The sequence below is a fragment of the Paenibacillus sp. R-74696 genome (genome assembly GCF_055814915.1).
This window is the reverse complement of record NZ_JBPULM010000029.1, coordinates 1-115,343: the sequence shown is the minus strand read 5'-3', so window position 1 is coordinate 115,343 and position 115,343 is coordinate 1. Positions and strand designations below refer to the sequence as shown.

At 48.9% G+C, this 115,343-nt stretch carries 85 protein-coding genes and 2 pseudogenes (1 of these 87 running past the window's edge); 36 read left to right on the top strand and 51 right to left on the bottom strand.

What is annotated here, in order from left to right; all coding sequences use genetic code 11:
- Positions 1-856, top strand: the 3' portion of a protein-coding gene (locus tag ACSR9A_RS11630; RefSeq protein WP_473757392.1) for a ribose-phosphate diphosphokinase. 98 nt of this gene lie to the left of the window's left edge; the window shows 856 of its 954 coding nt (coding positions 99-954); the start codon falls outside the window, past its left edge; it ends in the stop codon at positions 854-856.
- Positions 857-979: 123 nt separating this feature from the next.
- Here ACSR9A_RS11630 and ACSR9A_RS11625 read toward each other — a convergent pair whose 3' ends face one another.
- Positions 980-2,737, bottom strand: coding sequence for a helix-turn-helix domain-containing protein (locus ACSR9A_RS11625; RefSeq protein WP_473757391.1), 1,758 nt, complete (start codon positions 2,735-2,737; stop codon positions 980-982).
- A 193-nt stretch (positions 2,738-2,930) separates the two neighbouring features.
- Between ACSR9A_RS11625 and ACSR9A_RS11620 the strand changes: the two genes are divergently transcribed.
- Positions 2,931-3,896, top strand: coding sequence for an ABC transporter substrate-binding protein (locus ACSR9A_RS11620; RefSeq protein ID WP_473757390.1), 966 nt, complete (start codon positions 2,931-2,933; stop codon positions 3,894-3,896).
- Between the two features lie 140 nt (positions 3,897-4,036).
- Here ACSR9A_RS11620 and ACSR9A_RS11615 read toward each other — a convergent pair whose 3' ends face one another.
- Together ACSR9A_RS11615 and ACSR9A_RS11610 are read right to left on the bottom strand one after the other, a co-directional pair.
- Entirely contained in the window at positions 4,037-6,385 is a 2,349-nt protein-coding gene (locus tag ACSR9A_RS11615; RefSeq protein ID WP_473757389.1) for an endo-1,4-beta-xylanase, read from the bottom strand.
- A gap of 308 nt (positions 6,386-6,693) precedes the next feature.
- The gene (locus tag ACSR9A_RS11610) at positions 6,694-7,347 is read right to left on the bottom strand and encodes a TetR/AcrR family transcriptional regulator (RefSeq protein ID WP_473757388.1); all 654 of its coding nucleotides are present in this window, start codon (positions 7,345-7,347) and stop codon (positions 6,694-6,696) included.
- Between the two features lie 334 nt (positions 7,348-7,681).
- On the opposite strand from ACSR9A_RS11610, the gene ACSR9A_RS11605 reads away from it, so the two are divergent.
- The 3 genes from ACSR9A_RS11605 (at position 7,682) to ACSR9A_RS11595 (ending at position 10,017) form a co-directional block, all read left to right on the top strand.
- The gene (locus tag ACSR9A_RS11605; protein WP_341280908.1) at positions 7,682-8,452 is read left to right on the top strand and encodes an SDR family NAD(P)-dependent oxidoreductase; all 771 of its coding nucleotides are present in this window, start codon (positions 7,682-7,684) and stop codon (positions 8,450-8,452) included.
- Between the two features lie 40 nt (positions 8,453-8,492).
- Positions 8,493-9,245: an SDR family NAD(P)-dependent oxidoreductase gene (locus tag ACSR9A_RS11600; protein WP_473757387.1), complete on the top strand. Its 753-nt coding sequence runs from the start codon at positions 8,493-8,495 to the stop codon at positions 9,243-9,245.
- Positions 9,246-9,372: 127 nt separating this feature from the next.
- Entirely contained in the window at positions 9,373-10,017 is a 645-nt protein-coding gene (locus tag ACSR9A_RS11595) for an HAD hydrolase-like protein (protein ID WP_473757386.1), read from the top strand.
- 98 nt (positions 10,018-10,115) lie between these two features.
- Here the strand turns inward: ACSR9A_RS11595 and ACSR9A_RS11590 are convergent, their stop codons facing one another.
- The 3 genes from ACSR9A_RS11590 to ACSR9A_RS11580 all read right to left on the bottom strand — a co-directional run bounded on the left by ACSR9A_RS11590 (position 10,116) and on the right by ACSR9A_RS11580 (position 19,013).
- Complete coding sequence (locus tag ACSR9A_RS11590) at positions 10,116-16,004, bottom strand: hypothetical protein (protein ID WP_473757385.1); 5,889 nt, start codon at positions 16,002-16,004, stop codon at positions 10,116-10,118.
- Between the two features lie 755 nt (positions 16,005-16,759).
- Positions 16,760-17,989 carry an S-layer homology domain-containing protein gene (locus tag ACSR9A_RS11585; protein ID WP_473757384.1) on the bottom strand — a complete coding sequence of 410 codons (1,230 nt, stop codon included), beginning with the start codon at positions 17,987-17,989 and terminating at the stop codon, positions 16,760-16,762.
- 25 nt (positions 17,990-18,014) lie between these two features.
- Positions 18,015-19,013, bottom strand: coding sequence for an S-layer homology domain-containing protein (locus ACSR9A_RS11580; RefSeq protein WP_473757383.1), 999 nt, complete (start codon positions 19,011-19,013; stop codon positions 18,015-18,017).
- Between the two features lie 590 nt (positions 19,014-19,603).
- On the opposite strand from ACSR9A_RS11580, the gene ACSR9A_RS11575 reads away from it, so the two are divergent.
- From ACSR9A_RS11575 to ACSR9A_RS11560, 4 genes and pseudogenes are all read left to right on the top strand, one after another.
- The gene (locus ACSR9A_RS11575; protein WP_473757382.1) at positions 19,604-21,841 is read left to right on the top strand and encodes a carboxylesterase family protein; all 2,238 of its coding nucleotides are present in this window, start codon (positions 19,604-19,606) and stop codon (positions 21,839-21,841) included.
- A gap of 846 nt (positions 21,842-22,687) precedes the next feature.
- On the top strand, positions 22,688-23,488 hold the full coding sequence (locus tag ACSR9A_RS11570; RefSeq protein WP_473757381.1) for a hypothetical protein: 801 nt from the start codon (positions 22,688-22,690) through the stop codon (positions 23,486-23,488).
- Positions 23,489-24,457: 969 nt separating this feature from the next.
- Positions 24,458-25,264, top strand: a complete 807-nt coding sequence (locus ACSR9A_RS11565) for an alpha/beta fold hydrolase (RefSeq protein WP_473757380.1) — start codon at positions 24,458-24,460, stop codon at positions 25,262-25,264.
- 57 nt (positions 25,265-25,321) lie between these two features.
- Positions 25,322-26,308: pseudogene (locus tag ACSR9A_RS11560) on the top strand (sensor domain-containing diguanylate cyclase).
- Positions 26,309-26,483: 175 nt separating this feature from the next.
- Here ACSR9A_RS11560 and ACSR9A_RS11555 read toward each other — a convergent pair.
- The 7 genes from ACSR9A_RS11555 to ACSR9A_RS11525 form a co-directional block, all read right to left on the bottom strand.
- Positions 26,484-27,338, bottom strand: a complete 855-nt coding sequence (locus ACSR9A_RS11555; RefSeq protein ID WP_473757379.1) for a GyrI-like domain-containing protein — start codon at positions 27,336-27,338, stop codon at positions 26,484-26,486.
- A 96-nt stretch (positions 27,339-27,434) separates the two neighbouring features.
- Positions 27,435-28,355, bottom strand: a complete 921-nt coding sequence (locus ACSR9A_RS11550) for a hypothetical protein (RefSeq protein ID WP_473757378.1) — start codon at positions 28,353-28,355, stop codon at positions 27,435-27,437.
- A gap of 193 nt (positions 28,356-28,548) precedes the next feature.
- Positions 28,549-29,088, bottom strand: coding sequence for a serine hydrolase domain-containing protein (locus ACSR9A_RS11545; protein ID WP_473757377.1), 540 nt, complete (start codon positions 29,086-29,088; stop codon positions 28,549-28,551).
- Between the two features lie 171 nt (positions 29,089-29,259).
- A complete protein-coding gene (locus ACSR9A_RS11540; protein WP_473757376.1) occupies positions 29,260-30,996 on the bottom strand; it encodes an ABC transporter ATP-binding protein in 1,737 nt (578 codons plus the stop codon).
- Positions 30,965-32,890, bottom strand: coding sequence for an ABC transporter ATP-binding protein (locus ACSR9A_RS11535; RefSeq protein WP_473757375.1), 1,926 nt, complete (start codon positions 32,888-32,890; stop codon positions 30,965-30,967). The genes ACSR9A_RS11540 and ACSR9A_RS11535 overlap by 32 nt, the downstream gene beginning before the upstream one ends.
- 45 nt (positions 32,891-32,935) lie before the next feature.
- The gene (locus ACSR9A_RS11530) at positions 32,936-33,499 is read right to left on the bottom strand and encodes a nitroreductase family protein (protein ID WP_473757374.1); all 564 of its coding nucleotides are present in this window, start codon (positions 33,497-33,499) and stop codon (positions 32,936-32,938) included.
- A gap of 220 nt (positions 33,500-33,719) precedes the next feature.
- Entirely contained in the window at positions 33,720-34,694 is a 975-nt protein-coding gene (locus ACSR9A_RS11525) for a helix-turn-helix transcriptional regulator (RefSeq protein WP_473757373.1), read from the bottom strand.
- Between the two features lie 143 nt (positions 34,695-34,837).
- Between ACSR9A_RS11525 and ACSR9A_RS11520 the strand changes: the two genes are divergently transcribed.
- Positions 34,838-36,469, top strand: coding sequence for a helix-turn-helix domain-containing protein (locus ACSR9A_RS11520; protein WP_473757372.1), 1,632 nt, complete (start codon positions 34,838-34,840; stop codon positions 36,467-36,469).
- Positions 36,470-36,588: 119 nt separating this feature from the next.
- Positions 36,589-37,602, top strand: coding sequence for an ABC transporter substrate-binding protein (locus ACSR9A_RS11515; protein WP_473757371.1), 1,014 nt, complete (start codon positions 36,589-36,591; stop codon positions 37,600-37,602).
- Positions 37,603-37,684: 82 nt separating this feature from the next.
- Here ACSR9A_RS11515 and ACSR9A_RS11510 read toward each other — a convergent pair whose 3' ends face one another.
- The 3 genes from ACSR9A_RS11510 to ACSR9A_RS11500 all read right to left on the bottom strand — a co-directional run bounded on the left by ACSR9A_RS11510 (position 37,685) and on the right by ACSR9A_RS11500 (position 41,552).
- Complete coding sequence (locus tag ACSR9A_RS11510; RefSeq protein WP_473757370.1) at positions 37,685-38,728, bottom strand: ABC transporter substrate-binding protein; 1,044 nt, start codon at positions 38,726-38,728, stop codon at positions 37,685-37,687.
- Positions 38,729-38,821: 93 nt separating this feature from the next.
- On the bottom strand, positions 38,822-40,471 hold the full coding sequence (locus ACSR9A_RS11505; protein WP_473757369.1) for an ABC transporter substrate-binding protein: 1,650 nt from the start codon (positions 40,469-40,471) through the stop codon (positions 38,822-38,824).
- Between the two features lie 37 nt (positions 40,472-40,508).
- The gene (locus tag ACSR9A_RS11500; protein WP_473757368.1) at positions 40,509-41,552 is read right to left on the bottom strand and encodes an NAD(P)/FAD-dependent oxidoreductase; all 1,044 of its coding nucleotides are present in this window, start codon (positions 41,550-41,552) and stop codon (positions 40,509-40,511) included.
- Positions 41,553-42,141: 589 nt separating this feature from the next.
- On the opposite strand from ACSR9A_RS11500, the gene ACSR9A_RS11495 reads away from it, so the two are divergent.
- On the top strand, positions 42,142-42,486 hold the full coding sequence (locus ACSR9A_RS11495; protein WP_473757367.1) for a hypothetical protein: 345 nt from the start codon (positions 42,142-42,144) through the stop codon (positions 42,484-42,486).
- Positions 42,487-42,567: 81 nt separating this feature from the next.
- On the opposite strand, the gene ACSR9A_RS11490 is transcribed toward ACSR9A_RS11495, so the two are convergent.
- The 3 genes and pseudogenes from ACSR9A_RS11490 to ACSR9A_RS11480 all read right to left on the bottom strand — a co-directional run.
- A complete protein-coding gene (locus ACSR9A_RS11490; protein ID WP_473757366.1) occupies positions 42,568-43,506 on the bottom strand; it encodes an aldo/keto reductase family protein in 939 nt (312 codons plus the stop codon).
- Positions 43,507-43,670: 164 nt separating this feature from the next.
- Complete coding sequence (locus tag ACSR9A_RS11485) at positions 43,671-44,837, bottom strand: RNA-guided endonuclease InsQ/TnpB family protein (RefSeq protein WP_473757365.1); 1,167 nt, start codon at positions 44,835-44,837, stop codon at positions 43,671-43,673.
- Positions 44,838-45,080: 243 nt separating this feature from the next.
- Positions 45,081-45,401 (bottom strand): annotated as a pseudogene (locus tag ACSR9A_RS11480) (winged helix-turn-helix transcriptional regulator); the annotation flags it as partial.
- 200 nt (positions 45,402-45,601) lie between these two features.
- On the opposite strand from ACSR9A_RS11480, the gene ACSR9A_RS11475 reads away from it, so the two are divergent.
- The 4 genes from ACSR9A_RS11475 to ACSR9A_RS11460 all read left to right on the top strand — a co-directional run bounded on the left by ACSR9A_RS11475 (position 45,602) and on the right by ACSR9A_RS11460 (position 48,767).
- Positions 45,602-46,336, top strand: coding sequence for an SDR family oxidoreductase (locus ACSR9A_RS11475; protein ID WP_473757364.1), 735 nt, complete (start codon positions 45,602-45,604; stop codon positions 46,334-46,336).
- A gap of 205 nt (positions 46,337-46,541) precedes the next feature.
- A complete protein-coding gene (gene cysC, locus ACSR9A_RS11470; RefSeq protein WP_473757363.1) occupies positions 46,542-47,144 on the top strand; it encodes an adenylyl-sulfate kinase in 603 nt (200 codons plus the stop codon).
- A 50-nt stretch (positions 47,145-47,194) separates the two neighbouring features.
- Positions 47,195-47,953 (top strand): sulfotransferase family 2 domain-containing protein, encoded by a 759-nt coding sequence (locus ACSR9A_RS11465; protein WP_473757362.1) that lies wholly within the window; start codon positions 47,195-47,197, stop codon positions 47,951-47,953.
- A 43-nt stretch (positions 47,954-47,996) separates the two neighbouring features.
- The gene (locus ACSR9A_RS11460; RefSeq protein WP_473757361.1) at positions 47,997-48,767 is read left to right on the top strand and encodes an HAD family hydrolase; all 771 of its coding nucleotides are present in this window, start codon (positions 47,997-47,999) and stop codon (positions 48,765-48,767) included.
- 219 nt (positions 48,768-48,986) lie between these two features.
- On the opposite strand, the gene ACSR9A_RS11455 is transcribed toward ACSR9A_RS11460, so the two are convergent.
- The 4 genes from ACSR9A_RS11455 to ACSR9A_RS11440 all read right to left on the bottom strand — a co-directional run bounded on the left by ACSR9A_RS11455 (position 48,987) and on the right by ACSR9A_RS11440 (position 54,347).
- Positions 48,987-49,964, bottom strand: coding sequence for a diaminopimelate dehydrogenase (locus ACSR9A_RS11455; RefSeq protein ID WP_046233954.1), 978 nt, complete (start codon positions 49,962-49,964; stop codon positions 48,987-48,989).
- A gap of 66 nt (positions 49,965-50,030) precedes the next feature.
- Positions 50,031-51,290, bottom strand: coding sequence for a Glu/Leu/Phe/Val family dehydrogenase (locus tag ACSR9A_RS11450; RefSeq protein WP_473757360.1), 1,260 nt, complete (start codon positions 51,288-51,290; stop codon positions 50,031-50,033).
- Between the two features lie 505 nt (positions 51,291-51,795).
- Positions 51,796-53,595, bottom strand: a complete 1,800-nt coding sequence (locus ACSR9A_RS11445; RefSeq protein ID WP_473757359.1) for a sensor histidine kinase — start codon at positions 53,593-53,595, stop codon at positions 51,796-51,798.
- A complete protein-coding gene (locus tag ACSR9A_RS11440) occupies positions 53,592-54,347 on the bottom strand; it encodes a response regulator transcription factor (RefSeq protein WP_473757358.1) in 756 nt (251 codons plus the stop codon). Before ACSR9A_RS11440 ends, ACSR9A_RS11445 begins: the two co-directional genes overlap by 4 nt.
- A gap of 222 nt (positions 54,348-54,569) precedes the next feature.
- Between ACSR9A_RS11440 and ACSR9A_RS11435 the strand changes: the two genes are divergently transcribed.
- A complete protein-coding gene (locus ACSR9A_RS11435; RefSeq protein WP_473757357.1) occupies positions 54,570-55,652 on the top strand; it encodes a M23 family metallopeptidase in 1,083 nt (360 codons plus the stop codon).
- Positions 55,653-55,765: 113 nt separating this feature from the next.
- Here ACSR9A_RS11435 and ACSR9A_RS11430 read toward each other — a convergent pair whose 3' ends face one another.
- Complete coding sequence (locus ACSR9A_RS11430; RefSeq protein ID WP_473757356.1) at positions 55,766-56,176, bottom strand: GNAT family N-acetyltransferase; 411 nt, start codon at positions 56,174-56,176, stop codon at positions 55,766-55,768.
- Positions 56,177-57,092: 916 nt separating this feature from the next.
- Here ACSR9A_RS11430 and ACSR9A_RS11425 point away from each other — a divergent pair.
- From ACSR9A_RS11425 to ACSR9A_RS11415, 3 genes are read left to right on the top strand one after another with little or no spacing between them, the layout of a single operon-like run.
- Positions 57,093-57,965: an ABC transporter ATP-binding protein gene (locus ACSR9A_RS11425; RefSeq protein ID WP_473757355.1), complete on the top strand. Its 873-nt coding sequence runs from the start codon at positions 57,093-57,095 to the stop codon at positions 57,963-57,965.
- Positions 57,965-58,771 carry an ABC transporter permease gene (locus ACSR9A_RS11420; RefSeq protein WP_473757408.1) on the top strand — a complete coding sequence of 269 codons (807 nt, stop codon included), beginning with the start codon at positions 57,965-57,967 and terminating at the stop codon, positions 58,769-58,771. The genes ACSR9A_RS11425 and ACSR9A_RS11420 overlap by 1 nt, the downstream gene beginning before the upstream one ends.
- 7 nt (positions 58,772-58,778) lie before the next feature.
- On the top strand, positions 58,779-59,555 hold the full coding sequence (locus ACSR9A_RS11415) for an ABC transporter permease (protein WP_473757354.1): 777 nt from the start codon (positions 58,779-58,781) through the stop codon (positions 59,553-59,555).
- Positions 59,556-59,576: 21 nt separating this feature from the next.
- Here the strand turns inward: ACSR9A_RS11415 and ACSR9A_RS11410 are convergent, their stop codons facing one another.
- The 4 genes from ACSR9A_RS11410 to ACSR9A_RS11395 form a co-directional block, all read right to left on the bottom strand.
- On the bottom strand, positions 59,577-60,080 hold the full coding sequence (locus ACSR9A_RS11410) for a hypothetical protein (protein ID WP_473757353.1): 504 nt from the start codon (positions 60,078-60,080) through the stop codon (positions 59,577-59,579).
- A gap of 93 nt (positions 60,081-60,173) precedes the next feature.
- Entirely contained in the window at positions 60,174-62,015 is a 1,842-nt protein-coding gene (locus ACSR9A_RS11405) for an ABC transporter substrate-binding protein (RefSeq protein ID WP_473757352.1), read from the bottom strand.
- 166 nt (positions 62,016-62,181) lie between these two features.
- On the bottom strand, positions 62,182-63,690 hold the full coding sequence (locus ACSR9A_RS11400) for an ABC transporter permease (RefSeq protein WP_473757351.1): 1,509 nt from the start codon (positions 63,688-63,690) through the stop codon (positions 62,182-62,184).
- Positions 63,691-63,704: 14 nt separating this feature from the next.
- A complete protein-coding gene (locus ACSR9A_RS11395; protein ID WP_473757350.1) occupies positions 63,705-65,147 on the bottom strand; it encodes an ABC transporter permease in 1,443 nt (480 codons plus the stop codon).
- Positions 65,148-65,269: 122 nt separating this feature from the next.
- On the opposite strand from ACSR9A_RS11395, the gene ACSR9A_RS11390 reads away from it, so the two are divergent.
- Positions 65,270-67,006 carry an ABC transporter ATP-binding protein gene (locus tag ACSR9A_RS11390; protein WP_473757349.1) on the top strand — a complete coding sequence of 579 codons (1,737 nt, stop codon included), beginning with the start codon at positions 65,270-65,272 and terminating at the stop codon, positions 67,004-67,006.
- A 102-nt stretch (positions 67,007-67,108) separates the two neighbouring features.
- Here ACSR9A_RS11390 and ACSR9A_RS11385 read toward each other — a convergent pair whose 3' ends face one another.
- Positions 67,109-68,008 carry a manganese catalase family protein gene (locus ACSR9A_RS11385; protein WP_473757348.1) on the bottom strand — a complete coding sequence of 300 codons (900 nt, stop codon included), beginning with the start codon at positions 68,006-68,008 and terminating at the stop codon, positions 67,109-67,111.
- Between the two features lie 165 nt (positions 68,009-68,173).
- Positions 68,174-68,998 (bottom strand): AraC family transcriptional regulator, encoded by an 825-nt coding sequence (locus tag ACSR9A_RS11380; RefSeq protein WP_473757347.1) that lies wholly within the window; start codon positions 68,996-68,998, stop codon positions 68,174-68,176.
- Between the two features lie 126 nt (positions 68,999-69,124).
- Here ACSR9A_RS11380 and ACSR9A_RS11375 point away from each other — a divergent pair, with 126 nt between their 5' ends.
- Positions 69,125-70,585, top strand: coding sequence for an alpha-L-fucosidase (locus tag ACSR9A_RS11375; protein WP_473757346.1), 1,461 nt, complete (start codon positions 69,125-69,127; stop codon positions 70,583-70,585).
- Between the two features lie 134 nt (positions 70,586-70,719).
- On the opposite strand, the gene ACSR9A_RS11370 is transcribed toward ACSR9A_RS11375, so the two are convergent.
- Entirely contained in the window at positions 70,720-71,154 is a 435-nt protein-coding gene (locus tag ACSR9A_RS11370) for a GNAT family N-acetyltransferase (RefSeq protein WP_473757345.1), read from the bottom strand.
- Between the two features lie 158 nt (positions 71,155-71,312).
- Here ACSR9A_RS11370 and ACSR9A_RS11365 point away from each other — a divergent pair, with 158 nt between their 5' ends.
- On the top strand, positions 71,313-71,852 hold the full coding sequence (locus ACSR9A_RS11365; protein WP_473757344.1) for a hypothetical protein: 540 nt from the start codon (positions 71,313-71,315) through the stop codon (positions 71,850-71,852).
- 120 nt (positions 71,853-71,972) lie between these two features.
- Here the strand turns inward: ACSR9A_RS11365 and ACSR9A_RS11360 are convergent, their stop codons facing one another.
- Complete coding sequence (locus ACSR9A_RS11360) at positions 71,973-73,610, bottom strand: alkaline phosphatase (protein ID WP_473757343.1); 1,638 nt, start codon at positions 73,608-73,610, stop codon at positions 71,973-71,975.
- 374 nt (positions 73,611-73,984) lie between these two features.
- Between ACSR9A_RS11360 and ACSR9A_RS11355 the strand changes: the two genes are divergently transcribed.
- The 5 genes from ACSR9A_RS11355 to ACSR9A_RS11335 all read left to right on the top strand — a co-directional run bounded on the left by ACSR9A_RS11355 (position 73,985) and on the right by ACSR9A_RS11335 (position 82,409).
- The gene (locus ACSR9A_RS11355; protein WP_473757342.1) at positions 73,985-76,861 is read left to right on the top strand and encodes an S-layer homology domain-containing protein; all 2,877 of its coding nucleotides are present in this window, start codon (positions 73,985-73,987) and stop codon (positions 76,859-76,861) included.
- 220 nt (positions 76,862-77,081) lie between these two features.
- On the top strand, positions 77,082-78,623 hold the full coding sequence (locus tag ACSR9A_RS11350; protein ID WP_473757341.1) for a spore germination protein: 1,542 nt from the start codon (positions 77,082-77,084) through the stop codon (positions 78,621-78,623).
- Between the two features lie 41 nt (positions 78,624-78,664).
- Positions 78,665-79,885, top strand: coding sequence for a Ger(x)C family spore germination protein (locus tag ACSR9A_RS11345; protein WP_473757340.1), 1,221 nt, complete (start codon positions 78,665-78,667; stop codon positions 79,883-79,885).
- Between the two features lie 34 nt (positions 79,886-79,919).
- Positions 79,920-81,020 (top strand): GerAB/ArcD/ProY family transporter, encoded by a 1,101-nt coding sequence (locus ACSR9A_RS11340; RefSeq protein ID WP_473757339.1) that lies wholly within the window; start codon positions 79,920-79,922, stop codon positions 81,018-81,020.
- 87 nt (positions 81,021-81,107) lie between these two features.
- On the top strand, positions 81,108-82,409 hold the full coding sequence (locus tag ACSR9A_RS11335; protein ID WP_473757338.1) for a PucR family transcriptional regulator: 1,302 nt from the start codon (positions 81,108-81,110) through the stop codon (positions 82,407-82,409).
- Positions 82,410-82,432: 23 nt separating this feature from the next.
- Here the strand turns inward: ACSR9A_RS11335 and ACSR9A_RS11330 are convergent, their stop codons facing one another.
- From ACSR9A_RS11330 to ACSR9A_RS11265, 14 genes are all read right to left on the bottom strand, one after another.
- Positions 82,433-82,696, bottom strand: a complete 264-nt coding sequence (locus ACSR9A_RS11330) for a hypothetical protein (protein WP_473757337.1) — start codon at positions 82,694-82,696, stop codon at positions 82,433-82,435.
- A gap of 30 nt (positions 82,697-82,726) precedes the next feature.
- Positions 82,727-84,178 (bottom strand): dihydropyrimidinase, encoded by a 1,452-nt coding sequence (gene hydA / locus ACSR9A_RS11325; protein ID WP_473757336.1) that lies wholly within the window; start codon positions 84,176-84,178, stop codon positions 82,727-82,729.
- A 3-nt stretch (positions 84,179-84,181) separates the two neighbouring features.
- Entirely contained in the window at positions 84,182-85,486 is a 1,305-nt protein-coding gene (gene preA / locus ACSR9A_RS11320; protein ID WP_473757335.1) for an NAD-dependent dihydropyrimidine dehydrogenase subunit PreA, read from the bottom strand.
- A 76-nt stretch (positions 85,487-85,562) separates the two neighbouring features.
- The gene (locus tag ACSR9A_RS11315) at positions 85,563-86,921 is read right to left on the bottom strand and encodes an NAD(P)-dependent oxidoreductase (RefSeq protein ID WP_473757334.1); all 1,359 of its coding nucleotides are present in this window, start codon (positions 86,919-86,921) and stop codon (positions 85,563-85,565) included.
- Between the two features lie 63 nt (positions 86,922-86,984).
- The gene (locus tag ACSR9A_RS11310; protein ID WP_473757333.1) at positions 86,985-88,256 is read right to left on the bottom strand and encodes a M20 family metallo-hydrolase; all 1,272 of its coding nucleotides are present in this window, start codon (positions 88,254-88,256) and stop codon (positions 86,985-86,987) included.
- A complete protein-coding gene (locus tag ACSR9A_RS11305) occupies positions 88,237-89,655 on the bottom strand; it encodes an aspartate aminotransferase family protein (protein WP_473757407.1) in 1,419 nt (472 codons plus the stop codon). Before ACSR9A_RS11305 ends, ACSR9A_RS11310 begins: the two co-directional genes overlap by 20 nt.
- Before the next feature lie 471 nt (positions 89,656-90,126).
- The gene (locus ACSR9A_RS11300; RefSeq protein WP_473757332.1) at positions 90,127-90,960 is read right to left on the bottom strand and encodes a carbohydrate ABC transporter permease; all 834 of its coding nucleotides are present in this window, start codon (positions 90,958-90,960) and stop codon (positions 90,127-90,129) included.
- 9 nt (positions 90,961-90,969) lie between these two features.
- The gene (locus ACSR9A_RS11295; protein WP_473757331.1) at positions 90,970-91,914 is read right to left on the bottom strand and encodes a carbohydrate ABC transporter permease; all 945 of its coding nucleotides are present in this window, start codon (positions 91,912-91,914) and stop codon (positions 90,970-90,972) included.
- A gap of 106 nt (positions 91,915-92,020) precedes the next feature.
- Positions 92,021-93,310: an ABC transporter substrate-binding protein gene (locus tag ACSR9A_RS11290; RefSeq protein WP_473757330.1), complete on the bottom strand. Its 1,290-nt coding sequence runs from the start codon at positions 93,308-93,310 to the stop codon at positions 92,021-92,023.
- Between the two features lie 120 nt (positions 93,311-93,430).
- Complete coding sequence (locus ACSR9A_RS11285) at positions 93,431-94,816, bottom strand: AraC family transcriptional regulator (protein ID WP_473757329.1); 1,386 nt, start codon at positions 94,814-94,816, stop codon at positions 93,431-93,433.
- Positions 94,817-94,956: 140 nt separating this feature from the next.
- On the bottom strand, positions 94,957-95,748 hold the full coding sequence (locus ACSR9A_RS11280; protein WP_473757328.1) for an SDR family oxidoreductase: 792 nt from the start codon (positions 95,746-95,748) through the stop codon (positions 94,957-94,959).
- A gap of 374 nt (positions 95,749-96,122) precedes the next feature.
- Entirely contained in the window at positions 96,123-96,980 is an 858-nt protein-coding gene (locus ACSR9A_RS11275) for an aminoglycoside 6-adenylyltransferase (protein WP_473757327.1), read from the bottom strand.
- A gap of 27 nt (positions 96,981-97,007) precedes the next feature.
- Positions 97,008-97,427: a GNAT family N-acetyltransferase gene (locus ACSR9A_RS11270; protein WP_473757326.1), complete on the bottom strand. Its 420-nt coding sequence runs from the start codon at positions 97,425-97,427 to the stop codon at positions 97,008-97,010.
- 204 nt (positions 97,428-97,631) lie between these two features.
- A complete protein-coding gene (locus tag ACSR9A_RS11265; RefSeq protein ID WP_473757325.1) occupies positions 97,632-98,795 on the bottom strand; it encodes a Gfo/Idh/MocA family protein in 1,164 nt (387 codons plus the stop codon).
- 166 nt (positions 98,796-98,961) lie between these two features.
- Between ACSR9A_RS11265 and ACSR9A_RS11260 the strand changes: the two genes are divergently transcribed.
- The 3 genes from ACSR9A_RS11260 (at position 98,962) to ACSR9A_RS11250 (ending at position 100,765) form a co-directional block, all read left to right on the top strand.
- Positions 98,962-99,813 (top strand): AraC family transcriptional regulator, encoded by an 852-nt coding sequence (locus ACSR9A_RS11260; protein ID WP_473757406.1) that lies wholly within the window; start codon positions 98,962-98,964, stop codon positions 99,811-99,813.
- Positions 99,814-100,010: 197 nt separating this feature from the next.
- Positions 100,011-100,367, top strand: coding sequence for a hypothetical protein (locus tag ACSR9A_RS11255; RefSeq protein ID WP_473757324.1), 357 nt, complete (start codon positions 100,011-100,013; stop codon positions 100,365-100,367).
- Between the two features lie 113 nt (positions 100,368-100,480).
- Positions 100,481-100,765 (top strand): hypothetical protein, encoded by a 285-nt coding sequence (locus tag ACSR9A_RS11250; protein ID WP_341280850.1) that lies wholly within the window; start codon positions 100,481-100,483, stop codon positions 100,763-100,765.
- A 162-nt stretch (positions 100,766-100,927) separates the two neighbouring features.
- On the opposite strand, the gene ACSR9A_RS11245 is transcribed toward ACSR9A_RS11250, so the two are convergent.
- Complete coding sequence (locus tag ACSR9A_RS11245) at positions 100,928-101,779, bottom strand: helix-turn-helix transcriptional regulator (protein ID WP_473757323.1); 852 nt, start codon at positions 101,777-101,779, stop codon at positions 100,928-100,930.
- Positions 101,780-101,901: 122 nt separating this feature from the next.
- On the opposite strand from ACSR9A_RS11245, the gene ACSR9A_RS11240 reads away from it, so the two are divergent.
- The 3 genes from ACSR9A_RS11240 to ACSR9A_RS11230 all read left to right on the top strand — a co-directional run bounded on the left by ACSR9A_RS11240 (position 101,902) and on the right by ACSR9A_RS11230 (position 106,441).
- Positions 101,902-102,900 carry a Gfo/Idh/MocA family protein gene (locus tag ACSR9A_RS11240; RefSeq protein WP_473757322.1) on the top strand — a complete coding sequence of 333 codons (999 nt, stop codon included), beginning with the start codon at positions 101,902-101,904 and terminating at the stop codon, positions 102,898-102,900.
- Positions 102,901-102,948: 48 nt separating this feature from the next.
- The gene (locus ACSR9A_RS11235) at positions 102,949-103,887 is read left to right on the top strand and encodes an aldo/keto reductase (RefSeq protein WP_473757321.1); all 939 of its coding nucleotides are present in this window, start codon (positions 102,949-102,951) and stop codon (positions 103,885-103,887) included.
- A 598-nt stretch (positions 103,888-104,485) separates the two neighbouring features.
- Positions 104,486-106,441 carry an AraC family transcriptional regulator gene (locus ACSR9A_RS11230; RefSeq protein WP_473757320.1) on the top strand — a complete coding sequence of 652 codons (1,956 nt, stop codon included), beginning with the start codon at positions 104,486-104,488 and terminating at the stop codon, positions 106,439-106,441.
- 100 nt (positions 106,442-106,541) lie between these two features.
- Here ACSR9A_RS11230 and ACSR9A_RS11225 read toward each other — a convergent pair whose 3' ends face one another.
- The 4 genes from ACSR9A_RS11225 to ACSR9A_RS11210 form a co-directional block, all read right to left on the bottom strand.
- Complete coding sequence (locus ACSR9A_RS11225) at positions 106,542-107,687, bottom strand: stalk domain-containing protein (protein WP_473757319.1); 1,146 nt, start codon at positions 107,685-107,687, stop codon at positions 106,542-106,544.
- Between the two features lie 145 nt (positions 107,688-107,832).
- A complete protein-coding gene (locus ACSR9A_RS11220; RefSeq protein WP_473757318.1) occupies positions 107,833-108,795 on the bottom strand; it encodes an ABC transporter substrate-binding protein in 963 nt (320 codons plus the stop codon).
- 86 nt (positions 108,796-108,881) lie between these two features.
- Positions 108,882-110,501 (bottom strand): helix-turn-helix domain-containing protein, encoded by a 1,620-nt coding sequence (locus ACSR9A_RS11215; RefSeq protein WP_473757317.1) that lies wholly within the window; start codon positions 110,499-110,501, stop codon positions 108,882-108,884.
- Positions 110,502-110,808: 307 nt separating this feature from the next.
- Positions 110,809-112,755 carry a helix-turn-helix domain-containing protein gene (locus tag ACSR9A_RS11210; RefSeq protein ID WP_473757316.1) on the bottom strand — a complete coding sequence of 649 codons (1,947 nt, stop codon included), beginning with the start codon at positions 112,753-112,755 and terminating at the stop codon, positions 110,809-110,811.
- A 349-nt stretch (positions 112,756-113,104) separates the two neighbouring features.
- Between ACSR9A_RS11210 and ACSR9A_RS11205 the strand changes: the two genes are divergently transcribed.
- Both ACSR9A_RS11205 and ACSR9A_RS11200 read left to right on the top strand, forming a co-directional pair.
- The gene (locus tag ACSR9A_RS11205) at positions 113,105-113,677 is read left to right on the top strand and encodes a GNAT family N-acetyltransferase (RefSeq protein ID WP_473757315.1); all 573 of its coding nucleotides are present in this window, start codon (positions 113,105-113,107) and stop codon (positions 113,675-113,677) included.
- Positions 113,678-113,724: 47 nt separating this feature from the next.
- Positions 113,725-115,206, top strand: coding sequence for a methyl-accepting chemotaxis protein (locus ACSR9A_RS11200; protein ID WP_473757314.1), 1,482 nt, complete (start codon positions 113,725-113,727; stop codon positions 115,204-115,206).
- Positions 115,207-115,343: the final 137 nt, after the last annotated feature.

The following is a 115,343-nucleotide window of genomic DNA, read 5'->3' as shown; positions in this document are numbered from 1 at the left end:
CCGCCAGCAAAGCGGGGAAATTCACGTTTCCTATCAGGAGCCTATCCGCACCTGTGACGTCTTCATCATTCAAGCGATGTCCCATCCGGTCAATGAGCACTTGGTGGAGCTGCTTGTGCTCATTGATGCTGCCAAGCGTGCTTCGGCCAATAAAATTAATTTGATCTTGCCCTATTATGGCTATGCCCGCCAAGAGCGAAAAACCGCTCCCCGCGAGCCAATTTCGGCGAAGCTGGTCGCCGAGGTGCTGACGACTGTAGGCGCCAACCGCATCGTAACGATTGATCTGCATGCCGATCCGATTCAAGGCTTTTTCGAAATTCCGGTTGACCATTTAACCGCCCTCGATCTTATTATCCACCATTTGAAAAGCAAAAATATTAAAAATCCGGTCGTCGTTTCTCCCGATGCAGGACGCGCCTCAACAGCGGAAAAGCTTGCGGGCGAGCTGGATTGTCCATTCGCTATTATGATCAAAAACCGCCCCGCTCACAATCAGACGGAAATAACGCATATTATTGGGAATGTAACGGGCAAAACGCCTATCATTATTGAGGATTTGATTGATACCGGAAATACAATCGTCAATGTCGTTAATGCCCTTAAGCAAAATGGCGCCGAGAATGCTTATGTTTGCGCTACGCATGGACTGTTTTCGGGAGGGGCCCACAATTTGCTGGCCTCGCCAAATATCAGCGAAATCGTCGTCACCGATACGATTGCGATGCAGGAGGAGCATGAGTCTTTTGGTGAAAAGCTTGTCATTTTGCCAATAGCTCCGATCATCGCTTCTGCCGTTCAAATTATTATTCAGGGCGGCTCCATCGATACACAGGTTAACTCAGGCAAGGTTTAACATCCGAATACATTTTTCAGTAATCATAGATCCCATGCAAGATGATTGCTGCGGAGGAGGGAGGGCAGGGATGTCCCTTCATTCCTCCTTCTTCCTCCTTCCTCCTCGTCCTCTTTGGTTTGATTACCGCATACGAATGGGACCCGCTGCCGTAATTTGCTGCGCGATTTCTTCCGCCTGCAGTAATGATGACAAGGGATCGGATAAAAAATATTTACTCCACTCTAGGTTTATCACTTCACAGGTCGACACTTTATCCAGCTCATGCCGCAGTATTGAATGTGTAGCGGTGCTGCCATGCGGACTATTCAGTATGAGCAAATAGTCGCCAAGAAACGCGCTAATTTCCCTTCTGTCTATTTGGGCATATTCAAGCCCCTGTTCTATGATTTCACGCCGCACTTTTTCGGCAGGCTTAAATCCCAGCAGCTCATAAGCTGCTATGCCGCCACGGCCCTTGCTGTTTCCTATCAGGTCGACGTGCTCGCCCCAATTCGGATCAGCTATTGTTAATGTACGCCCAGGGGAAACATATTTGCTTACATGATTGCGTATTAGAGTTGTCCGCCGCACGAACTCACTTAGCCATGCTTCCGCTTCCTCTTGTCGATTTAAAATATGGCCCATCGCTTGAATTTCCTCCGCTATTGTCTGGTACGCTCCGCTTTGATAAACAACCGTTGGCGCAATGCGGGCATACGAGGCGTATGCGCCGGGATCCCAGGTAATAATCAGGTCCGGCTCCAATTCCAGAACCTTTTCCAGTGAGATGTGGTTATGATTGCCGATATTCACAGCCTCCGCATTCATATAGGGCTCAAACCACTTCTTGCCCCCGATAAGAGAATACGGCGCTCCTAGCGGTGTAACCCCTAACGCCAAAACGTGGCCGATATCCCAATCCACCACTACCCGGCTCGGCATAGCCGGAACCTGAATGCTACCCATTGGCGTAGCAATCGTTCTTGCACTTGGTTTGCTGTTTCCCCGAATTACCGGCTCTTCACTATTCGCTCCTAGCCATACCTTCACAGCTGAATCAAGCTCGCCAGCTCCTATTTCAAAGGTTGGCCCGTATTTTCTAAGCTGCTCCCTATAATGCTTGGGAGAGATTCCGAAATTCTTTTTAAAATAACGGCTCAGTGTGAAACCATTCGCGTAGCCGACCTGCTCGGCAATATTTTGCAGGGTCGCTTCCGTTTGTCTAAGCAGCCGCGTTGCCTGAGCCATGCGAATTTGAGCCAGTACACGTCCTGGGCTCATATGAAGCCGATTTTGGAACAGCCGATTTATATAACGGGTACTGCAATTAAATGCAGCTGCTACGTGCTCAACAGTTAGCGGCTCTTTATAATGCTCTGCAAAATAGCCAATGATCTGCGTTGTTCGGTCAAGGCCTGAGGCTAGTGCGCGATGCTGCCGTATTTGCTTCAGCAGCTCGTACAGCCATTGATAAAATTGGGAAGTCGATTGGATACGCTCCAAATAATCAATGTTTTCCCATTGCCTCTGCAGCTGCGCCATATGCGCCAAAAGCGGTGAAGGATAGGATAGCTGCATGCCAAAGTGGGCATTCAAATCCGCAGCTTCCACGGGCAAAGACCCCACAAACATATATACAACCCAATAAAGCTCTATCGCCTCATCGGCTATGACGCTTAGATGCGCCCCTTGGCTGCCATGAATGGCATAGCAGGTGTCAACCCTATGCATCTCTTGATCCAGCCATATGATTCCTCGGCCGCGCATGACAAATAAAAAGGTGTTGGATGGACATAATTGGGAGCTCGGTGCCTGGTTAATCTCATATTCATAACGCCGGACATCCAATAGCCGGACTGGCCTATTGTCCCAAAGCGCTGCATATTGCTCTATATCCATAAGAAAGCTCCTATCGTTAGCATTAAAACGGGCGTGCATCCTCATCATATATGATAACGATTCTCAATACAATCTTTAGTCAAGTTCCGAAACGGGTATGCTCTCGTTCCGAATTGGTCATTGTACAATCTAAAAATTTCATCTAAAGTGAGGTTTAAATGAAAATTGTTATCAATTAGAAAGAGGGTTCGAGATGTTTAGACAACACGCTTTTTACAAAATGGCATGCCTTGCCATGCTAGCACTTGCTGTATTCCTCGCTGGCTGCGCCAATCAGGAGACTGCTGAACAGGTGGAGGATGCAGCCCAAACACCGGCAACTCGGAAGATAAACACATCTATTGGCGAGATCGAAATCCCAGCTCAGCCCGAGCGCATTATTGTAGATTGGAATATCGGACATGTGCTTGCTGTAGGCGTCACTCCTATCGGAGTGCCTCACAGCCTTCTCGATTATGGCGAGTTTATGCGCAAACCTCTCGAGAAAACAGCGGATATCGGCAATCACAATCAGGTTTCACTTGAAAAAATGGTAGCGCTTGAGCCTGATCTCATTATTACGTGGAACAAGGATGCCTATGATTCCTATTCCAAAATCGCTCCGACTGTCGTTTTCGTTCCTGACGAATATGCATCCATGGAAGAGGAAGTGACCGCTATGGGTGAAATTCTGAATCGCCAGACGGAAGCTGAAGCATGGAATGAGCAGTTTACCCGAAGAGCAGAAGCAACGCGCAAAAAAGCACAGGCGGCCGTACCGGCTGGCGCCACCTTTACGATAGCCGATTTTAATTGGCTCACTAATGTTGGCATTGTTGGAAAAAGTGCAAACCGCGGCGGTAAAGCGGTATACGACTTGCTTGGCCTCACCCCTGCTACAAAAATCAAACAGGATTTAATTGATAAAGGTGAGGAAAGCATGGATATCAGCTCCGAGCTATTTGGGGAATATGTAGGCGATTATCTCCTGCTTATGAAGTCCGAAAACAGCGATAAAGAAGATATTCCTGAAATATGGGCGGGGATGGATGCCATGAAAAATAACCAAGTATATGAGCTGGATATTCATAAATACCTTTCTGCTGATCCCTATACGACGATATATCAGGCAGAAGAAATTGCTGAAAAACTAGCCTCCAAGCAAACTAAGCTGCAATAGGCCATAGAATAAACCCTAATAGACCTATTCATGTGCTGATCAATCGTCTTCCTTTATCGGACAAGCTGATTGATTCAATCTATCATTAAATAAGGAAGGGCGAAATGGCATCGATATGCCTTCCGCCCTTCCTTCCTCATTTAACTAGGCTCCGTGCCCCACACTAAATTTCCGTTTTGATACAAGGTGACCTTTGTATAATCTGCATAAGTGATTCGCAGCGGGTTAAAGGAATAATCATCCGTCTCGCTGAAATTCGTCCAATCGTTCTTATGAATGCGCGTATGAATTTCGCCAGATGTTCCGCCCGCCGGAATGCTGCCAGCGCCAGCGCTAAAAGACAGCTCTACATAATGATCGGCGCCCGTCCGCGGCGTGCTCAGCTTGACGAAGCTGCCCGCCACATTATTATTGCCTACTTGGGCATAGTCGCTGAAGAAATTTTGCTGTTTTTCTCCGTCAATCGTGTACCAATAGCGAATAGTAAGTCCGCTCATTGCGACGGGAGCGGTCCCGTTATTTTTTATAATAAACTGCGGCTTCAGTTGGTTATCCCCAGCATTGGTATCCCCTGCCCGGTAAGCTACCGCTAATGAACCAGAAGGCTGCTCTGGTCCGGTTGTACCGCTCGGTGTGGCAGCAGCTTCGGCCGAGGCTGCTCCTGTGCCAGCGCTGTTGACCGCTTGAATAATATAATAATAGGTCGTTCCGTTCGTAACGGCTGTGTCATTATATCCGATACCAGCTACAGCAGCAGACAGCGTCGTATATGGCCCGCCGCTCGTCGTAGCCCGTTTCACCGTATACGAGGTCGCGCCAGCTACTGCATTCCAAGCAAGCTGAACCTGCACGTTGCCAGCTGTTGCTGTTAAGCCGGACGGCGCAGCAGGAACGAGCGGCCCCTCAGGCGCCTCGACCGTTTCCAGCACCGACCAATAGGCGGGCTTGGACTGCAATCGCTCATCGAATAGGAGCGGCCAATTGTTGCGGGCTACCGGGAAGGTGCGAAGCCAAGTATGCGCATCATCCTTTCCCCATAAGGTCACATTCGTAACGGTGTCCGTATGCCGCAAAAACACCTGGAACAGCGACTTGTACAAATTGGCTTGGCGTGTTTTTAGCTCCTCCGAAAATGCCTCATAGGATTGTGAATTATCCGAATAGACGCTAATATCAAGCTCGGTAATATGCGTTTCCAGTCCCAGCGCTTTGAATTTGATGATGGAGCTTTCTATTTCTGCAAGAGTCGGGTAATAAAGACTGATATGTGTCTGGTGACCGACGCCGTCAACCGGAATGCCCTTAGCCTGCAAACGTGTAATTAAATTATACAGCGCCTGGCTTTTTGCCGGTTCATGCGTATTGTAATCGTTAATGAACAGCTTAACAGTCGGGTCTACCGCATGGGCGAACTCGAACGCTTTTTCAATATATTCTTCACCCGCAATTTGATACCACAGGCTGCGGCGCAAGCCATCTGATTGCGATGCATCGATGACCTCATTCACTACATCCCATGCATATATTTTGCCCTCATATCGTTCCATTACCGTCTGAATATGATTTTGCATGCGTGCATACAGCACCGCTTTGCTGACCAAATTACCGTTCGCATCCCGGAACACCCAATCCGGCGTTTGCGCATGCCAGACTAGCGTATGTCCCCGCACCTGCTGGTCATTTTGCACACCGAAAGCTACAGCAGCATCTGCCTCCGTAAAATTAAATACGTTCTCCTGCGGCTCTGTGCTATCCCACTTCAGCACATTGCCAGGCGTTACGCTGTTAAAATGCTTGGTCAGAAGCTGTTTGTCCGGCTCGGTCAGAAGCTCATCATTCGTAAAAGCCGAGCCAAGCAGAAATTTTCCGGCAAAAGCATCTTGAAGCGACGGTATGTCCTCTTCAATAATAATTGGTCCGAGATCCGGCTGCCGCTCGAACCGGAAATCGTCGACGTAGAAGGAAGCGGTTGCACTTCCTGATACCTCAAAATAAACCGATACCTGTGTGGCCGGCTCGAGCATTTTGAATGCAGCCTGCAGCTTCGTCCAGCCGCTTGCTGTAACTGCTCCAGATGCAATATTCTCATAGCGGGTACCCGCTGGCAATGTGCGCTGAAGAGACATTGAAATATTGGTGTTTGCTGCTCCAGCAGGCAGCTTGACCCAACCAATAAACTCATACGTTTGCCCAACCTCAAGCTGGCTTGTCACATCCAGAGAAGGTCCATGCCAAGTGCTTGTTCGTCCACTTACAGCCAAGCCGTAGGCTCCGCTTCGCGCTGCTGCGGCATTCGCAGCCAGAACCTCCACACCGCCGCGGCCAACCCATTGCTGCGCCGTACCATCCTCGAAATCGCTCAACTGGAGCAAGGTATTTCCGGTTTCCTCCGCTTGCACAGGCTTTGCCCAATAGAGGGGAAGCAATAAACTTAGGACAATCAGAAATTTAAGCGCTTTCATAAATGGATAAAGCTGACGATTGCTCATTCTTTAATTCACTCCTTTTTCTATTCGGGTACGGTAACCACTCACAAATCCGCAGTACTGTCGTTCAACATACATAAGCGAAGCTAACGACAAATCCTTGTCTATATTTTTAATTAGACGCGCCTCCTCCCTATGTTGGTTGAAAGAGCCTACCCTTTTGCAAGCAAGATACCCGATAGATAGAGCTGGGAACGACCCATGTAAAAATTATACATCTTCCTAGCCCAGCCTACAATATCAATTAATTGAAAAAAATGTAATTAGAATTTATACAGTAGCTGTAGAAGATAGCAAGCCAATCTTAGGCTTCACTGATTATAAGGGGAATAGACACTTACCGTTGGAGATGGAGAAATCACATTTTTTTTGAAGGTGATTTTATCCATTTTGCGATTGACCAATCCAATTAACTGATCCGCCATGTAGGACGTGGAATATTTAAAGCCCGACTCTTCCCAATAAAGAATAACCCCTATTGCAGCTGACATCTGGTAGCTAAGCATAATTTCATAGTCTAGAGTGGGGCTTCCCTCATCCATAATAATATGCATATCGCGCCTCATCGACTCCCGAAGCACGTCGTAAAGCTCGAACCCGAAGCTGCGATCTACAGAGAGCAGCGCTTGAAATTCATCTTTATTTTTCTCAATATGGTTAAACAGCTGCAGCGCCGAAGGATAAATATCTTCTGCTTTTACCAGATCCATCCCCTCGTAAGGGATGAGCAAGGTCTCGGCAAAGCCAAGCAGAAATTCGCTTCGTATTTCTTGCAGCAGCTCTTCTTTGCCTACAAAATGCTTATAAAAAGTTCCGCGATTGTAATCCGCCCGCTTCGCCACATCAAGTATGGTCACAGCCTCATATCCTCGCTCTAATATGAGCGACACGAATGCAGCTTTAATCGCTTGACGCGTTCTTCTTGTCCTTCGGTCCAGTTGATCCTCCGTTGCCAATGCGCTCATCCTCCAAAGCTTATAGGTCATATTGTTCCTATTATACCTCATTCAATATTCCAGAATAAATGTCAGCTTATCTTGCCTACCTATTAAGCATCCAAGACACGCATACGTTGGAATACATTTGAACATCATAAGCAAAATCAACAATTGAGTTTCATATGTTCAATTTCAGTCCAAAAGTAGACATACATTCCTTACCTGTCACCTACGTGACACTGAAGAGAGTATTGATTATTGTCGTGACAACATTGTGAAGTGTAACCTGTAATGGCAGACATACAACTTATTCATTCAATATAACGCTCGACTAAATTATACGATAAGGATGCGATAAAACATGGTTACTACAACAACAACGAAAACCGCAGTCATTACAGGCGCCGCTGGCGGCATTGGAAAAGAGCTTGCCCGCCGTTTTGTAGAGCGTAAAGTTAATTTGGTCCTGGTAGACTTGAAGCTTGAAGCCTTGCAGCAGGTCGTTGCTGAGCTTGGCCTTGACGATTCCAACTCCCTAATCGTAGCAGCAGACGTCTCCAAAGAAGAGGATGTTGAAAACTACGTCAATAAAGCCGTTGAAAAATTCGGCACAATCGATTATTTCGCCAACAATGCAGGCATCGAAGGCCCATCTGGACTTATCGAAGAGCAAAGCGTGAAAGCACTCGACCTTGTATATAACGTAAACGTTCGCGGCGTATTTCTCGGCCTTCACTATGTCGTTCCTGTGATGAAAAAACAAAAATCCGGCGCGATTTTGAACACTTCCTCGCTGGCAGGCCTTATGGGCGCACCAGGCATGTCCCCATACATCATGTCCAAGCATGCCGTAATCGGTTTAACTCGCGTTACAGCTAATGAGCTTGCTCCGCTTGGCATTCGTGTCAACGCCGTTCTTCCAGGCACAATCAATACGCGCATGATGCGTCAAATTGAAGAAAACTTCGGCAATCCGGAGGCCTTCAAAAAAGCCAATGAAGCAGCAACACCTATGGGTCGTTACGGCGAGCCGGAAGAAGTGGCAGCGGTAATGAACTTCCTCCTGTCGGATGAAGCATCATTCGTTACAGCATCGCTTTATACGGTCGATGGCGGTATGGTCGGACAATAATAACTAGAAAAATAACTTACCAAAAAGGAGACTATCCACTATGAAGCTTGAAAACAAAGTCATCATTATTACAGGTGCGGGAAGCGGCATTGGACGTGCGACTGCCTTAAAGCTTGCTGCCGAAGGCGCTATTGTCGTATCTTCCGACTACAATGAAGCTACTGCTAAAGAAACAGCGGAATTAATTAAACAGGCTGGCGGACAAGCTTCCGCGATCCGCGCCGACGTTTCCAGTGTCGAAGATGTTAAAAACATGATCGACATAGCAGTCGAAACACATGGGACGCTTGACGGTATTTTCAATAATGCTGGTGTAGGCGATATTCGCTCCTTTGAGGATCACACACCGGAATATTTCAACCATGTTATTTCCGTGGACCAATTTGGCGTATATCTCGGCATCTACTATGCTTCCAAGAAAATGAAGGAGCTTGGTGTTAAAGGTATTATTGTCAATACCGCTTCCATCTTCGGTTACATGGCTGCTAAAGGCAGCTTTGCTTATCAGGCTGCAAAGGCTGCGGTCATCATGATGACAAAATCGGCAGCACTGGAGCTTGCTGAGGACGGCATTCGCGTAACGGCAGTAGCACCGGGCTTTATTGATACACCGATCATCAAGGACGGCGATGATTTCAAAACCTTCCTTGCTGAGCAGCATCTGAGCAAAAAGCTCATTCAGCCGGAGCAGATTGCTGATGTTGTATCCTTCCTTTTCTCAGAAGAGGCCTCGGCTATCAATGGACAGACGATTCCTGTTGAAGATGGCTTCCTTATCTTTAAACGCTCTTAATTCATACTAGCAAGCAGCAGCTGCGGATTGCCCGCAGTTGCTGCTCTTTTTTTACAGTCAACCACACTTGTTGTTATCGTCGCCTCTTTATAGTATAAATAGGCATAACAAGGGAGCTGATGCTGGTATGTACAAGCATATTATATTTGATTTTGACGGTACGATTGCCGACTCTGCTGCCGCTATTTTGACCATCTATAATGAAATGGCGGCGCAATATCGTTTTAAGCCTGTAACGGAAGAGGAATATAAAAAGCTGAGCAAGCTTACTTTGCAGGAGCGATTCAAGGCGCTTGACGTCCCCTTTTATCGGTTTATGCTGTTTCGCAAAATCAGCATAGAGTTCAAACGGAAATACAATGAGCATGTTGCTTCCATTCCATTTTGCAGTGGGATGCAAGAGGTATTGAGCCATTTGCTGCAAAGCGGCATAAAGCTATCCGTTATTACATCCAACGCTGCAAACAACGTCGCCGACTTTCTGCAGCCCCACGGCATTCACGCCCTTCATGACATTCGCAGCTCCAACAGTCTGTTTGGCAAGCATAAGACCATTCAAAGCTATTTGAAAGAAAACCAGCTTCGACCGGAGGATGTAATCTACGTCGGCGATGAGCTGCGGGATATCGTAGCCTCCCATAAATGCGGAATTAAGGTAGTCGGAGTCACCTGGGGACTCGATCCTAAGGAACTGCTGGTATCCGGCAAGCCTAGTTATTTGATTGACCAGCCAAATGAGCTTTTGCGTCTGATAGAATCCACCTCTTCTTAACCTCACATATGGCAAAAACATATCAGCCTCGAATAACAGTAAAACTGACGCCAGCCGAGTACCGACATCAGTTTTACTGTTTACTATATAAACAGGCTCTATCGCACGCGATGAACGCCCAGAACCTCATTAACTGTGCCGTCAATCGATACCTGGACGACATCCTGCTTTACCGCTCCGTTATTATAATAAGCTGTAAAGGTGAAGCTTAATGTTCCTTTGTTAAGCTTTTCGAAGGAGGCATCCCATAGCTCGCCAGCCCATAATGTGCCCGCCGTATTTTTCACCTCCAGCTTTGTCCTAAAGCTATTCATGGCAACCTCTACGCGCTCCGGCTTCGTATCCGTCCCCGTTTCTGTCGCATTCGCTACCAAAATGAACTTTTCTCCTGCCCAAAATACGCTATACGCACGTGGAGCTTCTTCATCCCCGCTCTGCTTTTTGTTATAGGATTTACGAATGCTGTTCCAATCGTCCGTATGATTGACCATTCCCGCCACTTTCAGCGGCTGTACTTGTACGGTTTTGGAAATCGTTACTGGTTCGGCTAGACCATCATCTACAGTAACGCTAAGCTGCCATGCGCCAGTCTGCTCCATTTTGAGCCTCGGCCCTGTCTTGGCGTAAGGATAGGAAATGGTATACTCGTACGCATATTTTTGCCCAGAAGGCGACTTAAGCTCCATCTTTAGAGCTAGCGTATCTTTGTCGGGATCAGCTGCATTCGCCTCGAATGTTACCATGTCCCCTTCAAAAATCGGTTTCGGAGACCAGTCTACATTAACCGTTGGCGGACGATTCGTCACAAAATAAATATACGCATATTTCCCTGGATTGCCCGCTACATCCGTATCTATAACCGTCAATCGATAGGTTTGTCCGGGAATTAATCCCGCTATTTGATGCGATAGGGCAGCCGCCGGCAGAGCCATATTGTATTCGGCTGAACCATCGCCATTCAAGTCAATCGTTGTCACACTGCCATCCATATTAACCTTTTGCATATAAAAGACTCGAGCCGCATGGCCTGAGGATGGGATCGCATCGCTAAAAGCATTAAAATTAACCGTTACCGAGGTCGGTTTAATTTCAAGCTGCTCCTCCACATCATCCGGCTGCACCGTATCCACAAAGAAATAGCCATTGCTGCTGTATGGACCCCATACATAACTGTCATAGGCTCTTGCCTTCCAATAATGCAAGCCTTCCTGCAAAGGAAGTGTTGGTACATGACTGGTCGCAGCATTCGCCATATTAGTATCCAGCACTTTGCGATCGGCAGCATGGAAAAATACCTCGTAATCAATTGCTGTGATAGGATCATTTTCAGGATCAACGGTAAATACACGCAAGACCGGACGATTGTTGTTCGTATAAATTGGTTCTGATGCTGCTGCTCCGTTGTAGCTCAGTAAGTAGGTTGTGGGCGGCGAATCGATGATAAAGTATACGGCATTGCTATCATCTGACCACACTCCACGACTGAATACGCGCCCCTGCACCTTCACCTTGCGTCCAATATCTATCGTACCCGCTTCAAGCTGGAAGCTCGCATCATCGCCCGGGTATTCTACCTCCAGCGCCGTTTGGCCATTATCCACATACGTTAGTTTCAAATAAAACTGTTCCTGCGGATCATTTTCTTTATCCCGGTATATCCACTTCAGATTTGGATCGTTCAGGACTACCGTTGGAGCGGAAGATGAGCCGCTAGGATAAGTCAAAACCATTTCCGGTCTGGACTGATTAACGGGAGGCAGCGCCTCCTTATAAACTCTCGTCTCCGACCAGAAACTCCATGCCCCATGCATGTCCTTCACCTGCTCCTGAACGATCAGCTCGACGCCAGGGCGGCTGTAAAGCAATCTTTTCCCTGTTGTCCAAGCGCTCTCGTCCGACCAGCGCGTTCGAAACAAGCGATCCGCCAAATAACCGGGAACATCCGGGTCATAGGACGTATCGTGCGTCAAATAATCCAGCGCTTCCCCTCCAGCGTAAATGGTGCCAGTAAACCAAATATCCGGCTGCGCAATCGGCCTGCGGTGCACGTAAAGCGATTTAGTGGCAGGCTCCGAGAACAAACGGTAATCAGCCAAACCGGGATTATCCTGTGCCGTATAAGTGATGGCATACAGACCGGGCTTGTCGAGTGAAGTTAGCGCCGCGCCGAAAGCTCTCCCATTATATTGGCTAAGGCCGAGCGTATTGGCAAAATAACTTGGATTATGCGCGTAGCTCCATTTTTCCGCTAATCTAGCATCTGTCTCGGGATCACTAAACAGCTTATTGTATAAAATCTGTTCTCCTACAAGCACTGCCTCATAGGTTTCCTCTGGAATGGAATCGCCATAATTGATGCGCTTCACTTGGCTAAATGAAGCCTGCTGCTGCCCAAGCGACATCAAGCCTGCTGAGCCCTTTTGGTACGTAGCATCCGTCGCTTCCAGCTTATTAACCCCATTAATAGAAACGCGGTGCACACCCGCGAGCGATTCCAGCTTGAAGGCATAAGGGATAGTCGCACTCCTCGGCATCGCGACCTGACCCATAACAGTCTTGATTCCGCTCTTCACTTTGTAAAGCGTCAGTGTACTGCCCGTCCACTCCACCGCATACATATTTTTTTCATCTTGAATTTGAATGGCCGCTCCTACCGGTTTTTCATTCGATAAATGATTGATGGATAAATCAAATTCAAGCACCTGATTGCGCATCACGCTATTTGGATCGTAAAGCAGTCCGCCCCATGCCTCGCTATCCATTTCAACCGTAGTATCGTTAAGCAGCCGCGGCAAATCTCCCGTTGATTCACCTTTGAAAGGAATAACTACTTTTTTGCTTGTAATCGAGCTTGAATACGGTCCCGTATAGGTTGTATCTGTTCCAAAGCCTAGAACAGAGCCATTAGGGAGAACGTTCGAGGCGCCGCTAAAGGCAACTCCGTCATAGCCATTTCCATCTGAATATTTCATCGCATCCGTCACGAATAAGGCTTTGTTCTCAAAAGTTTCCGCACCTAAATACGGCGTTTGATTAATGCTCAATACACCTGCCCAATGCTGTAATTTTTGAAATGCTGAGCTTGCCCAAACTTGCTGGCCACCCGATGTCTGATAAGTGATTTTATTAAAGAGCTTCACACCAGCTGCCATTGCCCAAAATTCACCCGAAGGCTGTGAAAATGGGCCGATCAAGCCTGTTTTAGGCCATAAAATTTGCGTCATCACTGGATCGTTTGGGGTGGGGCTTTTAACATTAGCTGCCGAAAACTGATCCAGCATCCTGTAAGGGTTTCTATCATCGTTTCTCGTTATGGAGCCATCTGGCATAATCAAAAATCCATACGGAGTCGCCATCATTCCCGGCTTATTAACCGCTGTTTTTGCGAGCTCATTAGGGAATTTCAAATCATCAATCGTGCCGCTGTTCTTCTCCGGCCTCGTAAAGCTATTTGTTGAAGTATGGTAAGACAGAACACCGCTCACCTGGGAGTAGCCATGATTACCAAGCTCGAAGCGCATGGAGGTCGCATAGCTTTTCGTCCGGTCAGTCGACATCGTAATTGCTGAAAGCATGCCATTGCCAGTTACATGATTTGCTATTAATTGACCACTCGGATTTACAGCATAAAATAATGCCGTCCAGTTATCCTCCGTACCTCTTCGCATGTTCGCAGCCAATAACAAATTTCCACTTGCATCCACATCTACACTGCCAATCTGATAAACATTCCACATATCTATTCCGGCATGCACAAGCTTTGTCCAATAGAGTGTTTTTTGCGCTACAGAATATTTAGCAACATAAAGCTTTTGCCGAACATCAAACGTTCGTCCTCCATTGCTTTCCCGATACGCGACATACAGAAACTGCCGATCTGGTGAAAAAGCTGTGCCAATGACCTTATTGCTCGGGTCGTCCCAATAGCTGCTTCCTCCTGCTCCTCCCGCAGCTGGCGGCGCAATATTCGGATATTCTTCCAACAGCTGACCGGTCTCGATGTTATATAAACGCAGCGTGTCCCCTGAAGCATTTACGATCCCTTCTTCCAGAAAATAAGCCTGTTTCATCTGGCTCGGATGATATTGATAAAATACCCCTTTGAAAGTGATTCCGGGATGCACATACGTATGTTCAATCTGGCCTGTCCATATATCACGGATGGCAAACGCCCAGTTTTTAGACTCTGGCGGTTTGTAGCTGTAAACCCAATAATAGCCCGCTTCGGTCATCACCGTCGTTTTGTAGCCAGCATAAATTTGGCCGATACTGCCCTCCCATGCCGGCAGCGGCTTCACATTTTCCGCTAAATTATAGCTTCCATTAAAATCTGCCCATAGAGCATTGCGAGTCGTTAGATTAACTCCATTTGATTTCCAGCTTGCCTTATTCGTCGTCCCCCCTTCATATGGTGTCTTATTGACCCATGAGCGCAAAATCGAATCCGGAGAGTAGAAGGTGACTGGCGGACCGCTGCTCTCCCCCTGATCCGGCTGCTGGGTCAGGCCAATCGCTGTAAAATCAACACTTGGCGCACGATTAATAATGTCCGTTTCCACAATAGCAGACTGCGCCAACAAGCCATAATCCTCCGTAACCGTTGCACGGTATTGGCGCTTGCCGACTGTCGTATATTTTACGCTGTACGTGTCCTTGTACGTACCGCTATATAACGTGCGCCAGGATTCCTCGTTAAAATTGCCGTCATTGTCAGCATCGTATCGTTCTTCCAGCATAAGACGCTCCAGCTTGTCGCCATCTAGGCTGCTCGCATCAATATAAATCATATTTTCGTTATGACGCACGCCTTGTTCGGAAGCGGAAAGCTCCACTACTGGCGGCTGATCAGGTACAACCTCCAATGGATAGGCTGCCCATTCACTCTCTCTTCCTTGAGAATCATGAACCTTTCCCTGAAGGGTATAGGCTCCAAGCTGATCCGGTGCTTTAGCAGGCCATACACCAAGCGTATAGGAACCACTATCATTTTTCTTATAGCGAATTTCCGACTTGTTGAAATCAATAGTCACTCCCCGCTCCGACAACGGTGTAAAGGAGTTATTCAGATGATGAAGCTGCGGGAACGGTCTGCCCTGAATCCAACGCGTCACACCAGAAATGATGGCAACCGGTTTTGGATCATTGACATAAAGCAGCGCCGTATCTGATTGGCTTTCAAAATCGTTAGATACATTCAGCGTAGCCTTATAAACGCCCGGTTCATTAAATGTGACCACGGGATGAGAGAAATCTCTTTGATCAAAATTAAAATTGTCTAAATTTTCAGTTAATTCCCATGAATAATCGGTATAACCTCGGGCTGTCGCCGATAAAGTTGCCTGGTCGCCGGTGAAAATAGAGGTTGGACTCCAGTTGGCATTTACTTCGAGTATCGGTCTTGGTGCTGGTGTCGGCTCGGTTACTCCATTAGTAGCTGTAGCAGTTGGCGTAGTCGTTCCCGGCTTGGTAATGGTACTCGTGCATTCAATGGCCTGCTCCGCTGTCGTTCCATCCGTGAACGTGACTATTGCTCGCATGACGAATGTCTCGGTATAGCTGTCTCGGCCAGCCAACTGGGCTTTCGGTATTGTAAATGCAAATTTATAACTGATCGTATCCAAAACCTGAGCAATGGTCTGCGTTTGATATTGGGTTCCATCTTCAAGGCGGGCGAATACTTTCCAGTTTTTTATTTTGAGCGAGCCTCGCTGCTTTAGGTTTGCTGTAATTGTTGAGTTTACCGTAACATCTCTGTCTGCGAAGCTAACGGTTGATGGATCAGCTTTGCAGGTGCAGTCGAGGTAGGGCTGGTCTATTGGAGGGATTGGCTCGAGTGTAAGTCGAACTTCACCAGAATATAAGTAGGTGTTAGCTTTCCAGTTTGTGTAAGTATCAAGGGTATAAGCAGCACTTTTTGCATAACCCGTTCTTGTTGCTGTGGTGTTTAGCAATTGATTATCGATTTCAGCAAGAGTTGCTATTTCCAAATAACCTCTATTTGCTGTTCCACTTTCCTTTCCTGTTTTTAACACTTTAACAAATTTACTATTATCTACTGGATCTGCTCTGACTAAATCAACTGAGTTAGATTTTAACTTACTAAATCCAACGTTCTCACTAGTTTCTTTATAAATATAGGTGGACGGACCAGAAAATCCATCACTTATAGCTAATACCCAGCCCGCACTGTCAATTGCAACTTTTACGGGGAGGCTATTTCCATAAATATCTTTTCTCATCTTACCAGGGCATTCAGCAATACCGTTGACCCAGCAATCCGAGTCTGCTGGAGGAGATACGAAGTATTCAACATTGTTATTCGCTGAGAAATACCATTGCTTTCCGTTTATAGTTCTGTTGAGAGCGAAATACATGCGTGATGTATAACCTTTATTTTCCACTTCTATAAGCGCGCCCGGGAATTCAGGAATTGTTATTTTACCATTCGTAGGCGTGCCTGCTCCCATTTTTCCTTTGTTCGCAAGAACTATACTATTCCCTGAAGTTGTTGCTTGTTTCCATATCTCATAGTTCTTGATTTGATATCCGTTCGGGATCGCAGAACTCAGATTAATTTGTAATTCTTTCACCATTGCAGATGAGCTGAATTTTTCTGCCGCAGAGAATGGGATTTGAATCGTTTTTGATATTGTAGTCGCTGCAGAAATAGTAGAAGGTTGAAAAGAGAATCCGGACAAAACAATTGCGAAAATCAGTAGTATTACAATTGTAGACTTCCAGTTTATTTTCCGTACCATATGTCCTTCACCTCAGTCAAGTAAAATTGTGAGTTTTTATTCATTTGCGAACCGTAGCGTTCTAAATGAATTGGTAGTGCTCCATATTTTTCAATCTGTTCATTAATAAATTTTTTGCTGATGAAATCAAGTCTGTAATTATGTCCACTAGCATCCTTTTTTTCAAACCTTAAAGCAGTTTTGTTTAGGTATAGGCCATGACGATCTTTCAAAGAACCGTCATCATAAATATATTTTCTGTCTAAATAAACGCTGCCACCGTTACCTTCGGTGTACATATAAAACGAGGATTGCACCAACTGCCATTTAGAAGAGTCAACGATTAAATTTTTACCTGTGAGTTTATAAGCAAAGACATATCCAGCATTTTCTTTAGCTGTATTGCTATTGAGAATAAATTCTGCTCCTTTTAAATACTCAGCATAATACCCTTCTTTATCTGACGGATCAAGAACCAGCAATTGATCAATTATCACATCATACGTTTTATCAATATTTACTCTATGCGGAAATTTAACTAGGTCATCTTGCCCGAACATAGTAATCATATTATGTCTATGCCACTTGACTTCCGCCGCTGTTGAAGCCCCCTGATCCACCGACAGCTTCCCGCCACCCGCGAGTTTCAGCAGGCGTGTGACGATAACGGCTGCTTGTGCCCGAGTAGTGGTCCCATCTGGGTCAATCGTTTCCGCCTTGGCACCTGTGCGGGACAGCAAGCCTGCGTTCACGGCGCGGAACATCAGCTCATCCGCCGTCAGCTTTGCGCCGCGGTACTCAGTATTTGCTCCGCGTATGGCGAGCTTAGCCATTTCCACGCGCGTTACCGCCTTGCCCAGATCACCCGTGAAATCGCCAGCAGCATAGATTTTCGCATCAGTCAGCGCCCTCTGATAGCCTGTATACCATGGCTTGCCCGCAGGAGCAGCCGCAGCCTCTACCTTCGTCGTCAGTGCAATGACCTTTAGCAGCTCCGCACGCGTAATCGGATTTTGCGGCTTAAACGTTTGATCCGGATACCCGTTCAAAATACCCGCCTTCACCGCAGCTTCAATCGATTCCTTCGCCCAATGTCCTGAGATATCTTTAAACACAGGAGCAGCCGCTTGAGCCATTTTAGAATCTACCGACGTTAACGACAACGTAGACATTACCGCCACCAACACTAGCAATACAATAGAGCCCTTCCACCATTGCGATCCCATTTTCCCCATCTTATTCAGCCTTCTTCCAATTAGATTAGTTTGAATAAATAATAATGGCCAAGCTCTTGCCGGCCTCGCTTTTGTCCATTATGATTTTCTTTCCGTTGTAGGTTTTCAGCAGTCTAGCCTCCAACGCTTTTCCAGCATCCAGCTTAACCACATCCCCATAAGCCGCATCCGCAGATTCCCCCACATAACGGGCCAATAGCTCTATTAACAACTGTTTATGTACAATGGGCTTCGCATATAGCCATATTGTCGTTGCTTTTTTCCTGCTGTCATATTCCAACGTTATTTTGTAATCGGCGGGTTTTCCGTTGCCTTCATGATTAAGCAGCACCGTTTGCCCACTAACCATCACATCGCCCGAAAAGCTTTCGAGTGACACAACCAACTGCTTCAGCTCCCCAGTCGTTACGTAAGTTGGCTGTTCCGTCAAGCCCGCAACACGAGCCTGCGCTGACTGCCAATTCAGCAATCGATTAATGACCACAATCGCTTCCGCACGCGTCAGCTTGCGGTCCATCCCGATCCTGCCGGCAGCATCACCCTTCATCAGGCCAAGCTGCTTGGACATATAGACATAACCTTTAGCACGTCCTGCCCTGTCCTCACCCGCCGCCCGAACGAAGAGCCTCGCCGCTTCTCCGCGCGTAATCGCTTGATTCGGCCTAAACTTTCCTGAATCATATTCCGTCATTTTTAATAAGCTCAGCTTCAACCCAACTGCCATATAAGGGCGAAACCATCCTCTGTCATCCACGAAAGGCGTATCTATATTGGTCACCTCAAGCTGCTGAGCTTTTATAACTACGGCAAGCAGCTCTGCTCGTGTAGCTGGCTTATTCGGTCGAAATGTACCGTCCGCATAGCCGCTCGCATAACCAGACTTTACTGCCTGCTCCACAGGAATACGCGCCCAATGGCCCTCCATATCGTTTAGCCGCTGCCTCGCTTCTGCCGCCTGGGCATGCAAAACCGGATTAAAGGCAAGCGCCACAACGACCGTTAACATAAATTGATTTTTCTTCATGCGGGGACTCCTTCATAGGTATAATGGCACAGCCCATCCCCCCATAAAGCGCAAAAAAGCACGCAAAAAACCCGGGAGGATTTAAGCGTGCTTCGCTTCATAATTATTTTATACTTTACCCTATTTTATAAAATATTGTCAATCCATTTTTTAGCTTATTTTGTCACAATAACTCATAATACCCTTCATCATTATCCTAAATCCGCCGAATTACCCCATGTATATCTAATTTTCTATGATCAACAGTCGATATACGATCCACTTCACGCTCATCGCTCATTTTAAACAACTCGCTACTATGCCCGTTTTTTCATAATCTCATTAATCGTATATGCCATAAGATATCTCTCACCGCCTATTGAGTGTTAGATTAATATATTTCACAACCCAAACTTTAAAATGAAAGCGATTACAAAAAGTCGGATTTGAACATGTTAGATGTCGTTATCGTCGTAGTTGCATCGGAACTGACTTCTTATAATGAAAAGGCATCATAAAGGAGGGCTGTGACAAAATACCGGGCATCATAGAACAAACGATCAGGTATGACGGTATGACGGTAAATGACAACAGAGAGGATGATTGTACAAATGGGGAAGGTCAGACAATTGAGCGTCGTTGCTTTGCTGCTCGCCGTTTTATTCGGAAGCATGCCGCTTTACAGCTACGCAAGCACAGCGGTACCCGCCGCAGCAGCTGTATCCACCGAAATTCAGTCACTAATGGATCAAGGCATCATTAAAGGCAATGGCAAAGCACTCAGCGAAAAATATTGGAGCAAGCAGGCGACCCGCGCACAAGCAGCGACGCTGTTTCTTCGTTTGAAAGGCTTAGAGAAAGAAGCACTTAGCTATTCGGGAAGCAATTCCTTCCCTGATGCGGCGAAAGCAGGCAAAGTACTTCAGCCGCTGGTGAACTATTTGAAAGCCCATCCGCATCTCGGATGGCTGGCAGATAAGGATGGCCTTTTCGCCCCGCAGCAGGCTGTCACGGCGCAGGAATATGCCCGAGTGCTGCTGAAGGCGCTTGGCTATGAAGCTGGCGTTGACTATAAAGAAGCCGATGTGCTGGCGTTTGCAGCCAAGCAAGGGCTCGCCGCATTGAAAAAAGGCGGCAAGCTGACCAATCACCAGCTTGCATCCGCAACGGCGCAAGCGCTGAAAACAACGCATAAAAGCAGCGGCGAAACGCTGGCAGCTCTTATAAAAAAACAAGCGGCACAAGCCCCTTTCACTGCCGATGTGACACAGCAGACCGCCTATGGCGCAATTAAAGGTGCCAAGGATGAAGCGAGCAGCACGCTCAGCTGGCTCGGCGTGCCTTATGCGAAGGCGCCGGTCGGCGAGCTTCGCTGGAAAGCGCCGCAAGCGCCAGCAGAATGGACAAGCACGCTCGAGACGACCGCTTTCGCTGCGAATTGTACCCAGCTCGCAGCTGGCAAGGCGGCAGGCAGCGAAGACTGCCTGTATTTGAACATTTGGCGGCCGGCTGACAGCAGCACAAGCCTGCCCGTTCTCGTCTTCGCGCATGGTGGCGGCAATATGACCGGCTCCGGCAAAGATTTCAAAGGCGACCTGCTTGCCGAAGCGACGAACAGCATCGTCGTATCGATCAACTATCGCCTCGGTGCGCTCGGCTTCTTCCATCACCCTTCACTAGCAACAGGCGATGCGGTTCAGGATTCGGGCAACTACGGCCTGCTGGATATTTTCCAGGCGCTGAAATGGGTACAAGGCAACATTGGCGGATTCGGCGGAGACGCTGCCAATGTGACGCTTTCCGGCCAATCGGCCGGCGGCCGCGATGTCATGGCGGCCGTCATCTCTCCACTGAGCCAAGGGCTGTTTCAGAAAGCCATTGTGCTCAGCGGCGGCATGACGACCGCGCCTACGGCGGACGGCGACGCCAAGGTGAATAGCGTGCTGGCGAAGCTGGCCGCTGCGGATGGCACAGCCGCCGATGAAGCGGCGGCTGCCAAGTGGGTAGCTGGCCAAACAGCCGAGCAGCTCGCGGCATATTTGCGCAAGCAGCCTGCTGCGGATCTCGTGCAGCAGTTCGGTGGAACGGCCATCCGCATGGCGCCGTTCCCGCATTTATTCAGCGATGGCACGGTGCTGCCAGCGGAAGGCTTTGACGTATTAAAGAGCGGCAAATATGCGCAGCTTCCGATGATTTTGGGCAGCACAGCGACGGAGTTTTCCGCTTTCGCTTTGAGTGATCCCGCCTTCGCCGCTGGCTTCGCAGACGGCAGTCTGCTGAAGGACCCCGTGAAGGGGCCGCAATATGCAGCCGCCATCAAATATGGTAGCGAGCTGTATTCCGGCTTCAACGCGGAGCGTGCAGCCGAGGTACTGACGGCACGTTCCGGTCAGCCAGCCGTTTATGCGTACCGTTTCGCCTGGGGCACACAGGATGGTGTCATTTCGAGCAGCCTGCAGCAATTGATCGGCGCAACGCACGGCGCGGACATGGATTTCATTCTCGGACGCAAAGCCGGCATTGCCGCCTATTTCCCTGACGGCTACTTCTCGGAGCAAAATGAGCCAGGACGGAGTGAGCTCACAACAGCCATTCATGGTTACTGGAAAAACTTCCTCTACACCGGCAATCCAAATGCCAGCTCTCTGCCAGCATGGACTCCGTGGACGGCTAAGGATGGCGCTAATCGCATTTTGCGTCTGGATGCTTCGAATGAGCATCAGACGATTCATATGTCGAATGAATATTACAAGAAAGCGGACGTGCTTTCCCGTATGGAACAGGAGCTTCCAGCGGACACCTTAAAGCTTCTGCAAGAAAGCGTATTGGCAGGAAGATTTTTCTGGTAAGCGGTATTCTCAGCGTTAGGCATGCATCTTAGCCTTGCATCGACATGCTTGCAACGATATAAAAAGCAAACAGCCCGGCAGTTGTCCTGAATGGACGCTGCCGGGCTGTTTTCATCGTCCAGATAAGTCGTAATCAGGTTGAACGCATAGCCTTCCAGAATCGTGCTGTAATAATGCTGCGTAACCGTCTTTTCACAAGCGTCAAGACCTCATTTTCGGCATATAAGACGCAATATTCCTAGAAAAATATATTTTCCACATCCATACTCGATTATATACCATGAATCTGAATATTCATTTTCTTATGGTAATTAACGATGCTCGCCTAAATTTTCAAATTCAATGCTATCGCTTTGAACTTTATATCCTGTGAAACCACCTCCTTCCGAAGGCGTTCTATTAGACACAAGAACCCAAGATTACATACAAAGCAAAATTTCCGAACTGAGGACGGTCTGTTTTAAATAATCGATGTTATCTAAGGTAAGCAAAACCACCACATGATCGAAACACAATCATGATCGTTTAAAAAATTGCAACATATTCCTCCTTACTCGGCTCAACTTCTTCAAAAATTCAGTATAGATACAAAAAATTTTTAAATATCCCAAAAATATTTGAACTACGTTAATACCTCGATGTACAAATAAATAATTAAATTCGGAACTTTTTTCTTCACCAAATAATATAAGTATGGTAATATTTTCTTTAGTCAGCTTAATTTAATTAATCATCATGAAGGAGTTGGGATATAATAACTAATTAAATGTGAGAATGAGATTTCAAATTATTAAGTAGAGTTATTTTACGATTATTACTATAAAACACAATTAGGAGATTGACTCAATGAAATTCAAATCAATTATTTCTTTTATCGTTCTTATTTCTATGCTAGTAGCATCAAGTTCAGTTTATGCAACAGCTCCAATAGTAAAAGAAAATATTATTCCTTCTCAGACTCAAGCAATTTATTCACAAGAAGGAGAATTAATTGCTCTCAGAACTTTGAACATACAATCTGATACAAAAATAAACAAAGAAGGAACATCAATCAAACTAACACAAACCATCCATTATGAATTTTCATCCCCAGAGTTCGAAGCGAAGTATAAGTCGGAATATGAAAACACAAACTATGTAGAACATTATTTTGTAAATAAAAATAATGAAATCTATCATGATGATGTTAAAATGACTGACGAAGAATTAAAACAAGAGATATCCATAACTCCAAATCCATCAGGCAATTTGAAGCTGTCTGCTCTTTCAAATGATGCTAATGGGATTCCAGCTATTTGTCACTACTATGGAGACTATTCTACATACACCATGGCATGCTACGATCGTATGAATTTTGAAAATGCTCCAGGAGGAAATAATATCAAGAAAACATCTTTTATTCAAAATGTATATGCTGTGCGTGCGATGAATACAATTGATATTTTCTATGGAGATTATAAAACATTTCAAGGTGCTAAGGTAGCATTCTCAAGCGCTGCCCTTACTGCGATATTTACAATTGAAACTGTTATACTTGCAATAGCTGCTGGTGGTGGAGCTGCTATTGCTGGAGTAACTGCCATAACATATTATAATATATGTAATGGAGATCTTGAAAAAGCATACGGTTATCTTAAACAAATTTAAATTTATATGCATACAATCCAATTGGATTGTATGCATTTGGAGGTTATATGCTTAATACACTGCTAATTATAAGCTTAATATTTTGTATATTAATATTAATTTTATTGTTTTATAGAATGAATAAATATAAAATGAGTAAATACAATCGAGAAAATATTGGAATAAGCATTATTGGCATGATTTTATCTTTTTTTTATATTATCAACAATAATGGGAACCGTTTAAGCATAATTTTCATCCCTATATTCACTCTATTCTTTGCATTATTAATTTTACATTTAAAAAAAGTATTAAAAAAATAGACTTTATTCCTTATTACCAAAATTGCGATTAAATTATTCCCATTTTATTAATATGATCTTGTTAATTCACTCTTTCTTTGAACGCCCTTTACCCTGGAAGATTTATTTATAATCGTGTTTTCTGAAAAACACCCCTGAGACCCAGCAAACTGTGTCGTCTGCTCCATGCTTCATTTCTCTGAAATGGATATAATCGTAGTTAATAGAACTACTCCGTATACAGTAATCAAGGAGCTGAGAAGCATGCAAATTCACGTCCTTCTGAAAATTGAAAGTCAGTTTCAAAGTCTGCTCAGCAATCCGTGTTGCCAAACAGTTCAATTATATATTTGAAACTGTTTATTATTTCCTGGAAATTCCACAACCAGGCGTAGGCTCCGTTTCTATTTTAAACGGAGCCTACGCCTTCGATATTTTGAAGCAAGCCTTCTCCTATTTCATATTTGTCGGAGTGTTCCCATACATCTATACGTTATAAATGTTGACCAGTTCTGTTAAGTACAGTGGTCCTGTATATTTTAAAGGCCGTACTTTAAATAGCTCTCGCATTTCCAGCATTGAATCTTGCTAACCATCATCAATTTTCCTCTATTTTCCGATATAATGAACAAGAAGCCAGCAATCCTCGTTATCACTTCATCAGGGCGCTTCAGAAAGGAGCTTCATAATGACTATCGACGTTTTGGAACGGAATAACGTAAAGGTAATGGGTACTGGCAGCAAAACGATTGTTTTTGCTCATGGCTTTGGATGCGATCAGGATATGTGGCGTTATTTGGTTCCTAGCTTTGTAGACAACTATCGCATTGTATTGTTTGATTATGTAGGCTCTGGAAAATCGCAAATTCACAATTATGATTCACAAAAATATAATGACCTAGAGGGCTACGCCCAGGATGTGCTGGATGTGATGGAAACGCTGGATTTGCGAGATGCTATTTTCGTCGGCCATTCGGTTAGCAGCATGATTGGCATGCTCGCTTCCATTCATGAGTCCAAATATTTCGAGCGTATTGTCATGCTTGGGCCTTCCCCGCGCTATGTGAACGATCTTCCGGATTATTACGGAGGCTTCGACAAACGAGATATAGAAGAATTGCTTTCGATGATGGAAATGAATTTTATTGGTTGGGCCAGCTACTTGGCACCCATTGTCATGCAAAATAACGAGCGCAAGGAATTAAGCGAGGAACTGGAAAAAAGCTTTTGCTCCCGAGACCCGCATATTGCGAGGCAGTTTGCAGAAGTCACTTTTTTCTCGGATTGCCGAATCAGCCTTCAGCATGCATCTGTGCCTACACTGATTCTACAATGCACCGACGATAGTATCGCTCCGGTGGAAGTAGGCCATTATTTGCATGCCCATCTCAAAAACAGCGTCCTTCGGCAGATGACGGCGACCGGACATTATCCGCATTTAAGTCAGCCTGAAGAAACGAGCCAGATGATTAAAGAATATTTAGCCAGTGTGTAATAGGCAAGGTGAACCGGTTCATATCCTTTTCTATATATAAAGAAAGGCAGCCCTTATATGGATACTCAATTAGATAAAGCTCCCTGCGGATATTTCTCGATTTCGGACGCAGGCTTGATTCAATCGATTAATCAGACTTTATTGGACATGCTGCACTATGAGCGCGATGAGCTGCTTGGTCAGCATATTCACTCCACCATGTCGGTGACGAACAAAATGTTTTTTCAAACGTATTTTTATCCGTACATTCAATTGTATGGGCATGTCGATGAAATGTACTTTTCTTTTCGGACGAGCAGCCATGAAGATGTGCCTGTATTGCTAAACGGGGTCAGGCAGGAGCGTGATGGAGTCACATCCATTGACTGCGTTGTCTTAATGATGCGCAAGCGAATCGAGCACGAGAAGGATATTTTACAAACAAAAACCAAGCTTGAAGAGTTGTATCAGGCGACCAATGAAGCCAATGGAAAGCTCGAGCTCCTGCATGCGGAATAGGAGCTTAAACAGCAGGAACTGCTAGGGATTAACCATCGTCTGGAAACGATGGCCTCCACGGATGCACTAACCGGGCTTAAAAATCGGCGTTTTTTCCAAGATAGCCTGCTGGCACAGCTTGCCTTGTTCCAAGAAACACAGCAGCCCTTCTCGCTGCTCATTATTGATATCGACCATTTCAAAAAGATTAACGACACGTATGGACATCCGGTCGGCGATCTAGTCCTGACTAACCTTGCCCGCTTGCTGCAAACGATGTCACGGGAGAGAGATATCGCCGCCCGCTATGGGGGCGAGGAATTTGTCATCATTCTTTCCGGCGCCAATCAGGAAAAAGCGATCGTTGCCGCAGAACGATATTGCACGACGATAGCTTCTACGGATTGGGGCGAGCACAGTATTACAGTCAGCATTGGCGCAGCAACCGTTACGACCAGTGATACCGACCAAACGCTGATTCATAAAGCCGATACTGCTCTCTATGCTTCAAAGACGGCCGGAAGAAACCGCATTACTCATGCTGACCATTTAGTGAACAGCAAATAGCAAATAGCAAGTAACAAGTAGCATGTAGTAGGGTAGATATGCCCCAAGTGAAAGAAGAAGCCACCTGCGCTGCGAGGCGAAGACGGCTTCTTCTTTTGTTATATTTCACACTTACTAGCTTGCCGAAATACGAGCAAATCGCCAGCTAAATCGTGCAGCAGTTTCGTTACCCCTATTAAGCTTTCGCCTCAACCGCCACCCACAGCTCGTTGCGGTTTTCTTCTGGCGGCAAATAACATTCGATAGCTGGCAAATTAGCCAGCCCGTAGGCCGAGGTAGGCAGCCATTCCGTATACAGCCTCTTCCAAATACCGCCCAGTTGATCTGGCCCGCCCTCCACTTCAAATACCACCCATGACGAAGGCGAAAACTCGCGGCGGACCATAGCCTCAGGAGCCTCTTGCTCCGTTTCAATCGCTAAAATGTAGTTTAAAAACTCGTTTTGCCCGTGCCCTCCATCAGCGCATACGCCAAGTATGCCGCGGATACCGGGCTCGGTCGCGCGAATCGTCCAAAGCTTTTCAAACAGTCCAGCCTGTGCTGCCTCAGCCCATAAACGCGGTACCGTCTCAAACACCTCGCTATTGCGCACCTGCTCGGAAATACCGACGACGGAAAATGCGCCAAGCTCCTCGATTCGATAATTCATAGCTGCTGCTCCTTTTATTGAAATTTGAAAGGATAGGCGCGGATAGGCCTTCAGCTTCGTTCCGGCACTTCTTGCAGCAGTCGGTGTTGTACCATGCAGCTGCTGAAAGGCGCGGGCGAACGCTTCAGGAGAATCGTAGCCATATTTGAGCGCCACATCAATGACCTTTACCGTGCTGTTTTGCAGTTCAAATGCCGCCAGACTGAGCCGTCGCCTGCGAATGTATTCCGATAACGACACCTCCATAATATACGGAAACATCCGCTGAAAATGATAGAGCGAACATCCAGCAATATGGGCGGCTTCCGCATAATCAATCTCATCAGTCAAATGATCTTCAATATAGCCAATGGCTGCATTCATTTGTAATACCCAATCCATAACCCAGTCCTCCTCTGCTCATTACTATACCTAAAATAACATAGAACAGCCTTGCATTCTCTGCACAAGAATGCAAGGCTCCTCCCTTGTAACCTATTATACCTCGCGCCTCAGTGATGGGCTGCTCACCTCTGAGCTCTTCCCGCCTATTACGGACTGCCATAACATATAGCACCCAGCTCCGATAGAGAGCAAGAAGAAGAACAAAGCGAGCAGCGGTAGCGGCGACAACTCCAGCATGGCACCACCGATCCAAGTTTGCCAGCCAACTTCCAGCAGGCCAATAATATAGGCTATTCCCGCCACATGTACCCACTTGCGGCGATCTTGGGGACGCAGCATTGTGCGCTCCGACAGCCATGCGACAAGCGGTACAGCTTGGATAGCATGAAAGCCTAACCCATGAAGCCAGATAATATTCCCATTTCCTCCTGTCAGACGGCTCTCCGTAATGGAAATCCAAATGCCTGCGGCGAAGGAAAGCAATACCGCCACCATTGCGTAGCGGATCGCGAGCACAAGCTCCGGTCTTAGCTGATACGATCTGCTGCGGAAGAAAGCAACCGCCAGCACGCAATAAAACACGATCAGCAGCATGGCCACGAAGCCAAAACCGGCCGCGACAGCTATATCAAAAGCTGTACCGCCTTCTGCAAAACGCGGATTCATGCCGCGCATATTTTGCACATTTTCAGCGAAATACGAATATAGGGAGAGGATCACATAAGACCAGCGAAAAATCGCCTTGCCCCTTCCACTCATAGCAGACAAAGGCAATACCGCCGCCGTCGAGAGCAGAAAAATGCCCAATGCTGCATTAAAGGAAGCCGCTTTGCTTACATCCCCATTTGGCGCAACCTCGCCACCATAGAGCAGCATCCAGACCACACATACCGCTGCCAGCACAAAGCCAAGTATGCCTAGCGCCGCCAGCAGGCCTTCTCCCTGAAACAAGCGAACCTTTCTTGCTGGCCCCTCCCCTTGCAGGCCATCTTCCGTACCTAAATTCCGAATCATAATATCCCACCCATTCCCTATTAGCTTCTTTCCTTAACTTTAATGGAATGGACAGGGTAACCGGAACGGACCTTTAACCAGTATTTCACAGGACGGAAAGCCGATTTTGACTCAGACCCCGGACGGAGAGACATCAGCTCCTTCGCATGGCTCGCAGACAATCCTATGATGCTTTGACCTTTAAGAGCATTCATTAATTCCACAACAAGCATCGCCAAATCGGACGGCGTCGTCCAAAGCCCGACTCATATTCCACCCTAATAGGCTCTTTACAATAAGACGTCTTCCCCTCTAACAACTCCGCCATTGATGAAAAAAGCGCCTTGGAATGGAGCTCGCCAAAACTTCCTTCAGGATCAACAATGCCGGCTTGATGGCAAAGCAATGCCCTAAGCGTAACTTTGCTGCTAGCAGTCCATGGATGAACCGGAACCTTCCATGAAGCAAGGCTATCATTTACATCCTCATCTAATGAGAGAAGACCATCCTCGACTAATTTCATAGCGAGCATGGACGTTAGAAACTTGCTAATGGAGCATGCGTTGAAAATTGTATCGTTATTCACCAGATGCGAGGCTGCTTGTTCCAGAACACCAAAACTCTCTGCCGCACTCAGCTGTCCATACCGAATAAAAGCAGTACTCAAACCTGCCACCCCACAATGCTCCATACGTTCAACCACATTAATATTTAACGGCATATTCTGCATTAGCCCTCTCTCATTCCAATTCAATCTATTTTACTCCAATCCTCCCTCCACAATATAGAACATACATTCCTATATCTCCACTATTAATTATAAGCTTTAACCTGCTCCCTTTAAAAACAAAAATGCCGAATGGATAAGCTCCATTCGACATTCATTCCCCTTTGGCCTTACTTTATTAATTCAGCCTGCAACCATTCAAGACGAAATCTGCCAGCCTGCCGTCTGCTGCTGCAGCTTCCACAGACGTGCATACAGGCGGTCTGCGACCAATAGCTCCACATGCTGGCCCTGCTCAACGATTCGGCCTTGATCCAGCACAATAATCTGGTCGGCATTCATGACCGTTTTCAGCCGATGGGCGATCGCGATAACGGTACGCCCTTTAATGAGGCGGTCGATCGCCTGCTGAATATCGGCTTCATTTTCAGGATCGAGGGAAGCCGTCGCTTCATCCAGCAGCACAATTGGAGCATCTTTCAATATCGCCCGCGCAATGGAAATCCGCTGCTTCTCCCCGCCGGATAATGTACTCCCGCTTTCTCCAACCAGCGTTTCATAGCCCAGCGGCAGCTTCATAATAAAATCATGGCAGCACGCCTGACGGGCTGCTTGCTCCACTTCATGCTGGGTGGCCCCGGCTTTGCCGACACGTATGTTATTCGCGATTGTATCCTGGAACAAATACACATCCTGAAACACCATAGATACTTTGCGCAGCAGTGCCTCCGGGTTCATCTCCCGAATATTTTCCCCGCTGAGCAGCACCTGCCCCTCGCTAGGATCGTAGAAACGGGCAATCAACCGCAGCACGGTGCTTTTGCCACTGCCCGAAGGACCGACCAGCGCGGTGAAGGAGCCTGACGGCAAGCTTAAGCTCGCCTGTTGAATAACGGCATGCTCATTGTAGCCGAACGTGACATTGTCGAAGACAAGATCATGCCCAGCAGGCGGCTGCTTCTCTCCCGACATGACAGGCTCCCCCAGCAGCTCGATGATTCGTTTTCCCGCCTGCTCATTATAACGAAACTCTGCATAGCTGGTCAGCGCAGTCGTCAACGGATCATAAATCCTCGTGCCTATAAGCAAGAAGGTTACGAACGTAATCAAATCCAGACTGCCGCCGAGCAGCAAATGGACTCCGATGATGGCCATGAGCGTCAAACCTGCCCGCAGTAGAGCAACCGCGCTTAACACGACTGGCCCCAATATCCCTTCAATGCGAATGCTGTGCTGCATGAGGTCTTTAAACGACTGCTCCAGCCGGACGAAGCGATCACCCGTCAAATTAAACGCCTTAATGACCTGTATCCCGTTTAAATATTCCTGCAAGCGGTTGGAGGCGTTAATTTTCGCCCGCATATGATTCGCGCCAAGCTTGCGGGTGAGGCTGCTCGTTGCGAGCACGATTAAAATGGTAAAAGGCAGAGTCGCAAACAAGGCAAGCGCAAGCCGCCAATCGAGCAGCGAAAGTCCCAGCAGAGCCAAAATTGGCGTCAGCGCTGCCGCAAACAGCTGCGGTGCAACATGGGAAATACCATGCTCAACGAGCGCAAAATCACCCATCATCATATTGGCGAGGTCGCCGGGATCACGTTTATTCAAATAGCCAAGCGACAGCTTGCGAAGATGCTCCGCAAGCCGGCTTCTCCCCTCTACCGCCGTCGTATAGGCACCGCGATATTGCGCTCGATAAGCGGGAATTTCACTTATAAAGAGCAGTACCATGGCTCCCGCCATGCTGGCGCAAATCCACCATAGCCGCGTTATATCGAGTGAGGCAGCCGGATCGGCAAAGGAGGTGAAAATAATTTTGGCTACCTCCACCAGCAGCACAAACGGGATAATCGCAACCAAGTTGGAAAGCACGGTATAGGCAATCGGCTTCCATAATGCTTTGGGACTACCTGCTGTTATATTGCGCATCATTCCCATGTTGTTTCTCTGCCTCCTTTCCTAATCCGATTCGCCAGCCCGTCGCTGCCGTATATGCATCCCATAATTTCGCATAAAGCCCGCGGGCTGCAAGCAGCTTCTCGTGTTTCCCTCGTTCCACAATGCGCCCGTTGTCCATGACAATTATTTGGGCCGCATCGCGAATTGTAGATAGACGGTGGGCAATGACAATAACCGTCTTCCCCTTCGTCAGCTCCTTTAAGGCGAGCTGCATTTCGAATTCATTTTCAGGATCGGCAAAAGCTGTCGCTTCATCGAGCACAAGGATCGGAGCATTTTTCAAAATCGCCCTTGCTACTGCAATCCGCTGCTCCTCGCCGCCGGACAAATAGACGCCACCCTCGCCAATCAACGTATCGTAGCCGTGTGAAAGCTGGCTAATAAATGTATGGCACTGTGCCGCTTTGGCTGCCGCGTATACCGCTTCTCGAGAAGCATTTGGCACGCCAATCGCAATGTTGTTGTAGACGGTATCGTAAAATAGGAACGTCTGCTGGAAAACAAACGCTACCGTATTCATCAGCTCATCCGTAGCCATGTCGCGAATATCGACGCCGCCTATTTCAATAGAGCCCGACTGGGCATCCCAGAACCGCGGCAGCAGGCTCGCCACCGTCGATTTCCCTGCCCCGGAAGGACCGACAAGCGCGGTTACTTCCCCTTGCTGCGCCACGAAGCTGACTCCAGACAACACATACCCATCTTCGCGTTCCATTTCAGCTGCACGATTACTCTGCTTCTGACCCGCGTTCCTGTCCCTGTCCACGTTCTCAGCCATCTTGCCATAGGTGAAGGAAACATTATTAAAGGACACCTCATAGGTAGCAGGGCGCTTCGGATATTCCGGTTCCGGAATAGGCTTCTCTGCGAAGATCAGGTCGATCCGCACAACCCCTTCATTAATATCGCGCAGCGACGAGGCGATGTGCATGATTTTGAACATCGGTGCAGAAATGCCTGGCGACATAATGAGGAAAAAGAGCAGCATCGCGGCAAAAGCCACATTGCCGGGATCACGCTGGAGCAGAAATACGCCAACTGGCAGCAAGAAGGTGGCAAAGGAGCTGAGTATGACTTTGAAGGATAAAAAGCCGTACTGGAAATGATCGGTATATTTCACGCAAAAATCCCGGTATTTCACCATATCGTCGTAAAACTGACGGAAGGAAAATACCGTTTGTCCAAACACCTTCACAACGGGCATTCCCCGTACGTATTGAACAGCCGAGCCATTCAGCCGCTCCAGCGAATCGTAATATTGCTTCATGCTGTTTTGCGCCTTGGAGCCTGACATCATCAGCCCCTGCAAAATGAATCCGATCACAATCGGAATCAAGCAAGCCGCAGCAAGCCAAACGTTGAGCCAAAACATTGCAATGATCATCAGTATGGTCGTGACAGCCATATGAACGAGATCCGGCAGCTGATGGGCAACGAACGTTTCAACCTTTTCAACATTTTGATCCAGCGTCTTTTTAACCGCACCGGTAGATGTGCTGTTCAGCCAGCCGAGCGGCAGCTTTCCAATATGCGCGGACAGCTTCACTCGCAGCCCATACAATATCCGAAAAGCCGCAATATGCGAGGCCAGTCCTCCGCCATACATAAGAAGCAGGCTGCCCAGCAAGCCGCCCAAGGCCACCATGCTCCAGCGAACCATAAACCCGCCATCGGCAGCAAGCGGATTCGCCGCATGCTCCAGTAGTTCTTTTATAATAAAATAAACCGATACATACGGAACCAGCATGCAAACCGCGCTTATCGCTGAAAGTACCCCTGAAACAGCAAGCAGCCCGCGTCTTTCCCCCGCCAGCTCCAGCAGTCTTGCGATTCCCGTCTTATTAGCCGTTTTACCAGCTGTTTTTCCAGCCATTATAGCTTCCTCTCCTTCAAGCAAAAATCATTCCAAAGGGCCGTCTTACAGCCACGTCATTTTTTTATCGGCAGAAATACGGTTGCCCGGCGCTGGCTTCTGATCGAAATAACCTAAATACAGCATGCCGGCGATGCGCTCATCGCTGCGAAGCCCTAATGAGCTGCAGAAGGGCGTGCTTCCACATAACGTCTCATCAATCGACCAGACCATGCCGATGCCCTGCTCCCAGGCGCATAGCTGGAGGTTTTGTATCAATGCACAGGCCGCTGCAAAATCCTCATCGCGCTTCACCTTGCTTTTCTCCTCCTTCACGACAATGAACAAAATCGCAGGTATTTGCTGGACCTTGTCCTTGTACATTTGCTTAATTTTGCTCGGCATCAGCTTATAGCGCTTGAGCTCCGACAGCGAATCCACAATATGATCCGCCAGCCTCGCCTTCGACTCCATATCCGTTGCACAAATGAAGCGCCATGGCTCGCGCAGCTTATGATTTGGCGCCCACACCGCAATATTCATCAGCTTCAAAATCGTCTCCTGCGAAAGCGGCTGCGTATTAAACTTCCGAATCGTCCTTCTGTCTTTAATCAATTCCTGTATACTCAAGCGAAAAGCCTCCCTTAATGACGCTACTATTGAGAAACATTATCATCATTTATGAAAATCAACTACCTCTGGACGGATTATTCCTAACGGTGGACGGAGGAACAGTTAAATATCAGCCTCTTTATATTAAAAAAAGCCGAAGCCCCGTCCGCTATCGTCATTTCTAACGTTAGCGCCACCGTGGCTCCGGCCCTCCTATGCTTTTCAATCGGGTTGCCACTCACATGGAGCGGCTCTGCTGCCTGGCATATTCACTCGGATTAATGCCGAACGTTTTGCGAAACAGCGAGGCAAAGTGGCTCATATTCGTATACCCGACCATAATCGCCGCTTCGCTGACATTCATTCTCCCCTGCTCCAGCAGCTGCTTCGCCTCCCGCATCCGCTCCTCGCGAATATAGCCGAACACAGTTGTGCCGAACAGCTCCTTAAAGCCTGCTTTCAGCTTAAAATCATTCAGTCCCGTCTGGCGCGCCAGCTCCAGCAAGCCCGGCGGATTGGTGCGGTTGTGGTATAAAATATTTTTCGCCTGATGGAGCCGCTCCACATCTGCCGTCTTCAAGCGCGAAGCCGCCGACTCCAGCTCGCTCTTCTGCTCCAGCCCGTACCAAAATAGGGCAATCAGCTCAAAGGCTTTGCCTTCCAAATAATGCTGCCGGATTGGGCCAGTATACGGACAATTTTTCAACTGATCGAATACCTGCTTGATCTCCGGTGTCAGCTGCTGCTGCTCGCAATAAAACGTATCGCCAGCCTGCCAAGGGAAATACGAGAATAGATGCTTCCATATGCTAAAATCAATCCGCAGCTCCATATGAGCCAGCCGATCCGAATGCAATTGCTCGAAATGGATACGCGTATCGTGCAAATAAATCATTTGCGTCCCACCCGAGCCCATCGCCCGATCCCCGCGCCTGCCCTCAATCGACCAACAGCCGTTGCCGTGCTGCGTTAATGAAATTTCCAAATGCGGATACTGCACATCAATATGAAAAATATGATTTTCATGCAGCTTTACATCAATCGTATGCAGCTCCATGCCCGGCCGCAAGCGCGTGCGCTGCAAATAGCCATCTCCCCATTGTTCAGGAAGCTTAACCGTATCCGCAAGCTGCTCCACCGGAACGCCTAGCTCTGCGCCGATCCATTCATTATATAAAGATTCGATATGTTGGGCTTCCAACGTATGTTTCATCCTTATTTCCCCACCTTTATTGAGAAACGTTTTCAATTAGAATTGTATCAGTATCACGCCGGAATGAAAAGCTTTAAGTTGAATTGTACTCTTCAGCCAGCAATGATAGACTGGGTAGCAAATAAAAATACAGGTGGTTAACGATGAACCCCATTACCTATGAGCTGCTTGGAGCTTCCTTGCTTGCAGATAGCGGAACGACGAGCCCGTCCGTCCTTGCCTTTACGACCTTCCCGGCTATCATCGTTCCAACAGAAGCAATCGTTGTTGGGTCTGATAGCCATTCCTATCCGGTAGAGAAAGGCCAAGCGATTTTACTCCGGCAAACAGAAAATAAGCTTCATATCAGAAGGACCGGAGGCAAGCCATTCGAGCCGGTCTATGGCATTTCGTTCAACAGCTACCGGATGACGGAGCGTGGAAAAAGCCGCCTGGTCTATGAGCTAAGCAGCGAGCAGCTGCCTGAGCATGGGCAGCTGCTCGACTTTCCCCGCCAAGCTGCTGGTCTGCTGCATGAGATGCTGGAGGTGGTCAAGCTGACAGGATCTATTCAAAGTACGCCAAAGCTGCATCTGATGCTGCATGAGCTGCTGGATTTGCTTTTTGCCCGCGATTTGTACAGCAACCATTATTTAAAAAAGGATAAGCCTATTCATCAGGCGCTCGCTTATATGAAGCAGCATTACCGCTTGCCGCTCAGCCGTTCTTATTTGGCGAAAATGGCCGGCTTCAACGAAAGCTATTTCTCCTCGCTGTTTCGCAAGGAAACCGGCTGGAGCTTCGCTGAATATGTATATCGGCTGCGCATAGACGAGGCCAAGCGGCTGCTGCTGCTCACCAACGATAAAATGCAGGAAATCGCTTATAAAACCGGCTTTGCGGACGGCTCTTATTTAGGCAAGACGTTCCAAAAAATCGCTCATCTGTCGCCCAGCAGCTTTCGCAGCAGAAAGCATGCAACGCGCATCGTGGGCATGCAGTTTCTTGGAGCCCTGCTTGCTGTCGGCATTCAGCCGCTGGCGGCACCTCGCGAGGTGCTGCGTTCCTCGTTGCTGCTGCAGGGCCGGCTGACCGGCATCATGGAACTGGCGGACATCGAGCAGGTCGAGGAGCTTCGAACGCTTGCACCCGATTTAATTATTGCGCCTACTTACCATTACAACATGCCTCATATGCTCAAGGCTCTTGAACGCATCGCTCCCGTTATTATGCTGCCGTGGGGTGAGATGGACAAGCTGGAGGAAGTAAGAATGATCGGCAAGCTGCTTGGGCGTACAACGGAAGCCGAAAACTGGATATCCAGCTTGCAGCAGCAAGGAGCAGTTGCAAAGCGGCGACTCGCGCAGCATCTGGCTCCTGGTGATACGTTCGGCTTGTATGAGCTGAGATATGAGGACTCATGGATGATTCTTCATCCGCCTGTCCGCTCCGCCTTTATCCTTTATAAGCTGCTTGGACTAACGCCTCCCGCTGCTATCCAGAAGGAAGTTATTGAGGCGAACAGCCATCTGGCCTTAAAGGAACAGCATTTACTGCCTTATGCCGCCAAGCATATGTTTCTGATCGTAACAGCCGATGACACGGAGGCTTTCAGAAGCAAGCTGATGGAACGCAGCTTCTGGCAGCAGCTTGTGAATGAACAAGGCACCAAAATCCATCTGCTGAAGCTGCATGAATTTTGGATGGACGATGGTGTATCGCTGGAGAAACAACTGGATATTATGGTCGAGCTTCTTTTAGCCGAAGCAGCTGCAGCTCCGAAAACAGACGTATAAATCCAACAATTTTCCCAGCCAAATATCCAACTATATCACATCGACCTTTCTCTTCCGCTGCCGTTATAATAGATTTATCATCGCGAATGATAATCATTATTATTTTATCGGAGGATTATATGTATCAATTACATAAAGTTACGAAAATGTTTGTTTTACTTTTACTGGCGCTGTCCCTCGCTGCTTGCGGAAACTCGGCAGGCGGCAGCAATGGCAGCGGCAATGCCGTCACCTCGGAATCACCGTCGCCATCTCCATCCGCCTCTGCGGAGGCCGAAGCTTCTCCAGAGGCAATGACCCGTATCGTAAAAACGCTTCGGGGAGACGTTGAGGTTCCCGTTAACCCGCAGCGTATCGTAACAGACGGCTATTTGCCGGAGATGCTCGTCATGGGCCTTAAACCGGTCGGCTCCACCTCATGGGAGCTTGAGAACAAAGTTATCCAGGACCAAATTGACGGCATTGAAAGCACGGGCGAACGCAACCTTGAGAAAATACTCGACTTGAAGCCCGATATTATCGTAACGTGGACAGGCGACGAGAAAATTTTGGAGCAATACGACAAAATCGCCCCGACGGTTGCCTTGCCCTTCAGCACGTACACCGATATCCATGAGACACTGCGTTTCCTTGGCTCTGCAGTCGGCAAAGAAGCAGATGCCGAGCAGTGGCTCGCTGAATTTGATCAGCTTGTTGGACAAGAACGGGCGAAGCTTGCAGATATTATTAAACCTGAAGATACCTTCTCGCTCATGGGTGTCTTCGTCGTAGACAGCGGCTTCTACATTTATGGAGATGGCGGCTACCGCGGTGGCGAGGCGATCTATACGCACTTGAAGCTGACCCCTCCTGACAAGCAAAAGCAAGAAATGATCGGCAAGGAAGCCTATCGCCAAATTTCCTACGAGGTCATTGAAGACTATGCCGGCGATTATATTTTTCTCGACCAGGGAGACATGATTTCCGAGGTGTGGGGAAGCAACCAAGGACTATGGAAATCGCTGGCTGCCGTTAAAAATAACCATGTGTTCAATCTTGATCCTGAATTGTTCTGGGGAAATGATCCTGTTTCCTTGAAGCTGCAAATTCAGGAAATTGTCAAAATGCTCTCGGAGCAGGCTAACCAGGAGTAAGCCTCCTAGTGTCTAAAAATCAAGCAAGCCGCCGAAAATGCTTCGGCGGCTTTTCGTATGGAAAGCTTAATGCTGCTAATGATTAATTGCCTTTAGTAAGCCATTCCGCAAGCTCTTCAGTCTGAGCCAGTACCGCGAGCGGATCGTAGTACCACGAGCGCTCTTCTGGCCACACGTACAGCTTGCCATTTTTCACTGCCGGAAGGTTGCTCCAAATCGGATCTGCCTCAAAATCAGCCAGTGTCCAGTCGTTCGAGGTCATAACAATATAATCCCCAGCATATTCTGGAACGATCTCTGCCGAAAGCTCAGCCCACTGCTTTTCCATAATGACTTCTGCTACGTCGGTAGGCGGCTTGCGTCCAAGCGCTTGATACACCGGCTGGCCTCCACGTCCGAAATTATCTCCGTAGGCATAGGTCGACTTCTCCATATGCTCAAAAATGGAAAAGGTTGCGTCTGCCGGAATGGCCGCGTCCACCTTCGCCTTCGCTTCAGCAATGCGACGGTCAAATTCCTCCAGCCAAGTCTTTGCCTCTTGTTCTTTGCCCAGCACCTTCCCGAAATACGTCAGCTCTTCATGCGCGTTTTTGAGATCGCCATACGGAATATGGAGGGTAGGTGCAATTTTGCTGAGCAGATCGTAGTTTTCTCCATTGGCCGTAATAATCAAATCGGGAGCAAGAGCTGCAATTTTCTCGGCAGACGGCTTGCCATATTCCCCCGTATCATCAACACCGGTAAGCGCCTCTTTAAAATAATAGTTTTTCAGCGTTAATCCCGGCGCCCCGACTGGCACAACGTCTAGGGCAATCAAGCTTCCGAGGTATTCTTCAGCCACGATGCGCTTTGGCTGAGCGGGAATTTCAATATCGCCATTTACAGTAGAAATCGTTCTGACTGCGTTAGGATCATCGCTAGCTTCTGGTGTTGCTTCTGCAGCGCCGCCATTGCTTGCTTCACTCGATGCCTGCGCTGTCGCTTCACTCTCTGCATTCGCCTTGCTGTTCTCGTTCGACTCTGCTGCTGTACCGCATGCTGTAAAGATGCTTACACATAGCAGCAGCATAACTAGCATAGCAGCCATGCTGCGCTTATGATGTTGGCCTTGATTTTTCAAAAACACGTTTGAATCCCCCTCATTTTATATCGATAATCATTCTCAGTTACACTTTAACGTGTAAACGAACAAATGACTATGCCTTAAAATGATCTGGCACTATGCAAATTTGTGATGCGGCGCCAGTGCGCTGGCCAGCTCCCCCAGCTGCGCCTGCGAGGACAAAGGGTCATACCCGTAGAACAGCTCTGACTCCTTCAAGATATGCACACGCTTCTCGCGCACAGCGTCCAGCTTCCTCCAGCTTGCGGATTGAAACAAACGCTGCACCCGCTTCTTGTCATCAGCATAAGTTGGCAGCCCCGTTATAAAAATATGATCCGCCGGATAGGCGGCCAGCATCTCGATGCCGGTTTCAATGAAGCCTTTGGCGGAAATATTTTGCTCCACCAGCGGTGCTGGAAGGCGAAAGCCCATATCATCGTAAAGAATCTGACAGCCTCTTCCAAAGCTGCTGTTGAAGCAATACGCGGTATTGTGGCCGATTTCCCAGACGATTGCCGTCCCTCGGCTGCCCAGCTCCCGATCGAGCTGGCGATTAATGGAATAGATTCGCTCATCGTATTGCGCCAGCCATGCCTCCGCCTGCTGTCTGCGATCTACGATGCCAGCAATCAGCAAAAATTGCTCTCGCCAATTCATCGTTCGAACGGGCAGCTCGATGACTGGAGCAAGCGGCAGCAGCCGCCTATTCTCCTCTGCACCGCTGTAGTTGATAATAACATCTGGCTTAGCTGCTGCAATTGCCTCGTAAAACGTCAGCGGCGTATGCCCGTAGGGGTTAAAGCTCCCGTTCCCGCTTCCACTTCCGTTCTGGCGCACCCCCGGCTGCAAGCCTCCCCGCATCCCTTCCAGCCAGGACGTATATACGCCAAGCTCCGGAATAATGCCGAGCGCCATTAGGCTGGCGGTATGGTTCAAATTCAGCGAAACGAGCCGTTTGCTCTTGCGCAAGTAGGCGGTCGGAGACAAGCCAATGCCTTCCTTAAACTTGCGGCTGAGATAGATGCCCTCCTTGTAGCCAACCTCCTGCGCCAGCGTGCCAAGATCAGGGGCTGTACCCGCCAGCAAGCGCTGCTGCGCACTTCGTATGCGCAGCAGTGTCAAATGGGCATTGAATGTCCTGCCCGTATGCTTGCGGAACATTCGTGAAAAATGCTCTGGGCTGACCCCCGCACGGCTCGCCATCTGCTCCCGCGTTATATCTTCGCTGAAATGCTGCTCGATATAAGCCTCTGCTTGCTCCAGCCATGAGTTGGCGGGCTTTTGCCGGCTCGCCAGCTCCCTATGCAGCTCAGCAAGCAGCTCGGTAAACAGCTGTTGAACGCGAAAAGGCGAATGGGGATCATGTTGATTCCACACATTCGCCAGTTCGCTGGCAAGCCGCAGGATGACAGCTGGGCAGCGCTGCAGCGGAGCCGAATGCTCCAGCCCCGCTCCTGCTTCACCAGCAGCTGGAATACAGCTGTATTCCAGCAAAATGCCTCGCAATTCCGTTCGCGGCTCTATTTGCAGCTTAGGCAGCGAAGGGCCACTGAGCCATACGCTGCCCCTAGACAGCTCATGATAGTAGTTGTGAATATAAAGCGCGCCCTCCCCGCCCCATATGATGAGCATACGGTAGAGAGGAACCGCTTCTTCCTGATGTAAATCTTCTAGGCCTTGCGGAAGCTCCCGCAGCCGCACAGGCATATAGAAGCTATGCTGGGCTTGAGGCAGGCCGGCATTTGCCGAAGAGAACAGCATCATTTTTCACACCCTATCTAAGCTAATCTTCTTTCCTTCATTAAGCATCTTCTTCTTTAACGCCGAGAGCTAGATTTTTCTCCTTAAAACGGGAATTATGCGAGGATACGTAAGCAACCCCATCTGCCTTCGGGTCTATGAAAAGCTTCGCACTGTTGACCGCTAGCGCGGCATCCGTAAATGCTCCCGCAATCAGATTAAGCTTGCTGTCATAAGAAGCAAAGTCGCCTGCGGCGAAGATGCCTGGCAAATCCGTCTCCAGCTTCGGAGTTACATATACGCACCACTCATCCATGCCAATGCCCCAGTCTCTAATTCCGCTGAAATCGGATTTGAGCCCGTGGTTGACGATGACCGCGTCCACTTCCAGTTGCTCCGTTTCCTCCGTCTCCAAATGTCTCACCGTTACCTTGCTGATCGTGGTTCCGTCGCCGCTGTACAGCTGCGTAACCTCCCATGGCGTGCGAACATCGCAGGAGGAGGTTTTCATCTTAATGACATTTTTCTCGTGACCGCCAAAATACTCCCGGCGATGAATGACCGTCACCTGTTCAGCAATCGGCTCCAGCTCATTCGCCCAATCGACAGCCGAATTGCCGCCGCCGGAAATGAGCACCCGCTTGCCTCTGAAAGGCTCCAGCTCCTGCACCGTATAATGCAAATTGGATACCTCGTAGCGTTCGGCGCCTTCCAGCTCCAGCTTTGCCATCTTCAAGATGCCTCGGCCAATCGCCAAAATAACCGTACGTGTCCAATGCTTTTCCCCTGTAGAAGATTCAAGTATATAGGTGCCGTCCTCAAGCCTCTTCAAATCGCGAATTTGCTGCCCAAGCTCAATGGTCGGGTCAAAGGTTTGTGACTGCTGCTTGAGCTGTCCAATGAGCTTTTCGCATAAAATCGGAGTGACTCCACCTACATCCCAAATCATTTTTTCCGGGTAAATCAGCATACGTCCGCCCAGCTCTTCCTGAGCATCAATCACCTTCGTCTTCATGTCCCTCATCCCGCTATAGAAAGCAGCATATAGTCCTGCTGGACCGCCGCCAATAATCGTTACATCGTATAATTCCAGCTGTTCTGACACCATTGTTCCTCCCAAACCTTGAATTTGATATTCATTCTCACTATCTCCTTTATTGTAGCCTTCCTTTCTGGCAAAGAGCAATGGACAAAATAGAACAATCGTTTATACAAATCTAATAAGGTGTTGACTATTTTGGTCTTGGCGGTCACAGCAGCAGCTATTTCAACAGAAGCACGGGTTATGGCACAGCCGCGGACACAGGAGCCGCTAATGCTCTGCAAATGGCCATTTTGATGAGAGGATGCAGGCGATAACGGATTTCCTGTCCGCTTACGGTCTAAAATCGGAGCAAAATCCAGAATAGCGGAACGTCAGTCCTCACAAAATGGTATGAGCATCCATATATAGATGATCTCAGCAGCAAGCGCATGCTCCAACGATTCTCCAGCCGTGCAGCATCAGATGAAATTCACCTCAAATGATCGCTGCGCAAGGAACAGCAGACCAACTTCGGTTTGCAAACACATCCTAGATGAAAACAATACCTCGCCATGTTGATTTTTTGAAGTTTAGAGCCACAATATTAATAGTCTAATGTACAATAGAGTAGATGATATAAATCTAGAATGAGCTGCTTTTAGGAGGTAAAATGAACAACCCTTCATTTCGTATTGTTGGTGAACTTTCAAGCTTGGTATTAGCTATATTTCTAATAAGTAATGATTTCATCTTCCTCGGAGCGCTCATTATCGTAGGCATAATATCCGATTTCATCCTGCAGTTTGGGGTGAAGATGAAAGCTAGTTCGGTGGAAGCCCGTTCTTTATTATTCAAGAAAACAGGCCACTATTCTTATTTGTTTAGCTTAGGTTATATAGCCATTATGCTATTTTTGGTACAGTTCAAATATCTAAGCGCTGATCTTGCTTTATATTTCATTATTTTTGGCGTCATTCTTTCATTTCCTTTAATAGCGTTATTTCAAAAAAAATGAATTCTATCTACTCAAAAAGCCGCTTGAGGAATAAACCCCAAGCGGCCTGCTCTATTTTCACTCACTTATTCCGATTATCTATTAAGCCAATATTTCCTCAATTCGCTCCAAAACGTCAGCGCTAAGCTCTACGCCTGCCGCTTTGGCATTCTCTTCGACCTGTGCCGGGCGGCTGGCGCCCACAAGCGCACTGGACACATTCGGCTGGCGCAAAATCCAGGCCAGCGCCAGCTGTCCAACCGTCAGCTCCAGCTCGGCAGCAATTTTGCCCAGCTGCTGTACCTTGGCGATTTTTTCGTCGGTCACATTTTTGCGCATATTTTCAAGCTTGGCAGCCCGGCTGTCCGCCGGAAGCTCACTTACCGAGCTGTATTTGCCCGTCAGCAAGCCTTGCGCCAGCGGCGAGAACACCACTTGGCCAATGCCGCCACGTTCCCCGAAAGGAATGACTTCCTTCTCAATGTAACGGTTGAACATATTATAGATCGGCTGATTCGCTATGATGCGGTCCAGCAAATATCGATCGGCAATCGCATGCGCCTCCGCCATCTGTGCCGCTGTCCATTCGCTGATGCCGACGTACAGCACTTTCCCCTGGCGAACCAGATCGTCCAGCGCCCGCAGCGTCTCCTCCATCGGCGTATTTGGATCATGACGGTGGCAGTAATAAAGATCAATATAGTCGGCGCCCAGACGCTTCAGGCTGGCATGGCACTGCTCCGTAATATGCTTGCGGGACAGCCCTTGGTCATTCGGGCCATCGCCCATTTTGCCAAACACTTTCGTTGCAAGCACGTACGATTCGCGAGGATACGCACGCAGCGTTTCGCCCATCACCTTCTCAGCCTCGCCCCGTTCATACACATTGGCGGTATCAAAAAAATTAATGCCTAAGCCATAGGCGGTCTCAATCGCCTTGACGGCGTTGTCCCGCTCCACGTAGCCCCCGTATGTCAACCAGCTTCCCAGACTGATCTCGCTGACCTTCAAACCGCTTCTTCCTAAATTACGAAATTGCATTTGAACTCATCTGCTACTTAAAATATGGACAAAATATCCATATCAAGAATATTCCTTCTTCAATGTGCCTGTTCTCGACAAATAGCTGTCTACTAACATTTGATATAGCACTCCAAAGGCTTAAATTCCCGACTAGCCATCGGTACCTATCTACATGGACTTGTTTATGCCACTTTGTAGATTTTAGCGTTTTTCAGATTCACAGCAGCATTCCTGTCTCGATCCATCTCGTTTCCGCAATAATTACAGACATAAATACGTTCTGACAATTTCAAGTCCGCTTTCTTATATCCACAACAAGAGCAAAGTTTACTGGAGGGATAGAAACGATTCACCATTCTCAATTCAATTCCATTAATCTCGCATTTAGCTTCTAGTCTAACCTTGAACTGGTGGAAACATTGCTGTGCTACTGCTTTTGCTAAATGCCGATTCTTCATCATCCCTCTAATATTCAAATCTTCAATTGTAATATAGCGTGGTTTTTGCTTTACAATTGTATTAACGGTTTGGTTAATATGATTTTCTCGAATATTTGTGATTTGCTGATGAAGTTTCTGTACCTTCAGAACTTGTTTTTGGATATTTTGTCTAGTAGCAGTTTCCTCCTTTTTGTTTTTAGATTTTTTATTACTTTCGTATTTTCTCGAAAGTTTACGTTGTTGACGCTTTAACGACTTCTCCAACTTTTTCATGTTGAGTGTTTTGTTTATGTTCTTAACTGGTTTATTTTGATTAGATAGGATAGCAAAATCTTTAATTCCTAGATCAATTCCAATACCATCACTATAAGTAGCATTTGTCTTCTCGATTTGCTCATCTACTAACACAGACACATAGTATCTTCCAGCTCTTTGTGATAGGGTTCCACTTTTAATAATTGACTTTGTAGGCAAATAGCCAAACTCTTTTAACTTTACCCATCCAAGTGTAGGTATTTTGATTCTGTGACGTTCGCATGGAATGATCGTCTTCGCATCATTCTTTACAAAATATATTTTAACATCCTGATTCTTTTTCTTTTTGAATCTTGGGAATTTACTCTCACCTTTAAAAAATCGTTTAAAGGCTTTTTCGGCATTCATAACGGACTGCTTCACTGCTTTAGCATAAACCTTTTTAATCCATGAATGTTCAGGCTGGTTTGGGATGAATGCATTGTTTAACCATTTAGAAAAATCCATTCCTGACATAAATTTATCGCCATTTTTGTATCTTTCTTGATTATGCGCAAGATAAAAGTTGTAGACAAATCTGCAAGCACCGACCGTCTGATTGAAAATTTGTTTTTGTGAGTCGTTCAGTTGAATTTCCGTTTTGTATGACTTCAATTGAATTCATCCTTCATGATCCCATCTTCGAAGTGTCTTACGGATACATTTAACCATTCAGCGAACTCTTTAGGTTTGTAATTTATGTTTTCCGTATATACAGTTTATTACTCTTGTATATGTTTATCAACATTATTGCTTACTGTTTAGTATCTCCCCATACGTCCGGTCCGTCTTCCCGTTCACCTCGGCTGATGCCTTTGGTGGGAGGGAATTCGTGGCCTTATTGGTTTCCAGCTCTTTCACAAACCGGGCATGCTTCCTACCCCAGCCGCACATGCTGTCCAGCACTGCCGACACGCTAAGCCCATGGTCGGTCAGATTGTACTCTACACGGGGCGGGATCTCCTGAAATATTTCACGCTGTACAAGCCCGTCTTCCTCCAGCTCACGAAGCTGCTTTGCAAGTGTTCCTTGCGATACATCTGGTATCAACCGCCGCAGCTCGCCAAATCGTTTCGTACCTTCTACGAGTAAAATAAACAGGATGAGCGGCTTCCATTTGCCTCCGATTACTTCCAGCGTTGCAATAACCCCTGCCAATCTCGGCTCTTGTAAATTCATCCCAGTCTACTCCCCTCTCTATCATCATACCAGCTAAATGCCTATTCTGCACGCCCACCGCCTAGCCTCCGCGCGCTTGCTGATGGTACGAAATTTCGGACTATGTACGAAAAAACTGCGTACTTGGCAGCGCTTATCTTCTCTCCAATAATAACTGTAATGGCGATAATCGCCCATCGATAAAATCAGGAGGTTTACCTATGACCGCTCTAACTTTAAACAAGCAACGCGTCGTTATTATTGGCGGCAGCTCGGGAATTGGCCTGGCAACAGCTCGGCAGGCACTTGAACAGGGAGCAGCCGTCGTCATTGCCGGCCGCTCCGAGGAGAAGCTGGCAGCCGCCCGGCAGCTGCTCAGCTCCGACAAGGTTGTCACATATGCGCTGGATAATCGCGACAACCGCCAGCTGGAACTATTTTTCAAGCAAATCGGCAGCTTCGACCACTTGTTCACCCCGGGAGCCTCTTATGTGCGGGGGCCAATCACATCGGATGAAGCGACAGCGGAAAGCTGCTTCAAGGCGAAGTTCTGGCCGCAATATTATGCGGTGAAATACGCGCTCCCTTATCTTCAGCCAGCCGGCTCCGTCGTGCTTATGTCCGGCGCATTCAGCCAGCGTCCGCTTTCGGATGGAGCATCCTATGCCGCCTGCAATGGCGCGATTGAAAGCTTGGGCAAAGCGCTCGCTGTCGAGCTTGCTCCTAAGAAGATCAGAGCTAATGTCATCTCGCCAGGCACGATTTATACGGCATTCAATTGGGAGGGCGCCGAGCAAGCAACCCGCGATGCCTCTTATTATGATTACACGAATATGAATGTGCTGGGACGAGTAGGAGAAGCGCCAGAAGCCGCGCATACGGTTGTCTATTTAATGACGAATAGCTACACGACAGGCACGACGCTGCATCCCGACGGCGGCTATTTGCTGCGCTAGCTCTATTCGTTTACACGAGTAGGACGGTGAAGCCCGCATCAGCGACTCTGGCAGCAAAACGGGGCATAGAGGGGCTGTTCCGTCCCCCTAAAATCAGGCACAGGCCACTGTGCCTGATTTTGTGTTATTGTACGAACGATTGTCGCAGCGAAACATAATTTAGTATAAAAAGGACCGTAGCGCCCTCCGGAAGCGAAGTGGACATATGAAACATGAAACGCCCCCTAATGTGCGGCATTTTCCCAAAGCAAGCAAGGACGAGCGGCATCAGCTGAATGGGCATAAAAGCTGCGTGCTATGGTTTACCGGCTTGTCAGGCTCCGGCAAATCGACGTTGGCTTACGAAGTGGAGCATGAGCTGTTTAAGCGCCATATGCACAGCTATGTTTTGGATGGGGACAATCTGCGGCTTGGCTTAAATCAGGGGCTCGGCTTCAGCCAGCAGGACCGCAGTGAAAATATCCGCCGCATTGGCGAAGCCGCTCGGCTGTTCTCCGATGCCGGATTAATCGCGCTGGTTGCTGCCATTTCACCCTACCGAGCCGATCGCGAGCGGGTCAGATCCTTTTTTTCCGAGGATGAGTTTATTGAGATTTATGTCAAATGCCCGTTGATTGAATGTGAGCGTCGGGACCCGAAGGGGCTGTACAAAAAAGCCCGCGCTGGTAAAATCCAAGATTTCACGGGCATTTCCTCCGTTTACGAAGCGCCAGAGCAGCCTGAAATCATCATCGAAAGCGACAGGCATACGCCTAAGGAATCCGTCCGCCTCATTTTGGACTATTTAAGAGACAACGGCTGCTTATAAGCGACGAAGGCATCAGCTAGTTTTTCATGAACAAGGTGAGGTGCGAAATAATGAAAACAGCCAAGGAGCCGCTGCTGCTCTATGTACACATTCCAAAAACCGGGGGAACCTCCTTCACGCAGGCGATTAATGAGCATTGCCCGAACGCTGTTTACTATTTTCAGGTGGCGGATAAACCCGACTTGCTGCGGCAAACCCTCAAACAGGCCGATGCGCTATGCGGCCACCTCCCATTTGGAATTCACAAAGCCACTAGCCGTCCCTGCCAATACGTGACGATGCTGCGTGATCCGGTGGACCAGATCGCCTCCTTCTTTTATTTTAAATACAAAAATAAGAGCTATCTAGATAACTACAATCCCTATCTTACGTTCGAGGAGTTTCTGAATAATTCGTATTTTGATCCCGAATATGTAAATTTGCAAACCCGGTTTCTGAGCGGAGAGCTATGGAGCACGACTCCCGATTTGAGCTTGGCGACCAGAAATTTGGAGCAGCATGTTTCATTCGCCGGCATTACGGAGCTGTATGCGGAATCGCAATTTTTGTTTATGAAAACAATGGGCTGGGAGCCGAAGGTTTATTCGAAAATAAATGCCAATAAAAGCCGCCCCCCAAAAACGGAACTGACCAGCGACATCATTGACATCATCCATAGCAAAAATGCGAGTGATGTTGAGCTGTACTATTTTGCCCGCCAGCTTCTGCTGAAAAAGCTTTATGCGCTTTCACATGCTTCTCGGGAGGAGCTCCGCCTTTATAAACGCAATTGCCGCTGGCAGGGCGAGGACCAATTGGGTTACTATTAGAGGAACTGACAATGAAATAGACGAAAACGGGAGAGAACTAGCCATGACGGATAATAGCTTAAAAAAAGGTATTTTTTTCGATGTGGATGATACGCTGTATGATCATTTGCCTCCTTTTACGAAAGCAGTACAAGAAGTGCTTCAGCTTAGCGAAGCCTTCCCTTATGAAGCAGCCTACCGCCGCATGCGGCATTACAGCGATGTGCTATCCGAGCAAATGGGCGGCGCTGGCGCACTGGAGGCTGGGGCTGCGACGGAGCTGATGCGGACGCGCCGCTTCCAGCTGGCGCTAGGCGAGTTCGACGCAGCGCTTACGGACGAGCAGGCCGCAGCGATGCAGGCTGCCTACATTGGCTGCCAATACGACATCGTGATGTTTCCAGGGGCAAAAGCAATGCTTGAGCGGCTTGTAAAAGCCGGGTATATCGTTGGCCTCATTACCAACGGAGCTGGTGCCCATCAACGCCGCAAAATCGAAGCGATGGATATCGACGATTTGATCCCGCGTGACCGTCAGTTCATTTCCGGTGAAGTAGGCTGGGACAAGCCCAACCCGCGGATTTTCAAGCTGGTGAATGAGCGCACAGGCACGCTGCCGGAGAATTGCATCTACATAGGCGACTCTTGGAATAATGATGTAGTAGGCGCCCTGCAAGCAGGCTGGATCTCCATTTGGTTCAATCACCGTCAGGTGCAGCCGTTAACGGAGCATGCTCCTGCTTACATCATGTCTGATTACACAGATTTGCAGGAACAGCTGGTGAAAATGGGTGTTTTGCCTTTGCCAGACCGCAAAGACGGTTACTCCAACTAAGCCAAATAGTATGGCGTCTATCTGACCTGTCACGGATGCGTTATATGCCATTCGAAGTAACGCTTGCTCACAACATACCGATTCAGCTGTTCCGTGCCAACCAATACTGCAAAAACAAGCCGCCCCTCCGCAGAATAAACTGCTGAAAGGACGGCTTGTTTGTCTTTTATAGCGTTAATAACTAGCAAAATATATACGAGCTAGTCTGATGTGAACGAATTACAGCAATTCCTTACGCAGCTGTGCTGCGGATTTCGGCGACAGAAGGCCGAACGGAATATCAAAGACGGTTTTCGCGCCAGCTCCACCCTCTTGAGCAAGCTTGTAGGCTGCTCTCGCATAAGCGACAAGCACGCTTGCCGTGAACTCAGGGTTGCTGTCCAGCGTTAAGCCAAACTCAATGATTTGTGTGCTGTTTGCTCCGGTTTTGCCACTGCGCAGTACTGTGCCGCCGTGCGGCATTGCGGAATGCTCTGCTTTCAGCGTCGCTTCGTCTACGAAATGCACAACCGTATCATAGTCGGCAAAATAGTTCGGCATATTGCGGATTTCATCAGCAATTGCTTCCTGATTCGCGCCTTCTTCTGCTACGATATAACATTCTCTAAGATGCTTCTCACGCGTTGTGAGCTCAGGATTTTCCCCGCTCCGTACACGATTGACCGCTTCTTCAACGGGAATCGTATATTGCACGCCGTTCTTCACGCCATTGACGCGGCGAATTGCATCGGAGTGGCCTTGGCTAACGCCTTTGCCCCAGAACGTATACTCCTTGCCCTCTGGCAAAATCGCTTCCGCCAGCAGACGGCTAAGGGAGAACAAGCCCGGGTCCCAGCCAGTGGAAATCACGCTGATCTTGCCGCTTGCTTTCGCAGCTGCGTCCACCTGCTCAAAATATTCAGGAATGCGAGCATGCGTATCAAAGCTGTCGACGGTGTGGAACAGACGGGCAAAAGCAGGTCCCTGCTCCGGCAAATCGGTTGCCGAGCCGCCGCACAAAATCATAACGTCAATGTCGCCAATAAATTTTTCTGCGTCTTCAATGGAATAAGCTTTCGTCTCAGACGGAATGGAATCTGGATTTCTGCGAGTAAAGATAGCATCCAGACGCAGGTCCGGACTTTGTTTGATGGCAAGCTCCACGCCGCGGCCCAAGTTGCCATAACCTACGATGCCAATGCGAATTTGTTCAGCCATGTGTATCGCCACCTCTTATATAAATTTAAAAAATGATTGCAAGCAGATCGGAACTAAAAGTCCGTTCTACACCCAGCCTCTTGCTTCCATTGCTGCAGCAATACGCTTGATGGAAATCATATAAGCCGCTGTACGAAGGTCAGTGCTGTGCTCTTTCGCCAAATCACGAACAGCCACGTACGACTGAATCATGTTCGTTTCGAGCTTCTCAAGCACTTCAGCCTCGCTCCAGTAGTAATTCATCAGGTTTTGAACCCACTCAAAATAGGATACCGTAACACCGCCTGCATTTGCAAGGACGTCAGGAATAACAACGATGCCCTTCTGGAACAGAACGCGGTCTGCTTCCGGCGTCGTTGGGCCGTTTGCTGCTTCAGCGATGATTTTTGCTTGAATGCGGTCTGCATTAGCAGCTGTAATCACATTTTCCAGCGCAGCTGGTACCAAAATGTCAACATCCAGCTCCAGCAAAGCTTCGTTGGAAATAACGAAGGATTCGCCGTAGTCCAAAATGGACGCATTGTCCTTAAGGTCGGAAATTTTATCGATATCCAGTCCGTTAGGATCGTAAATACCGCCGCGCGAATCGCTGATCGCCACGATTTTACAGCCTGCTTCGCTAAGCAGACGAGCTGCGATTCTTCCTGCGTTGCCAAAGCCTTGAACGGCTGCAGTCGCATTTTGTACCGGAAGATGCTTATCTTGAAGTGCTGCCAAAATGGTATACACACAGCCTTGCGCTGTTGCTTCATTACGGCCTTTCGAGCCACCGATAATAAGCGGCTTGCCTGTAATGACACCTGGGGAATATCTGCCCTTCATCTTGCTGTACGTGTCCATCATCCAGCCCATAATTTGCGGCGTCGTATACACGTCTGGTGCAGGAATATCTTTATCCGGTCCAACAAAGTCGGCAATAGCTTCCATAAATGCGCGGCTTACGCGTTCCAGTTCGCCTTTGCTCATTTTGCGAGGATCACAGATAACGCCGCCTTTGCCGCCGCCATAAGGCAAGCCAACAACGCCACATTTGAAGCTCATCCACATCGACAATGCTTTAACTTCATCAAGCGTAACGTCTGGGTGGAAACGAATGCCGCCTTTAGTTGGCCCAATCGCATCATTATGCTGGGAACGGTAGCCTTCAAAAACCTGTACAGAACCATCATCCATACGAACCGGGAAGTTAACCGACAATACGCGCATCGGATGCTTCAAAATTTGAGTTACATGCTCAGGCAGCTTCAGATGGGCAACCGCCGTATCAATCTGCTGCTGGGCAATTTTATAAGGGTTTAATGTTTCTTCTGCAACAACGACTGTCATTTTCGAAATCATTCCTTCACTCTAAATTGGTCTGCTTGAAAACTGCCGCTTTACCGCGACCGCGCACTATCGAATTACACCGACAATGAGTTTTTTTCATTTTACCTTTTTCACCTGCATATTAAAAGAATTTTCTTGATAATAATGCAAAAAAATATTCAAATCGTCCATTGTAACGTTAGGTTTCTTTAAAAGTTATAAGAAGTGACATATGACATCAATTGATATATAAATCCGTGATTTTGTGTCAAAACTTGATTTTAAGCGCGAAAATTAATATCAAGTCAGGTTTACTACCACTTTATTTTTCGTCTCCGGCAAATTAAAAGCTTGTCTCGTCGTTTTCATGGCATTCATTGTCACACGAAAAAATGATGAAAGGTAACAATAGCCTTGCCCGCCAAAAAAGAAAGGCTGGACGCTTTATGCATCCAGCCTTGCACTATTCCAACCTTCCCCCTGACCGGAAGGAAGCAATAATGTCATTTTTCCCTCTAAAGCTCCTCTAGTCGGATACTCCAGTAGTATGTGCCCTAACTATTATATCGCTCCAAATAAGCCGAATGATCGTGCCTTCCCCTAGAGTAGTCACGACCGAGATTTTGCCGCCCATCGCTTCTGTCAGCCCTTTGGCAATCGCCATCCCAAGGCCCGAGCCATTTGGCGAAGTGGCGGTATCCGTGCCGCGATAATACCGTTCAAACAGCCGATTCAGCGTGTTCTCATCCATCCCGCCACCATTGTCGGCAAATTCGATCGTTATGCCTTCATTTTTCTTCTCATCCGCAACGATCAACGAGACGCTTAGAACCGTATCCGGCGCATTATGCAAAAGCGCATTTGCAGCAATATTGTTAACGACACGCTCCAGCCACGGGGTGTAGAGCTGAACCCATACCGCTTTCTGAGCAGACGCTTGGAACCGGATTCTACCTTTTCCAAACATGGGATCATCTGCCGCCAGCTGCAGCGTGTCCCGCAGCCAGCCATTCAATTCCACTTCTTCGATCTCGGGCGGCAAAATCCCCGTCTTCAAGCGGTAGGTCATCGCCAGGTCGCTGATCAGCATGTCCATATGAGCCGACTTTTCCAGCATCGTTGCTGAAAATTTGCGCACATCCGCCTGTGACCAATCATATTTGGGCTCCACCAGCAGATGGGCATAGCCCGTAATGGAGGACAAAGGCGTCTTCAAATCATGGGTAACGCCCGCTATCCATTCCTCCCGCAAGCTTTCCGTCTGCTTCCGCATCTTCTGCTCGCGCTGCAAAGCAGCAGACAGCTTATCAATGGATAAAATGACATCGGCGAAAACACGGTATCGCCGCCGCCATTTACCAGAAGGCATCCGGCTGCGCGGCAAACCCTTGCGATCCAGCGGCTCTTGGTAAACAGCATGGCCGATGGCATCGAGCCATACCAGCATATGCAGCAAAGGTGCGCCAAACCGGCGCGCCTGCCACAGCGACAGCAGCAGGAATAAAATCAGCATCGCGGCAAACATCGTAACGACGCCAATAATGACAATTTGTGCCTCGGCCGGAATGATCGGTTTCCTGCCCGAGGTCTCTGTTCCCGTATTTTTTTGCCCAACAATCCATGTCTGCTTCGTCTGCTCATTGTAGGAAGATTGAATGAGATAGCCGTACCTCTCGGAGTAGAGCGATCGAAGTACCAGCTCCTGAACGGAATATTGCCCTGGAATGGTGTCCGGCTTATTGTAGGAAGCAAGCTCCGTGCCTGCCTGATCCAGCAGTTGCACGAACACTTGGCTCTTCATCAGCTCGAAGCCCATCTCATCAGGAAGCAAAAGCTGCCCGTCTTGCGCTGCAAATCCACCATCGTTCACCTGCGTAAGTACCGGCTGCATATAATTCGGCGCGCCATAAACGAGCGTGTAAAGCCTTCCGTTCTTCTGTTGAATCCATACGGCCAAGTGGTAAGCAAACGGCTGCTTCCCTGTCCAATAAGCGACCAGTTCGCCCGGACCATATTGCTTGGGAACATCCGCAGGCGTATTATAGGAGGTTTCCACCTGCCCGAGCTCATCCAGGCTTTGCAGCCAGCCGCCATTTTCCTTCACCTGCTGCAGCAGGCTGGGATCAAAGCGAATCCCCTCTGCTCCAAGCTCCGACGATTCGACTAGCTTCTCCAGTCCAACGTTGGCAAAATCACGCGTAATGCTAATTTCGTTAAACTTTTGCAGCATCCAGACTACCGTTACAGCAGACATAAGCAATACGATTGTGCCCGCTATCCCCAGCTGGAGGACAAATCTCAACGTCAATTGCCGCCGCATATTCATTGCGTGCTATTCTCCCGCAGCGGCCCTTGAACGAGCTTGTAGCCGAGCCCTCTCACGTTGACGATAAACTTCGGATTCGAAGGATCAGCCTCAATTCGTTCCCGAATCCGATGAATATGAACCATTACGGTATTATCGTCGCTGAAGGCATCGTCGCCCCAAACCTTCTCGTACAGCTCGCTTTTGCTGTATATCCGGTTCGGGTTTTTACATAAAAACAGCAGCAGTTGAAATACAAGCGCCGGGCAGGCAACCGCTTGCCCTTCCACCGTCAGCTCGCCCGCTGCTTCATCCAATTTAAATCGTCCATAATCAAAAACAGGGCTGTCAGGTCCCCGCTCCATCTCCACCGCTCTGCCGCTATTTACTGAAGTAGACGCGCCAAAATATCGCCGCAGCTGCACCCTTATCCTCGCCACCACCTCAAGCGGATTGAAGGGCTTCGTAATATAATCATCGCCACCGATGGCAAAGCCGGTCAGCTTGTCGAAATCGGAAGTGCGCGCGCTCAAAAATAAAATCGGAGCATCTGTCGTTTGCCGGATAAACGGACATACCTCGATTCCGCTGCGCCCCGGCAGCATTACATCCAAGACGATTAAATCATATTTTTTCGCTGTACAGGCAGCAATCGCCGCTTCTCCTGTGCCAACGCTGTCAATATTCGTGTAGCCTTCCTTGCGCAGCACCGTCTGTAATAGCTCCAGCAGCGCCTGTTCATCATCCACAAGCAAAATCGCTGCATTTTCCACTACGCCGCCTCCTTTCATTATCTGTGCTGTATTTATGCTATTTCTCCATCATAGCATGATCGCCCAGATTAAATACGCTATGCCGGCTTAACGGAAGCTTAATTCGAAAGATCGGCTCAGCGCTGAAAGTTAAGACAGCGTTAAGCCGCTGTTTCATAGCAGCTAAGAGTGGACTGCTACTATAGGGTTATAGACGATAGGAATATAGAGGAGGAGATTGGAATGCAGAAACCATCATTTAAGAGGATCAAACAAGCCGGGACTTCGGTTAAAATAGCTGCTGCTGTCGGCACGCTAGCCGTGATTTTAACTGCCTGCGGGGGCGGGGATACAGCGGCAACGAGCAATAGCGGGGCAACAAATTCCGCCGCAGCTGCTAATCAGGCAGAAGGTGCTGCCTCAAATCCGCCAGCTGCGACGGAGTCAGCAGCAAATCCAAGTGAAGCGCCGGTAACGCCGGAGCAAATGCCAGAGGCACTGCTTGCCGGCAATTATAAAGGGGTTTATGAGCGCTTTAGCGCTCCATTCAAGGAACAGGTTAGCGAGGCTGATTTTATAAAAATGGCCGAGTCCTTTATGAGTGGCGTGCAGTCGCTCGAAAACTCCTCTATTTTGAACAAAAGCGGCGCGGAGCAGCGCACATGGGTGAGCGATTCCGGGAATAAGGGAATGGTCGGCATTTTTGATACGGAAGGCACGATTCTTGGGCTGCAAGTAAAGGAGCTCACCCCTGCAACGGAAACAGACAGCATACTGACCAAAAATAGTTACAGTCTGCCCTTTCGCGGAGAATGGCTTGTCATTTGGGGCGGAAACAATGTGCTAGTCAATTATCACTATGAATATGAGAGTCAGCGCTACGCCTATGATTTTGTGCAGGCGAAGGACGGTTTTTCCTATGAAGGCGATCCGTTGAAAAATGAAAGCTACTTCGCCTTTGGCCAGGATATTCTAGCCCCTGCGGACGGTACAGTCGTATCGGTTGTTAACGATATTGCCGATAACGAGCCCGTTGGCGTCATGAATGAAAAGGCGCCTGCCGGCAATGTGGTTGTCATTGATCATGGAGGCGAATACAGCTATCTTGCCCATATGAAAAAAGGCTCCGCCACTGTAAAGCCTGGCGACAAGGTCAGCAAAGGCGATGTCATTGGGCTGACGGGCAATTCCGGCAACTCCAGCGAGGCCCATTTGCATTTTCAGCTGTCTGACGGGAAGGATTTGTTCACCTCATCAGCGATTGCAGTGAAATGGGAAGGCGGCATTAAGCCTGTGCAAGGTGAAACGATTGGCAGCGCTGAATAAGAAAGCAAAAGCAAACAGCTGCAAGCATCGGTCTTTTCAGACTCTGCTTGCAGCTGTTTTTTGTCTCTCGCGATCTTTTGTGCCAGACGGACGCATATTCTTCTTAGTATTTTTCAATGAAATCGTATTAAACGTTTATAGACGAATGTTGTTTTGCGATAGTCCTGCTCCTCAAAAAGCGGTATAGGAGCCTCAAGCTGCTGCCCTATCTTGAACAGCGCTTCCGCCTCCAGCAGCAGCTCTTCCCCTACGCCTCTGTCCAAGTATGCTGGATGTACGATCAGTCCGCCGATATATGGAACATCCCCTCTCACATGCAAATGGATCGAACCAACGATGGACTCGCCATCTACAACCGCTTTGAGAAAAATATGGTCTTGAAACTGCTCCCTTATAGCCGCCAAGGACGTAATTGAAGGCTCCATCCTATACGTTCCGAATCGGCCGCCCTGACCTCTGCTCGCCGCTTTCTTCAGCGCAGTGATTGCTTCGGCATCGGATACGAGCGCTATTTTTATTATCATCTGCTCCATCACCTCTTTGAGCGTACAATCTTCTTCGCGTCATTTATTATTCATTATATAAAATATAACTGAACTGATTCTGAACACTTCACCTCGTCCACTTGGCAAACTAAAAAGCAGACGCTATTTTGATGGAGACAAATTTACAGGATTTAGTTGAATACAGTTGAATTTGAAGAAAACAGAATTGCGTTCCCAAAATATTTTAAGAGGAAGTAATTAAAATTTAAGCGCCTGTTCAAGATGCTTTTACTTTTCTTAAAACCTGATATCGTTTCTTTCTATAAACGAAGACGTGTATGCAAGCGTAAACAAGCCAGATCCCCATAGATGCCAGCGTCTAACATACTCCTGCTATTAGCGGGAATTTCACCCCTCATGAAGGTGAACCTGCTTACCTAAAGGCAGCTTCACGCTCCTCGTTCCAAGGCTTTGCTTTCTGGATGAATACACAAAGATATACTTGGAGGACACAGCGGCCGCTATTTCAACTGAATCACTGGTTTTGGCATCAGCTACGGACTCAGGAGCCGCTAATGTGCTGCCCATCATCATTTTGAGAGGATTATGAAGACAATAGCGGATTTCCTGTCCGATTAAGGTCCGAAATGGGATCAAAAGCCAGAATAGCGGAATCTCAGTCCTTCCAAAAAGGAGTTGAGCATCCCAAGCTGCGTGTTCCCAGCCCCAGTGTTTTCTGCAACTGCGTTTTCAGAAACAATTGTATGCTGTGGTTCCTTAAGCCTTGAATTGTCAGAGGAGATTACCCTCGAATATAGCATTAAGCAAGGAGTAATAGAAAGGCTTCCCACTTGCATAAACATCCTAGTCAACAACAAAAAATGGATTGACAGCGCTTACCATAAAATGATACTATCTTCTCCCTGTCATTTTAACAACGTGAGGAGGAAAGCACTTGATTGAGGTTAACGGAATTAGCAAGTCATTCCTGGTGTCGAAGCGGCCGCCGGGCTTGGCGCATGCGGTAAAATCGCTGTTTCGGAGGGAGTATACGGTGGTGGAGGCGCTGCAGGATATCTCGTTTACGATTGGCTCCGGCGAAATTGTCGGTTACATTGGCCCGAATGGAGCTGGAAAGTCGACGACGATTAAGACGATGAGCGGTATTCTCGTACCAGATAGCGGGACATGCTCGATTATGGGGTACACCCCTTGGAAGGATCGCGTTTCCTATGTAAAAAATATCGGCGTCGTGTTTGGACAGCGCTCGCAGCTATGGTGGGACGTTCCGGTACTGGACTCCTTCGAGCTGCTGCGCGACATCTATCGCATTCCTCCGCTGGAATACCGGTCTACTCTGGCACTGCTCGTGGAAACGCTGGATTTACAAGCGCTGCTGCATACTCCCGTTCGCCAGCTCAGTCTTGGACAGCGCATGCGCTGTGAAATTGCCGCTTCGCTGCTGCACAGTCCCAGCCTGCTGTTTCTGGATGAGCCGACGATTGGGCTCGATGCCGTATCGAAAATCGCCGTCAGGCAGTTCATTAAAACGATCAACGAGGAAAAAGGCGTTACCGTCATTTTGACGACCCACGATATGTTTGATATTGAGGCACTCGCAAGCCGCCTGCTGCTCATCGGCAAAGGTAAGCTGCTTTATGATGGCACCGTGCAAGGACTCCGCAGCCGTTATGGAGGCAAAGGCGGAACGGCACAAGCTTCACAGCTCCAGCAGGCATCGAATTCACCAACTGAGCAGGACCCGTCCAATGACAGCCTGTCCATCGAAGACATTGTTGTGCAAATGTACAGGGAGTACGCACTATGATTAAACCTTATTACGCCGTACTCAGACTGCGGCTCAGCAACGGGCTGCAATACCGTGCCGCCGCATATGCAGGCATCGGGACGCAGTTTTTTTTCGGCTTTATTTTCATTATGGTGTTTGAAGCCTTTTATGCCCAGACGAGCGCAGCCGCACCGCAGATGAGCCTCTCCGAGGTTGTCGCTTACTGCTGGCTCAAGCAAGCGTTCCTTGCCTTCATCGTATTATGGCTGCGGGACAATGAGCTGTTTCAGCTCATTACAAGCGGCAATATTGCCTATGAGCTGTGCAGGCCAAGCGGCATTTACGGCCTCTGGTATGCCAAGCTGCTCGCCCAGCGGCTGTCCAGCGCTTTGCTTCGCTGCCTGCCGATCTTGCTGGTGAGCTTGTTTCTGCCACAGCCCTATAGGCTCGAGCTGCCGCCTGACTTTGCCGCCTTTTTCCTATTCGTCTGCTCGCTTATTATAGGCTTGTTCCTAATCGTAGCCATCTCCATGCTTATTTATATTTCCGTATTTATTACGATGTCTCCGGCTGGCTCCCTGCTGATGTTCAGCGTGTTTGGCGAGTTTTTCGCTGGCATGATTATTCCGGTGCCGCTTATGCCGGATTGGATGCAGCGAATCGTCTACGTCCTGCCCTTCCACTGGACCGTCGACTTCCCTTTTCGCGTCTACACCGGCAATATTCCCAAGCTGGATGCAGCAACGGGGCTGCTGTTTCAGCTGCTGTGGCTTGCCGCCCTTATTTTCATTGGCAAAATCGCGATGAGCAAGGCGCTGCGACGCGTCGTTGTACAAGGAGGCTGATGCGGCGATGACGCTTTATTTTAAATACATGCTGCTGCTGTTCAAAGCGCAAATGCAGTACCGCGCTTCTTTTCTGCTGCTCGTGCTTGGACAATGCTTAACGCCCTTCACTGTGTTTGCCGGGTTATATTTCATGTTCGAGCGTTTCGGGGAAATGAAAGGCTGGAGCTTTTACGAGGTTATGTTATGCTTTGCCATCACACATATGGCTTTCTCGATTACCGAATGCTTCGCCCGCGGATTTGATATGTTCTCCTCGCTAGTCGTCAGCGGGGATTTCGACCGGCTGCTCGTTCGGCCGCGCGGCACCATTCTTCAGGTGCTCGGCTCCAAGTTTGAATTTTCCCGCGTCGGGCGCCTGCTGCTTGGCATCGGCGTGCTGATCTGGGCGATTACGAATCTGGGCCTCGAGTGGACGCCGCTGAAAATAACCGCACTCGTACTCGCGCAAGCGTCCGGAGTTATTATTTTTGCCAGTATCTTTATTCTGTGTGCCTCATTCAGCTTCTGGACCGTGCAGGGGCTCGAAATCGCCAATATTTTGACCGACGGAGGCCGGGAAATGGCGCAATACCCGCTCAGCATCTACCATAGGCGCATTCAGCAATTTTTCACCTTCATCATCCCGTTCGGCTGTGCCAACTATTTGCCGCTGCAATACATACTCGGCCGCGTGGAAAACCCGATGTATGCCTTTCTGCCGCTGGCAGGGCTGCTTTTTCTTGCGCCATGTCTGCTCATCTGGCAAATCGGCGTTCGGCGCTACCGCTCGACAGGATCTTAGTGCTGCGGGATAAGCAGCTTATTATTGGACTGCCGGATAAATGCGATAGGCGTCGCGGCCAGCCGCGCTCGGTACGCCCGGTGCATCGACGGTATCGGCAGCATTAGTTACTTGGAGCGCTGCACCATCCAGCTTGGACAACGACCAACCGTAAGAAAGCACCGAGGCAAGCCGATCAGCTTCCTCATTCGTTAGCCAAGCATGGACTGCTTCGCTGCCTGAATCCAATAGGAGCTCCGCCTCCTGCTGGAAGGCAACCTTGATCCAGCTGTGAATGCCGCGAATCGTATTGTATTTAATTTGATAGCCCTCGGTCACAGCCTGCGCAAAAAGCTCCGCATCGCTGCTGGCTAAAGTATTCAATAGGCCGTAGTCAAATTGAAAGGGGCTCGTATCCTCGGGAAAGTCCCCCGCATGCACCTTGTGAATCAATTGTTCATTCGTCCAGCCGTAGGACTTAAGCGATTCCAGCAATAGCGCATCCCACTGCGATAGTTTAATAGCCGTTCCTGTCTTTGCATCCATGTTATTCGTCTCCTTTATCTGTGCTAATCCTTGTCCTAATATGAGTAAAGAGATTGCCCCAGCCATCACGAAGGAGGGGGCAATCTCTTTCTATTATTTAGCTGCTGCGCCTGCTTGGTAGGCGTTCAAAAACTCTTTTACTTTTGCCGAATCAGCTTTCAGCTCAAGGCCTGTTTTCACAAGCGGGCTAAGCGTAGAAATAGCTTTAAATTTATTGCCGCCGTAATAGGCCAAAAATTCATCCTGATTGATCGAATAAAGGACGGCTTTTCTCAAATCTGCGCTTTCTGCTACCGGACGGTTTTTCGTATTGAACAGCAGGTACGAAGCCGCGTTGCTCGGAAGCGTCTGGAGCGCCAGCTTGCTGTCGCCCTTCACAATGTCAAACTTCGTTTCAGGCACGCTGTAATAAAGATGAATTTCGCCGCTGCGCAGTGCGGACAATGCACTATCGGCATCTTTTATAAAACGAACCTTAATCGACGTGATTTTCGGCTCATGCTTCGTGCCTTTCATGTAGCCAGGGTTTTTATAGAAGACAGCTTCGTAGTCGTTTTTGTGAGCCAAAATATATGGACCGCTTGTATACAGCGTATTGTTGTACTGGTTGCCCTCGGTTACCGTGTTTTGGTCGCCGTAAGGAATATCCTTGTTTACATCAAATTTAGCTACATCGTACGTATTAATTTTTTCTACCTGCTTCTTGGATACGATCCCTGCAGATTGGTGAGCCAAATAATTCAGCACTTGCGGGAAGGGAACCGTTGTTGTCAGCTTCACAACCTGATACTTGCCTTCCTTGCTGCTCGCTTGCGCCTTATCGGATACGAGCTCGGAAATTTTGGCTTCGAGTCCTTTTTCCAGTTCATTTTTCACATTATCGCTGCCGCCGGACAGCTTAACGGACTCAAGCACTGCTGGGTCAGTAACCAGCTCAATATTTTTAATATGCTCATGCAGCGTGTATGTCCGGTGGTCAGGAACGGAATCTTTATTTTTCGCGCGATCCAGGGAGAAAATAACATCGTCGGCGCCTACACGCTCGCCAGAATCGGCAACGAGCTTGTCTTTAATTTCTGCGAAATGGATATCATCACGCAAGATGAAATAATAATCGGAATTGCCTTCGGCAATCGCAAAGTTATACGACAGTGAGCCCTCCGCCGTCAGCTTGTCATCATCGGTCAGATTGAGCAGACGCACGTATTGGTTCGTATTGATGATGTTAATGGAGCCGTCATTGCCTTTAATCGGGTCAAGCGAAGTCAAGGTCGCCATTGTCGATTGCAGCACCAATGCTTCCGTATTGCGCTTCGATGCGTCTTTAAAATCCAACTCTTCCCACGGCAGCGATCTGGACTTGGATAGGCGAACGCTGTCCTTATTCAGCACTTCTTGATTAAACGCCTGCGATTTAAGCGAGCTGTAAAGCGGAGCAATGTAAGCATTGTCGAAAACGAGCTTTTGCTCCAGTTGTTTATACGTTTCTGTATATTGATCCGGCGTTTGGGTGGAAGCCGTATCAATGAGGGCATCAATGTCCTTGTAGCTCATAATGCTATAGTCACCGCCGGTTTTAAACAGCGAACGAACCGCATAGTCCGGGTTTCCAGTAACTGTCGTCCAGCTGGACAACGCAATATCATAGTTGCCAGCATCCTGCTGGGCTTTAAAAGTACCGTAATCGGCTTGAATGTTCAGCTTTACGTTAAAGCCGTTTTTCGTCAGCTGGTCGCGAACAATATTCAGATCCGCCTCGCTGCTGCTCATTCCGAGCAATTCAATATCAATAGGCTTGCTGTCAACAACCGCCTCTGCGCCTTCTGTCGCTTGCGGCGTGCTTGCAGCCTCATCCTTCGTCGTCAATGTGCAGCCGCTCAGCATAATAGCCAGACTGAGCAGAATAAGTGAAAATAGCTTGCTTGTGTGTTTCATGTTTCTCTCTCCTCTTTGTCATTATTCTATAGTCTATAAGTTAACTCACATTCGTACATCGCCAATACATCGTTTCGTAACGTAGCTTTGGATGGAATATGAATGAGGTTACAGCAAATAAATAGGCCATTACCATTACCGTTGCAATTGCAGCTTTAGCGCCGCTCTAATCCAGCTTCGGATCTAATGTATCCCGCAAGCCATCGCCGAGAAAATTAAACGACAGCACGAGCGCAATAATGGCAAGTCCCGGATATATCGCCGTATAGGCGTGTGTTTCCAGATAGGTGCTGCCCAGCCGCAAAATATTGCCCCACTCCGGGATATGCGGCTCGACGCCCAAACCGAGATAGCTTAAGCTGCTCGTTGAAATAACGGCGGTGCCTATCGTAAGCGTCGATTTCACAATCATAGGAGCGATGGCGTTCGGCACAATATGCTTGAACAAAATAACGAGGTCGCCTGAGCCGAAAGCCCGCGCCGCCTGTACATATTCGAGCGTCGATACGAGCAGCACATTTGCCCGCATCGTTCGGGCATAGGTCGGAATCGCGCCGATACTCAGCGCCAATATTAAATTAGTCGTGCTGGCGCCAAAAGCTGCAATAATGGCGATAGCCAGCAAAATACCCGGGATGGCGTACAGCACATCCAGCGCACGCATAATGATGTTATCCGCATGGCGGCCATAATAGCCGGATACGGCACCCAGCACACCGCCGATTAAGACGGGAATGAGCGTAGATAGAAAGCCGACTAGCAGCGAGATTCTGGCACCGAATACGATGCGGGAAAGTAAATCCCGGCCAAAATTGTCCGTACCCAGCGGATAAGCGAGGTTTGGATGCTGCAAAATCGCTCCATAATTATTATCGATAGCCAGTCCATAATCAAAGATTAAATAGCTGGTGACCGACAAGGTCAGCAGGAACAAAATAAAGAGCAATCCCAGCATCGACGTTGAGCTTCTGGACAGCTTCTCCACCACATCGCTCAGCCGTGAGCCGGATGTAAAGCTGCGATCCCGCAGCTTGGCGATAAGCAGCAAGCCGAGGAAAAGTGCAAATAGATTGCCGCTCACTGCCGTTGCGATCAGGATCAAAGCGACGAGCCACATCCAGCGCGGCAATTCCACCCGATCAGCATATTTGGCCACAAGCAGCAGGCTCGCGAGCTGGATAACCGCTGAGATGAGCAGCAGCACCATACCGGGTAAAAACGTATTTGCCACATAAGGCTTGAATACATTCAGGGCAGATACGGCGAACACAAGCAAAGTGGTTAGCAAAGTGTATACCGCAAGCGTATACGCAGCGCTCTTCTTCCGCTTAATGAGCTGGAGTGCTGCGGTGGCAATGAACACATTCGCCGTCGCCAAGCTGAGCAGCAGTACGTAGCCAAGCGCTCTAGTTGAACGGCGAAGCTCGCCGCCTTTCAGCAAATCGCGCCGAATGATTGCCCATACCGCAAGCTGCAGCAGCGCAAAACCAAAATAGGCAGCGCTTAGGGCAAGCCCGACCGGCTTGAATGAAGCGTCGGCGGGCGTATAGCTGCTGAGGAGCAGCACAATTGCCAATGCCAAGGAGACAATGCCAGCAAAGCTGGCCTGACTGTACTCCAGGCTGGATTTTAATCTAAAACGAATTTGCTGCTTGCTTATTAAATCATTGGACACGGATAGCACCTGCTTTAGTATTGTTTCATTTTGGAGCGAATTCTAGGGTCAAAAAAGGCGTAAAGCAGATCCACAATGACGTTAATAATCGATATTGTAATCGCCGTGTAGACGACCCCGCCCATAATGGCCGGGATATCCGGAATAAACTGCTTATCTACAATGTAGCTTCCAATCCCGCTAATATTGAACACTTTCTCCGTCACCGCCGCTCCGCCAAGCATCGCGCCAAATTGCAGTCCAATAACCGTAATTATCGGAATGAGCGCATTGCCTACAGCATGCTTCCAGATGACATGCCGGCGAGCCAGCCCCTTCGCCCTAGCGGTTGTAATATAATCCTCATGGATAACCTCCAGCGTTGAAGAGCGGGTCATTCGCGCAACCGCGGCTGTCAGGCCAGTACCCAGAACAACGATCGGCATAATTGCCGAAAGTGCATTTTGCGGATTATAAGTAGCCGGCAGCCAGGATAGCTTGATTGAGAAATTCAAAATAAAAATCAAGCCTTGCCAGAAATTTGGAATCGACAGCCCCAGCAAGGCAATGAACATAAAGGTGTAGTCAAAAAAGGAGCCTGGCCTCGTTGCCGAAATAATGCCGATTGGCAAAGCAATCAATACCGCGATCAGCGTCGAAATGAAGGTTAACGTCAGCGTAACCGGGAATTTGCCCGCAATAGCTGTCGTTACACTCTCATTGCCTGCGAAGGAACGGCCCAGATCAAAGGTCAATATGCCCTTAATCGTATTCCATAGCTGAACGAGATATGGCTGATCCAGTCCATACAGCTGGTTAAACGCCGCAATTTGCTCTGTGGTTGCCGTCTCCCCCAATAGGTTAGCCGCCGGATTCATTGGCGAAATGTACAAAATCGTAAAAACTAAAAAGGCTACACCGAAAATAACAAATATCGCCATAAACAAACGCTCTGTAATATATTTCACATACGGGTTCGCATAAAGGGCCATGATGGCATACATCAGTAGTCCAGGAATCAGCGACAGTACGAAAAACGCGGGCCGCTTGAGCAGAGAATCGAATGTATCGCTGAACGTTAGCTTCCCTTGCTGCTCCTCTGACAGACGATCCAATACGCGGGCGGCCAGCTGCTCTTTAAATTTAGCGGCTGCGATTCGCCTCGCTTCCTGCTCCGTTTTGTCTGCGCCGGGCGTCTGGCCGAAAAATCGCTGCTTGCGCTGGATTTGATCCAGTGCCTCCGTCAGCAGCTTGTCCATGCTGCCTGCTTGCAGCAGCTCTTCTCTCGTCTCTTCCTCAATCCGGCGATAGCCATGCCGGGCTTTACGATATAAATAAACCGCGAATACGAACGCGGATACGGGTGCGCCTGCGATAAGCAGCAGCAGCCTGTAGGCTGGATGCTGAAGCATTTTACGATAGACAGCAGCCGCCCAGTCTGTGATGCCATTTCCGATTTTCAAATCTTGCCCCGTCAAGCATGCCCGCCCCTTTTAGTCTAGTAATTTTAATTGCATTATTCCGATGGATATAGTAGATTTTATTTTAAGGAATACAAAATGTCAACATTCTATTAAATTTGATTTGCACAGGTGACGATATGAAACCATTATTACAAGTAAATAATTTGTCCGTTTCCTTCTTTTCTCGTGATTCAGAGGTTGAGGCGGTACGCGGGGTAAGCTTTGAAGTCAGGCAAGGTGAGACGCTCGGCATCGTTGGCGAATCGGGCAGCGGCAAAAGCGTCACTGCCCGCACGATTATGCGCTTGCTCCCTTCTCCCCCCTCTATAGTCAAAGGCGGCGAGGTGTTATTTCAAGGCGATAATCTCGCTCATAAGTCAGAGCACGAAATGGAGCAAATACGCGGCAAGGATATCGGCATGATTTTTCAGGACCCGATGTCTTCGCTTAATCCGACGATGCGTATTGGCCGCCAAATTGAAGAAAGCTTAATCAAGCATAGGAAGCTTGGTAAACAGGAGGCCCGAAAAGCCGCAATCCAGATGCTGGACATGGTTGGCATTACAAATAGCGAGGCCCGCTATTATCAATATCCCCATGAATTTTCCGGTGGCATGCGGCAGCGGGTGATGATTGCGATTGCTCTCGCCTGCCGGCCTTCCCTGCTCATCGCAGACGAGCCTACGACTTCACTGGATGTAACGATTCAGGCACAAATTTTGCAGCAGATGAAGGAATTGCAGCAGCAGCTTGGAACGTCCATTATTTTGATTACGCATGATTTGGGTGTTGTAGCGGGGATGTGCGACCGCGTAGTCGTCATGAAGGATGGAGAAATCGTGGAAAGCGGCACGACGGAGCAAATTTTCGCAAATCCACAGCATCCTTATACGGTAAAGCTGCTTCATGCCCTGCCGCGTCTCGATGAGAAAAAGAAGCCAAAGCCGAAGCCGTTGCTAGCCCGCCCGGAGGACAATGTACCGCTGCTTCAGGTGCGCTCGCTTAGACAGCATTTTGACCTTGGCAAAGGCCAGATTGTTAAAGCGGTTAACAATGTGAGCTTTGACATTCAAGCGGGCGAGACGCTTGGCGTCGTTGGCGAATCGGGCAGCGGTAAGTCAACGACAGGCCGCACGATCTTGCGGTTAAACGAAGCGACAGGCGGGGAAGTGCTGTACCGGGGCATCCCGCTTCAGCATTTAAATCGGGCCGAGATGAAGCAAATGCGGCGGCATATGGGCATTATTTTTCAAGATCCCTATGCTTCGCTCAACCCGCGCCTGCGCATTGTGGATATTATCGGCGAAGCGTTGGATGCTCATGCCCTAACGAAGGGCAAGACGAATCGTCTCAAACGCGTAGAGGAGCTGCTGGAATTGGTCGGGCTGAACGCCTCCCATGCTCTCCGCTATCCGCATGAGTTCTCCGGCGGGCAGCGGCAGCGCATTGGCATCGCCCGTACGCTGGCGGTTGAGCCGGAATTTATCGTCTGCGACGAGCCACTGTCTGCTCTCGACGTCTCGATTCAGGCGCAAATTGTGAAGCTCTTGGAGGAGCTTCAACAGCGGCTTGGCCTGACTTACCTGTTTATCGCCCATGATTTATCCATGGTTAAGCATATTAGCGACCGGGTCGCGGTTATGTATAAGGGCAAAATCGTTGAGCTGGCTGAAAGCGAGGAGCTCTATTCGAATCCGCTCCATGCATATACGAAGTCGCTGCTCGCAGCCATCCCTGTTCCTGATCCAGCCATTGAATCGAAGAAGCGGCTGCTGCCACATACGGAGGCTTCTAAAGCCGATCCATACGGGCTGGAGCATTCTTCCTTTATAGAAGTGAAGCCGGGACATTTTGTTGCCGTTGCAGGAGCTTAAGCTTCGAAATAAGCCGCAGCATAGATTTGAAAAATAAACAGCCAGCACTAGCCGAAAATAGACGGCAAGTGCTGGCTGTTTAGCGTTCTTTTTCAGGCTAAGCTAATGAATATTTCCCGCGGCCTTCAGCCGCTCCGCAATGGCGGCAAAATCCTCCGCGGAAATACCCGGCGCGAATTCTTCCTCCACCTCCGGGTATTCCGGTACAGGTACGCCCTTCGGCACCCCATGAATAACCTCAAGAGGCTGCCCATCCTCTGGATGCGTGCCCTTCCAAATTTGGTCAATCGTTTTAAAATCATTATCGCTGTACGTATACAGCTTCGTATGAACGCCCTTCTCCTCATACTTGCGCGCTTCATTGAACGCTTTGTTATTAAGCGAAGGAATCGGAATCAGCTTGGTCACATCGACACCGGTCGCCACTTGCAGCGCTTTGGCATAGGCCACGACATGAACGCCGCCCCGCACGAGCAAATAGCCCACCACTTCGCGCGCAGCTGGATGGGAGGTCATTTCATACACCTTCATTTTATGGGTTCTGGCACCCACTTCAAGGAAGAAATTATGCAGCAAATCTTCAACGAGATTCCCGCTGTTGAACACATGCTCGCCCGTCCACGGCCTGCCCATTGAATCAACAGGCAATGCGCCTTGTCCACCGGACAGAAACGGCAGCGACATGCGCCAGTCCTTGACGGATTTCAGCGGCGATTCATCCGGCTTGCCCGGTGTGGTGGAGCCATGCAGGCAGTGGTTAATCGCGTGGGAGACAAGCTCGACATGGCCAAGCTCCTCCGCCGTAATGCTCGTAACCAAATCATAAAACGGGCGCAGCTTCGTTTTCGAGCGAAAATTAAATGACTGGTACAAATAGTTGTTTAGAGTAGACATTTCACCAAATTTCCCGCCCAGCAGCTCTTGCACCGCAGCCGCCGCGTTCGGCTCAGGCCGCCCGACATTCGGAATTTCGATCAACACTTCATCCAAGCGTTTGAACATGCTTCTGCCTCCAATATTCTCAAGATTGGACTCCTCTGACAGCGCCAATAAGTTGCGACAATTTATTATTTGCTGCATCAGGGAACGATATCCGTAATTGAGAAGTTGGAGGGGATAAAGTTATTTTTTAGACCTCTGTAGTCCTCTATAGTCCTCTGTAGCCCTTTATGGTCCTTGTTTTCTAAACTCCGTTGGAGACAGGCCCGCGATTTTCTTGAATTGCTTTGAAAAATAAAACAGGTCATTAAAGCCCGCCTGCTCGGCAACCTCGCTAACGCTGAGCGATGAGTCGGCCAGCAGCTCCTTCGCCTTTTCAATTTTCAAACGGGCGATGTATTGAATCGGCGGCACGCCCATTTGCTCCTTGAACATTCTTATAAAATAGTTCGGATGCAGGCACGCCCGCTGCGCTAGGTCTTGTATGGTGATATCGCTGCCGCTATTCATATGGATATAGCTCAAAATTTCCGTCAGCCGCTGAGTGGCCGCCGCATTTTTCAAGCTGATGCTCTCCTCATCCTGCTGCATAACGAACAACGAAAACAGCTCCAGCAGCTTCGCTTTGGCAAGCAGCTTAGCGTAGATCGTCTGATCGTTCGCATAAAACACCAGCTCGGCAAAAATCGTCCGTACCCGCTCCTGATCAACAGCCATGCAAAGATAAGGCATATCCAGCAGCTTGAACAGGTTGATTTCCCCGACCTTGGCGCTGAAATGGCACCAATATTTGCGGTAGGTGTCGCTCCCCTCTATGACCGAATACGATTGGGGCACTCCCTCCGGCATTAGAATAAGCTGGCCCGGAACAGGAGCATACTCCTCATCGCCAATTTTGAGCCAACCGCTTCCATGCTCGATGAAATAGAATTTGCTGTAATCCGGCGTAAAATCGAGATCACGCCATTCGGTGCTGACCGTATTGTGATGGGCGATAAATAGCTCGACCTGCATATGGGACAAATAATAGGCGAGCAAGGAATGAGCATTCATGAGGCAAACCTGCTTCCATGGTTAATTTTATACAAATAAAAGTTAGTGTCCCACATTCTTAATCCTGTTAGCGCTTGCTAGAATAGCCATATAGATTTGCATTCGGAAAGGACGGTAGCAGAAACCATGGATAAACAAAATTATTTGAACCAAATAGCCGCCACCATTGCGCAGGGCCCTTATCGTGACGATTGGGAATCGCTCGGCGATTTTGAAATTCCGGCTTGGTATAAGCAAGCTAAATTCGGCATTTTCATTCACTGGGGCGTGTACACCGTTCCCGCCTTCGGCAACGAATGGTACCCGCGAAATATGTATATCCAGGGCAGCAAGGAATATGAGCATCATATTGCCACCTATGGCGAGCATAAAAACTTTGGCTATAAGGATTTTATCCCGATGTTCAAGGCTGAAAAATTTAATGCTGACGAATGGGCCAACCTGTTCCAGCGCTCAGGAGCGAAATATGTGATGCCCGTTGCGGAGCATCATGATGGCTTTCAAATGTACAACAGCGCCGTTTCCCGCTTTAACGCCTACGAAATGGGACCTAAACGGGATTTGCTGAATGAAATGAAAATCGCTTTTGAGCAAAAGAATTTGACCTTCTGCGCCTCGTCCCACCGTGCGGAGCATTGGTTCTTCCTATCGCATGGCAAGGAGTTTGAATCTGATATTCATGAACCGCTTGCATGCGGCGACTTTTACTGGCCATCCATGCCGGAGCCAGAGGATCATTTCAGTCAATATGAATCCCCTCCGACGGATGAATATATGGAGGACTGGCTCATTCGCTGCTGTGAGCTGATCGATAATTATGAGCCGAAAATTTTATATTTTGACTGGTGGATTCAGCATGCCTCGTTCAAGCCGTATTTGAAAAAGCTTGCGGCGTATTATTACAATAAATCCGCAGAGCTGGGTTTCCAAGGCATCATTAACTATAAGCATGACGCTTATATGCTGGGCAGCGCTGTTCCCGATGTGGAACGCGGACAATTCGCCGAGCTGAAGCCTTATTACTGGCAGACGGATACCGCTGTAGCCCGCAACTCATGGAGCTATACGCCTAACAATGATTATAAGTCGCCGCTGGAGCTCATTCAAGATTTGGTCGATATCGTCAGCAAAAACGGCAATCTGCTGCTCAATATTGGACCGAAAGCCGATGGCACGATTCCTCAGGAGGATCAGGACATTTTGCTTGCAATTGGGGGCTGGCTTGAGACGAATGGCGAAGCGATCTATGATACGAGCTACTGGCGTACTTATGGGGAAGGACCGACGAAGGTTGCAGAGGGACAGTTTACAGACGGTAAAAGCAAAATATTCACACCGCAGGATATCCGCTTTACGGTGAAGGGAAGCAGCCTGTATGCGACTGTGCTCGTCTACCCAGAGGACGGCGAGGTGAAAATCACGTCGCTGAAGGAGAAATCCCACGATTTCCAAGGCATTATTCAACAGATCGAGGTGCTCGGCTTCGAGGAGCAGCCTGTCTGGGAGCGTACAGCAGAAGCACTCGTCGTGAAGACGAATGGGGTTCGCAGCCCATATCCGGTTGTGTTGAAGATTACAGTGGACTAATCATATCAAGGCAGCCATGCATCTATATAGCAAACCCACCAACAGCCTAATGAAGGCTAAAGGTGGGTTTTGCTGTTTTCCATTCCAATTATTGTACTGCTTGAATCATACTCCACCCTATCACCTTCCCCTGCTTAATCAATTCTTTTTTGCACCGGCCTGCGCATGAACCGCGTCTGATCCCGTTCGAAGCCATATTGCTCATACAGACCGTGCGCGTCCTTCGTACCGAGCAGCCCTGTCATACCTTGGAATTCCGGGGCATTCGTTATCGTTTCTATCAGCTTTTTGGAAATGCCCTGACCGCGGTAAGCCTCCAGCACAAACACATCGCATAAATAGTAAGTCGTCGCCCCATCCGTAATGATTCTGGCAAAAGCAATCATTTGCTCCTGCTCGTTCTCTAGCTCGTAAACGCCATAGCAAATGGAATTTTCAATTGATTTAATAATCTTCTCAGCAGGCCGATTATTCGCCCAATAGCTGGTTGCTAAATAATCCACGACCACCTGCACCTGAATACGCAGCTTATCATCACTCACCACATATGATTTGAAATTCAGCTCCATACGGCACCTCCAACGATTTAAATCTCTAATGTTAAAAATAGTATAACCGCTCTTTCCCACCTCCACCAGAAAACCGTTGTATAATAAATACAGCTCTATTGAAACGCTTCAATATTTGCTTAGACATATAAAATACGACCATTGCGAGGGAAAAAAAGATGTTTGATCCAACCGTATTCGATAATTTGAAGGTTGCTTTTGAGAATCAGCTGTACGACCTGGATACGCTGGATGAAACGATTCAGATTACAGGCCGCAAAGATACGATGGAAATGTCCGTGATGGGACGTGCCTTCAGCCTTGCCTTCCACTTAACTGGGCAGGAAGCGGTAACTGCCGAGCTGCGGCTCGAAGCCTCCTTGAAGGAGCTGGCCGCCGAGCTATTAGAGCTGCCGGGAGAAGCGCCCGGCTGCGAGCTGAGCTTGTTTTTTCATATGAGGGTGAAGGATTTCGAGCAGCAATGTCCGCAGATTGAGGCGGTATTCCAGCGAATTTGGCCGGAAAACCCCGTCCCTGTGCAGACGCTCAGCTTTGCCTACTCTGAGGGGCAGGCGACGCATCAGAACGAGATTAAGCTGTCGTTCAAGCGCAAAATCAACGAGGAGCAAATGGAGGATATTTCGAGCCTGCTGGAGCATGTTCTGTTGACGCTGCGAGCACTGAGTGAGGTTTCCGCTGCAAGCATCGTGGAGAAATAAGCGGCCCACCGGATAACAGGCTAACCATTCCATAGCCAATACAGTCCACATCAGCATAAAAAGAAGAGCCCGCAGCCAATGCGGGCTCTTGCTCTTTGCACTATTTTCACAAGCAATCGCTTATTTAATCAGATCTACAGCATCCTGCGGCACAAATGCATCAGTTCCGTTGTACACGATAACGCCCTTAAGGCTCGTTTTCTTCCCGTTCAGGACGGCGATGTTTTTGTAAATGTGCAGCTCCAGCTTCTGGCTGCCCTTCGTCACGAGGATGGTAGAATTTTTCGCATCCTTCAGGTTAAGCTCGTATTTTGCTCCTTTAGCTGTAAAAGCCTGCTTCGCTGGCACGAACAGCTGCTTGCTAACCGCATCCAGATCAAGATCCAGCACGCGGGCCATATACTTCGCAATATCGGTATTGTCGATGACGCCAAACGGACGGTCATTATTCGGAGCATACGTGTAAAGCACCACATCTCCACCTGTATGTCCGCCAGTCGTCCAGCCAATACCTGCACGTTTGCTGATCATCGGGCCTACTGCATAATTCATTCTGCCCGGCTCCGCAGCTTTAATCGCCGCCATTTCCTCCGCCGTCAAATCCGAAATGCCATAATACTGCTGAAGCACGGATTTAATATTCGTTCTCTTTGCATCCAGCTTCGCTTCCAAGCCTTCACCCGTCAGCTTCGCTTTCTTCAGCGGGCCAATGAAGGTGGACAATGGCTCTTTATCGTAGGTGCCTGTCGTTGCGGCGTTGCCAATCGTCAGTCCGCCATTGCCATGGTCGGTTACAGCAACAACGGCTGTCTGCTTGTCCTTTTTCGCAAAATCCAGCGCTACCTTAACCGCATTATCAAACGCCAGCACATCGCTGATAATACCGATTGGATCGTTGGCATGAGCTGCCCAATCCACCTTGCTGCCCTCTACCATGAGGAAAAAGCCGTCTTTATCCTGGGAAAGGATGTCGATCGCTTTTTGCGTCATATCGGCGAGGCTTGGCTGCTTAGCGGGATCGCGGTCCATATCATAGGACATACCTGCTGGAGCAAACATCCCCCACAGCTTACCCGACTTGGAAGCTTTCATCGCCGCTGGCGTCGTCACATAGTCGTAACCGAGCGCTTTAATGGACGTAACCAAATTTTCGCCATCGCTGCGGCCGGATGGAACCAAATAATCGCTGCCGCCGCCCAATACAACATCGACCTGATTATATACCTGCTGCTTGCTTAGGGCATCGTAGTTTTTACGGTCTGGATAGTGGGCGGTAAAATCAGCCGGAGTCGCATGCATGATCTCCGAGGTTGCAATGATGCCAGTCGCTTTTCCCGCAAGCTTGGAAGCTTCCAGCACAGAAGCGACAGGCTTTCGCTCATCGCCCGGTGCAATAGCTTTTTGACCTGGCATTGTCGCCTTGTCCGGCAAAACGCCAACAAAACCCGTATGCGATTTATGTCCAGTGGCAAAAGCGGTACCGGCAGGTGCAGAATCCGCAATCGGCGCATCTGCCGAGTGGGTGCGGACCATGCCGCTCGCCATTTGATCAACCGTTAATGAAGAGCCTTTATACCATCTGGCGAGCGCCGTTGCATCATTTGCCATGCCGTCAGGAATGAGAATGATCACATTTTTAATTGGCGATTGCTCATCCTCTGCGCTCACTCCGCTGTTTCCCCCTACAGTTGTTACTGCCACAATAGTCGCTACGGCAAGTGCCACCTTAGCTGCACGAGCATGGAACCTCTTTAACATGTACATCCCCCTATTAACTAAATTGGATTGGATAAGGCTTCAACACAACTAGTTTAAAAGAGAATTGATAGAGGAATGTAAAAATGGCCTTGACGTTTTGTAAATTTACAACAATTGCCCAAATTTAGTTTATCGCTTGAAACCTTACGTATACATGCGTTTTTTCTGTTTTTTTCAACTTTATTCAACAAAATATTTTGATAAATTCAATAAAACATCTTCCCTCCACATAATTTTCCATGGTAGTATTATACTATTGAGCAAAAAGACCTATTTTTATTTCCTTCCAGAGTGAGTACATAGTCTTAATGTTTTAGGTCCTATGCACAATATGCAATTGTTTGGCAAACAGAGAATAGATAAGGGAGAGAGTTATGATGATTGGCAACATGGCAAGCAAACGTATTTCTGTCGCACTTGTTTTTGCAATGGTCTTATCCATTTTTTCAACGAACTACATCGCATTTGGGGCAGAGGCAGCCTCCTCCGTGTCGTTCACAGACATCGAGAAATCTTATGCTAAGGATGAGGTAACCGCTCTAGTAGAAAAAGGTATACTCGGCGGTTATGGCGATGGCAGCTTTAAGCCTTCGAACTCCATTACACGCGCGGAACTAGCTAAAGTGCTTGTGCTTGCTCTAGGTAAAGAGCAGGATGCTGCAAGCGCAGCACCTTTCAAAGATGTGGAAAGCAAAAGCTGGTATAGCGGCTATGTTGGCGCACTGGTGAAATCCGGCATTACGCAAGGCATTTCCGCCGACCAGTTCGCTCCGAACAAAACCGTTACACGCGAGGAGCTCGCTGTATTTTTTATTCGTGCCTTCGGCTTGGACCAAGCTGCTCAAGCAGTACCGCTGGATGAGAAGCTTTCGGATCTCTCCACCGTGTCAACATGGGCGAAAAGCTACGTTTCCTTCGCCTATCAAATCGGCTTCATTAAAGGCGTAGCCAATGCAGACGGTACGACTCGCTTCAATCCGTCGGGCGTAGCTGATCGTCAAGCGTTAGCGCGTCTAGCCTACGAATTCGTCTTCAATAAGACAACCTATGAGCTGGCTGCAGCTTCGCTTGGTGCAGCTGCTACACCAGCGCCATCTGCTACACCGACTCCAACAAACCCGCCGAAGTCATCAGACAGCAGCAGCGGTGGTGGAAACAGTGGCGGGAACAATGGTGGGAATAATGGCGGATCGACGAGCACTTCCATTAATTCCGCAGGTGAACACACACTGGGTGCGGTGACTGGCGATGTGCGCATCACTGCTGCTAATGTTACCCTTAAAAACACAACGATTACGGGTAATCTATCTTTGGAAACGAGCATCGGAAATGGCGATGTAACGCTCCAAAACGTTACCGTTAGCGGATCGACGACCATTAATGGCGGCGGCCCTAACAGTATTCACGTACAAAACTCCACTCTGGCAACCGTCATTGTAGACAAGCAAGACGGAAGCATTCGTCTCGTATTGGAAAACGGAACGGATGTCCAGCAGGTTACCATTCGCTCTGGCGCTATTATCGAAACACAGCCAGGGGTTGGACAAGTTGGAAACCTCAACATCTCAAGCAACGTTCCACATAATGCGCAAGTTTCGTTAAACGGCGTATTTAATTCGGTTTCCGTCTATGCCGAGCAAGCGGCCATCACGCTAGGCGAGAACGGCTCTATCGGTCAACTGGATGTGTTCGCAAGCGCACTGAATACTGTTTTCCACCTGGAACAAGGCTCAAACGTTGCAAATGCCGTACTTGATGCGATTGTTTCCTTCCTTGGACAAGGTGCGGTTACTGACGCAGTCGTTAATGCAGATGGCGTGGACTTCAGCTCGCTGCCAAGCCAGCCAAACCTCCAAGCCGATCCTGCGGTTTCCAGCATCATTGCAGAACCTGCAATAGGCTTTGAGCTTTCAGCTATTGGAGCAACTCGTCAAATCGTAGCGACAGGCGTCAAATATACAGCTAACGCTAAAGATATTACGATTCAATCCAACTGGACCAGTTCAGATGCATCTGTAGCCGAAGTCGTATACGGCAAGGTTAAAGCAATTGGCGAAGGTACAACCTTCATTACTGCAACCTATGGCTTGTACAATGTACAGGTTCCTGTAACGGTAGCCGTTTATGAGCAAGGGTACCCAACGATTTCAGCGGTACAAGTAACGAACGGCGCAGTTGATGTTACTTTTGATCAGCAAGTAGATGATGTGAGCCTGTCTGATTTCGCGATTTCCGCAACGGTGAACGGAGCAGCTTATGAGCTGAGCGGCTTGCAATATGTGGATGGCAAAATCACCTTTAATCCGGTTGACAGCTATGGCTCCACACTGTACGTACATGTTGAAGCGAATGAAGCAAAAACCAAGTTCGCAGGCAGCCAGAGCGGCGCGGTTAAACTGACAGGCTTTGGCGGTAAAATTATTGATGTTTCCCGCAATCCTGTAGCTAACCTGACGATTGAGTTCCGCAAAGGTCTCGGCGCTACAAGTGGTCCCGTTGTTGGAACAGCTGTAACCGATGCTAACGGAAGATATTACATTTATTTAGCTCCTGGCATTTACACAGGTGAGCTCGGCGGCGTAGGCACGCCATATGTAACGACCTATATGACAGCAGTATCGGCTGTCAATGTAAATAACCAGAATGTAAACCAGACAGCAATCGGCATCCCGTCCGAAAATGAAACGCGTATCGTATTGACATGGGGCAAGGACCCTGCCGATCTGGATTCGCATCTAATTGGACCAGCTGCACAAGGTGGTATCTTCCACACTTGGTATGGTGGTAAAGCTTATTATTATAACAATTCCAAAATTGTCGATCTGGATCTAGATGACACCTCGTCCTATGGACCTGAAACAACAACGATCCGTCAAGATACAAACGGCACGTATACCTTCTATGTACATCACTTCTCCGGAGCAAGCACGATTTCGGCTTCCGGTGCGAAAATTGAAGTGTACCGCGGTTCTTCCCCTACACCAATTAAAGTGTACGAAGTACCAACCGATAGAGGCAACGAGATTTATTGGACTGTATTCACGATGACCATCACGGATGGTCAAGTTACATTCACGGATGTTAATGCATTCTCGAATACGAATCCTGTATGGGGTCTGAACATTGTAGATAACAATCAAAGACCTTCTGAAGAACCAGAACAAGAAGAAGAGCAGGAACAACAGCCCGAGCAAGAGCCGCAACCTGAGCAGCAACCAGAACAGCAGCCTGATCCACAAACTGCACCTTAATAGGCTGTAAAAAAATAACGCAGCGGAATCGCCTTATACTTTAGGCAGCCGCTGGGCAACCAACAAAAACAGCATGACCGCTGAATCGGTCATGCTGTTTTTTTGCTTTTTTAACTATACAATTGCGTCACTCGCTTCCCCGCTTACATAAAAAGGTGGCTGCTTAGCCAAATTATGACTTGGAGCACTTTGGAGTTCGGTTAAGGAGGTTGACGCTGGCATGTTTTTCAACCATACAAATTCTAGTGGCACAAAACAGCCGAAGGGCGGCTCGTCCCGAAAGGAAGGAAAGGAAGCTCCCTTCAGCCCATCGCTCAAAAATAACATCGATACCTTTTCCCGTAGGCTAGGCCATAGCTCTGATCTGGAAATCAAGTCCTTTGTTAGTGACTTGGCTCCCGATATTACGATGTCTCTCATTTATTTGAGCGAAATGGTGAATGAGCAGACGTTGAATGACTTTATCCTCCGCCCTCTGATGATCGTAAAAGCACAAGCCGAGGAGCGCAGCGATGATTTAATTCGTTTAATAAAGGAGCAAATCATCCAAGTTGGCTCGACCTATTCGACCGATTCCATTGAAGAAGCGATCGATATGCTTCTTAATGGGTACTGCCTCATGCTCATCCAGGAGTCGACCACCGGGCTCATGATCAATGTGAGCAGCAAAGAAGGCCGAACCGTCAGCGAGCCGACGACCCAAACCGTTCTGCGCGGGCCGCAGCAAAGCTTTAATGAAAGCTTGAGCACCAATATTAATCTGATTCGCCAAATTATAAAGTCGCCTGATTTGCATATTGAATCCATGATCATCGGCACCCAGACACGCACACAAATTGCAATGGTCTATTTGCATGGAATCGCCTCAGAGGATGCCGTCAAGACGATTTATGATCGGCTTGCTGCTATTGAGGTCGGCAGCATACTCGAAAGCGGCTATATCGAAGCGCTTATTCAAGATAAAGTATATACGCCCTTCCCCACCCTAATGAATTCGGAACGCCCCGATGCGGTAGCGGGAGGCCTATTGGAGGGACAAATAGCGGTTTTGGTCGATGGAACGCCCTTCGTACTGCTCGCTCCAGTGACGCTGTTTCAATTTTTTCAGACGCCAGAGGATTATTATCATCGCTTTGATATCGCCACCTTTCTGCGGTTGATTCGCTTCGTCGCTTTTCTGATTTCCATGCTGCTGCCAGCTTTATATATCGCGGTGACGACGTTTCACCAGGAAATGCTGCCGACCACGCTGCTCATTACGCTTGCAGCCCAGCGGGAAGGCATTCCTTTCCCCGGACTAGTCGAGGCGATGATCATGGAGCTTACCTTCGAGGTGCTGCGTGAAGCGGGCGTACGAATGCCGCGGGCTATTGGACCAGCCATCTCCATTGTCGGCGCACTCGTTTTAGGACAAGCGGCTGTGGATGCGGGAATTGTATCAGCGGGTATGGTCATGGTCGTATCCTTTACCGCCATCTCAAGCTTTGTCATCCCGCAGTTTAATATTGCAATTTCTGCCCGTCTCATCCGTTTTACGTTTATGCTGCTGGCCGGCGTATTCGGCTTTATGGGCATTGTCGCCGGTTTTCTCGCGATGCTTATTCATTTAGCAGGGCTCGAATCGTTTGGCGTGCCCTATATGTCGCCGCTCGCTCCCTTCAACTGGCCGAGTATGAAGGACACATTCATCCGCGCGCCGCATAAGGTGCTGCTGAAGCGTGAAGCTACCAATAAAATTAACCGCTCCAGCAAGCTGGAATAAACGACAGGTCCAGACGGCAAGCACTGAAAGGAGGACACGCCATGTACCGGCTGCTGACGCGCACCATCTGTTCGTTTCTCATCCTCATGCTGCTTGGCGGCTGCTGGAATCGCGTCGAAATGAATGAAATCGGCATTATTTCAGCCACAGCTGTAGATTGGGAAAAAGGAAAATGGGTCGTATCGTACCAATTGGTCATCCCGCAGGCCATTTCCTCTCAAGGGAACAGCTCGGCAACGGGCGATGCGCCGGTGAATGTATTTTCAACGGAAGCGGAGAGCATCCGCAAAGCGATCGGTGATGCCAGCCGCGAAATGTCGCGCAAGCTTTATTTTGCCCACAATCAAATCATTGTCATTAGCGACACCGTGGCGAAGAAGGGCATTTCGCCGCTATTGGAAATTTATATGCGCAACACCGACGCCCGCGAAACGGTATCCATGTTTATAGCCAAGGGCAAAGCTCGCAAGCTCATTGAGCAGCTGCTGCCTGTCGAGAAAATCCCAGGAACAGCTGTACAGCGTCTGGTTGAAAATGAAGCAGCCAGCAGCTCCATCTATCCGGATATGACGATGTATCGCATTTTGCTCGATCTGCTCGGTCCTACGCAGGCAACCGGCATTCCCGAGCTGATGATTTCCGGCGCCAAGCAGCCGCTCAGCTCCGTCGACAACTTAAAGGAGACGTACACGCGGGCCAAAATCAAGCTGGGAGAGCTCGGCGTTATTTCCGGAGACAAGCTCAAGGGCTGGCTTACGCCCGATGAGGCGGCAGGCGTCATGTGGCTATCCGATAAAGTGAAGCGCACGACGCTGGAATTTGATTGTACAAATAAGGGCGGACCGAAGGATTCCTCTATTATTATCGGCGGTGCTAAAACCTCGCTAAAGCCGGAGCAGCGCTCTGACGGGCGCTGGATTATGAATATAAGCGTCAAAGCGAACGGAACGCTGCTTGAATATACATGCCCAAACGACCTTCAGAAGCCGGAGCTGCTCAAGCAGGAGGAGCAGAAAATCGCCGAGGAAATCAAAAATGGGATGGAAACGAGTTGGAAAGCGGTGAGCCGTCTGCGAACGGACATAGTCGGCTTCGGGAAAGCGATCAGCAGCAAATACCCGAAGCAATGGAAGCAAATGCAGAAGAATTGGAATGAAGAATTCCCCGAAACGGTGCTGAATATTGACGTCAAGTTCAAGCTCGCCCGCATTGGCTTCAGCAACCATACGTTCAAAGAGGCGCAGTCGAATACGAGGAAGTAGAAGCAAAGTAGGCTTGGAGAGGAGGAGCAAGGCGATGACGAAGACGCCCAAAATCGGCAAAATGCAGCTTGCTGTCATGATTTTATTATTCGAAATCGGCAGCACTCCGCTCTTCGAGCTGGGCGTAGGCGCCAAGCAGGATTCCTGGCTCGCAATGACCGTCGCAGCAGCGATAGGCGGTGCTTTTCTTTGGATGCTGCTTCGCATTCAGGTGCGGTCGCCGGACGCCGATATGCCCGAGCTTTACAAGCAGCTGTTCGGCAAATGGCTGGGCGTAACGCTTGCCGTTCCGCAGGCGCTCATTTTCGCCTACGAATCGATGCGCAACGTTCGCGATTTTGGCGAGCTGACGGTGATGACGATTTTGAATAAAACGCCGCAATGGAGCATTATGCTGCTCATTATTTTGCTCTCCTTATACGCCATATGGAAAGGTGTCGAAGTGTTTTTCCGGCTGGCGGAGCTTTTGTTTCCGATCGTATTTTTCAGTTATATTTTGCTGATTGCTCTGCTTATTCAGTCCGGGCTGCCGGACTTCCACCGTCTGCTGCCCATTATGGGCAATGGCATTGGACCGATTTTCAAAGCCGCTGTGCCGGATATCGTTGCGTTCCCGTTCGCACAGATGCTGACGCTGTTGATGTTCTGGAAATATGTGAAACCGGTTGCGGCGAGATTAAAAACAACTTACAGCGCGTATACGATTGTGGCGCTCTTCCTGATTTTTATGAACATGCTCATTATGTCCGTGCTTGGACCCGCATTATCAGGCTACAGCATGATGCCCTTTCTGGAGGTTGTCCAGCTCATTCGGATTGCCGATTTCCTCGAACGACTGGATGTGGTGGTGACGGTTTTGCTGATTATCGGATTATTCGTCAAGCTTTCACTGCTCTTTATGGCCGCTGTGCTGGCATTAAGCTCACTTCTGCGCATTCCATACCGCAAATGTGCCGTCATAGTAGCAACTCTTATTTATGGAGCCTCCTTCCTTGAAGCCAATAACACGGTCCATCTATGGATCGGATTAAAATACACGGTAAAATATGTGACTCCCGTCCAAATGGCTATACTGTTTATCGCGTTCCTGATCGGTTTCGTTCGCAAAACAAAGCCGCCGGAACGCTCGCACTAGCTGGGAATCCTCACCTTTTTTCATAGTCCGCTTCTATTTTCAAGGCTCTATCCTGTATAATAGTGTCAACTATCTTCACATGAGGAGGTGGACGCTATCGTACAAACGCTGCTGCAGCTAACAATCCGCGACATTTTACGACGGCCCCTGTTCCAAAAAGCCGAGGTGCTCGCAAGTGAAGAAGCCTTGAACCGTCCCGTCAGATGGGTCCACATGATGGAGGTCATTCAAGCTGGCCAGCTTTTAAGCGGCGGCGAGCTTATATTGACGACAGGCATCGGCTGGCAGGAGGATGAGGAACACAGTCTGATTTTTCTACAGCAATTGCTTAATTCAGGCGCTTCTGGGCTTTGTATTGAGCTGGTCACTTATACAGCCAGACCACCGGATCGTATGCTGGAGCTGGCAAAACACGAGCATTTCCCCATTCTCCTCTTCCACGAGCAAGTTCGCTACATTGACATCACCCAGGATCTGCATGCCCACTTCATTAATCAGCATCATAAAACGGTGTCCGAGCTGGAAGCATTATCTAAGCAGCTCGGACAGCTGAGGACCCAATATATCGAGGAAAAACGCCGTTATCAAGATGACCTATGGCTTGCTGACTGGCTTTCCGGAAAGCACGGCTTAACCGAAATCAGCTATTATATTCGCTATATTAAACCGTCTGCCAAGCTCGGCAGCGTAGCGGTATGCGTGTTTCAATTGGAAGCCGCGCAAATGGAAATGAGGGTTTTTGAAGCGCTGATGCTGCAGCGCAATATGGTGGCGCGTGCGATTTTTGAGGGGGAAGGCTTTCATTTGTTCCCGTTGCTGCTCCAAGGGCAAATGGTGTTTATTTTACTCGATCAGCTGGAGCAGCTTAATTGGAAGGAACGGGTGCTGCGAGTCATTGAGCGGCTGCGCCGGACGGACATGAAGCAGGGGCCCGCATTGTTCTCGGGCCTTTGGGGCATCGGAAAGTCGATGATGCAGCCTGACCAAGCAGCGGAAAGCTATGCAACCGCGAAGGAGACGATAGCCATTCAGCTGGATGCCGGGCCGCTGCCAGCCCCCTTTTTCGACGAGCTGCACACATACAAAATCATTTCCGTGCTGAAAAAAAGCGGGATGCTGGAGGAGCTGATCCGTGATTACATTGAACCGCTTGCCTCCTATGACAAGGAAAAACACGGCCAGCTGCTGCTCACGCTGAAAACCTATTTAATCCGTTCCGGCTCGAAGCAGGATACAGCCCGCGAGCTGTTCATCGCCCGGCAGACGCTTTATCATCGCTTGGATAAAATCATTGCGCTGCTGGGCGAAGACTTTATGAACGCCGATAAGCGGCTCGCCATTGAGCTGGCTGTGAACGCCTATGAATATACGCGAGGAGCCATCCGTTAAAAGGGGCAAGCGGACGCCGAGGATTACGCAGATGGCGCGGCGCTTGAGCTGGAGGAGGATGCAGTAGTCGATGCCCTAGCCTGTGCCAGCTGCTTGATCAGCAAATTGGTTAAATGCTTGCGCGCATCGGCAGTAAGCAGCTGCACCGTCGCGGCTTCTCCTCCCGGATGCTGGAGCGTTACCGTCGCTCCGCTCAAATTTTCCTCAATGTGGATAAATTTAAACTGCCTGACCATATAGCCATCCAGCTTCCCCTTCTCCTCCAAAACCTGCTGATAGTCCGACATTTCGATCCCTCCTCGCTATCGTTGAACCGTCTATTTGCTGCTTGTGCTGACTGCTATATCAGGTGAAGCAGGCAGCTCCCCCTGCACAGGCTGTTTGTAAGGCGCGCGCTTCACATATTGTCCGGCGCCTGCTCTTCCGACAAAGACCAGATCGCGAATGACAAACTCGCCGCGCGACAGCACGCTGATCGGAGCTCCGGTTACAGCCATTCCTTCAAACGGATTATAGTCCACATTCATATGATGCGTTGCTTCCGAAATGACCCTCTGGATCGTCGGATCGAAAATCACGATGTCGGCATCGCTCCCTACCGCAATCGTGCCCTTGCGTGGAAACAGCCCGAACAGCTTCGCGCTGCGCGTCGAAACCAGATCGACAAACTGGTTCAGCGTTAATCGCCCTTTCGCCACGCCTTCGGAATAAAGCAGCGAGAAGCGGTCTTCGATGACGGGGCCTCCATTCGGGATTTTGCTGAAATCATCGCGTCCGAGCTCTTTTTGCCCGCTGAAATTAAAGGAGCATTGGTCCGAGCCAATCGTTTGCAGCCCGCCTGTGCGCAGCGCATTCCATAAGACATCCTGATGCCGAGCCTCGCGCAGCGGCGGCGACCATACGTACTTGGCTCCCTCAAACTCCGGCAGCGCCAAATACGATTGATCGAGCAGCAAATATTGCGGACAGGTCTCTCCCCAGACGTCAAAGCCCTGCTCCCTAGCCTCAGCAATGGCTTTTACCGCCTCCTCGCAGGTGACATGCACGACGTACAGCCTCGCTCCAGTCAAGCCCGCAAGCTTCGCAGCTCTTCCCGTCGCCTCTCCCTCCAGCATCGATGGGCGGGTCAGCGCATGATAGATCGGCTCCGTATGCCCCTCCGCCAATGCCTTGGCAATGAGATAGTCGATAACATCGCCGTTCTCGGCATGGACCATAACCATCGCTCCCAGCTCGCTTGCGGTCAGCATCGTACGGTAGAGCGTGCCGTCGTCGGCTTGGAACACATTTTTGTAAGCCATAAACACCTTGAACGACGTAATGCCCTCCGTGTGGACGATATCCGGCAGCTCGGCCAGTACCGCATCGTTGATTTCGCCAATCATTAGATGAAAGCCGTAGTCGATTGCCGACTTGCCGGCTGATTTGGCATGCCACTTCTGAATCGAATCGGCCAGCGGCTTGCCTTTATCCGTCAGGCAAAAATCAATAATCGTCGTCGTACCGCCAAATGCGGCAGCCATCGTCCCCGTCTCAAAATCATCCGCCGTCACGGTTCCGCCGAACGGCATATCCAGATGCGTATGCGGATCTATGCCGCCTGGAAACAGATATTTCCCAGACGCATCGATGATTTCCGCGCCGATAGCCACGCCAGCAGCTTCAAGCTCCGTCCCGATAGCCTTAATCGTGTCTCCTTCAATCAGCACATCCGCCTGATACGTATCCGCAGCGGTTACGATCATCCCATTTCGAATCAGCTTTGCCATAGGCTACACCGCCTCTCTCGCGCTTGATTTGGCTTTTCCTTCGCCGCCGCCCAAGCCCGCAATCGCTTCCTGACGCTCGTTCCAGGACATCGGCATTGCGGAAGACGGCACCTCTATCATCGAGATCGCACCTTCGACCGGGCAAACGATTGAGCACAAATTGCAGCCGACACAGTCCTCTTCCCTTACTTTCAAGTAAGCGCGCCCGCCTTCGTCCGTATGCCGCTCAATGCATTGATGCGAGGTGTCCTCGCAGGCGATATGGCATTTGTTGCATACGATACATTCTTCCTCATGAATGCGAGCAACGACTTGGTAATTCAAATCGAGATCGCCCCAGTCCGAATAACGGGACACCGATTTGCCGATCAGCTCCATCGCCGACGATAGTCCCTTGTCGTCCAGGTAGTTGTTCAAGCCGTCAATCATATCCTCAACAATGCTGAAGCCATGATGCATCGCTGCCGTGCACACTTGAACCCCCGTTGCGCCCATCAGCATAAATTCGACCGCATCGCGCCAATTGGAAATGCCGCCGATTCCCGAAATTGGGATGTTCACCTGCGGATTACGAGCACATTCCGCGACCATGTTCAGCGCAATCGGCTTCACGGCAGGGCCGCAATAGCCCCCATGCGCACCTTTGCCGCCCACATGCGGAATCGTGAGCCAAGAATCCAGATCAACGCCAGCGAGCGAGTTAATCGTGTTAATTAGGGAAATCGCATCCGCGCCGCCCCGCGTCGCCGCCTTTGCCGTCGCCGTAATGTCGGTAATATTTGGCGTCAGCTTCACGACAACCGGCGTCTGCGCCGCCTCCTTCGCCCACATCGTCTGCGCTTCGACCAGATCCGGCTGCTGCCCGGAGGCTGCGCCCATGCCGCGCTCCGCCATGCCATGCGGACAGCCGAAGTTCAGCTCAAGGCCATCTACGCCGACCGCCTCGACCTTTTTGACGATTTCATGCCATTTCTCGCGGCTTGGCTCGACCATCAGCGAGGCGATGACCGCATGATTCGGGAATCTTTTTTTCGTCTCATAGATTTCCTTTAGGTTGACCTCCAGCGGACGATCCGTAATGAGCTCAATATTGTTGAAGCCCGCAACCCGCTGCCCGTTAAAATGAACGGCGGCAAAGCGCGAGGACGTATTGATAATGGGATCGCCCAGCGTCTTCCACACGGCGCCGCCCCAGCCCGCCTCGAATGCGCGCTGCACCTGATAGCCTGTATTGGTAGGCGGCGCAGATGCCAGCCAGAACGGATTCGGAGATGTTATGCCCGCTAGATTGATGCGCAAATCTGCCATTGTCGTTCCCCCCTAGAGCAATCAGTATCGTTTCGTAGTTGTATAAATACGCCATTCTAATTGCAAAGCCGTCTAATCATGCCGTCTCCTCCTGCCGTTTGATCAGCTGCTTATAAATGGCATAAGCTGCCTTCTTGCCCTGCTGAGCGGCCGAGACGACCATCGCCTCTCCTTGGCCCTCGCCAAAAATAACGTCCCCAGCAGCAAAAATTTGTGGATCGGACGTTTGATAGCTGCTTTCGTCCACCGTCACAATGCCGCGCTTATGCGCGATGCCAAGCTGCTCAATCAGCGATAGATGGCGCATTTGTCCAATAGCCAAAATAACAGCGTCCACCTCCAGCTTGAACGCCGAGCCGGGAATCGGCACCGGGCGAGCACGCCCTTCCTCTGTTTCCTCCAGCTCCATCATGAGGCATTCCAGCGCCGTCACATGCCCCTTGGCATTGCCGATAATGCGAGCTGGCGCCGTCAGCCATTGAAATTCGACGCCATCCTGCTTGGCGAAATCATATTCGAACGCATAAGCCGTCATTTCGGCGGCGCTGCGGCGATAGACGATTTTCACATTCATCGCGCCGAGACGCACCGAGCAGGTGGCCGCATCGATTGCCGTGTTGCCCGCACCGATTACAGCCACGCGCTTGCCCGCCATGTCGGTGCGCACAGCCGTTTTCGTCGACTCCACAAAATCAATGGCATCAAAGACGCCGTCCAGCGTCTCGCCTTCAATGCCGAGCGACGGCACCTTCGACATGCCAATCGCCATCACGATAGCATCATATTCGCGGCGCAGCTCCTCAATGCCCACATCTACTCCGATTAGCGTATTCGTCCGAATGTCTACGCCTAGCCGCCGCACTTGCTCAACCTCCCAGAGCGAAATTTCCTGCGGAAGCCGGAAGGAAACGATGCCGTACGTATCCAGACCGCCCGCCTGCTCCTTTGCCTCAAACAAAGTCACGGCAAAGCCGAATCGCGCCAGCTCTCTTGCCGCAGACAGCCCTGCCGGCCCGCCGCCAATAATCGCGACCCGCTTGCCATTGCTCTTCCCAGCCGTGAACAGCTGCTGCTCATTGTGAATGGCCCAATCCGTAGCATAGCGCTGCAAATCGCCAATTCGAATCGGCGTGGAGGAATGATTCAGCACGCATGCGCCCTCGCACAGCTCCTCGGTTGGACATACGCGCGAGCAGGTTGCGCCGACCGGATTCGCATCCATAATCGCTTTGGCGGAGCCTTTCAAATTGCCGGAAGCGATTTTTTTAATAAAAGAAGGGATATTGATACCGGTTGGGCAGGCCGTAATGCACGGCGCGTCATAGCAATACAGACAGCGATTCGATTCATCGACCGCTTCCTTCCGCTTCATGCCTGCCTTCACCTCGGCAAAATTGCGCCGGAGCGATTGCTCCGATATAAAAGCGATGCCCATAGCTGCTTCCCCTCCTATTTTTCAAGCGTCTGGTTGTGATGAAAATGATCCGTTTACCCTGCCTCATTCCTTCCCCTCAGCAATCTGCACAGCTGCGCGGTATAGCAGCTCCACTCCAAGCGCAATATCCTCCGGCGCGGCATACTCCCGCGGATTATGGCTAATCCCTTCCTCGCAGCGGACAAAAATCATGCTGTAATCGCACACGTAAGACATCGTGAGCGAATCATGAAACGGCCCGCTCATCAGCTCCGGCGGCGCAAGCCCCAGACTGACGGCCTCGCGGTGCAAAATCGTTTTCAGCCAGTCCGCGCAATATCTCGGCTCGCTGTTCGTATCCTCGCGGATCGCATACGCGAGCCCATGCTCCAGGCTGATCTGCTCGATAATGCCTCGCAGCTCCCGCTCCAGCTCGTTTCTCCGCTCCAGCTCGATGTCTCGGAAATCTACGGTAAAGCTGACCTTCTCCGGTATAATGTTGCGGGAATCCGGGAAAACAGCGACCGAGCCGACGGTGCCGACCGTCGGCGCACCCGGCTCGCGCCGCGCCAGCTCATCCAGCGCGACGACAACCTTGGCGCAGCCGACCATCGCATCGCGGCGCATCGCCATCGGCACGGAGCCGGCGTGCCCGGCGAAGCCGGTCATTTCGACCGTCCACCAGACGGGGCCGGATATACCGCTGACGATGCCGATCGGCTCCTTTTTCGCCTCCAGCACTGGGCCCTGCTCGATATGAAGCTCCAGAAAAGCTCCGATTCTTCCAGCCTTGAAGGTATAGCTGTCATATTGGGCTGGATCACAGCCGAACTGCAGCAGCGCTTCCCTGCGGGTTACGCCATTTTTATCAGCTCGCTCAAGCTCCCCCTCCTCCAGCTTTCCGGTCATTCCCCTTGCCCCGAACAGCCCTTTATTGAAGCGGCAGCCCTCTTCATCGCAAAAGGCGACGACCTCTATATTCATCTCTGGCCGAGTGCCGTGCTCCGCCATCGTCTGCACCGCTTCAATCGCGCCGAGGACGCCAATAACGCCGTCAAAACGGCCCCCATAAGGCTGCGAATCAATATGCGAGCCCAGCATAAGTACTGGTGCCTGCTCATCTTGTCCCTTATATACTCCGATCAAGTTGCCAAAAGGATCGATTCGCGCCGACATGCCCGCCTCCTCCATCCAGCCCTTTACGAGCTCCACTCCTGCGCGGTCCTCCGGGGATAATGCGAGACGGCAGACGCCTGTCGTGCCGATCTTGCCTATTTCCGCAAGTGCCATAATCCGCTGATGAAGCCGCTCCGCCTGAATATGATGCCTGTTCTCCTTAGCCTGAAGCGGCTTCATGCCGCATCCCCTCCTCTGACGTATCGCCTGCGGCTCCGAAAACGGCCAGCAGCGTATCAATAATAAAAGCGATATCTTCATCCGTCGAAGAAAGCGGCGGACTAAGCGTCAAAATATTCATAAAGCCCGGGACGGTATCTCCGTTTTTGCCAATGAGCAGGCCTCGTGCCTTGCAATCGGCGATTACGCCAGCAACAAATGCAGCAGCGGCAGGCGTCTTCGTCTCCTTATCCTCGACCAGCTCGATGCCGACGGCGGAGCCAAAGCTCCGAATTTCTCCGACATTCGGATGTCGGAGCAGCGGCTTCATGCGGCTGCGCATCCGCCTGCCAATGAGAGCAGAGCGCTCAATTAAACCTTCGCGCTCAATAATCTCGAGATTTTTAAGCGCAACGGCACAGGACACCGGGTTGCCGCCAAACGTATTTACATGGCGAAAGTGGCTATCCGGCCCTGCTTCCTTGAAGCTTTCATACAGCTCGGCGGACACCGCCGTTGCCGACAATGGCGAGTAGGCGCTCGTCAGCCCCTTTGCCATCGTGACGATATCAGGCCTTACCCCAAAATTATGATGGCCGAATTTCCGCCCCGAACGGCCGAAGCCGCAGATGACCTCATCGACGATGAGCAGCACATCATGCTTGTCACAAATCTCGCGCAGCTTCGGCAGGTAGCTGTCCGGCGGCACGAGCATGCCGCCCCCGGTAATGACGGGCTCCACGATAATGCCGGCGACGGAGTCCGGCCCCTCCCAGATGATTGCGTCCTCATAGGCTTTGGCGCATTGCAGCTCGCAGGCTCCGCTAGTTTGGCCGAAAGGGCAGCGGTAGCAATAAGGCGGCGGCACATGGGAGAAGCCAACCCCTAGCGGCTCGTATTTCAGCTTCCTCTGCGCCTGCCCCGTTGCGCCTAGCGCCCCCATCGAGTTGCCGTGATAAGCGCGGTGGCGCGAAATGAACTTGTGCTTGGTCGCTTTTCCACGTTGATGAAAAGCTTGGCGGGCGATTTTGAACGCAACCTCGTTTGCATCAGACCCGGAGTTGGAGAAGAAAATCCGGTATTCCCCCTCCAGCCAGTCGCTCAGCTTCGCCGCCAGCTCAATGCCCGGTACATGGGATTGAATGAGCGGCGAATAAGCAAGTGTCGTCATTTGCGCAGCAGCAGCCTCGGCAATCTCCTTCCGCCCATGTCCCACATTGACGCACCATAGCCCCGACATGCCGTCCAAATAGCGATTGCCGTCCACATCCTTGATCCAGCTGCCCTCCCCTGACGCTACAATCATCGGATGATCATTATGGGGAGTAATATGATGCCACAGGTACACTCGATCCTTTTCCAGCAGCGCTTCCTTAAACTCCCTTGCCTGTGCGGCTGCATGCTTGGCTTCTTCATCCATTGCTTCGTGATTATCCATCAGCTTCTTCACCCTTTCCGCCGACTGCCGTCTATGTGCTTGATCTGCCGTTTATGTTGTCTATGCCCCGCAACCGCCATTTATGCACGAGCCTAAGAGGCCTCTGTATTTAATTCAGAATATTCAGACTTTTTAAATCCCATTATTTCCTTTGGCAGCTCAATATTGTCCTTGACCGTGCGCCATTCAAACTTCCAGCAATACTATCTTTGTGTAATATTATATAACACTCAGATTTAATTACATTAGACAGAGTGTTACATAATCACAAAAGTCCATTGTACATATTGTCCATGAGAGCTGGAAACAAGTCAGCATACCTAACATAAACCGCGCCGCCAGCAGGAGCAGGAGCCCATGCCGGCAGCGCGATTTTTTAGAAATGAAAGCTATGTGATCAACTGATTTTCCCAAGCCTACTGACTATCTCCAGCTAACGCTGCCCGCACGAAATCAGCCCTTCACCGCTCCATCCGTCACGCCAGCTATAAATTGGCGGTTGAAAAACAGAAAAATTAGAAACAACGGCAGCGTTGCCATAACCGAGGCCGCCATAACAAGCGATTTATCCTGAAAATAGGACGACGTGTCCAGGCGCAGCAGTGCCACCTGCACCGTTAGCATCTCATTGGATTTCATGACGATCGACGGCCATAAATAGTCATTCCATGCCCCCATAAAGGTTAAAATGCCAAGGGTCGCATAAGCGGGAGCAATCGCCGGCACAGCTATTAAGGCATAAAGCTGCAGGTTTCGGCAGCCATCGATTCGCCCCGCCTCCACCAGCTCGCTCGGAACGGAAGCTTCGATATACTGCCGCATGAAAAACACGCCAAAGGCACTGACCATGCCCGGTACAATAACGGCGCGAAAATCATTCAGCCACTGCAGCTTCGTAATAATCAAATATTGCGGAATAATGCCAAGCTGCGCCGGAATCATCAGCGTCCCGAGTACGAACAGCAGCATAAAGCCTTTTCCCGTAAAATTCAGCCGGGCAAAAGCAAAGCCGGCCAGCGAGCTGAGCAGCAGCATCGATACCGTGATACTGATCGCAATAATCGCCGTATTGCCCATCGTCCGCAGAAAATCGACATTTTCATTATTGAAAATTTTATCGAAGTTTTCCGCCATTCGATTGCCATAAAACACCTTCGGCGGTATCGCCGAAATTTCGCCAGCCGTACGGGTAGAAATGACGCTCATCCAATAAAAAGGAAAGACCGAGAAGAGGGCAAACAGCAGCAGCAATACATAAACGATGGAACGCCCCGTCTGATTTCGCATGGCCGCCTCCTACCTCCTTAGCTTTCCTACAAGCAGAGAATTAAATAAAGCAAACAACAAGATAATGATCAGCAGCAAATTGGCAATCGCCGAAGAATAGCCGAAGGCATGGTCGGTAAATGCTGTTTTGTACAAATACATGACAACGGTCAGCACCTGATTGTTCGTACCGCCATTGACCGCCGCATTGGTGCCTGCCAAATCAGACATGAAGGTGAACGGCTCCGTGAACAGCTGGAGACCTCCTGTCGTAGCAATCAGCGTCGAGAAAATGATCGTCGGTGTCAGCATCGGAATCGTAATGCGGAAAAACTGCTGCGCTTTGCTTGCTCCATCAATGGTCGCTGCTTCATATAAATCGCCCGGAATGCTTTGCAGGCCCGCCAGCTGAATGACCATATGGAAGCCGAGGTACCGCCAGAACACGAGAGCCGCAACAGCGAGCTGCGTAGCCCACGGCGCCCCCGCCCAATCGATTCGATCGAGGCCGAGCACCGTAAGCAAATAGTTGAACAAGCCATATTTCACGCCAAACACATTGGCAAAAATCAGGCTCACTGCCACAAGCGAAGTAATATTAGGCAAAAAGATAAAAAAGCGGAACATGCCTTTTCCCTTTATAAACGCCTGATTCAGCAGCACCGCCAGCAATATGGCGAACAAAATTTGAAAGGGCACCGATTCAAACCAAATTAAAAAGGTGTTGCCAATTGATTTCCAAAACAAGGGGTCCTCCATCAACAGCAGCCGATAATTCCGCAGCCCGACAAACGCCCGATCCCCAAGCATATCCCATTTGAACAAGGAAATATAAATGGTATACAGCATCGGATAGAAACCAAATACCATAAAGATTGCAAAAAACGGCAGCGTGTACAAATAACCGGAAATATGGTCGCTCATTCGTTGATTAACCCTGCGAGTTCCTCGCCCTGTCCTCATTTCCCTCTGCACTTCCCAGCCTCCTCTCTAGCAGCATTTCGCACACACAGCCTTGAATAGCAAAGGCAGAGCGCAGCCGGTAGGCCGCGCTCTACCTTTTAATCCTCTCGTCGTTTACCTAGCGGGCCAGCGTCGATTTCACCTTGCTGACCAGCTCGACCCACGTTTTCTCCGGATCAGCGCCCTTCTCCACATTTGGGAGCTGCTGCTCAATTTCACTCGTAATCGTTGTCCAATTATTTATGGAATCCATCAACGTTACCTGTTCCGCAGCTTTCGGGTAAATTTCGCCCACCGGTGCCCCATTGAAAAAATCATCCTTCTTCGAGGTGAATGCTTCATCCTTGTATACACCCGGCGTCGAAGGAAAATTGCCATTGGATTCATAAACCGCTAGCTGCTGCTCCGGCGCCAGAACCCATTTAATAAACGCATAAGCTTCCTTCGCGTGCTTGCTTTGCTTGGGAATAAGCAGGAAGGAGCCGCCCCAGTTCGCCGAGCCGCCCGGCATCATTGCCACATCCCACTTCCCTTTGGCATTCGGAGCATTTTGCTTCACGAGGCCAAGCATCCAGGGAGGGGCGAACATTGTCGCAAAATCCCCCGTGTCCAGCCCGACCTTCCAGTCATTCGAAAAATCAGGCTGCTGCGCGGTCAGACCGGCCTGAGCGAGCTTCACCGAAAAATCCCACGCCTCCTTAACGGCCGGATTCGTATCCATCGTTAAATTGCCATCCTTGTCAAAAAAGGTGAACTCCCCGCCCTGCTGGATTTTAGGCAGAAAAGCGCCAAAGAAAGCGTCGGTTGTCAGCGGCTTGCCCGTCTTTTCCTTAATCGTCTCTCCCAGCTCGAAATAGCCATCCCACGTAGCGGCGAGCTTAGATACCTCTTCGCGGTCAGTAGGCAGCCCCGCTTGCTCGAATAGCTCAATACGATACATCATCGCCATAGGGCCGGAATCGGTCGGTATGCCAAAAATAAAGCTGCCATCCGCGCTCGTGCCCTGCTTCCAGCGGGAATCCAGATAATCCTTTTGCAGCTCATCTGCGCCAAAGTCTTTTAGATTATAGAAATAATCCTCTTTCTTAAACTGCGGAATATCATCCACCGTCAAAATAACGATATCCGGCGCCCCGCTGCCCGCGGAAAGCGCGGTTAATAGATTTTGCTTATGGTTGGCTTCGTCAATTTGCACATCCAGCGTAATGTTCTTATGTTCTTCCTGATACTGCTTAATCAGTCCATCCAGTCCAGGGCCGTTCGTATTCCAATAAGTAAGCTTGACTGGCGTGTTGGCGTTTTGTGAAGTTTCACTTGAAGATGGGTCATTCGAGGAGCTGCAAGCAGCCAAGGAGCCTGCCAATAAGCCGGCGGCCAGAAGCATGGTAAAAGGTCGCTTTATTTCCATCTTTATATCCCCCTGCATCATAATGTAAGCCTTTACAATTCAGTTATACCACTTGCAGGCTAGGCCGGTGAATAAGGGGGATATACGATTTTTTGAACTATTCTACAATCGGGGCACTTTTCAGATAGAACTTGCACGGATGCGGTAATCATAGGGGCTCACCCCTTCCAGCGATTTAAACAAGCGGCTGAAATAAGCTTGATCGGAGTAGCCGATGTTATGGCATATTTGATAAATTTTCAAATTGGTCTCGCGCAATAACGTCTTCGCCCGTTCCATCCGAATTTGTGTCAAATGGCGGGTGAAGGATAGGCCCGTCTCGGAAGTGAATAGGGCGCTCAAGTAATTGGGTGTTACATCGAGCCGATTCGCCAGCATGCTGAGGGAAAGCTCGCGATTGGCATATTCATATTGAATGTGCGACATCGCATTCCGAATAATACGATGAACAAATTCATTCATTGTTCGATTGATCGTTGAATCGTGCAGGCCTTCTTGAAACGTTCTCATACTCTGCTCATACATCGCACGAATCGAAGCCAAATCCGCAGTTACGCCACCAAGTCCGACTGCTAATTGCACAGCCAGCTTTTGCTCCAGACATAATCTGGCCTCCTCTATGTACGGCTCCAAAGCAGGAACAGCGATATCTGTTGAGAATAAAACCGCCGTCATACGCGAGCCTTCCATAATAATGACGCAGATACCATAGTTGGCTAAAACGTCCTCCAGCAAGCTTTTTGCCCAGAAGCGCTCTGGCTTCGCCCGAAACTCACGGTCGGGGCTCGTCAGTGTGAACAGTCCAATCCAGCGGTGCGGTGGGAACAGCGAATGGTCAAGCGGCAGCCCCGGCGGCGGCTGTTCATAAAATAAATCCTGCACACGCGATTCCAGCGCATTTTGCTCGCGCAGCTTAATAATTTCGAGCGAGGGTCCTCGACTCTCATCCCTTAGGCCTGCCTCAAGCACAAGGCTTTCTCTTCCCTCCAACCTGTGCTCAATCATCACAATAAGCAATTGCAGCACATAAGTCCGCAGCTTCATTCGTTCCAGTTGGCTCATTGCAGCCGAATGGCGAGAGGCTTCGATTAATTGGTCAAGAATCGGTCGCAGCCGCTCCACCACCCTAGAGGCAGCTGCATAAAACAGCTGCGGATCATGAAAAATCGAGTAAGCCAGCGAGCGGTCCTCTATATCTAGGTGCAGGCAGAAGTAGGTGACTCCCTCCTTGTCATTCGTCTGGCTCTCATGCGTATAGCCGGGAGGAATAATGACCAAATCACCAGGTAATTGCTCATAAGGAATGCCATTAATGATCATTTTCTGAAACCCCTCAACGACCAAATTAATTTCCAGGAGCGGGTGGTCATGCTCCGGGTAAGACCAGCCCTGCTCCGCACTGCGCCAGTGTGTACCATAAAGCTGGAAGCTGAACCTAAAATCCGGCAGCGCAAACTCCTCCAGACATTTGTCCTTCCCGCGGCCGGGAATAAACAATAACGCCATATGCCGTCCCTCCCAGCAATATCCATCGTCCATTTATTGTGGCATACGCCTAAAAAAAATAAAAGCGGCCGCATTATAGCAGCCGCTTCCAATAAAATATTTAAATACCTTGGTGAATCAAACCAATCTGAAGCATTCATTTACTTACCTAAAAATCCGCCTTCGGATCTAATGACCTGCCCTGTAATCCACTGTGCGTCGTCGCTGGCTAGGAAACGGATCGTCTTCGCCGCATCCTCCGGCAGGCCAATTCTCCCCATTGGGAACAGCGGCAGGAAGTGGGCTTTCATCCCATCATCCATCCAGCCCGAATCAGTCGGCCCCGGATCGAAGCCATTGACCGTTATTTGCAGGGGAGCAAGCCCTACTGCAAGCGGCTCGATGAGAGCGATTAAAGCGCCTTTCGTAGCCGTATAGGCGAGATTGTCCGCATCCGGCCCTTTAGACACCATAAATATGATTCTTCCATTCGTTCCTGATGGTTGGTTTTGCTCGAAACGCTTTGCGAACTCGGTACTAAGCAGCATCGTTGTACGGTTATTCACCACATAATGCTGCTCAAGCAGTGCCAGATCCAGCGTCCGAAAATTAGTAGGCACGCAATAAGCCGCATTATTAATTAATATCGATGGACTGCCCAGCGTCCGCTCTACCTCATTCATAATGAGAGAGGGCATATCTGGGTTGGAAAAATCAGCTTCCATATGTCTTGCCCTTACACCTAAACGTTCCAATTCAACGTGCAATTGCTCCGGCCAACCCTGCTCCAGGCCATTACCCTCCAACTCATCAAACGCTTGCCAATGGGTAAAAAAGATATCGATTCCGCTGCCCGCGAGCACGCGGCAGATCGCTGTTCCAATGCCCGTGGAGCGGCTTGCGCCTGTCACGATGGCAATTTTATTTTTCATTGAAGCTATTGTAGAAGTCATATATAATTCCCCCATTCATTATTGGAGGATAAGAAGACATTAGGCATTCATCCGAGATGCTGCACTTCCCCATAACGAACAACGGCTGCCTATAGGCAGCCGCTGACAGGGGTATATGAAATCCCCAGCCCTGCTTATCCTGTAAGGTTTGCGAAAGGAACGCCAAATACAATAGCAAGCTAAAACCATCTGCTAAAGCGGCATTCTATTCTACTAGCAACCTCTACAGGAACATCCGCATGACTGGTTCAAGTCTCCTTTTTTAAGCATCTCTACTTGGGAGCATAACATGAAGAGGAATATTGGGCAATTATAGAAAATAAGAAAATTTTACCCTTCATTCACTTACACAAGCTGCATGCAGCTAAGCCATTTTAATTAACTTTGTCCATCTGTCTCGCTTGCAGCCAAGCTTTAATATGGCTATACAAGCTGTGCGGGTAATCATAATGATAAACCTGCGCTGTCTCCAAAGACAGACGGCTGAATAAATCAAAGGAAACGATCAAGGCTTTCCAGCTAGCAAGCTGATCAAAACCTCCAAATGATTGCTTTAAGTCCGCTATAACCGCAGCATCTGCCCAGTCTGCAATAAATTTGCCTGCATGCCAGGTGTCATAATTTTGTCCATGAATCGCCTTGGCATGCCACTCCATCATTTGCAGCAGCTGCTGCTTGCAATCATGATCCCTTTCGCCAGCGACCCACAATTCACCGCGCAAAATTTGCTTAGCCACATACAAGCAGGCAAACCCATATTGGTTAACGACCTGCTGGAAGGCAGCTTCCGTAATCGGTGGCGGCAGATCAGGGACAGCTGTTTTAGGAATCAATTTGTCCCCTTTGCCCGTCTTGTCCAGCAGCAGCTTTACCCCACGCCTAAAGCCCTGCGGCACTTGTCCAATAGCAGCCAAACGTTCCAGTTCAGCAATAGGACAAAACAAGAAATCCACCTGCAGCCCCTCTTCGAAAAGCACTAACTTCTCAGGATCTCCTCCTGCCGTCCGGTACATGAAGCTCGTCCATACTTCCCCAATGTCCAGCAGCCAATCATTATTTTGAAAATAGTAGTCCGGATTGGTCGAATAAATGACAATATCCAGATCGGAAAATTCATCGAACGGCTTTTCCGTTCTTGCCCGCGAGCCCATGACATACATCGCCTGTATTTCTTCATTTTCACCAGCCCAGCTTACAATTCGCTGCTCCAGCATTTCGTATAAATCCGCCATTTTCGATCCGCCTTTACTTATGGAGTATTAAAGATCCTTTTTCAAATAATAATGCTGATGGCCACCGGCGTTGTCTATCGTTCCATACACCTCATAGCCATGCTTCTTGTAAAAATCCAACGCTTGGAAGCTTAACGTATCCAGCTTAATAAAATCGCATTTTTTCTCTTTGGCAAGCCTCTCCGCCTCTTCCAGTAACTTCGACCCATAGCCTAATTTCCGCAGCTCCTCATCTACATACAAAATGTGCACCTCCAGCCAGTTCCAGCACACTTCGCCCAGCAGCCCGCCATATACGACGCCATCGTCCTTTTTTAAAATCAGATTAATCTCTTGGTATCTGTCGCTCAATTCTTTAGGAAAATGCTTCTTATTAAAGGCGATTAGCTTATTTAGCACAGCTTTCTTATCAGCTGAATTTGATTCATTGATGATTTGAAGCTCCATGATGCTCCCCCTCTACTTTCTCCTAGATAATTCCTATCCCATGCTTGTATTATCAACCGCAAATGGAAAAAAAGCTATATCCAAATCAATCATATGTTACAGAGGTAGCTTACCTTTCACCCATTTATACAGGATGATCAAAAATAATAACAGCCTAGCCCAAGCATCCGAATGCTTGGGCTAGGCTGTCGTTCATTTGCAGGGCTATGCTTTATTTTCCAGGCTGCTGCCTGTCGTAATGGCGGCTTCCTGAAAATTTTCAACCGAGGCGCTCTTCTCATAAAAACGGGGCGTATTCGCCATTAGGCCTTCACGCGTATAGAAAGGGTCGCTTTCCGCTAGTGGAAACGTGACCTTTTCACCTGTGCTTGCCGACTTGTAAATGCCCGTAATAAATTCAAGCGTGCTGCGGCCGCTGATGCCGTCAATGAGAACCGGCGCGCCCGTCTCTATCGCGGTCAGAACGTTATCGATTTGTCCAAAATGGCCCGTATACGCCACCTCCGGAAGGCCGTCATACAGCTTCTGCAGCTGCTGCTCCAGCTCTTCATTGGCTATCGGGAAGCCATTCGGCTGCGAGATAGAAGCCTTCCTTTTCCATGGAACGGATACACGGGCCTGCTTGCCTTGAAAAATCAGCTGCTGCTCCTCGCCATGATGCACGACCGAGCTGGTCACCATGCCGAGCGCCCCTTGCGGGAAGCGCAGCATCGCCATCGACAGGTCCTCAACCTCCGCATTATCATGCGATGTATTCGTCATAAATGCTTGCAGCTCGCTGGGCTGGCCCATCATCCACAGCAGCGCATCAATATGGTGCACCGCATGGTTCAGCGTACAGCCGCCGCCTTCCTTTTCCCATGTGCCGCGCCACCACAAATCGTAATAGCAATGTCCCCGCCACCAGAAGGAATCAACCTGGGCATGGACGATAGGACCCATTAAACCGCTATCTACTACCGATTTCAGCTTCATCATCGGCGTTTTAAAGCGGTTTTGCGCCACAACGGAAAGGATTTTCCCGCTGCGGCGGGCCGCTTCATTCATTAGGTCGCATTCCTTCAAAGAAGAGGCCATCGGCTTCTCCACGAGTACATGCTTGCCAGCGTTCAGAAGATCAACCGCAATAGGAGCATGGGTATACGGCGGCGTACATATGGATACCAAATCGATATCCTCTCCCAGCAGTTCCTTATAGTCTGCTACAATTTTAACACCTTCAAATTGAAACTGCTCCAGTCTCGCCTGTGCCTTATCCATGTAAGAATCGCAAATCGCTACAACCTTGCAGCGCTCTCCGAATGTTTTATACGCTTCCAAATGTGCGGAGCTAATGGCTCCTGCTCCAATAACCGCTACTTTCAGCATAAAACGAACTCCCCCGTCCGCGAATGAGTTGATGTTTTCCTCTTTATTTTAAAGGAAAATCTGCATCATTTATGATTGGGAATTGTGATAAAATACAACTATATTGCGGTTTTTGAAGCGTTTGCAGTTATTTGCGAGATAAGGAGGCTGGGCAGCCGTGCACAAAATGGAGGAGCAGTTTTCGTTCAATTATCGCATCTCATCCGATAGCAGCTTCTGGGAGGTGTTTCATGCCCATTCCCAAATGGAATTTTCCTATGTCCATGCCGGACATGGGGATCTCATTGTCGAAGGCAAGCGCTACCGGGTTGAGCCCAATACTTTAATGGTTTTTCATCCCTTTCAGCTTCACCGGGTACAGATGGATATATCGGCGGAGCAGCCGTTCATCCGCACCGTGCTCATGTTTGAGCCGTCGCCGCTCAAAAAATACTGGAGCGCCTTCCCGCTTCTGAAAGCCTTTTTCGAGGAACTGCTGCTCCAATCGAGCGGCGAGCCCTGGTACGATATTGCTGAGACATCGCCGCTTGCGCTGCTGTTGAAGCAATTTAAGGAAACAAGGGAGCAGCTCGCCGCTGATGAACCAGCGGAAGAGGAGGAAGACCATTTTCTGCTGCTGGAGCTGCTGCGGCAATTAAAAGCCATTCGCCAAAAGCCCGGCAGCCAGTCCGCCTTGCGAACAAGAAGGCCGAGCCACCGCGCAGAGGAAATGATGGAGTGGATCGAGCAGCACTATCAGGAGCCGTTTCGACTGGAGCAAATGGCCGAAGCGCTCCATCTGTCCCGCTATCATGTCGTCCATTTGTTCAAGCAGGCCACGGGCTCGACCATTATGGACTACACCAAAGCGACGCGCGTCCGTCATGCCTGCCTCTATTTAATCCAAACGACGCTGACTGTACCTGAAATCGCCACCCGTGTCGGCATGGGCAATCCCTCTTATTTCTGCAAGGTGTTTCGTCAGCAGATGGGACATACGCCGCATCAATATCGGCTGCATATCCAGCGAAGAAAATAAAGCTGACCTATCCTCATAGAAATATGCTAGCCTTTTTTACATTTCCATTTTTTATGCCGGCGAGGCCTCGCTTTAACCCCAATTTCGACCGCGGTTATGGAAGTGATTTTAATATAAGTAACAACACCCCTCACGTTAAGAATGGCGCAGCCGTCGGAAGCTCCCAAAAACACGCCGACATGGGAGGTACCGTCAAAATGAATGCGAATATTAGGTGTACCCAAACCAATGCGCATAAGAATATTCCGAATGCAGCTGTTGCTGTCCTCCCTTTTATTGCATCCGCTTTGGTTGCGGTGGCTTCGCTCGCCTTTGCTATTATTGTCATAGCTTTTATGATCGTTGTTTTTATTATCGTTATTTTTATTTCCGTTGTTTTTAATTCCGTAGCTTGTATTTCCGAAGCTTATAATGCTGGGGCTATTGCTTCTATAACTTTTGCTTCCATAGCTGCGACTGCCGAAACTCTTAATGCCACAGCTCCCACCGCTGCTTCCTCCTTTTCTCGACAAAAATACCATCTCCTTCGTCATAGAGTTGATATTATTGTATGAAAGTTAATAGATTATGGTGTGTGTCTTTATGCTATTCCATTTCCTTCTCCCACAATCAACTGCTTTATAGTAAAATAGAAGCATGCTCTACGATATGATAAAGAGGTGCCTGAATGTCCATTAGTTTCACTTCATCGATTATAAGCCGGCTCAAAAGAGAAATTGCTGCTTTAGAAGCCCAAAGCCTACTGGAAAAGAATAAATCCATAAAAGCGCAAGCGAAGCTGAAGCAGTTGCAAAAGGATAGCAAAAAAAGCAGCTTGCCGAGCGATTTAAGCAGCAAACTGACCCGTATTAATAAACTAAATGAGGAAATCGCTGAAAGCACCAAGACCCAAGCCGAAATCTCCAGGCAATTGGTTTACAAAAAGTCTGAGTTAAAAAAGCATTCCTCGTAGACCTCCACACCCGATTGGCAACTAACGAAAGCACACATGCTGCAAACGGAAAAAGGTTGGATTCTCCTTTAGTCGAGGAAATCCAACCTTATTTAATTTCCCCTTGAATCGCCGGGATACTCACGTTTGGCTCCCAGTCTGCTAGTGCTAGATCACGCCCTATTATTCCTTCCCATGTATCCCATAAAGTCTGCGGTAAGCAGTCGGCGTCATCCCTTCATGCTGCATAAACCGCTTATTGAAATAGCTGACGCTTGGATAGCCCGCCTCTTCGGCAATTTGCCCAATGTTGTCGTCTTTTCGCTCCAACAGCCATTGCTTAGCCGCCTGCAGACGACAGCGCGTAATAAAATCCATCGGCGTCATCCTCGTCGCCGCCCGAAACAGCTTGCAGAAATAATAAGGCGATACTTTGAGCCTCTCCGCCCATTCATCCAAAATAAAAGGCTTCACGGCCTCCTGCTGCATCAGCGGAAGCAGCTCCATAATACGGTCGGCGGACGTTTCCGCCTTGCCCCGATTCAGCGCTACTGCCTGCTCGACGAATATCGTAAGCAAAGCATAAGTAAGCATAGAGAGATGAGCCGGATGCAGCATGCGATAAGTCTCCGCTTCACTCAGCAGCTCCTCATGGGCCTTCTGCCAAATCGCAGGCTGGCGAAGCCTCCATAAGGGGCTTTTATGCAAGCCCTGCTCAATCAAATAATCACGAAGCCCGCTGCCGCCATAAAAGTGAACCCAGCGGATATCCCACGGCTCATCCTCGCTGCTGTAATAACACTGCTTTTGCAGCGGAAAATAAAGCACCGCCTCTCCCGCGCGCAGCTCATGGACGACACCGTCCAATTCGACAAATCCTCTGCCTGCGGCAACAAAATGGATATTAAAATTGTTCAAGGCGCCCGCTTCCCGATACACGCTATGCTCGGGCTGTTCACTGTAATTTCCAATCGATTCCGGAAAACAAAAGTAAGGCATATTTGGCAGGGTAAGCAAATGGCTTTGACGATGCAAATTCAACACCTCAATGACAATATTGTTTTAATAGGATGCAAAATATTATCATTTTAATTTTAATTCACATCCTCTATAATCGCAATATCATCATAAATCAACATACAAAGCGAGGTTGAATCATGAGCAAAAAGTTGAAATGGGGCATTGTAGGCTGCGCTGGAATTGCGAAACGCGCTGTTATCCCGGGACTGCACTTATCCGAATTAAATGAAGTGGCAGCCATCGCCAGCCGCGACGGAGAGAAGGCAAAGCAAACCGCCGAACAACTCCAAATTCCGAATGCATACGACAGCTACGAAGCCCTTTTGGCGGACAGCTCCATCGACGTCATTTATATACCGCTTCCTAACCATTTGCATAAGGAATGGGCGATCAAGGCTGCTGCTGCGGGCAAGCATATTTTATGCGAAAAACCGCTTGCCCTTACGGCTCGCGAAGCAGCAGAAATGGCTGAAGCCGCTGATCAAGCTGGCGTCCTGCTTTCCGAGGCTTTTATGTATCGCTACCATCCCCGTTATGAAACGATTAAAGACTTAATTGCAAACGGTGCTATCGGTGAAGTACGCGGCATTCGCAGTGCTTTTACGTTCAATAATGCAGGCGATACAGCAAACGTTCGCTATCGCAAAGCTTGGGGCGGCGGCTCCCTCTATGACGTAGGCTGCTACCCGATTAATGCAGCCCGCCTATTGCTCGGCAAGGAACCCGAAGCGGTAACGGTAAACGCCCAATTTTCACCCGAGCATGACGATGTCGATATGATGGCGTCCGGATTAGTCGAATTCGAGGGCAATGTATCGCTCACCTTCGATTGCGGCATGTGGTCCGCTTTCCGCAACCCGCTTGAGATATTAGGCAGCGATGGAATGATCGAGGTTCCTTCTGCTTTTATTACGCCTACACCAGAAAGCGGCACGATATTCGTCACGTCTGGCGGCGAGCGCAAGGAAGTTGAAGTCCCTTATGTCAATGCCTATACCGCGCAAGCCGACCATATGGCACGAGCCATTACAGAGGGCAAAGCTTTAACCTTCGGTGCTGCGGATGGCATTCGCAATATGAAAGTGATTGATGCTTGCCTGCTGTCTGCGCACGAGCGTCAAAGGGTTATTTTATAAACCAGTTAACGTCAAGCACATTAGCCTATTAAGGAGGCCTCGACAACAATGGAATATTTAAAGGTGCAAGGCTTGGACAAACCGGTATCCCGGTTAATGAAAGGCTCCGATTATTTTACCCATGAGCGCTACGATAAAGCTGCGGCAAATTTGGATGCGTTTTTCGCCATTGGCGGCAATTCTATCGATTCGGCTCATATTTACTGCGGCGGGCAAAGTGAAGAAGTCATCGGCCGTTATTTGAAGGAAAGAGGAAATCGCGAGCAGTGGGTTATTTTGACCAAAGGCGCGCACCATGATCAGAATGGACCACGCGTAAGCAGCGCAGCCATTCGCAGCGATTTAACCAAGAGCATCGAGCGTTTGCAAACCGACTACATTGATATGTATGCGCTGCACCGTGATGATCCAGCCGTTCCCGCTGGTGAGGTCATTGACATTTTGAACGAGCATATCGCCTCAGGCGCTGTCCGGACGATTGGCGTGTCCAACTGGGCATGGCAGCGTATTAAGGAAGCCAATGATTATGCAGCAGCCAAAGGCTTGGTCGGCTTTTCCTTCAACAGCCCCAACTTCAGCCTGGCAAAAGCAAACGAACCGTTCTGGGCTGGCTGCGTTTCCGCCGATGAGGAGACATCCGCGTGGCATGAAGCAACGCAAATGCCGTTATTTTCATGGTCGTCCCAAGCAAGAGGCTTCTTCACGGAACGCTTTACGCCCGAGGATCGGTCAAATGCAGATCTGGTCCGCGTCTTCTACAGCGACGGCAACTGGGAGCGACTTGAGCGTGCCAAGCAGCTTGCAGCCCGCAAAGGCGTCACAGCCATTCAAATCGCACTTGCTTACGTGCTGAATCAGCCGTTTCCAACCTGCGCCTTAATCGGCGCACAATCATTGGAGGAGCTGCGCTCCTGCGACGAGGGCTCGCTCGTTACATTGACAGCGGAAGAGCGGAATTGGCTGGATCTGAGCTCGGATCGTGGGTAAGATTATAGGACAATAATTTTAAAGAAGTACTAGAGTATAAATTCAAAATAGAGTCGGCCCTCTGTTCCTTTCTTGGCGGACTTAGGTTCCGCTATTCTGGCATTTGATCCGATTTTAGGCTATAAGCGGACAGGAAATCCGTTATTGCCCACTTCTTCCCGTCAAAATGGCGTTGAGCAGCGTACTAACGGCTCCTGAGTCCGCAGTCTCTTCCGTGACCCATGATTCGGTTAAAATAGCGACTGCTGTGTCCGCCAATTCTATCTTTGTACAGGGATTATGTTTGACGCGAACTTCGATCAGGATCTGCCTCACTTACGTTTGCATACACGCCTTAGGCACGTATGCAAACGCTACTGCAACAAACGAACCTGATTTAATCATTAAAATTAGACTTAAAAAAAGGGTTGCCCTCTCAGTCGTCCAAGATGACTTAGGGGCAGCCCCTTTCTATTTTTCAGCACACCCTCTTCATCATAAAAAAACAACAGCCACAGTTTGCGGCACCGCTGGTTGTTGATCATAAGAGCTGTCAATTATAATAGGTCGTATAAGCACGAAGCAGCCCGGCATTTATTGAGAAAGCAGGTTTCAGAGCATGGACGTACATGATCATATCGCGATATGGAATTACACCTATTGCCGGCTGCTGGATGTTCGCCGTGTTATTTTGAAACCGGATGAACCCACTCGTCCATATAGAGCACCTGCCAGCCTGTTTATTATGTGTATACGTGGAAGCGCACAGGTTCAGGTTGACGGGGAATGGCATCCTTTAAGCCGTTTTAAGATTTTGCATACGGGTAAAGGAGCCTCGCATGATTTTCAGGCTGGCGAGGACGGCTTTGAATATTATAGCGTCTATTATAAAGCGACAATTCCGGAGCCTGCGCCGCAGCACGTTATTGAGCTTGCTGAACGGCTGCGCCCTTTTCACACGCTATATGAATTTGCGCCTGCCCACCCCGTCGTTTTATTCCGCTGCTTGACGGACATGCACAAGGAATGGAACAAGGCGGAGGCACTTGGACAGCTGCGCGCCAAAAACCTGCTTTCCCAGTTCGTCCACGAACTATTAAATCAACTGAAGCTGCAGGGCACTCGTGCAGAAAAGCGTGATTTGGCGGCGCAAATCATTGCGATCATTCATAAGCAGTATGCCGAACCCATCACACTTGAATCCTTATCGGAAAGCCTGAATTACAGCGTTCCTCACTTATCCTCCTATTTTAAAAGCCGAACGGGCGTTAGCCCTATTGATTATTTAATCAAAGTCCGTATTGACAGGGCCGCGGCTCTGCTGCTTGAAACGGATGCCACGTTAAGCGAAATAGCGGCAGGTGTTGGCTACCGTGACCCTTATTATTTAGGCAGACTGTTCAAAAAATATAAAGGCGTCTCTCCCTCTCTATTCAGAGCGGAGCATTCCACTAAACAAAGCTTAGAAGATTGTCCTGCTACAATCATGAGATTCTCCATTGCCCCTCCAAAAACGCTCCGCTATACTGATGTAGCTGATAACGATTATCAACGTAGCGAAGAGGGAGAGTCTGACATGTTTAGTGAATCAAAACCGTCCATGGCGGCGGTATTATTACTCAGCTTTATGCTTCTTCTCAGCGCCTGCGGAACGCAAGCGTCAAGCAATAATGCTGGGACTGGTGCAGCAAGCTCTACCGAACCAAGCAATTCACCGCAAGCAACGGCAACTACCGCGCCTGAGCAAGAAGGAACTAAAACCGTATCAACTATTATGGGCGATGTTAAAGTTCCGCTGCATCCAAAACGCGTAGTGGCCGGAGAATATTTAGGCAGCCTGCTGGCACTCGGTGTGATTCCGGTTGGAACCTCCACCCACCATCTTTCCAATCCTTATTTAAGCGAAGCTTTAAAGGATGTAGAGGATTTAGGAGACGGAAACGGCAGTCTAGAGAAAATTGTTTCCATGGAGCCTGACCTGATCATTATGGATGACATGTATACTGAAATGAATGATCAGCTCAGCAAAATCGCACCAACTATTATTATTCCTTATGCTTCACTTAAATCGGTACATGAGGAAGTTTCCTATTTTGGCGAGCTGCTGGGCAAGGAGCAGGAAGCAACTGCATGGCTTGCCGACTACGATAAGCGCATAGCAACTGCAAAAGAAAAAGTACTTGAGGTCATTCCCGCAGACAGCACGTTTTCCGTCTTGGAATGGATTGGCAAAGACGTTTCGGCGGTTGGCGCCAACTATGGCAAAGGCGGGCAGCCCATTTACAATGTATTTAGCTTTAAGCCTCCTGCTGCAGTAGCTGCTGAGATAAGCGATCCGGGCTGGGCAACCCTTTCGAATGAGGTATTGCCTCAATATGCGGGGGATTATATTGTGCTCACGACCGATAGGCTGTCCATTGACGATCTCAAAGCAGACCCGATCTGGTCCACGCTCGACGCTGTCAAAAACGACCGGGTATTTATTTGGGGCAAAGAACGCTCCTGGTACTGGGACCCGATCGCCATCCTGACCCAAACGGAAGAGCTGGCTGACTGGCTTGTGAGTACGGAATGATAAATAATGGGGCTAATGAAATTGATTAATGAGTTCAATGATTAGCTCCATAAAAAATAAGCAGCGACGGGCGTAAGCGCCTATCACTGCTTGTTTTGACTTATTCCCATATTTCTGAGTTTAATAGCACAAATTTATGGAAGTTCATATACCATTTGCCGTCAGAAGCTTGGACCACATCCTGTAGGTAATGGCTTGGATATTCCTCCAGCGGATTATCTTTATCTATCAATGTTGAGAAAATATATACTTTAGCTTTATTAGCCTCATAAGATACTATCGCAGCTTGATTTAACTTATACTCGAAATTATAGCTAAATAGATTACGACTATAATACTCCTCTAACTGCTCCTTGCTTAGACTCTTCTCCTCCAGCCAGTAGTCAGGAGGTAGCAGCGCAATTAGAGCTACGGCATCTTTGTCATTCAATGCCTTTATGTAAGCTTCTACTAAGGCATAAATTTCAGTCTTATCGTCAAGCAGCACCTCCACTTCCCTTTCTGGAAGCAACTCGTAATCTAAAAACTCAATATTTGGCATAATTTTATGTATTGCCCATCCCATGTCATCTACACGTTTGATTTCAATATCCGCATGAAGCATTCGATCCAGCAGCTCGTCCCCGCTCTTAGGTATAAACACATCTACGTTTATGGTCACGAAACTTCCCCATGATTTCAACTCAAAACTTCTTAGCTCAGCAGCCTCAAAAACGGTATAATAATGCGTTTCAAGGATGGAGCGTATCATTCTTAGATCGGCTTTCTTTGGTTTTCCCCACGCACTTTCATATACCTCTGCGATATTCTTGTCTGGATAATAATCTGCATACAAATAATCAGTAGCATGAAATAAATGCCCCAGTACTAATGTATTTGCCCCAGATTCAATAATAGCAGGCGTCTCCCAATCATACCTGAACATTCTTCCGTTAACGTAAGTCGTACCACTATTTAAATCAATTTTGAAAAAGGCATCCTCTGATCTGGCCGTAATGATCTTCCTCGACTTATCATAGTTAAAAGTAAAGCCTAAAGCCTTCACGGCGCTGCGAAACTCAACATACACCCGTCCTCCACGAATAATGGGGGCGTTAACGGGCTTAATTTCTTTACCCTGTACATAAAATTTTATCGGCTTCTCGACTGGGACAGCTGCCGCCGATACTGATGATATAGACATCATAATTAATACTAAAGCTAGTAGCAGTAATAAGCTGCCTTTAGCTGCTTGCTTTCTGTCCATCTGTTTATCCCTCCGTATATCCGTATACTATTGTAATTATCGGCATGAAACAGTGTTTATTAGAGAGTTCAACAATAACCGCATAATAAAAGAAGCTGCCTCCAGCACAACGCCGAAAGCAGCTTCATTTTTTAAAATAAGGAATTTATGGTGCCAATACCGCGAGCACATCATCGATTTTGCTGCTGTCAGCAATTGGGCCGCTCTTCATCCACGTCTCGAAATTCACTTCATGGACGCTGGCATTCTTAACAGCAGGCAGGTTTTTCCACAGCGAGCTTTCGAGCAGTTCCTTCGCTTGTTCCTCCGCACCCGTATCTACCGTCAGAAAAATATGATCAGCATCCAATTGCGGAATCATCTCCATTGACAAGTTGACCACCTTCTCCTCCTTGTCAAGCACGAGCTCCTGCACCAGCTTGCTTGGCTTCAGCTTCAACTCGTTGTACACGACAGGTCCTGCATAACCCGGTCCTCCGTAAAGTCTAAGCGACTTGGCATGCACACGCAGTATCGCGACCGTCTCCTCACCAATGGAAGCTTTAAGGACAGCTGCGGCTTCCTCCGCTTTTTTATCATACGAAGCAATAACCTCTTCCGCCTTATCCTTCTTGCCAAGCAAGTCCCCTAGAGTCCGAATCGTGGAACGCCAGTCCGCGCGTGCATCCGTAAAAGCGTACATCGGAGCAACCTTGGATAAATGTCCATATTGCTTTTCCTCGTACACATTCGTCAAAATCAAATCCGGCTCCGCCTTCACAAAAGCCTCGACATCGCCTTCAATATCAATGTCCTCTACCGTAAGTCCCAAATAGTCTTGTCCGCTCCATGTGCCAATTCTTGATTTGCGAATCGGCGTAACGCCCAGTGCCGTTAATTCATCCTCTAAATAAATGCCGATAATTTTGCTCGGCTCAGCCGGAATCGTAATTTCATGCCCAAGCTCATCTGTAACAACGCGTTCTGCTGCCGTGCTCGTTTCCGTTGATATGGGCGCACTTTCCGTTACAGCCTCTGCGGAGCCGGAGCCAATTTCTGATGCCCCACATCCCGTAATCAAAATAATCAGCACCAGCATCATGCTGGGCAATAAGCCTGCCTTAAACATCTTTCCAACCACTCCCACGAATATAATGATAATCGTTATCACTATATTCCTTTTTCATTGGTTTCCCAAGGACAAATCGAACTTTTTCATAGGATTTTTGTGTCCTGAGGGTGAGTAGCAAACAATTGCAGCGCTTCTGCTATTTTTAGCTTATCCAACTCCATGCCGCTGCTCATCCACGTAAAATAGTCGGCCATATAGACTTGTCCATTTCGGACAGAAGCAAGCTTGGCCCACAGCTCTCCTGCCATAATACGCTCCGCTTCTTGCTCCATGCCAGGATCTATAACGATTAGCAAATGCTCGGCATCCAGCAAAGGCAGCTGAGAAGGCGTCAGTGCAGCCCACCATTTATCCCATGTCAGTTGCTGAACAAGCCTTGGCGGCTGCAAATTCAAATCGCGATAGAGTATAGGACCAACGAAGCCCTGCTTAGGGCCGCCATATAGGCGCATTTGCTGTGCATGAAATCGCAGCATCGCGACACTTGCGCGCCCTATCCTTCGGCTTAATTGCTCACGGGCATGCTCCAGCTGTTTATCGAAGCTTTCAAGCAGCAACACGGCTGTCTCGCGCCTTCCCAGTAGCCTTGCAATTTCCAGCAAATCGGTTCGCCGGTCTCTTCTCCAAGTAACAGGTACCGTTGGTGCAATACGACTCAGCTGCTGCTCCTGATCAGGATGAATATAGTCGCTGCACAAAATCAATTCCGGCTGCTGCTCCTCCAGCAGGCTCGCCTCACGTTCTCCGAACGCCGCCTCCGCGCTTCCTAAGTGAAGCGACCTCTCCAGGCGTCCGCTCAGCGGATGGGCCGAATCGATCATGACTGCGGATGGCATCACGCCCAGCGCCAGCATGCAGTCGATAAACGGCGGATAAAGACAGACGACCCGCTGGCGTGGCTGCTTCTGATAGACTGTCGGCGAAATGCCGAGCACATTTTTGAATACACGGCTAAAATAATAAGGCTCTCCAAAGCCGGTAAATTCGGCAATCTCGCTCATTTTGTCGCTGCCTTGAATGAGCGCTTTTTTCGCATGATTGAGCCGGACTCCGGTCCAATATTCCTGAGGCGTTTTGCCCAGCGCCTTCTTGAAGGCACGAGAATAATACGGGGCGCTCATGCCAGCCATTTCCGCCATTTTATCCCGCGATAACGGTTCATGAAAGTTTCGCTCCATGTATCTGGCAGTCAGCAGCAGCGATTCCCGTTGGCTCAGCTCCCGCTTCTCCTCCACATCCTTTAACATTCGATACAGCAGCTCCTGAAAATCAATGTGCAGACGGAATCGCTCCAGCTCGCCTTGATCAAGGCGATTCACATACAGCTCCTTCATGCGGTCAATAAGCTGCCCAGCAGCACGCTTGGACAATTCTGCATAATAACAAAAGGCAGCTGAATTGCCCTGCAGCAAATCATGCTGAAAAATAAGCTCATAAAAACCAATTGGTTCTTCATCAGCTGCATGAACAGCAATATCTATTCCCTGTATGCTGATGCAAAAGCTGCCCCGTCGTATCGTTCGTTTAGCTTCTCGGTCCCCGTAATCCAATACACCTTCACCGCTTGCAACGAGCAGAAGTCTCCCTCCAGCTCTATGACTCAGCTGAATATGCTCATCCCCTTCCAAGCGTTCGTAATGAATGTGCTTGATTCGTACATTTGCCGCAATGAGTTCCAGCGTCATTTCCCTGCCCTGTTCCATATGCTTCACCTTGTATGCGTATTTTAGATGATGGTGTCCTTTAACCACGGTTACCTTCTATTTTAGCAGAAAGGCCGCAGGGCGGCTGTGGCATTGACGTGGCTATAGCTGTGCCCCTACAAACGGAAGGACGCAAGCGGAAACGGCTGTCGCCGTCCTCTGGCGGCAAAGCTACTGTTTCGCGTAGAAATATAGAGAAAGGATGGGAAAATCATATCCTTTCCTATATTTCAAAAAAAAGTCCGGGAGGCAAGCTCCCGGACTTTCAGTCTTTTTTTCAAGCATAGGGCCCCTGACAGACACTTGCTTATTTTTGAGCATTCGCTACCTTCTCAATCATCTCATCAACCGCTTGCTCCGCTAAATAAGGACCGTAGTTCCATTTATCGCGGGTTACGTTGATAATCCGATTATTTTTGATCGCAGGGATCGATTGGTACAGCGGCTCTTGGAACAGCTTATTCATTTCCACTAATTCCTCGTCGGTCATTTGCGTGAAGAAATAGTCGGCTGGGCGATCGGCTAGCGATTCCATGGATAGTGCGGCTCCGCCATCCGCATATTGCTTGAACTGTTCCGGCATTTGGTAGCCGAAATCCTCATAAATCAATTTGCCGAGCGTGCCGCCTTCACCTCCAAGAAACAGCTCTCCTTGATAAAGAATAAAGGTGATAGCCGTTTCGCCCGGCGTCACTTTTACTTCAAGCTGGTCGCGGACGCTTTGCAGCTTCGCTTCAAATTTAGTAATCCACGCTTCCGCCTCTTGCTTGCGGTTCATAATATCGCCCATGTCCCGCAGCGTATTGATGACATCGGGATCGCCGCCCCATGAGACAGCAACGGTTGGCGCGATCTTTTCAAACTGGGTGTAGGCCGATGCATCATGATATTCTGGCAAAATAATCAAATCCGGCTCGAGCGCAGAAACAGCCTCGACATTGCCAAGCCCTTCACCAATGCTAGCAACGCCTGCCAGCTCCTCCGGATAATGATCAAGCACCGCCTGATCCACGCCAACCGGCTGCAAGCCCAAAGGCAGCAAATAACCGCCATAAGTGATAACAACCACTTTGCTAGGGTTCGATGGAATTTCCACCTCACGTCCGAGTGCATCCTTATACATTCTTGTCGTTGCTTCTGGTGACTCCGACGCTGCATCAGCCGTGGCGGTTGCATTTGGCTGAGCATTGCTCCCTTGAGCGCTCTGCTGCGGCTCTGCAGCTGTACCGCCACATGCAGCAAGCAGCAGCGACAAGCTAAATAATAACGTTACGGCAAAAGATGGCTTAAAACCCCACTTCATTTCATTCACTCTCCAAGCGTTATGTTGATAATGATTCTCGTTATTATCAATATAGCCTTGTCCAGCCTGCGGAGCAATGAACGATTCGGGCATCATTTTTGGACGAATTGAACCTATTGAGCCGAGATTAAGCTTTTTAAACTGTGTAGGAGTGACTCCTGTCAGCTTCTTGAACAGACGGCTGAAATAATAAATATCGGTATAGCCCACCTTTTCAGCAAGGCTGCGAATAGGCGTATCCGTCTCCGTAAGCAAATATTTGGCTCGATTAATCCGAGTTTGCAACAAATATTCCATGGGGCTGCAGCCGAATTTGCGCTTAAACACCCTTGCCAAATAATGCGTGCTGTAATGAAACTTCGCAGCCATCGTTTCCATCGTTACCGTTTTTTGAAAATACTCGTGAATGTACTCAGCGATTTGCTCTGGTAAATCTGGTACCGCTGCTTCGGCCTTCACCATTTGCAGTTGGCGAAACTGTTCAACCACGAATTGATAGAAAAGTCCCGTTACCTGCAGACGATCCAGCTCCTCGCTGCTTTCCCACAGCTGGGACATCTGCTCCAGCAGCGACAGCAGAGACAAAGCATGCATCACCTCAAAGGCATAGCGCCGCCCGAACACATCCTGCTGTTCTAAATTACCATTTCTTACTTGATTGCTTATCAAGCCCAGTGGTTTATACAAAACTAAATAATAGTCAAACGGCTCATCCCCGCACCATATGCTCAGGTTAGCTCCTTTTCCACTATGCAGCAAATAACCATTATCGCAAGGAGCTTCCAGCTCCTCCATTTCCAGCCTGGCACTGCCTTGATTGGCATATACAAAAGCGTTTGCAGGAAGACGATAGGCTAACCGCGCCTCTCCCGGCTTCATCGTAAGATGGCGAATATCCAGCACTTGAACAGGTCTTTGGTTCCATAATTGGATCGTATTCTGCCATTCCATAAAAACACCTCGAAACGAAAATGAATGCTGAACCTGCTTCCTTTATTATAAAGGATAACCTCCAAGCAGCAAGTACGTCAGTCCTATTGCTTTTCTTTTTGCCGATCGTTTTTTCAATAACTTAATATGGATTCGAAGCTTCATTTGATTTGAGAATTTAGCAGACTGCTCCATATTGAAACCATCGGTTTGTAAAGAAATGATAGATATAAAGCTGATAAATTTTACAACTAAACGTAAAGTAAATATTTATTTGATGCATGTACATTATTAAGTGAATTATCCCGATAAATATACTATATAGATCATTCACTTGGGAGAAAGAGAAAAACCAAAGGAGAGCATACGTATGTTTAAGCGGGTGGAGAATGAGCTGGAGCTAGCGATGTTTAATGGTGTTTGGACAACCGTCTGGAGGGAAAAAGGATTTGATCTTGAGTTTTCCGCTCAAGCACTGGAGCGACTTATGATTGTCACGGCGGAGGGCCATTATGTAGGCACGGCTGAGCTTAAGCCGTATAGTGCTGCAAGCGCGATCAACGAAGCCGGATTGTTTCAGGAGCACCCGGAGCTGAGGCGCGCACAGGGAGAAATTGCGGAAATTGACAAAATAGCCTTATTAAAGCCGTATCGAGGGCAGCAATACATATCTGAGCTGCTTTCCTCCCTTATCTATACGGCGGAGGAACGGCAGATCAAATATTTTGTTTCGTTGCTGGAGCCTGTATTTTTTAGGGCATTGCGGGTTACCTTCAAGGTACCGTTGGAGAAGCTTGGCGAGAAGGTATTTTATAAAGGCGATTATGTGGTTCCAATGGTAATTAATGTGGAGCAAATGTATTCAAATAAACAAAAATATGCTTGGCTTTCCTATTCGCAGCAGGCCGTTTTCACTGCACACGCTAGCAACGCAGGAGTCTAGAACTGAATCGGCCTAGCTGTATAAATTATAAAAAGGTGGATTTGAGGATGAAGAGAGTACTAACGGAGCTTGATAAGCGGAACCGATTGTTAATAAAAATACTTTGGGGCGTGCTCGCTCTAGGAATAGCCACAGATATTGTCATCGGTCTGGATAAAAATATGATTCTTTTCCTTGCCTCTGTTGGAGGTGGAATGAGTGCTGCAGCCACTTTTATGACCTATAGGGGTGTCCTTACAAACTACATTAAGTATATGGTTCCATGCATTTTAACGATAATTGTCTCCTTTCTTATCATTTCCGATCCAAACCCCATCGTAAGCACCTATTTTTTAGTTTATGTTAATCTGGCCATCATCACCTTGTACGCCGATTATCGGCCTATTATTTTCACAGGCATACTGGGAGCTGCACTGAGCACTTATTTATTTATGAACCCCGTGCTTCAGCCTAAGCTATTCCCAGGAGAATCACTCGTCTATTTGTATTTGTATTTAATGTTTGCAACAGGGGCGCTGGCTTTCTCGGCCAACTTCACCCAGCGGCTGCAGAAGCAGGTCACAGACAAGCAGCGCGAGGCAGAAGCCTCCAAGGATATGGCGGAGGAGCTGCTTACCAAGCTGAAATCCTCGATTCTTGTGCTTACCGAGTTCAGCAGCAGCCAACAAGCAACTGTCCGTTCAACAGGTGAAATCTCCAAAGAGGTGACGGTGACCTTCTCCGCCATGTCGGCTGCCATTGAGACACAGACGGGAACCATTATGAATATTAGCGATACGACCCAGATAATAGACACAGCTGTCAAGCGCTTGCTTAATGGAACGGAACTGCTGCAACAATATTCAGCGGACAATGCCGCGTTGACCGTGGAGAATCGGGATCAAATGGCTGCATTATCAGACGAGATTGAGCGCGTTAGAGCGATCATCATGCATACAGTCGAAATGATGAACCAGCTTAATGAGCAAAATGATCGTGTAAGCTCGATTGTCGGAACGATCAGCGAGATTGCAGAGCAAACGAATCTGCTGTCGCTTAATGCTGCTATTGAAGCAGCACGAGCAGGCGAGCATGGCAAAGGCTTTGCAGTCGTATCCGATGAGGTACGTAAGCTTGCCGATAACTCAAGAGCTGCAGCACACGAAATTACTACGATTTTAGCTGGCATTCGTTCGCAAATCAGCGCTGTTCACGTGCAGGTAACAAGTGGACAAGCAGCAGTGACAACCAGCAGGGATGTTTCACTTCAGTTACAGCAGCTTATTGATCGCATCAGCGAAAATATGGAGCTCGTGAGGCAGCACTCTGATACAGTAGGCAGTTCTGCAGGTGATCTGCATGAGCGTTATGCAAGCATGGCCGATGAGATGGTCAATATTGCTGCTACGACTGAACAGAACATGGCTTCCGTTGAAGAGGTTCATGCTAGCATGGAGACGCAGGATGTGAAGATACATACGATGGTGCAGGAGTACGGTCAGCTGGACCAGTTGTTGTCAGAGCTCAAGGCGATGGTAGCAAAGCAGTAGCCTCGGCCATTTGTGTAGGCAAAGCCGATGCTTCAGCTTCGGCTTCTGCCCACTCACTGTACCCAACCGAGCACTCTCCCTTCCTAAATCACATGAATAGAATAAGAAGTGGGAGCTAACCCTAAAAGGTTAGCTCC

Excerpts from the sequence above, each read along its gene's own strand:
- ACSR9A_RS11285 (WP_473757329.1), bottom strand. The coding sequence starts at position 94,816 with ATGGCGTTATTGTTTATTCCCGGCCGCGGGAAGGACAAATGTCTGGAG.
- ACSR9A_RS11490 (WP_473757366.1), bottom strand. The coding sequence starts at position 43,506 with ATGCAATTTCGTAATTTAGGAAGAAGCGGTTTGAAGGTCAGCGAGATC.
- ACSR9A_RS11610 (WP_473757388.1), bottom strand. The coding sequence starts at position 7,347 with ATGAGCGCATTGGCAACGGAGGATCAACTGGACCGAAGGACAAGAAGA.
- ACSR9A_RS11415 (WP_473757354.1), top strand. The coding sequence starts at position 58,779 with ATGACGCTTTATTTTAAATACATGCTGCTGCTGTTCAAAGCGCAAATG.
- ACSR9A_RS11315 (WP_473757334.1), bottom strand. The coding sequence starts at position 86,921 with ATGGGCATCGCTTTTATATCGGAGCAATCGCTCCGGCGCAATTTTGCC.
- ACSR9A_RS11475 (WP_473757364.1), top strand. The coding sequence starts at position 45,602 with ATGACCGCTCTAACTTTAAACAAGCAACGCGTCGTTATTATTGGCGGC.
- ACSR9A_RS11525 (WP_473757373.1), bottom strand. The coding sequence starts at position 34,694 with ATGAAACATACGTTGGAAGCCCAACATATCGAATCTTTATATAATGAA.
- ACSR9A_RS11430 (WP_473757356.1), bottom strand. The coding sequence starts at position 56,176 with ATGATAATAAAAATAGCGCTCGTATCCGATGCCGAAGCAATCACTGCG.
- ACSR9A_RS11365 (WP_473757344.1), top strand. The coding sequence starts at position 71,313 with ATGTTTGATCCAACCGTATTCGATAATTTGAAGGTTGCTTTTGAGAAT.
- ACSR9A_RS11200 (WP_473757314.1), top strand. The coding sequence starts at position 113,725 with ATGAAGAGAGTACTAACGGAGCTTGATAAGCGGAACCGATTGTTAATA.
- ACSR9A_RS11310 (WP_473757333.1), bottom strand. The coding sequence starts at position 88,256 with ATGAAGCCGCTTCAGGCTAAGGAGAACAGGCATCATATTCAGGCGGAG.
- ACSR9A_RS11290 (WP_473757330.1), bottom strand. The coding sequence starts at position 93,310 with ATGGAAATAAAGCGACCTTTTACCATGCTTCTGGCCGCCGGCTTATTG.
- ACSR9A_RS11275 (WP_473757327.1), bottom strand. The coding sequence starts at position 96,980 with ATGGCGGATTTATACGAAATGCTGGAGCAGCGAATTGTAAGCTGGGCT.
- ACSR9A_RS11355 (WP_473757342.1), top strand. The coding sequence starts at position 73,985 with ATGATGATTGGCAACATGGCAAGCAAACGTATTTCTGTCGCACTTGTT.
- ACSR9A_RS11210 (WP_473757316.1), bottom strand. The coding sequence starts at position 112,755 with ATGGAATGGCAGAATACGATCCAATTATGGAACCAAAGACCTGTTCAA.
- ACSR9A_RS11370 (WP_473757345.1), bottom strand. The coding sequence starts at position 71,154 with ATGGAGCTGAATTTCAAATCATATGTGGTGAGTGATGATAAGCTGCGT.
- ACSR9A_RS11360 (WP_473757343.1), bottom strand. The coding sequence starts at position 73,610 with ATGTTAAAGAGGTTCCATGCTCGTGCAGCTAAGGTGGCACTTGCCGTA.
- ACSR9A_RS11495 (WP_473757367.1), top strand. The coding sequence starts at position 42,142 with ATGAACAACCCTTCATTTCGTATTGTTGGTGAACTTTCAAGCTTGGTA.
- ACSR9A_RS11550 (WP_473757378.1), bottom strand. The coding sequence starts at position 28,355 with ATGATTCGGAATTTAGGTACGGAAGATGGCCTGCAAGGGGAGGGGCCA.
- ACSR9A_RS11220 (WP_473757318.1), bottom strand. The coding sequence starts at position 108,795 with ATGTTTAAGGCAGGCTTATTGCCCAGCATGATGCTGGTGCTGATTATT.
- ACSR9A_RS11445 (WP_473757359.1), bottom strand. The coding sequence starts at position 53,595 with ATGAATATGCGGCGGCAATTGACGTTGAGATTTGTCCTCCAGCTGGGG.
- ACSR9A_RS11540 (WP_473757376.1), bottom strand. The coding sequence starts at position 30,996 with ATGGGAATGATGCGCAATATAACAGCAGGTAGTCCCAAAGCATTATGG.
- ACSR9A_RS11555 (WP_473757379.1), bottom strand. The coding sequence starts at position 27,338 with ATGGATTGGGTATTACAAATGAATGCAGCCATTGGCTATATTGAAGAT.
- ACSR9A_RS11595 (WP_473757386.1), top strand. The coding sequence starts at position 9,373 with ATGTACAAGCATATTATATTTGATTTTGACGGTACGATTGCCGACTCT.
- cysC (WP_473757363.1), top strand. The coding sequence starts at position 46,542 with ATGAAACATGAAACGCCCCCTAATGTGCGGCATTTTCCCAAAGCAAGC.
- ACSR9A_RS11535 (WP_473757375.1), bottom strand. The coding sequence starts at position 32,890 with ATGGCTGGAAAAACAGCTGGTAAAACGGCTAATAAGACGGGAATCGCA.
- ACSR9A_RS11450 (WP_473757360.1), bottom strand. The coding sequence starts at position 51,290 with ATGACAGTCGTTGTTGCAGAAGAAACATTAAACCCTTATAAAATTGCC.
- ACSR9A_RS11405 (WP_473757352.1), bottom strand. The coding sequence starts at position 62,015 with ATGAAACACACAAGCAAGCTATTTTCACTTATTCTGCTCAGTCTGGCT.
- ACSR9A_RS11605 (WP_341280908.1), top strand. The coding sequence starts at position 7,682 with ATGGTTACTACAACAACAACGAAAACCGCAGTCATTACAGGCGCCGCT.
- ACSR9A_RS11460 (WP_473757361.1), top strand. The coding sequence starts at position 47,997 with ATGACGGATAATAGCTTAAAAAAAGGTATTTTTTTCGATGTGGATGAT.
- ACSR9A_RS11270 (WP_473757326.1), bottom strand. The coding sequence starts at position 97,427 with ATGGAGCTTCAAATCATCAATGAATCAAATTCAGCTGATAAGAAAGCT.
- hydA (WP_473757336.1), bottom strand. The coding sequence starts at position 84,178 with ATGGCAAAGCTGATTCGAAATGGGATGATCGTAACCGCTGCGGATACG.
- ACSR9A_RS11580 (WP_473757383.1), bottom strand. The coding sequence starts at position 19,013 with ATGAAGAAAAATCAATTTATGTTAACGGTCGTTGTGGCGCTTGCCTTT.
- ACSR9A_RS11515 (WP_473757371.1), top strand. The coding sequence starts at position 36,589 with ATGTATCAATTACATAAAGTTACGAAAATGTTTGTTTTACTTTTACTG.
- ACSR9A_RS11435 (WP_473757357.1), top strand. The coding sequence starts at position 54,570 with ATGCAGAAACCATCATTTAAGAGGATCAAACAAGCCGGGACTTCGGTT.
- ACSR9A_RS11350 (WP_473757341.1), top strand. The coding sequence starts at position 77,082 with ATGTTTTTCAACCATACAAATTCTAGTGGCACAAAACAGCCGAAGGGC.
- ACSR9A_RS11505 (WP_473757369.1), bottom strand. The coding sequence starts at position 40,471 with ATGATGCTGTTCTCTTCGGCAAATGCCGGCCTGCCTCAAGCCCAGCAT.
- ACSR9A_RS11575 (WP_473757382.1), top strand. The coding sequence starts at position 19,604 with ATGGGGAAGGTCAGACAATTGAGCGTCGTTGCTTTGCTGCTCGCCGTT.
- ACSR9A_RS11215 (WP_473757317.1), bottom strand. The coding sequence starts at position 110,501 with ATGGAACAGGGCAGGGAAATGACGCTGGAACTCATTGCGGCAAATGTA.
- ACSR9A_RS11390 (WP_473757349.1), top strand. The coding sequence starts at position 65,270 with ATGAAACCATTATTACAAGTAAATAATTTGTCCGTTTCCTTCTTTTCT.
- ACSR9A_RS11410 (WP_473757353.1), bottom strand. The coding sequence starts at position 60,080 with ATGGATGCAAAGACAGGAACGGCTATTAAACTATCGCAGTGGGATGCG.
- ACSR9A_RS11380 (WP_473757347.1), bottom strand. The coding sequence starts at position 68,998 with ATGAATGCTCATTCCTTGCTCGCCTATTATTTGTCCCATATGCAGGTC.
- ACSR9A_RS11600 (WP_473757387.1), top strand. The coding sequence starts at position 8,493 with ATGAAGCTTGAAAACAAAGTCATCATTATTACAGGTGCGGGAAGCGGC.
- ACSR9A_RS11465 (WP_473757362.1), top strand. The coding sequence starts at position 47,195 with ATGAAAACAGCCAAGGAGCCGCTGCTGCTCTATGTACACATTCCAAAA.
- ACSR9A_RS11385 (WP_473757348.1), bottom strand. The coding sequence starts at position 68,008 with ATGTTCAAACGCTTGGATGAAGTGTTGATCGAAATTCCGAATGTCGGG.
- ACSR9A_RS11255 (WP_473757324.1), top strand. The coding sequence starts at position 100,011 with ATGAATGCGAATATTAGGTGTACCCAAACCAATGCGCATAAGAATATT.
- ACSR9A_RS11570 (WP_473757381.1), top strand. The coding sequence starts at position 22,688 with ATGAAATTCAAATCAATTATTTCTTTTATCGTTCTTATTTCTATGCTA.
- ACSR9A_RS11520 (WP_473757372.1), top strand. The coding sequence starts at position 34,838 with ATGAACCCCATTACCTATGAGCTGCTTGGAGCTTCCTTGCTTGCAGAT.
- ACSR9A_RS11260 (WP_473757406.1), top strand. The coding sequence starts at position 98,962 with ATGGAGGAGCAGTTTTCGTTCAATTATCGCATCTCATCCGATAGCAGC.
- ACSR9A_RS11305 (WP_473757407.1), bottom strand. The coding sequence starts at position 89,655 with ATGGATGAAGAAGCCAAGCATGCAGCCGCACAGGCAAGGGAGTTTAAG.
- ACSR9A_RS11235 (WP_473757321.1), top strand. The coding sequence starts at position 102,949 with ATGGAATATTTAAAGGTGCAAGGCTTGGACAAACCGGTATCCCGGTTA.
- ACSR9A_RS11280 (WP_473757328.1), bottom strand. The coding sequence starts at position 95,748 with ATGACTTCTACAATAGCTTCAATGAAAAATAAAATTGCCATCGTGACA.
- ACSR9A_RS11225 (WP_473757319.1), bottom strand. The coding sequence starts at position 107,687 with ATGGACAGAAAGCAAGCAGCTAAAGGCAGCTTATTACTGCTACTAGCT.
- ACSR9A_RS11345 (WP_473757340.1), top strand. The coding sequence starts at position 78,665 with ATGTACCGGCTGCTGACGCGCACCATCTGTTCGTTTCTCATCCTCATG.
- ACSR9A_RS11615 (WP_473757389.1), bottom strand. The coding sequence starts at position 6,385 with ATGAGCAATCGTCAGCTTTATCCATTTATGAAAGCGCTTAAATTTCTG.
- ACSR9A_RS11340 (WP_473757339.1), top strand. The coding sequence starts at position 79,920 with ATGACGAAGACGCCCAAAATCGGCAAAATGCAGCTTGCTGTCATGATT.
- ACSR9A_RS11585 (WP_473757384.1), bottom strand. The coding sequence starts at position 17,989 with ATGGGGAAAATGGGATCGCAATGGTGGAAGGGCTCTATTGTATTGCTA.
- ACSR9A_RS11565 (WP_473757380.1), top strand. The coding sequence starts at position 24,458 with ATGACTATCGACGTTTTGGAACGGAATAACGTAAAGGTAATGGGTACT.
- ACSR9A_RS11240 (WP_473757322.1), top strand. The coding sequence starts at position 101,902 with ATGAGCAAAAAGTTGAAATGGGGCATTGTAGGCTGCGCTGGAATTGCG.
- preA (WP_473757335.1), bottom strand. The coding sequence starts at position 85,486 with ATGGCAGATTTGCGCATCAATCTAGCGGGCATAACATCTCCGAATCCG.
- ACSR9A_RS11230 (WP_473757320.1), top strand. The coding sequence starts at position 104,486 with ATGGACGTACATGATCATATCGCGATATGGAATTACACCTATTGCCGG.
- ACSR9A_RS11300 (WP_473757332.1), bottom strand. The coding sequence starts at position 90,960 with ATGCGAAATCAGACGGGGCGTTCCATCGTTTATGTATTGCTGCTGCTG.
- ACSR9A_RS11375 (WP_473757346.1), top strand. The coding sequence starts at position 69,125 with ATGGATAAACAAAATTATTTGAACCAAATAGCCGCCACCATTGCGCAG.
- ACSR9A_RS11205 (WP_473757315.1), top strand. The coding sequence starts at position 113,105 with ATGTTTAAGCGGGTGGAGAATGAGCTGGAGCTAGCGATGTTTAATGGT.
- ACSR9A_RS11250 (WP_341280850.1), top strand. The coding sequence starts at position 100,481 with ATGTCCATTAGTTTCACTTCATCGATTATAAGCCGGCTCAAAAGAGAA.
- ACSR9A_RS11620 (WP_473757390.1), top strand. The coding sequence starts at position 2,931 with ATGTTTAGACAACACGCTTTTTACAAAATGGCATGCCTTGCCATGCTA.
- ACSR9A_RS11455 (WP_046233954.1), bottom strand. The coding sequence starts at position 49,964 with ATGGCTGAACAAATTCGCATTGGCATCGTAGGTTATGGCAACTTGGGC.
- ACSR9A_RS11625 (WP_473757391.1), bottom strand. The coding sequence starts at position 2,737 with ATGGATATAGAGCAATATGCAGCGCTTTGGGACAATAGGCCAGTCCGG.
- ACSR9A_RS11330 (WP_473757337.1), bottom strand. The coding sequence starts at position 82,696 with ATGTCGGACTATCAGCAGGTTTTGGAGGAGAAGGGGAAGCTGGATGGC.
- ACSR9A_RS11265 (WP_473757325.1), bottom strand. The coding sequence starts at position 98,795 with ATGCTGAAAGTAGCGGTTATTGGAGCAGGAGCCATTAGCTCCGCACAT.